The following is a 115,343-nucleotide window of genomic DNA, read 5'->3' on the forward strand; positions in this document are numbered from 1 at the left end:
GTGCGTCGGCCGGTAAGGCTTCGGCGGGTAAGCCGTCGGGGCCCTCCGGTGCGTCGGGCGCCTGCGGGGACATGTGCCCCGGGCCCCCTGGACCCCGTGGCGTGTCCCCCGTGCGCGCCGCGGCCATCCGTACGGCTCGCGCGGTGCCCGAGGCGGCCGCGTCATCGGCGGGAGCGCTCACGAGGACCTCCTCACTGCCGCTCGTCCGGTGGGTTGCGTGAGCGTAGCAGCGCTCTGCGTGTTGTTCGAGTGGCGCCGTTCCCGCTGATGGGAATTGGCCGGTCAACGCCCTGCCCCGGTCTCGTACAGTGCGTTGCATGAGGGATAGCGCGGTGCTCCACATCAAGGGCCGGGTCCTGGTCGGACCGGACACCGGCGACGCTGCCGGGGACGTACGGGACGAGCTGTGGGTGGTCGACGGCAGGATCACCTTCGAGCGGCCGTCCGGGGTCAGGGAAATCCGGCTGGTCGAGGGCTGGGTGCTGCCCGGCCTCGTCGACGCCCACTGCCATGTCGGACTCGACGCCCATGGGGCGGTGGACGACTCGACGAGCGAGAAACAGGCGCTGACCGACCGCGACGCCGGGGCGCTGCTGCTGCGGGACGCCGGATCGCCGGCCGACACCCGCTGGGTCGACGACCGCGAGGACCTGCCCCGCATCATCCGGGCCGGCCGTCATATCGCCCGCACCAAGCGCTACATCCGCAACTACGCGCATGAGATCGAGCCCGAGGACCTGGTCGCCTATGTGGCCGCGGAGGCGCGGCGCGGCGACGGCTGGGTCAAGCTGGTCGGCGACTGGATCGACCGGGAGACCGGCGACCTGGGGCTCTGCTGGCCGCGCGGCGCGGTCGAGGAGGCCATCGCGGAGGCGCACCGGCTGGGCGCGCGGGTCACGGCGCACTGTTTCGCCGAGGAGAGCCTGGCCCCGCTGGTCGAGGCGGGGATCGACTGCATTGAGCACGCCACCGGGCTCACCGAGGAGACCATCCCGCTGTTCGCCGAGCGGGGCGTGGCGATCGTGCCGACCCTGGTCAACATCGCCACCTTTCCCCGGCTGGCGCTGGGCGGCGAGGCGAGGTTCCCGCGCTGGGCCGACCATATGCGGCGGCTGCACGCGCGCCGCTACGAGACGGTGCGGGCGGCCTACGACGCGGGCATCCCGATCTACACCGGCACGGACGCGGGCGGCGGCCTGGCCCATGGGCTGGTCGGGCAGGAGGTCGCCGAGCTGGTGAAGGCGGGCATCCCGGTGCGCGACGCGCTCTCGGCGGCGACCTGGGAGGCACGGGACTGGCTCGGGCGGCCGGGACTCACCGAGGGCGCCTCCGCCGATCTCGTCGTCTACGACGCGGATCCGCGCGCCGATGTGCGGGTGCTGACGACGCCGCGGCGGGTGGTGCTGCGGGGACGGGTGGTCGGCTGACGGGGTACGCGGGGCGATACGGGCGGGGTGAGCGGGGCTGATACGGGCGGGGCAAGCGGGGCTGATACGGGTGGGGGACAGGTGGGGCGAGGGGTGCCGGAAGGGAACGTGGTTCGAACTGGGCGGCGAACCACACCCTTTGGGATGAACGGACATCATGTGTCTGCCTGTTTACCCTCAGTGCGCAAATATGGCGTGGTCGAGGCCGTCGGCGCCCGTGGAGTCCCCCGCGGCAGGCGCCGGCGGCTCCATGTCTCCTGTGGGGGTCAACTCACGTGTCCTGTTCCAGTAACACCTACTTCGGCATGCCCACCCGCCGTCTGGCGGCCGCCACTGCCGCTGCCGCGGTCTCCGTCCTGGGCCTGCTGCCCGCGACGACCGCGCAGGCCGACTCCGGTGCGACCACCGGTAAGGCGGGTGCGGTCGTGCTCCGCACCGATCTCGATGTCTCCCTGCTCAACAAGACCGTCCGGGCTCCGCTCTCGGTCGTGCTGAACGATGTGCACGCGCCCGCGACCGCCAGCAAGACGGCGCTCAGCGCGACCTTGGACGGCGTGGACGGGGGCCGGCCGTTCAATGTCCTGCGGGCCGATGTGGCCACCGCCCGGGCCGCCGCGGACAAGCAGCGCGCCGAGGGGTACTCCAACCTCGTCAACGCCCAGGTGCATGTCCCGGGCCTGGCCGCGGTGCCGCTGATCACGGTCGAGCAGGTGACCTCGAAGGCGGTGTGCGCCGTCGGGAAGCGGCCGACCGCCCACTCCAACCTGCTCGGCGGCGTCAGCGTGCTCGGTCAGAAGGTCACCCTGCGCACGAGCGGCACCACCACGGTTGATGTGCCGTCGCTCGGCCAGGTCCGGCTCGACCTGTCGCGGACGGCCACCACCTCGCGCACGGCGGCGGCCACGGCCCTCAACCTGAAGGTCTCCGTGAACCCGCTCAAGCTGAACGTCTCGGAGGTCGAGGGGCAGGTCACCCTCGCCCGGGCGACCTGTGAGTCGCCCGTGGCCGCGGCGGTCGAGCCCAGCCCGAGCGTGGGCTCCCAGACCAAGCCCGAGCCCAAGCCGGAGCACCTGGCCGAGACCGGCGGCAGCTCGGCCACGCCGTACCTGGTGGCAGGTGGCGCGCTCCTGCTCGCCGTGGGCGGCGGCGCCGTCGTCCTGGCCCGCCGCCGCCGAGCCGCCGCCACCAGCGGCGACACCGCCTGACGCCGGTTCGCCGGTGTTGGGCCCGGCACTCGCGCCACCCGGCGCGGGTGCCGGGGCCGGTGCCGGTGCGGCTGCGCGCACGGGTGCGTGCGGGCGCGGGGCCCGCTCACGAGGGCCCGGGCGAGCCGTAGTCGACCGCGCTCCGCGCCGCGCGGGGCACGGTCGGGCGGCAGCGTCCGCCGAGCGGCCTCGCTGAAGTCCGGTGCGGTTCGATTGCGCCCCGAAGGGGCGCGGGGCTGTGCCGATATGCGGCTCCGCCGCGGCTGTGCCGATATGCGGCTCCGCCGCGTGGGCGTTCAGCCACGACGCAGCCGCGGATGAACGACCGTACCCCGCGCCACTTCCCGCGAAGCGCTCAGGCGGCCGTGTCCGCTATCGCCTTCGTCAAGGCGATGACGAAGCGATCCGTCGTGGCGCGGTCGCGGACGGCGAGCCGGAGCCAGTCCGGGCCGAGTCCCGGGAACGTGTCACCGCGGCGGACGGCGAAGCCCAGCTCCCGCAGCCGGGTGCGGATCGCCGCCGCGCCCTCCACACGGATCAGCAGAAACGGCCCGGCCGCCGGGCCGCACACCCGCACCTCGGCCGACTCCGCCAACTCGGCCAGCCGATCGGCCAGATGGGCCCGGTCGGCGGCTGTGCGGTCGGCGGCCCTGGCCGCCTCGGCGAGGGCGGACGGGACGCAGCACGCCTCGGCCGCCGCCAGGGCCGGGCTGGACACCGGCCACAGCGGCTGGACCCGCTCCAGCGCCGTGACGGTGTCCGGCTCCGCCAGTACATAGCCGATCCGCAGCCCCGCCAGGCCCCAGGTCTTGGTGAGGCTGCGCAACACCACCAGCCCCGGCACATCGGTGCGGGCCGCCAGCGACTCCGACTCACCCGGGACGGCGTCCATGAACGCCTCGTCCACCACCAGCGTCCGCCCCGGCCGGGCGAGCCCGGCCACAGCGTCGGCCCGGTGCAGCACGGATGTGGGGTTGGTGGGGTTGCCGATCACTACCAGATCGGCGTCCTCCGGCACGGCCGCCGGACCCAGCCGGAAACCGTCCCGCTCATCGAGGACCACACGCTCCACCGTGTGTCCAGCGTCCCGCAGCGCCGCCTCCGGCTCGGTGAACTGCGGATGCACCACCACCGGACGTCGGGCCGGTATGGCACGGGCGAGCAGGACGAACGCCTCCGCGGCGCCCGCCGTCAGCAGTACCCGGCCGACCGGAAGCCCATGGCGCGCGGCGACCGCCTCCCGGGCCACCCGCCCGTCCGGATAGGCGGCCAGCCCGTCGAGGGACGCGGCGATACGGGCCTTGAGCCAGTCCGGAGGCGTACCGGCCCGGACGTTGACCGCGAGGTCCGTCAGAGCGGCATCGGCACCCCGCACCTCCGCGTCCCCGTGATGCCGCAGGTCGAACCCGGCGGACACGCCATCGGCGGCGGCCCCTGCCGCGGGCAGGCCGGCCGATACGCCAGCGGGCATCGCCGACGGCTCAGCGGACATCGCAGACGGCTCAGCGGACATCGGCGTGGGCATCCGGATGCGCGAAGGCATGGGCCTCGTCGCTGAACCCGGCGCGCTCGCTGGTGTCGGCCACCTCCTCATAGCGGTCCATGACCAGGTCGGCCAACTCCCGCGCCGGACCGATGACATCGGCCGAGACCACCTCGACCTCGGGGTGGGCGAGCCCCCAGCCCTCCGCCTGCTGCCGCACCCGCTCCAGGGCGTCCCCCTCGAACAGGAAGTACGGCAGCACCACGACCCGCCGCGCCCCCAGCTTGGCGCAGCGGTCCAGGCCGGAGGCCACATCCGGGGCGGCGAGCGAGGCGAAGGCCACCTCGACGCCCGCGAAGCCACGGCCCTCCCACAGCAGCCGGGCCGCGCGGTGCACCTCGGCGTTGGCCTCGGGAAGTGGCGAACCGTCGCCCACCAGCAGCACGGTCGTCTCCGCGCGGTCCGAGGGCAGCCGGGGCCGATTGCCCAGCGCCTCGTCGAGCCGCCGCTCCAGCAGGCTCAGCAGTGTGCGGTGCGGGCCGAGCGGCCGGGCGGAGGCGAACGACGCGTCGGCGTGCCGCTCCGCCTCCTGGGCCAGCGCGGCGGCGATGCCGTCTCTCGGGGGAGCCGCCGGGATCAGCGTCATCGGGACGACCGCGAAGCGGGTCACCCCTTCCCCGACGAGCCGGGTGACCGCGTCGGACAGCGGGTGGCTGCCCGGTCCGGTGAGGCCACCCGCCACGGGCAGGTCCGGGTGGCGTGCGGCCAACTCCCTCACGAATGCCTGGAAGGCGGCGGCACGCCTCTCGTCTCGCGTGCCGATACCTGCGATGAGCAGGGCGGGCGGGGTCGTCACGAGGTCTCCTTGGTGCAGGTGGTGCGGGTGTCACGGTCGGCGGGGGGCGGGCTGTTCCGCCCCGAGACGTTACTGACCTGCGTCGGGGCGGTCGACGGCAGGTCTTCGCTGCCCGCCCTGCCCGGGTTTGACCGCCGCCGGGCGGCGAGCGACAGCGCAGGTGGCCTTCCCGGGGCGGCCGTGTGGCGTGGACTTCCGCTTGGCGACGAGCAGTTGGCCACCCGGACCGGCGGCCAGCAGCGCGGCCGCCTCGGCGACCCCGGCCGTGCCCACGGCGGCGAGCGGTGCCGTGGACGGGTTGGGCACCGCCACCGCGGCCAGCGCCTCAGCGGGGTATCCGCACAGCGGCACCCCCAGCCGTTCGGCCGCCGTCAGCAGTCCGGCCTCCCCGGCCTTGGCCTCGACCGTGGCCAACTCGGCGACGCCACGCGGCGGAAGGCCCGCCTCCGCCAGGGTGGCCTCGACCAGTCCGAGCACCTCGGCGGCGGATACGCCCCGGCCGGCCCCGACCCCGACGACAAGCGGTGCCGCGGGCGGGGGAGACGCCGTGCCCCGGCCGATGACCTCCACGTCAGCTCACCGCCTCGGCTCAACCGGCAGGGGGCGCACATCTGTCGACGAACCGGGCCGCCGCCCCCGGGACCGATGCCCAGTGCACATGCAGATAGGAGGCATGCACATCTCCCTGTGCGAACCCTTCGGTACGACGCTCCGGGTGGACGAGACCCCAGGCGGGCTCCGGCCCCGCTCCGGGCACGACGGTGGTGCGGTGGAACTCATGGCCGCGCACCCGTGTCCCCGCGGCGGCGAGTGAGGTGTCGGAGATGGCCACGGCCTCACGGTAGCCCAGCGTCAGACGTTCCGACATCCGTGCCTTCGCGGCCAGCACCCCGCACATCGGCTCCCCGTCCAGCGAATGCGCCAGATACAGCAGTCCGGCACATTCGGCGGCGACGGGCGCGCCGGACGCGGCGAGCCCGGCGACGGCGGTGCGCAGCGGCTCGTTCGCGGACAGCTCGGGGGCGTAGACCTCCGGGAAACCACCGCCGATCACCAGACCGCCGGTGCCCTCCGGGAGGCGCTCGTCCCGCAGCGGGTCGAAGGGGACGACCCGTGCCCCGGCGGCCGTGAGCAACTCGGCGTGCTCCGCGTACGAGAAGGTGAACGCGGCCCCGCCCGCCACGGCGACCACCGGCCGCGCCGCCCGGCCGCCCCGGACCCCGGCACCGGGGACCGCGTCCATCGCCCTGTGTATCTCCTCCTCCGGATCCCAGCCCCGCCCGGACAGCGGCGGTGCGCTGCGGGCCAGCGCCAGCAGCCCGTCGAGATCGCAGCCCTCCCGCACCCGGGCGGCCAGCGCGGCCGCCGAATCGACCGCCTCCGCATGGCGCTCGGCCACCGGCACCAGACCCAGATGGCGGCTCGGGGCCCGCACCGCCCGCGTCCGGCGCAGCGCGCCGAACACCGGCACCCCGCACCCCTCCAGCGCCTCGCACAGCATCGCCTCGTGACGGTCCGAAGCGACCTTGTTGAGGATCACCCCCGCGACCCGCACCTCGGGGTCCCAGGAGGCGAAGCCATGCACCAGCGCTGCCACCGACCGCGACTGCGACGACGCGTCCACCACCAGCACCACCGGTGCCCGCAGCAGCTTGGCCACATGCGCCGTCGAGGCCAGCTCGCCCTGCCCGGCCGCCCCGTCGAACAGGCCCATCACCCCCTCGACCAGGGCCAGATCGCAGCCCGCCGCCCCATGCAGGAACAGCGGCGCGATCCGGTCCGGACCGCACAGATAGGCGTCCAGATTCCGGCCCGGGCGGGCGTTCCCCACCCGCGACCGGCCGACCCCCGAGGCGCCCGAAGAGGCGGCCGAGGAGATCGCGAGCGCGTGATAGCCAGGGTCGATGTAGTCCGGGCCGACCTTGTGCGGGGACACATCCAGACCGCGCTCCGCGAAGGCGGCCATCAGCCCCGCCGTGACCGTCGTCTTCCCGCTGCCGGAGGCGGGCGCCGCGATCACCAGGCGTGGGACACTCACCACTCGATGCCTCGCTGGCCCTTCTGACCGGCGTCCATCGGATGCTTGACCTTGGACATGTCGGTGACCAGGTCGGCGAAGTCCAGCAGCTGCGCCGGTGCGTTACGCCCCGTGATGACGACGTGCTGTGTCCCGGGCCGGTCCCGCAGCACCGCCACCACCTCGTCGGGGTCCACCCAGCCCCAGTGCATCGGATACGCGAACTCGTCCAGCACATAGAGCCGGTATGTCTCCGCCGCGAGATCGCGCTTGACCTGCTCCCAGCCCTCGCGTGCGGCCTCCTCGCTGGAAGCCATGTCGCGCTGCACCCACGACCAGCCCTCGCCCATCTTGTGCCATGCGACGGTCCCCCCTTCGCCCGAGTCGCCGAGGACGCGCAGCGCACGCTCCTCACCGACCCGCCATTTCGCGGACTTTACAAATTGGAATACACCGACCGGCCAGTTTTGGTTCCACGCCCGCAGCGCCAGCCCGAACGCCGCGGTCGACTTGCCCTTGCCCTGACCGGTGTGGACGAGTACCAGCGGACGGTTGCGGCGCTGGCGGGTGGTCAGCCCGTCGTCCGGCACGACGGTCGGTTGTCCTTGCGGCATCAGGCGGCCCTCCGAGGGTTGGAAACGGTTCGTACATCCCGCACCAGCGCGGTCACACTGTCCGCGCGCAGCTCGTCGAGTGTCACCGGCGTGCCCCGCAGTTCGCGCGCGAGCGCGCCCGCGAGCCCCAGCCGCACCGGCCCCGACTCGCAGTCCACGACCACCGAGGCGACCCCGTCGCCCGCGAGCATCCGCGCCGCGCGCCCGGCCCGCTCGACCGGTGTGGGCCCGCCGGACCGCCGCGCCTCCGTGGCCCGCCCGTCGGTCACCACGACCAGCAGCGGACGGCGTGCGGGATCCCGCAGCCGCTCCACCCGAAGTACCTCCCGGGCCTTCAGCAGCCCGGCCGCCAGCGGCGTGCGGCCGCCCGTCGGCAGCCGCTCCAGCCGTGCGGCGGCCGTGTCCACCGACGAGGTGGGCGGCAGCGCCAGCTCGGCGTCCGCGCCCCGGAAGGTGATCAGCCCGACCTTGTCCCGCCGCTGGTAGGCGTCGAGCAGCAGCGACAGCACCGCGCCCTTGATCGCGCTCATCCGCTTGCGCGCGGCCATCGAGCCCGACGCGTCCACCACGAACAGGACGAGGTTGCCCTCCCGGCCCTCGCGCACCGCCTCGCGCAGATCGTCCCGGCGCACCAGCAGCCCGGGCCCGCGCCGGCCGCGCGCCAGCTGATGCGGGGCGGCCGCCCGGACGGTCGCCGACAGATGCAGCGCGGAGAGCGTCCCCCGCGGGCGGCGCGCGCCGGTGGTGCGGCCGTGCGCGCTGCGGGCGCGCGAGCGCCGCCCTGCCGCGCCCTCGCCCAGGCCGGGGACGTCGAGCCGCCGGGTCCGGAACGGTTCGGCGGCGCCCACGGCCGCCCGCTCCCCGCCCGCACCGCCGTCCGCTTCGCCCGCCCCGCCGTCGCGGTCGGCCGGGGCGGAGTCGGTTTCGCGGTCGGCCGTCTCGTGCTCACCCGTGCGCTGGTCGGGTACGGACGGCTCGGGTTCGGCGGGCGGCGCCTGCTCGCGCGCCCCGTCATCCGCGCCCTCCCGCGGTCCGTCCTCGGGGCCGCCCGCGTCATCCGGCCCGGGGCCGCCCGGCCCGTCCTCGGGACCCGGGTCCGGGTCCGGATCCGGCTCCGGGTCGTCCTCCTCGAACCGCCGCAGGATCTCGTCGAGTTTGTCCTCGTCGAGCCCCGGCGCGTCGAACGGCGCCCGCCGCCGGCGGTGGGGGAGCGACAGCAGCGCGGCCCCCCGTACGTCCTCCGTCCGGACGTCGGTGCGCCCCGCCCAGGCGGCCAGCGCGGTCGCCGTACGGGCCGTCACGATGTCCGCGCGCATCCCGTCCACCTCGAACCCGGCGCACACCGCCGCGATCTGCCGCAGTGCGCGGTCGCCGAGGGCCACCCGCGGCAGCAGGGCGCGGGCCGCCGCGATGCGCTCCCGCAGGGCCTCCTCGTCCGCCGCCCAGCGCGCCGCGAACCCCTCGGGGTCCTCGTCGTACGCCAGCCGCCGCCGCACCACCTCGACCCGCTCCTCGGTGTCGCGGGACGCCGCGACCTCCACCGTGAGACCGAAGCGGTCCAGCAACTGCGGCCGCAGCTCGCCCTCTTCGGGGTTCATGGTGCCCACCAGGAGGAAGCGCGCCGCATGCCGTACGGACACCCCCTCGCGCTCCACATAGGAGGCGCCCATGGCGGCCGCGTCGAGCAGCAGGTCGATCAGATGGTCGTGCAGCAGATTGACCTCGTCGACGTAGAGCACCCCGCGGTGGGCGTCCGCGAGCAGCCCGGGCTCGAACGCCTTCACGCCGTCCGACAGCGCCCGCTCGATGTCGAGCGCGCCCACCAGCCGGTCCTCGGAGGCGCCCACGGGCAGTTCGACCATCCGCGCGGGGCGCGCCTCGCCCGTGCCCGGCTCATGGGGCCCGTCCGGGCAGGACGGGTCGGGCGCGGCCGGATCGCAGGAGAACCGGCACCCGGCCACCACGTCCACCTCGGGCAGCAGCGAGGCGATCGCTCTTACGGCGGTGCTCTTGGCCGTGCCCTTCTCGCCGCGCACCAGGACGCCGCCCACGGCGGGCGAGACGGCGTTGAGGAGCAGGGCGAGCCGCAGGCCGTCCATGCCGACGATCGCGCTGAAGGGATAGGTGATGGTCACGCGGCGATACCTCCTGGGGTGCGTGGGCACAGCGGTCCGGTATGGGGGCGGGGGTTCGTCATGTCGTCCCGCCCGGCGCCCCCGGAGGGACGAACGGCAGGCCCTCCGGGACGCCCTCCTCGATGAGCCGCAGCAGCGCGTCGGTGTCGGCGTGCTCCTCGATCAGGTCGCCGAGGCGGTCGAGCTGCTCCTCGCGCAGTTCGCCGAAGCGGGTGTCCGGCGCGGGGACGAACGCCCGGCCCGCCGCGGCGGCCACCCGCCGCAGAAACGCCCGCCGGAAGCCGTCGCTCTCCAGCGAGCCGTGCCAGTGCGTGCCCCATACCGAGCCCACCCGGCAGCCGTCCAGGAAGGGCTCCTCGGCCCCGTCCAGCAACTCGGCGACCCCGTGGTGGATCTCGTAGCCCTCCACCCGCTCGCCGAGCGCCTCGCCCACCGGCCGGGCCAGGGTCTTCTCGGCCGCGAACCGCACCCGCACCGGCAGCAGCCCGAGCCCGGCGACCTTCCCGGCCCTTGACTCGACCTCGTCCTCGATGCGCTCCCCGAGCGCCTGGAAGCCGCCGCAGACGCCCAGCACCGGACGGCCCTCGGCGGCCCGCCTGGCGATCGCGTCGGCCAGCCCGCGCTCACGCAGCCACTCCAGCGCCCTTACAGTGCCCCGGGTGCCCGGCAGCACCACCAGATCGGCGTCGGCCAGCTCCTCGGGCCGATCCACGAACCGCACGATCACGCCCGGCTCTGCCGCCAGCGCGTCCACGTCCGTGAAGTTGGACATCAGCGGCACGGCGGCGACCGCGATCCGCAGGACGTCCGCGCCGTAAGGGGGCGCCACGACGCTCTCCCGCACCGTGCCGCGCAGCGACACCCGCAGCCCGTCCTCCTCGTCGATCCCCAGCCCGTGGGCGAACGGGAGCACCCCGACGGTCGGGCGTCCGGTGAGGCCGCGCAGCATCTGGAGCCCGGGCTCCAGAAGGCTCACATCGCCGCGGAACTTGTTCACCAAGTAGGCGGCCACATGCCGTTGGTCCGCCGCCGACAGCAGCGCGGTCGTGCCGAAGAAGGACGCGAAGACGCCACCGCGGTCGATGTCCCCGACCACCACGACCGGAAGCCCGGCGGCCCGCGCCAGCCCCATGTTGACGATGTCGGTGCGGCGCAGATTGATCTCGGCCGGGCTGCCCGCGCCCTCGCAGATCACCGCGTCATGGGTGCGCCGCAGCTCCTCCAGGCACTCCGTGACGGTCCCCAGCAGCTCCTCCCGCCCCGCGGAGAGCCTCTCACCGGGCGAGGGGGCTCCGGGCCCGCCGAAGTACCCGCGCGCGCTCAGCTCGCCCACCGGCTTGCCCAGCAGCACCACTTGGCTGCTGCGGTCGCTGCCCGGCTTCAGCAGGACCGGGTTCATCAGCGCGCTCGGCTCGACGCGCGCGGCGGCGGCCTGCATGGCCTGCGCCCGCCCGATCTCCGCCCCCTCCCGGGTGACGAAGGAGTTGAGCGACATGTTCTGCGCCTTGAACGGCGCCACGCTGACGCCCTTACGGGCGAGCCACCGGCAGATCCCGGCCGTCACCACGCTCTTGCCCGCGTCGGAGGTCGTGCCCGCGACGAGCAGCCCCCCACCGCGCGCCCCGGAACCGTCCGTGCCGCCCTTACCGCGTATCCCACTCATCCGCCGCCCCTTCCCAAGGCCCGGGGCCGCCCCGTCATCGTCCTCAGGACCGGCCGGGCCACTATGGACAACCCGAGCGCCAGGACGCCGACGCGCCGCGACAGCCGTATCGCCCGCTCGATGTCGGCCGACTCCACCGGCCGCCCGCCGGAGTTGAGCACCGGCCGGTGCTCGACCCGGCCGCCGTACGCGAGGGTGCCGCCCAGCCGGACGCCGAGCGCACCCGCGAAGGACGCCTCCACGGGGCCCGCGTTGGGGCTCGGATGGCGCCGGCCGTCGCGCCGCCAGGCGCGCCACGCACCGCGCGGATCGGGGCCCGCGAGCGTCGCCAGGGCCGCCGTAAGGCGCGCACCGGGCCAGCCGGCCACATCGTCCAGCCGGGCCGCCGCCCAGCCGAACCGCCGGTAGCGCGGCGACTTGTGGCCCACCATGGCGTCCAGGGTGTTGACGGCGCGGAAACCTATGAGCCCCGGCACTCCGCCCACGGCGCCCCACACCAGCGCGCCCACGACCGCGTCGGAGGTGTTCTCGGCCACCGATTCGACGACCGCGCGGGCTATCTGCGGCCCGTCCAGCGCCTGCGGATCGCGGCCGCACAGATGCGGCAGCCGCTCCCGGGCGACCTCGAGGTCCCCGGCGGCCAGCGCCCCGCCGACGGCCCGTGCCTCACGGCCCAGGCTCGTGCCGCCCAGCACGGCCCAGGTGGCGGCGGCGGTCAGCGCGACCTCCGCGCCACGGCGGCCGTCAAGGCCCCGTACGGCGCGGCTCAGCAGCGCGGCACCGGCGGCCGCGCCGCCCGCGCACAACGCGGTGTGCAGGGCCCCGTAACCCCGGTGGTCGCGCCACAGCCGGCGCTCGGCGGCCGCGGCGGCGCGCCCGAACGCGGCCACCGGATGGCCGCGGCGCGGATCACCCGTGGCGAGGTCGCCGAGGAAGCCGAGGGCGGCGCCGCACGCGAACGAGGCGTGGTCGGCACGCATCCGTCAGGCCGCCGTCACGCCTCGGCGCGGCGATACGGGACCAGAGGGACCAGAGGGGCCAGTGGGGCCGGAAGAGCCGAATCGGACAGGGAGGGCTGGCGGCGTGGCGATGCCGGGCATGGCGGTATGTCCTCACTCAGGGTCCTCGCCCTGGTTCGACGTGACCGGCGGTGAGAGTCTCCTGGCTCCCGGATCCGCGGCCCTCCCGGTCTTCCAGCCCCGCGTACGCGACGAACCGTACGGACGAGCCGTGACCCCATACAGGCGATGGGAGGGTGCTCCCCGGTGACAGTGGCGGGACCGCGCCGGATTCTCACCGGCTTCCTCTCCTGCCGCCGTTTGGCTCGGGAAGTCCACCATGGGCCGCGAATGGCCGTCAACTCGCATATGACCCATGACGCCCGAGTGTGCCGAGCCCCACAGACCACCGCCCCTCACAGAACGGCCGCCGGACGGTCGGCGCTGGTCAGCGCCACCATCCGGCGGCCGGTGGGTCGTTCGGGGAAGCGGGGCCCTTATACGACGAAAGGAAGCGGGGTCCTCAGGCGACGATCAGATAGATGCCGTACGCCACGACCCCGGCGCACACCGCGAAGCAGGCGTACGCGCCGGTGCGGGCGAGCGGGGAGGCGCCCATGGCGCCCCCGGGCACGGCGGCGGCCGTACCGCCCTGCTCCGGCGCCGTCTTACGGGAGGTGCCGACGATGCCCAGGGTGAAGACGCCCACCATGGCGACCGTCACCGCGAGGCTGATGCCGAAGACCTGGCCGAGTGCCGCCCAGTCGATGCTCATGTTTCCTGGCTCCTTAGCGGGTGGTGCTGCTCGCGACGGCGGGGGTGGGGGGCTGCTCGGGCGTGCTCTCCGGGGTGGTGTCCCCGGGGGCGGCGCTCGACGCACCGGCGGGCGGCGGGGCCACGGACCGCAGGGCGGCCGTGACGGCGCCCACCGGCTCCTGGGTGCCGACCTCGTTGACGTTGGTGTGGTCCACGGGCTTGCGGCGCGACAGCATCCAGATCGCCCCGCAGGCCAGGACGGCGAGCACGGCCACCGCCGTGATTCCCGCGTTCCCCTGGTCGGCCAGGAGCGCGGCGGCGCCCGCCACCAGACCGGCGGCCGGCAGGGTCAGCACCCAGGCGACCACCATCCGGCCCGCGGTCGACCAGCGCACCACGGCGCCCTTACGGCCGACACCCGCGCCCATGACGGCGCCGGAGCAGACCTGGGTGGTGGACAGCGCGAAACCGATGTGGGAGGAGGCGAGGATGACGGTGGCGGCGCCGGTCTGGGCGGCGAAGCCCTGCGGCGGCTGGATGTCGGTGATGCCCTTGCCCATGGTGCGGATGATGCGCCAGCCGCCCAGGTAGGTGCCGAGCGCGATGGCCAGACCCGCCGAGACGATGACCCACAGCGGCGGGTCGGAGTCGGGCGCCACCACGTTCCCGGTGACCAGCGCCAGGGTGATCACGCCCATCGTCTTCTGGGCGTCATTGGTGCCGTGGGCCAGGGAGACCAGGGCGGCCGAGGCGATCTGCCCCGCGCGGTAGCCCTTCGCGGTGTCCTCCGGGGAGCGGTCGCGGCCGAGCCGGTAGGTGAGCCGGGTGGCGGCCAGCGTGGCGATGCCGGCCACGATCGGCGCGGCGACGGCGGGGATCAGGACCTTCATGACGATCGCGTCGCCGTTGACCCCGTCCAGGCCCACGGAGACCACGGTGGCGCCGATCAGACCGCCGAACAGGGCGTGCGAGGAGCTGGAGGGGAGTCCGGCGAGCCACGTCACCAGATTCCACAGGATCGCGCCGACGAGTCCCGCGAAGATCACTTCTGGCTGGATACCGGAACCCTCGTCGATGATCCCGCCGGAGATGGTCTTGGCCACCTCCACGGACAGGAACGCGCCGACGAGATTGAGGACGGCCGACATCGCCACCGCCACCCTGGGCCCGAGTGCTCCCGTGGAGATGGTGGTGGCCATGGCGTTAGCCGTGTCGTGGAAACCGTTCGTGAAGTCGAACACCAAGGCCGTGACGATCACGATCCCGATGAGAAGCGTGATGTGTTCCATACACCCGGTCAATCAGTTCGAAGTTCGTTAGTGGCACGGTGAACGTAAGGAAACAGGGTGAACGGAAGATGAACTGAGCAGGGCATCGGAGTGACATGGTTGCGGGATCGCCAAGGCAGTGTGAATTCCAGCCTACGTTCCCATGTCGTACGGGAGTTGAGCCGCGATCGAGGGCCGCCGAGCAAGCGCCGGGACCGGCCTCGCGGGCGTCCCCGTACCCCCCACGCTCACCCGCCCGGAGCCGGGTGTCCACTAAGCACGGTCGTAGTCGCCCGCCGTGCCCGTTCCGGTCCCGCCGCCGCGCCGCCGGCGGCCGCCTGGAAGGATCGGGCCTCGGAGGTGAGGGCAGGTGACCCAGTCGCGATCCACGCGGCAGCCGCAGCCGCGGCTGACGCATCCCCTGCGGCAGGCATGGACGCAGGTGGTGAGCACGGCCCGCAGGACCACCGCCGACGGCCTGGTCGTCGGCACCTCGGGCAATGTCTCGGCCCGCGTCGGCGACACCGTCCTGGTGACCCCGAGCGGCGTCCCTTACGACCGGCTCGGCCCCAGGGACGCCGTCGCCGTCGACCTGGACGGGCGGCAGGTCCTCGGCACGCTGAAGCCCACCAGCGAGCTGCCCATGCACCTCGCGGTCTACCGGGAGACCGACGCCGAGGCCGTGGTCCACACCCACGCCGTCCACGCCACGGCCGTCTCCACGCTCGTCGACGAGCTCCCCGCGATCCACTACATGACCGCCGCCCTCGGCGGCCCGGTCCGCGTCGCGCCCTACGCGCTCTACGGCACGGACGAACTGGCCGACGCCATGATCGAGGCGCTGCGCGACCGCAGCGGCTGTCTGCTGCGCAACCACGGCACCGTCGTCCACGGCGCCACCCTGGACCAGGCGTACGACCGCACCGCCCAGCTCGAGTGGATGTGCCGGGTCTGGCTCAACGCGGTCTCCGTCCCCGGCCGCGCCCCCTCCCTGATCCCGCCGGACGAGATGCGGCGCGCCGCCGAGAAGCTGAGCGGCTACGGCCAGAAGGGCTGAGCCCGCCAGGCACGCCCCGGGCCCCAGCCGGTACCCCGGGTACCCCGGGCCACGCCTGGCACGCTCCGGACCCGGCCTGGCACGCCCCGGGCCCCGCCCGGTACGCCCCGCGCCACGCCCGGGAGGTCACCCGGCCGGGCACGCCCGCTGGCCGGGCGCCGCCTCCCCGACCACACTGGGAGGGATGCGCCTGCGAACAACGGCGGTCGCGGCCGCCACCACCCTGCTGAGTGTCGGCGTGGCCGCGGTGGCGGCCGGACGGTACGCCACCAGCGCTGCGCTGAAACCGGTCCCCGACCGTCCGCTGCCCAACGAGGCGCCGCTGACCGTCCACGCGACCGCGGCCGGCCAGATCACCCTGACCCGCTCGCTCGCCTCGCTGCGCCCCGGCACCTACGGCCTCACCGGCCGCTCCTGCCACGCCGTCGTCGGCCCCGTCATCGAGGACGCCCCGCACCCAGCCGACTGCGTCGTGCGCCGGCTGGAGCGGGTCACCCACGGCGAGCTCACCCCCGGCACTCGGGTCCGGCTGACGCCCCAGGTGCACATCGGCAACCCACGGGACGCGCTCGGCATCGACCACGCCGACGTGGACGTGGACGCCGAACTCGGTCCGCTGCCCGCCTGGTTCATCCCCGGCGAACGCTCCACATGGGTGATCACCACCCATGGCCTCGGCACCACCCGTGAACACCCTATGGTCGTCATGCCCTTCCTGCGGCAGCTGCGGGTGCCGGTGCTCGACCTCGCCTACCGCGGCGACCCCGGCGCCCCGCGCTCCGCGGACGGCATATCCCACCTCGGCGACACCGAGTGGCGGGACCTGGACGCGGCCATCCGCTACGCGGTGGGCTACGGGGCGAGCGGGGTCGTGCTGCACGGCTGGTCCACCGGCGCCTCGATGGCCCTCCACGCCGCCGCGAACTCCGCGCTGCGGCACCGCGTCACCGGCCTCGTCCTGGACTCCCCGGTGCTCGACTGGCAGGCGACCCTGCGCGCCCTCGCCGCGGCCCGCGGCATCCCCGCGCCGCTGCTCCCGCTCGCCCTGCGCGCCGCCGAGGGGCGCACCGGACTCCACGACAGCAGGCTCCCGGAGGTGGCCGACCCGGAGCGGCTGTCGGTGCCCACGCTCGTCGCCCACGGCCCCGACGACACCCTCGCGCCCTGGCACGTCTCGCGCGAATTCGTCGACCGCCGACGGGATCTGGTGACCCTTCACACGGTGCGGCAGGCCCCGCACGCGGCCATGTGGAACGCGGACCCCGAGGCGTACGAGGAGGCGCTGCGGCGCTTTCTGGTACCGCTCCTGTAACACCCGTAAGGCGCTCTCCCGCGCCGCCCGACCTCCCGTAGCGCCCGTAAGGCGATCGCGAAAGCGCGTGCGGGGCGGCGCGGGAAGCGTTCGCGGGGCGGCGGCGGAAGCGTCCGTAAGATGGCGTGAACCCTTCGCGGCGACCGCCGGACGGGTGCCGATTGGGCTTTCGGGCCGTCAACGGCGAGACTGCTTCCGTGACGTCCCGTACTCCGCGCGACTCCCGGCTCCGACTTGTCCGTAACCGGCCGATGGCCACGGCCCGCCGGCCCGCGGTGAACCGCGGCTCAAGACCGGCGCCCCGTCCGCCGGAGGGCACTCCGCCGCCGTCGGAGCTGGCCCGGCAGGCCCGGGCGGGGCTCACCGGGGCCGTGGCGATCGCCCACTGGGCCGCGGCCGAGCACGGCGCGCCCGGCGCGCTGTCCGACGAGGCCGCCGCCCGCGCCACCGAGGCGCTCGGGGTGAGCGAGCGGGAGGTGCGGACCGACTGGGACCGCGCCCGCCTCATCGGCCTCATCGAGCACCACGCGGGCACCACCCGCCCCGGCTGGCGGCTCCAGGCGTGGGACCGGGACGACAGCGCCGTGCTGCGGGGCTGGGTCGCGCTCCTGGACGCGTGGTCCCTGGCCTGCCCCGCCCCCGAGACGGCCGAGCCGACGGCGGTCGCGGAGGTCGTCGAGGCCGTACCGCAGCTGCTCTCCCTGCTGCAGCTCTCGGCCGGTCCCATGCCGATCTCGACCCTGCTGGACATGCTCCGGCAGCGGGTCGCCGAGCTGCGCACCGAGCGGTGCGAGGTCCCCCAGGAGGTCACGGAGGACCGGGAGCCCGCGGAGGACGCCGGGGGCGACGGGGGCGCCGCGAGCGCCGACGACACCAAGGACGCCGAGGACGCCGCCACGCTGGAGGGGCTGCTCGACTGGGCCCTGGCCGCCCTCTCGTCCGTCGGGGCGCTCACGGTGCGGGAGGAACCCCAGGACGGGCCGGAGGGGCCGGAGAGCGCCGGGAGCGCGGCCGACGACGCCAAGGGCGACCGCCGGGAGGCCGAGCTGACCGCGCTCGGCAACTGGGCGGTGTGGGTCAAGCTGGAGCAGATCTGCGTCGCAGCCCAGAGCCCGGCCGGGAACATCGAGCAGCACGCCGCCGACATGCTGCGCGGCTGTGCGGGCCTGACCCCGGGCCCCGCCCGCGCCGAGTACCGGGCCTGGCTGGCCGCCCGCCCCGTCGGCAGCGCCGTCGTCGAGCTCATCGACGCGGCGCGCGGCGACGACGCGCTGCTGCGCGGGCTCGCCTTCGAGGCGCTGCGCGTCGTCGGGGCGCCCGCCGAGCCCAATGTGCGGGCCGTCGCCGACGAATCGTGTCTGCGGCCGTACGCGCTCCTGTGGCTCGCCGAGCACGAGGGCGCCGACCCGGACGAGGCGCTGGACGCGCTCACCCGCGAGGAGGCCACCTGGCTGTGGGTGGACACCGCCGCGGCCATCTCCGACCACGGGGAGAGCCCGCTGCTCGTCCGCCACCTGGAGTCCGCCGTCCAGGGCACCGTGCCCGCGCTGCTGGCGGAGGTACGGGCCGTGGGGCACCCCCGCACCGTGCAGGTCCTGGTGGCGCTGGCCGCGGCCCACCCCGATCCGGCCCTGGCCAAGGCTGTGCGCCGGGCGGCCTTCCAGGTGCACACGGGCGGGGCCTGAGGGACGGGCGGCCGGGGGGAAAGCCGGGGGGCTAAAGCCGGGGGATTAACGACTTGCCCGCCCCGCTAAACTAGCCCCATGGCAATTCTCCTCGTGCATTAGACGGCGTCGGCCGCCCTCGTCCGTCCCGTCCGCCGTCCACCCTGCCCAGGAGTAATTCCCGTGATCACCGCCTCCGGCGTCGAGCTGCGTGCCGGCGCCCGTGTCCTCATCGAGTCCGCTTCCTTCCGTATCGCCAAGGGCGACCGCATCGGTCTGGTCGGCCGCAACGGCGCGGGCAAGACCACGCTCACCAAGTGTCTGGCCGGTGAGGGCATCCCGGCCGGCGGCACCATCACCCGCTCCGGTCAGGTCGGCTACCTCCCGCAGGACCCGCGCACCGGCGACCTCGACGTCCTCGCCCGCGACCGCATCCTCTCGGCCCGCGAGCTCGACTCCGTGCTCCGCAAGATGCGCGAGAACGAGGACCGGATGGCCAACGGCAAGGGCGCCACCCGCGAGCGCGCGATGAAGAAGTACGAGCGCCTGGAGACCGAGTTCCTCACCAAGGGCGGATACGCCGCCGAGGCGGAGGCCGCGACCATCGCCGCCAGCCTCGGCCTGCCGGACCGGGTGCTCGGCCAGCCGCTCCATACGCTCTCCGGCGGTCAGCGGCGCCGGGTCGAGCTGGCCAGGATCCTCTTCTCGGACTCCGACATCCTGCTGCTGGACGAGCCCACCAACCACCTCGACGCCGACTCGATCACCTGGCTGCGGGACTATCTGAAGACCTACAGCGGCGGCTTCATCGTCATCTCCCACGATGCCGACCTCGTCGAGACGGTGGTCAACAAGGTCTTCTACCTCGACGCCAACCGCTCGGTGATCGACGTCTACAACATGGGCTGGAAGCTCTACCAGGCCCAGCGCGAGGCCGACGAGAAGCGCCGCAAGCGCGAGCGCGCCAACGCCGAGAAGAAGGCCGCCGCGCTCAACTCGCAGGCCGACAAGATGCGCGCCAAGGCCACCAAGACGGTCGCCGCGCAGAACATGGCCCGCCGCGCCGAGAAGCTGCTGTCCGGTCTGGAGGCGGTGCGGCAGTCCGACAAGGTCGCCAAGCTGCGATTCCCGGACCCCGCCCCGTGCGGCAAGACCCCGTTGACCGCCGAGGGCCTGTCGAAGTCGTACGGCTCCCTGGAGATCTTCACCGATGTCAACCTGGCCGTCGACAAGGGGTCCCGGGTCGTCATCCTCGGGCTGAACGGCGCCGGTAAGACGACCTTGCTGCGGCTGCTGGCCGGGGTCGAGACGCCGGACACCGGCCAGGTGACCCCCGGACACGGGCTGAAGCTGGGTTACTACGCGCAGGAGCACGAGACGCTCGACCCGGAGCGCACCGTCCTGGAGAACATGCGCTCAGCCGCCCCGGATCTCGACCTGGTCGACATCCGTAAGACGCTCGGGTCCTTCCTGTTCTCCGGCGACGACGTGGACAAGCCGGCCCGGGTGCTCTCCGGTGGTGAGAAGACCCGGCTGGCGCTGGCCACCCTGGTGGTCTCGTCGGCCAATGTGCTGCTGCTGGACGAGCCCACCAACAACCTCGACCTGGCCAGCCGTGGGGAGATCCTCGGCGCGCTGCGCACCTTCGCGGGTGCGGTGGTCCTGGTGACCCACGACGAGGGCGCCGTCGAGGCGCTGCAGCCGGAGCGGATCATTCTGCTTCCGGACGGTGTCGAGGATCTTTGGGGCCAGGACTACGCGGACCTCGTCGCGCTCGCCTGACGAGGCCAGACGGCGGGCGGGGTGGGCCCGGCGGAGCGCCGGGGGTGGCGTTCCGGACGCCGCCCCAAGAGTCCGGTTCCTCCGGTCCGACCCCCTTCCCGTAGATCATTCGGCCTAGGCGTGATCCATCATCTGAGTGAGAACGGCTGGTATCGCGGCGCGTCGTGGGCCACCGGCGCACACCACGTGCCGTGCGCCGGTCCGGATGTCTGCGACGTAGCTCACGTATGCCCTGACCTGCCTCTTCGCCGATGAAGACGAAAGAGTGTCAGGTTGAACAGCGCCGGAATCCTTGCTTCCGAAGGTCGTCGCGCCGCGATTTCCCGCAATCCTTCATCCACAGACCTTGCCGAATGGGTGGCCAGGAAGGCCTGTAGGGGTGATCATGAGAGTCCAGAGCGCACTTCCCATGAGGAGGCACGGGTGGCCGAGACTCTGAAGAAGGGCAGCCGGGTGACCGGCGCCGCGCGCGAAAAGCTCGCGGCAGACCTGAAGAAGAAGTACGACTCCGGGGCGAGCATCCGGGCGCTGGCCGAGGAGACCGGCCGTTCCTACGGATTCGTTCACCGGATGCTCAGCGAATCCGGAGTTTCCCTACGGGGACGCGGCGGTGCGACGCGAGGCAAGAAGACCGCCTCGGCCTGATCGCCCGTATGCTCCATCACCATCAGCAGGTAGGGACAGGGGTGCCACCCGGCTGATCGTCGGTTCGGCCGGGTGGTTACTGTGCAGTCACTTGTACTGACCGCACCCGACCGGAGGCCCCTGTGACCCTGCTCGACAAGGACGGCGTTCAGCTCACCGTCGATGACACGGTCGCCACGGTGACCCTGAACAACCCGGCGAAGCGCAACGCCCAGTCGCCCGCCTTGTGGCGGGCGCTGGCCGAGGCCGGAAAGCTGGTGCCGGGCACCGTGCGCGTCGTGGTGCTGCGCGCCGAGGGCAAGTCCTTCTCGGCGGGCCTGGACCGTCAGGCGTTCACGCCCGAGGGGTTCGACGGCGAGCCGTCGTTCCTCGACATGGCGCGCGGTTCCGACAGCGAGCTGGACGCGACCATCGCCGGGTACCAGGAGGCGTTCACCTGGTGGCGGCGGAACGACATCGTGTCGATCGCCGCCGTCCAGGGCCATGCCGTCGGGGCCGGTTTCCAGCTTGCGCTCGCCTGCGACCTGCGGGTCTGCGTGGACGACGCACAGTTCGCCATGCGCGAGACCAGCCTCGGGCTGGTGCCGGACCTCACCGGAACCCATCCGCTGGTCGGGCTGGTGGGGTACGCCCGTGCGCTGGAGATCTGCGCGACCGGGCGCTTCGTCCACGCCGAGGAGGCCGAGCGGACCGGGCTGGCCAATCTCGTGGTGCCCGCCGCCGAGTTCGACGGCGCGGTCCAGGACCTGGCGGCGGCCCTGCTTGCCGCGCCCCGCGACGCCTTGGTCGAGACCAAGGCGCTGCTGCGGGGCGCCGTGGACCGCACCTACGAGGAGCAGCGCGCCGCCGAGCGTGCCGCCCAGGCACGCCGGCTGCGCGACCTGGCGGGGCTGACGGACTGAGCGCTCCGCGCTCCGCCGGGAGTGCCGTGACGTCTTGCCGCCATGCCGTCATGTGCCGTCTTGCCGCCATGCCGTCATGTGCCGTCTTGCCGTCTTGTGCCGTGTTGCCGTCGATCGTCTGCGGCGCCGTCGTGGCTGATCGCGCCCCGCGGCGGAGCCGCAGGGTGATACGGCCCCGTGCCCCTTCGGGGTGCGAGCGCCCCGTCACGCCATCCGCTGCGGCTCCACCGACGGCACCGCCTCCAGCACCAGCACCGCCAGATCGTCGTCGATCGGCTCGGGGCTGAAGTCATGAGTGGCGCGCCGCACCCGCTCCGCGACCGCCTTGGCGCCCAGCCCCACACAGTCCCGCAGGATGTCCGACAGGCCGTCGTCGTCATCCAGCTGGCGCAGGCCGTTGCGCCGCTCGGTCACCCCGTCGGTGACGCACAGCAGCGTCTCACCGGGTCCCAGGGCCAGTCTGTCGGCGTGGAAGTCCGGGTTCTCGTCGATGCCGAGAAGCATCTGCGGGGAGGCGGCGGGCGCCACCGCGCCCTGGGTGGTCAGCCGCAGCGGCAGCGGATGGCCGGCGCTCGCCAGGGTGCAGCGGGCGCCGCCCCCGGCCGGGTCCGGCTCCAGCTCCCCGTAGAGCAGGCTCAGGAAGCGCGGCGGGGACTGCTCGCCGTCGATCTCCGCCGCCTCCGCGTCCTCCTCCACCAGCGCCTGGTTCAGCCGGTTGAGCACCGACTCCACCCCATGGCCCTCGCGGGCCAGCAGCCGCACCAGATGGCGGGCCAGCCCGGTGACCGACATCGCCTCCGGGTCGCTGCCCTGGACGTCGCCCAGCAGGAAGCACCAGCGGCGGTCGCCCATGGGGAACAGGTCGTAGAAGTCGCCGCCGACGGTCTGCCCCTCGCCGTGCGGCTCGTAGACGATCGCCGTGTCCACCCCCGGGATATGGGCGAGCGACATGGGCAGCTGGCGGCGCTGGAGCGCCCGGCTGATCGTCGCCTGGCGGGTGTACTGCCGGGCCGTGGCCACGGCCTGGGCCACCCGCCGCGCCACGTCCTCCGAGAGCCGCACCACGCCCTCCGCCATGCGGGGCACGCCCGCCCGGCCGAGCAGCAGGACGCCGTGGCTGCGGCCGTGTGCGATCAGCGGGAAGCACACCGCCGATCCGCCCACCCCCTGGCTGTCCGCGACCCCGGGCCAGGGCCAGGAGGTGCCCGCCGAGCCGAGCCCGGTGGGCGGCGGATGCCGCTCCAGCGAGACGCGGAGCGCGCCGATGCGGTGCTCATTGCTGTGCCAGACGCGGGCGAGCTGGAGCGCGCCGCTCTCGGTGGTCAGCCAGACCGCGCACCAGTCGGCCAGCCGCGGCACCAGGAGCTGCCCGGCGAGGGCGGCCACCATGTTCTCGTCGAGCTGACCGGTGAGGAGTTCGCTGGCCTCGGCGAGGAAGGACGGTCCGCCGCGGTCCACCCAATCGGCGGTCGGATCGCGCTGCTCACGCGGTGTGATGGGGGCCAGGGTCTCGGCGAACCGCAGCTCGCGCCCGAGCGCGCTGGTGGGGACGGCGTCGAACTCGGTCCCCGCCCGCTCGGCGTCCAGCCGGAACCAGACCGCCTTACGGGTGCGGTGATAGGTCACGCCCCAGGATTCGGCGAGCGCCCCGATCAGCTGGAGCCCGCGGCCGCGGCCCCGGCGCTGGGTCTCGGGCCCTCCGTAGACGGTGCTGGCGGGGTGGAGGTCCGCCACCTCGATGACGATCCCCGGCCGCCTCGGCACATCCCTCGGCACATCGTCCGGGCCGCTCGTCTCCTCGGGCCCCAGGGGGCCGTCCTCCGGCCCGTAGCCCTCCCCGCCGTCGCCGGGCTGGAGCCGGCAGACCACCTCGACCCGGGTGCCCGCGTGCAGCACGGCATTGGTGACCAGCTCGCTCACCAGCAGCACCGCGTCGTCGATCGACCGCTCGTCGAGGGTGATCGGGGCGAACACCTCCGCCGCGCTCCGTCCCGTGAGCGCCGTACGGATGAAGGCGCGTGCCGCGCCGGGCGCGCGCACGCTGCCGGGCAGCGTCGTCCGCGAGACGGACTCACGCGCGAGAGGAAACAAGGCTCCCACGTGCGGCTCCAGGGCAATACAGGCGGTTTAGGCCATCTAGGTGCCATATTATGACAGACAGGGGGATATGAATGATCTTTAAGGGACGACGCCATGGCTCTCGACCCGATCACCACCGACACTTCCCCGGCCCTGCCCGTGGAATGTCCGGAAAACGCCCGGCCCTCCGGCCCGGCGCGCGGTGCGGAGACCGCGTCCGCGGCCGAGCTGCGGTCCCTGCTGGCGGCGATGAACGCCCTGTGCGACGGCGACTTCACCGTCCGCGCGGACACCTCGGCCGAGGGTCTGGTCGGCGAGATGGCCGGGGTCTTCAACCAGCTCGCGATGCGCAACGCTCATCTGTCCGGTGAGCTGCACCGGGTGCGCCGCGAGGTGGCGCGCCAGGGCAGGCTGGACGAGCGGATCACCGCGAGCCCCGGCCCGGGGGCCTGGGCCACCAACGTGGACGCGGCCAATCAGCTGGTGGACGCCCTGGTCGGCCCGGTGTCCAACGCCACGCGGGTGCTCGACGCGATCGCGTCCGGCGATCTGACCCAGCGGGTGGATCTGCACGACGGCAACCGCCAGCTCCGCGGCGATCTGCGGCGGCTGGGGCGCGGGGTGAACCGCACGGTGGACCAGCTGTCGCTGTTCACCGGCGAGCTGACCCGGATCGCCCGCGAGGTCGGCACCGAGGGGCGGCTGGGCGGCCGCGCCAAGGTGCAGGGGCTCTCCGGCGACTGGCGCATGGTCACCGAGGCCGTCAACACCATGGCCTCCCGGCTCACCGCGCAGGTCCGTGACATCGCCGAGGTGACCACGGCGGTCGCCCGCGGTGACCTCACCCGCCAGGTGACGGTCGAGGCCACCGGTGAGCTGCTGGAGCTCAAGCTGACCGTGAACACCATGGTCGACCAGCTGGGCGCGTTCGCCGACGAGGTGACGCGGGTGGCGCGCGAGGTGGGCACCGAGGGCGAGCTGGGCGGCCGGGCCCAGGTCCGCGGCGTCTCCGGGGTGTGGAAGGACCTTACGGACAGCGTCAACTTCATGGCGTCCAACCTGACCTCCCAGGTCCGCAACATCGCCCAGGTGACCACGGCCGTCGCCACCGGTGATCTCTCGCAGAAGATCACCGTGGATGCGAGGGGCGAGATCCTCCAGCTCAAGTCGACGATCAACACCATGGTCGACCAGCTCTCCGCCTTCGCCGACGAGGTGACGCGAGTGGCCCGCGAGGTCGGCACCGAGGGCCGGCTGGGCGGCCGGGCCCAGGTCCGCGGCGTCTCCGGGGTCTGGAAGGACCTTACGCAGAACGTCAACTTCATGGCGGACAACCTCACCTCCCAGGTCCGCAACATCGCCCAGGTCGCCACCGCCGTGGCGGAGGGCGATCTGAGCAAGACGATCACGGTGGAGGCCAAGGGCGAGATCCTGGAGGTGAAGTCGACGATCAACACCATGGTGGACCGGCTGTCGTCCTTCGCCGACGAGGTGACCCGAGTGGCCCGCGAGGTGGGCACCGAGGGCAACCTCGGCGGTCAGGCCCAGGTCCGCGGCGTCTCCGGGGTCTGGCGGGACCTCACCGAGAACGTCAACTTCATGGCCCTGAACCTGACCTCCCAGGTCCGCAACATCGCCCAGGTCACCACGGCGGTCGCCAACGGCGATCTGTCGAAGAAGATCACGGTCGATGCCCGGGGCGAGATCCTGGAGCTCAAGGACACCGTGAACACCATGGTCCAGCAGCTGCGCTCGTTCGCCGACGAGGTCACCCGGGTGGCCCGCGAGGTCGGCACCGAGGGCCAGCTGGGCGGCCGGGCCGGAGTGCCGGGCGTGTCCGGGGTCTGGAAGGACCTTACGGACAACGTGAACTTCATGGCGTCCAACCTGACGTCCCAGGTCCGCAATATCGCGCAGGTCGCGACCGCGGTGGCGGAGGGCGATCTGAGCAAGAAGATCGACGTCGACGCGCGCGGCGAGATCCTCGAGCTGAAGACCACCATCAACACCATGGTCGACACGCTCTCCTCGTTCTCCGACGAGGTGACGCGGGTGGCCCGCGAGGTCGGCAGCGAGGGCCGGCTGGGCGGCCAGGCCCGGGTCGAGGGCGTCTACGGCACCTGGAAGCGGCTGACCACCGGCGTGAACGAGCTGGCCCTCAACCTGACGACCCAGGTGCGCGCGATCGCCGAGGTCGCGTCCGCCGTCGCCCAGGGCGATATGTCCGGGTCCATCTCGGTCGAGGCGCAGGGCGAGGTCGCCGCGCTCAAGAACAACGTCAATCTGATGGTCGCCAACCTCCGCGAGACCACCCGTGCGAAGGACTGGCTGGAGTCCAACCTGGCCCGTATCGCCTCCCTGATGCAGGGCCACCGCGATCTGGTCGAGGTCGCCGATCTGATCCTGAGCGAGCTGACCCCGCTGGTCAACGCGCAGTTCGGGGCGTTCTTCCTCAGCGCGGCCGGTGCCAGGCCCGGTGAGGGGCTCGAGCTCATCGCCGGATACGGCACCGACCAGGACGCGGTCCGGGGCGACGGCCAGACGCCGCGGACCGGCCCCCGGGGCCGCGGGCTGGTCGCCCAGGCGGCGGTGGAGAAGAAGCGGATCCTCATCAACGACGTCCCGCCCGACTACATCACCATCGACTCCGGGCTGGGCTCCGCGCTCCCGGCCAGCGTGGTGATCCTGCCGATCCTCTACGAGGACCAGGTGCTCGGAGTGATCGAGCTGGCCTCGTTCAGCCGGTTCAGTGAGGTCCACCTGGCCTTCGTCGACCGGTTCGTCAACACCATCGGCGTCTCGATCAACACCATCATCGCCAACGCCCGCACCGAGTCGCTGCTCTCCGAGTCCCAGCGGCTCACCACCGAGCTGCGCCAGCGCTCCAACGAGCTGCAGCGCTCCAACGCGGAGCTGGAGGAGAAGGCCGCGCTGCTGGCGACCGCCTCCCAGTACAAGTCCGAGTTCCTGGCCAATATGTCGCATGAGCTGCGCACCCCGCTGAACTCGCTGCTCATCCTGGCCCGGCTGCTCGCCGACAACCCCGAGGACCGGCTGTCCCCCCAGGAGGTGCAGTTCGCCGCCACCATCCACCGCTCCGGCTCCGATCTGCTCCAGCTGATCAACGACATCCTGGATCTGTCGAAGATCGAGGCGGGCCGGATGGACGTCCGGCCCAAGAAGCTGCCGCTGGTCAAGATCCTCGACTATGTGAACGCCACCTTCCGGCCGCTCGCCGTCGACCGGGGCCTGTCGTTCGAGATCGCGGTCGGCGAGGACGTACCGCGCGAGATGTTCTCCGACGAGCAGCGGCTCCAGCAGATCCTGCGCAATCTGCTCTCCAACGCCCTGAAGTTCACCTCGTCGGGCGGGGTGACGCTGCGCGTCGAGCGCACCCCGGGAGCGGAGTTCGAGGAGGAGGCGCTGCGGGCCGCGGACGCCGTCATCGCGTTCTCCGTGACCGACACCGGTATCGGCATCCCGCCGGAGAAGCTGCCGGTGATCTTCGAGGCGTTCCAGCAGTCCGACGGCACCACCAGCCGGAAGTACGGCGGGACGGGCCTCGGCCTGTCCATCAGCCGGGAGATCGCCGGAATGCTCGGCGGCCGGATCGTGGCCAAGAGCGAACTGGGCGTCGGCTCCCGCTTCACGCTCTACGTCCCGGCGCACTACAGCGGCGTCGCCCCGGCCCCCGACCCCTCGGACCCCAGGGCCACCGGCTCCACCGTCCCGGCGGTCGCCCCCGCCTCGGACGAGACGCTGCCGGACACCGCCGACCACGCCCCGAGCGGGCCCTCCGGCGAGGCGGACAGCCTGGTCGCCAGCAGGCTCGCCAGCCGGGCCCCGGGCGGCGGGGCGGGGGTCGAGGCCGGGAGCGAGGGGGAGACCGAGTACGAGGGCGAGGACCAGGACGACGGCTGGCCGGGCACCACCCGGCTCAAGGAGTGGCAGCGCGGACGCCCCGGCCAGGTGCTGCACGGCCGCCGCATCCTGATCGTCGACGACGACATCCGGAACGTCTTCGCGCTCACGCATGTGCTGGGCCGGGTCGGCATGACGGTGAAGTACGCGGAGAACGGCCGCGAGGGGCTGGAGGTGCTGCACCGCAACCCGGACGTCTCACTGGTCCTGATGGACGTGATGATGCCGGAGATGGACGGGTACGAGACGATCCGGGCCATCCGGAGCACACCGCGTCTGGCCGATTTGCCGATCCTCGCCCTCACCGCGAAGGTCATGCCCGGCGACCGGGAGAAGGCCATCGACAGCGGCGCCAATGGCTATGTCTCCAAGCCCGTGGACGTCGACCGGCTGATGTCGGCGATCCTCGACCTGCTCGATCCGGACGCTGAGGTGGGGGAGTCGGGCGAGCCGGGACGGGCGGGCGAGTCCGGGAGCGATGACGCCACGTCCGACGGTGACACCGCCGTGTCCGGAGAGGGCGTGTCCGGAAAGGGCGCCGCGCCCGCCGAGACCGGTCCGCCGAGGCCGAGGCAGGGGGAGCGATGACTACGAGCGTGTCCGAGAAGGCCGGAATCCTCATCGTCGACGACATGGAGGAGAACCTGATCGCGCTGGAGGCGGTCCTCGGCCCGCTCGATCAGCAGCTCGTCCGCGCCCGCTCCGGCGAGGAGGCGCTGAAGGCCATGCTGCGGCAGGACTTCGCCGTCGTTCTGCTCGACGTGCTGATGCCGGGCATGGACGGCTTCGAGACCGCCGCCAACATCAAGCGGCTCGACCAGACCAAGGACGTCCCGATCATCCTGCTGACCGGGACCGACGCCGACTCCGACTACGCCTACCGGGGCTATGCGATCGGCGCCGCCGACTTCCTCATCAAGCCCTTCGACCCCTGGCTGCTGCGGACGAAGGTCAATGTGTTCCTGGAGATGCACCGCAAGAACCGCCGGCTCGAGGCGCGGACCGAGCAGCTGTCCGACCGGGTCGAGGAGCTGGAGCGCACGGTCGAGGGGTTGCGGAAGTACGTCGAGGAGTGACCGGCCGGGGCCGGGCTCCGGTCAGAAGTCCACGGCCGTGACGAGGACCGCCACCGTGGGCGGCTGGTCTCCCGGCGCCGGGGCGGTCTGTGCCACCGCCGTTCGTACCGCCCTCGCCACATCCACGGCGCGGTGATCCGCCGACACGGCCAGCTCGATCCGGATGTGCGCCCCCTCGATCCGCACGGCCCGGGGCGAGCCCAGCACCGGCGCGAGCCGGGCGACGCCGGGCACGGAGGTGGCGGCGCGGGCGGCGGCCGCGGTGGCGGGATCCGGGGCAGGGCTTTCGGCCCGATGGGGCCGCGGGGCCTCCGGGGGCGGGGCCGGGAACTCGTCCAGCACCTCCGTCACCCGTATGTCCACCGCCTCCACCAGCAGGCCGAGCCGGTCCGTCGCCGCGTCGAACAGTACGTCGCGCAGCAGGTCCGCCGTCACCGGGAGCGGTTCCTCCAGCGTCGCCCCGCAGTCCGCCGCGATGCGCAGGGGCCCCGGCGGCAGCGCGCTCGGCGGGGGCGGGACCGCGGGCATCCCGGCGGTGTCGGGGTCGGCGGGCCCGATCCGCAGCGCTCCCAGACGCGCGCCGGGGACCTCGGCGGCGGCCCGCCCGAGCACATCGCTCGCCGCGCGTTCGGTGATCCAGGAGCCGTCCTCCCGCTCGCCCAGGGGCAGCAGCCGACCGATCCGCAATTGCTCCCTTACGGTCTGCGCGAGCCGGTCCGTGACCACCGTGTCACCCCTTACCGCCGTATGGACGTGAGCCCTACCGCTCTCAGCCTGCCGTATCGATCGCGCGAGTGCCGCATCTCCGAAGCGGTTCGGGGAAAGTCCCTTTAAGGTGGCAAATAGAGCGAGCGGAAATCGCTTCCACGCTCTTCGCCTCGGAAGGGACGATCGGTGATGTCCGAGACCGCACCACGGAACCGACCCGAGAACCCCGCCACGGAACCCGCCGCCGGTACGCCCAAGACAATGAGCGCCGGGCCCGGCATGGCCGCGGCAGCCGCCGCCACCGATCGGACCCGGCGGGGCGGAGGCGACCCGGCCGTGCGGGGGCGCACCACCATCGCCGACGGCGTCGTCGAGAAGATCGCGGGTATGGCGGCCCGCGATGTGGTCGGCGTCCACGCCATGGGCGGCGGTCTCGCGCGTACCTTCGGGGTCGTACGGGACCGGGTGCCCGGCGGCCGGTCGGTCACCCGCGGGGTGAAGGCGGAGGTGGGGGAGGTACAGACGGCCCTCGACCTGGAGATCGTGGTGGACTACGGCGTCTCCATCGCCGATGTCGCACGGGCCGTACGGGAGAACGTGATCGCGGCGGTCGAGCGGATGACCGGCCTCGAGGTCGTCGAGGTCAATATCGCGGTCAGCGATGTGAAGTTGCCGGACGAGGAGGAGGAACCGCCGGAGCCGCGGCTCCAATAGGCCGGCAGCGGTTCCGGTCGGCTCCAGCGAAGGAGCACACGATGAGCATGGCCGTGGTCGGGATGATCGCGGGAATGGCGCTGGCTTTCGCAGGTTACTTCGGCGGTTTCGGGGCCTTTCTGCTGGTGGCGGCGTTGGGAGCCGTCGGGTTCATCGTCGGCCGGTTCCTGGACGGTGATCTGGAACCGGGTGACTTCTTCCGTTCCCGTGGCCGTGACGGACGGCCCCGGTGAGCGCCATGACGACCGTAAGGACGTGCCGTGGTGGAGCCGGGTGAGCGGGGTGCGACGCGGATCGCGGACCGGGTCGTCGCGAAGATCGCCTCGCAGGCGGCGCGGGAGGCGTTGCGGGGCGGCGGCGCCGCGGACTCCGGTGCGGACGGAGGCGCGGATACGGGTGCGGACGCCGGTGTGGACCCCGGTGTGGACGCCGGTGAGGTCGTCCTCGCCGATGTCGCCGGGGCGGCGCGGCCGTACGCGGTCGCCGCGGTGCGCGGGGGCGTCGCGCGCGTCCGGGTCGCCGTCGAGCTCGGCTATCCCTCGGACATCGGCGCGCACTGCGGTGCGGTGCGTCGGCAGGTGATCGAACGGGTAGGCGAGATGACGGGCATGGAGGTGCCCGAGGTCGCGGTGACGGTCGAACGGCTGCGTGTGCCGCGGTGGGAGCGCCCGGAGCGCAGGGCGCGTCGGGGGAGGGACAGGGTGCGATGAACGCGGACCAGAAGATGCGTCAGTCCACCTCGGCGTCGGCGTACGGCGCGAGGGCGGGGACGGGCGCCGGTTCCGGTACCGGGGACGGGGACGCGCCCGGGCGCGTCCGGCGCTTCTGGTCCGAGCGGCGGCTACCGGCGGGGATCGTCGCCCTGGTCATCGCCGCCGTCAGCGGGCTGCTGCTGTACGACGTGGCGGCCGTGCGCTCGGGCCGGCGCGCCATGCGGTGGCGGGACTGGCTCGCCGATGAACTCGCCGCACGGCCGCTGGACAACGCGTGGATCGTGGGCGGGGCGGCGCTGCTGGCCGCGCTGGGCGTGTGGATGGTGATCCTCGCGATGGCGCCGGGGCTGCGGGGTCTGCTGCCGATGCGCGCGCCGGAGCAGGAGCCGGGGGCGGAGTCGGGGCCGGGGTCGGGCGGAGAAGCCGGGGCCGCCGTTCGAGCGGGAATCGACCGGACGTCGGCGGGGCTGGTGCTTCGCGACCGGGCGATGGAGGTGCCCGGTGTCCGGTCGGCCCGCGTGGACGTCGGCCGTCGGCGGATCAGGGCCCGCGCGCTGGCCCACTTCCGCGACCTCGACGAGGTACGCGCGGATCTGGACACCGCCCTCCACGAGGGCATCCGCCAACTGGGTCTGGCCCGGCCGCCCGCCCTCTCCGTCCACGTACGGCGCTCCGCGGAGCCGAAGGGGTGAGCGCGCCATGCTGAGTGTCGTCAACCGGGTGCTGCTGGGGGTCGTGGGGCTGGTCCTGGCCGCCGCGGGCGCGGTGGTCCTGGCCGGGTGGCCGCCGTTCGACGGCCGCGACGATGTGCTGCTCAGCCGGGCGGACCGCACGCGGTGGCGGGACACCGGATGGTGGTGGCCGGCCGTCATCGCGGCGCTGGCGGTGCTGTTCGTGCTGTCCCTGTGCTGGTTCCTGGTCCAGCTGCGACGGCGTCGGCTCCAGGAAGTGCTCGTGGAGACGGGCGACGGCGAGGGCGCCCTGCTGCGCGGCCGCGCCCTGGAAGCCGCCCTCTTGTCGGACGCGGAGACGCTGGACGGCGTGGAGCGCGCCCACGTCCTGCTACGGGGCCGCCGGACGACACCGGAGGCCCGGATGGGCTTGTCGCTGGACGCGCGGGCGGACCCGCTGTCGACTCTGGACGCGGTGCGGGCGGAGGCCCTGGAACGCGCCCGCACGTCGGCGGGCCTGGAGCGGCTTCCGGCGGAGGTGCGGCTGAGGGTGGCCCGGCACGGGGCGGAGCGGGCGCGGTAGCTCTGCGAGCGCGGATGCGTGGCGCGACCCCGCCGACCCGTGTTCGCCCCCGGCGGGCATTCCCCCCCCCCCCCCCTCCCCGCTGGATCCGATGTGCGGCTCCGCCGCGCGGCATGGGGCTCCGCCCTCTGGACCCCCACCGGGGCTCCGCCCCGGACCCCGTTCCTCATTCCGCCCCGGACCCCGCTCCTCAAACGCCGGAGAGGCCGACTTCCGGAGGCGATCCCTCAGATGTTGTGGAGGGCCCCGCCGTCCACCGGAAGCATCAGCCCGGTCAGGTACGACGCCGCAGGCGAGAGCAGGAAAGCCGCGGCCTTGCCGAATTCCTCGGGCGTCCCGTACCGCCGCAGCGGAATCGCCGCCGCGTTCCGCTCCCGTGAGGCCTCCGCGTCGCCGGAGAGGGAATCGAGCTCGCGCACGCGGTCGGTGTCGATGCGGGCCGGGAGGAGGCCCACGACGCGGATGCCGCGGGGGCCGACCTCGAGGGAGAGGGACTTGGCGAACCCGGCGAGGCCGGGGCGCAGGCCGTTGGAGACGGTGAGGCCGGGGATCGGCTCGCGGACGGAGCCGGAGAGGACGAAGCCGATCACGCCCCCGGAGGGGAGTTGCTCCGCGGCGGCGCGGGCGAGGCGGACGGCGCCGAGGAAGACGGAGTCGAAGGCGGCCTGCCACTGGGCGTCGGTGATGTCGGTGGTGAGCCCGGCCGGGGGGCCGCCGACGCTGATGAGGACGCCGTCGAAGCCACTGAAGCGCTCCCGGGCGGTGGTGATGAGGCGGGTCGCCACCTCGGGGTCGGCGTTGTCGGCGGCGACCCCGGCCGCGTTCGGCCCGAGGTCGGCGGCGACGGCGGCCGCCGTATCGGCGTCGCGGCCGGTGATGACGGTCTTCGCACCGTCGGCGATCAGCTCACGGGCGGCCGCGAGCCCCAGCCCGCGGGTGGCCCCGGTGACGATGTACACCCGGTCTTTGAGTCCAAGATCCATGGGGTCAGTCTGCCCTGGGTCGCTCCGCGAGGGTGAGGGCGGTCCCCACCAGTCCGATGTGGCTGAACGCCTGCGGGAAGTTGCCGAGCTGCCGGCCGGTCGCCGGGTCGTACTCCTCGGCGAGCAGCCCGACGTCGTTGCGGAGCGCGAGGAGGCGTTCGAAGAGGGTCCGGGCGTCCTTGTGGCGGCCGGCCAGCTGGAGGGCGTCGGCGAGCCAGAAGGAGCAGGCGAGGAAGGCGCCCTCGGCGCCGGGGAGGCCGTCCACGCCGCCGTCGGTGGTGTAGCGGCGGATCAGGCCGTCCTCGCTGAGCTCGCGGCGGACCGCGTCGATGGTGCCGAGGACGCGGGGGTCGGTGGCGGGGAGGAAGCCCACGCGCGGGATGAGCAGGGTCGCGGCGTCCAGCTCGGTCGAGCCGTAGGACTGGGTGAAGGCGGACCGCTCGGGGTCGTAGCCCTTCTCGCAGACCTCGCGGTGGACGGCGTCACGCATCGCGCGCCAGCGGTTCGCGTCCCCGCCCAGCCCCGGGTCGGCCTCCATTGCGCGGACGGCGCGGTCGGCGGCCACCCAGGCCATGACCTTGGAGTGGACGAAGTGGCGGCGCGGCCCGCGGACCTCCCACAGCCCCTCGTCGGGGTCGCGCCAGGCGGACTCCAGGAAGTCCATCAGCGCGGTCTGGATCTGCCAGGCGTGCGGTTCGGCGGGCAGCCCGGAGGCGCGGGCGAGGTGGAGGGTGTCGAGCACCTCGCCGTAGATGTCGAGCTGGCGCTGGTCGACCGCGTCGTTGCCGACCCGGACCGGGGTCGAGCGCTCGTACCCCTCCAGCCAGGTCAGCTCCTGCTCATGGACCCGGCGCTCGCCCGCCAGGCCGTACATGACCTGCAGCTCCGCCGGGTCGCCGGCGATCGCCCGCAGCAGCCAGTCGCGCCAGGCGACGGCCTCCTCCTGGTAGCCGGCACGGAGCAGGGCGTTCAGGGTGAGGGTGGAGTCGCGCAGCCAGCAGTAGCGGTAGTCCCAGTTGCGGACCCCGCCCAGCCGCTCGGGCAGCGAGGTGGTGGGGGCCGCGACGACCCCGCCGCTCGGGGCGTAGGTGAGCGCCTTGAGAGTGATCAGGGAGCGCATGACGGCGTCCCGGTACGGGCCCTCGTAGCGGCACCGGGCGGCCCAGCCGTGCCAGTCCTCCAGGCTGGCACGGAGGGAGTGGTACGGGTCGATGAGCCGGGGGCGGGGCTCATGGGAGGGGTGCCAGGTGAGCACGAAGGCCACCCGGTCCCCGGCCGAGACGGTGAACTCGGAGCGGGTGCTGAAGTCCTCGCCGTAGGTGCGGACCTCGGGCTCCGAGCGCAGCCATACGGAGTCCGGCCCGGCGATCGCGATCCGGTGGCCGTCGGTGCGGCGCACCCAGGGGACGACCCGCCCGTAGTCGAAGCGGAGCCGCAGGACGCCGAGCATCTCGACGCTGCCGGAGACGCCCTCGACGATGCGCACGACGTCGGGGGCGCGGTCGCGCTGCGGCATGAAGTCGATGACCTTGACCGTGCCCGTCTCCGTCTCCCAGACGGACTCCAGGACGAGGGAGTCGTCGAGGTAGCCGCGGCGGGTGCAGGCGCCCGCGCCCTTGGGGGCGAGCCGCCAGTGGCCGTTGTCGCGGTCGCCGAGGAGCGCGGCGAAGCAGGCGGGGGAGTCGAAGCGGGGCAGGCACAGCCAGTCGATCGAGCCATGGCGGCTGATCAGTGCCGCCGTCTGGTGGTCGCCGATGAGGGCGTAGTCGTCGATGTGCTGGGCCATGTCCGGCGCCTTCCCGGGGAAGCGGGATTCTAGGCCCCGCCCGGCCAAGATCCGCTGGATGAGGGCTGATGGGGTGTGCGGCGGGCTGTTCCCCTCCCCGCCGCAGGCGTTACGGCCCGCCGGACGAGGGCCTAGGGGGCTTCTGATGGATCTCCGTGGAGGAAGGAGCGGCGTCAGGGGGCACCTCCCAGCGGTAGCTGGGGGAGCGTGCTCTCGGCGTGCCGGGCGGAAGCCCTCGTAGCGGAGCTACTAGGGGTTTTGTCCGGTGCGGCGAGAGGGCGTGCCGGGTGTCGCGACGCCGCGGAGATCCATCAGAAGCCCCCTAGTCCGTGGCGGCCGCGGCGGGAACCTTCTCCGGCGTGGCCGCCGCCTTCGCGGCCTCGTCGGCGCGGTCCCGCCGCTCGCGGCGGGCCAGCACGAACCAGCCGATGGGCACACCGGCGGAGAACAGCCACCACTGGACGGCGTACGCCATGTGCGGGCCGATGTCGCTGTGGTTGGGCGCGGCGACCGGCTGGGGCTGCTTGCCGCCCTTGGGAGAGGACGAGGTGAGCTCGATGTAGCCGCCGAGGACGGGCCGGGACAGCGCCCTCGCCTGCTGCTCGCTGTTGATCAGTGAGACCTGGCGGGGCGGCAGCCCCTGCTTGTCCTTGATGCCGCTGTTGCCGCTGGTCTCGTCGGCCTTCAGCCGGCCGGTGACGGTGACCTTGCCGGAGGGGGCGGCGGGGACCTCGGGGAACTTGGTGAGGTCCGTGCCCGCCGGGATCCAGCCCCGGTTGACCAGCACCGCGCGGTCGTCCGGGAGCAGCATGGGGGTGAGCACGAAGTAGCCGATGGACTGTTCGTCGGAGCCGGTGCGCTGGCGGACGACGACCTCATGGGCGGTGTCATAGGTGCCGGTGGCGGTCACCGTGCGCCAGGTGTCGTCGCGGGGGACCGTACGGCCGGGGGCGGTGAACTTCTCGACGGCCACGGCCGGGGCGTCGAGGTTGTCCCCGATCAGCTGGTTCTGCGCGACCCGGTGCTCATGGCGGTGCAGCTGCCAGAAACCCAGCCTGATCATCGTCGGGATCAGGGCCAGGGCCACGAGTGTGAGGATCACCCACTGCCGGGTCAACAGGAAGCGGTACACATCCTTGACCCTACTCGGCGTGGATTGTCCCTCGGCCGCTGGGGGCGGCCCAGGACAATCCACGCAGGTGGTCGGGTTCACACATGGTCGACGATGCCCACCTTCCCTTCCGCCCGCGCGCAGTGCGCACAGCAGTAGAACTGGCCGTCGGCCTCCACGCCCTGCCCGATGATCTGGGCCCGGCAGTGCTCACAGATGGGCGCCATGCGGTGGATGGCGCACTGGAAACAGTCGAAGACGTGCACATTGCCCTGTGCGTGCACTTCGAATGTCATCCGGTAGTCGTTTCCGCAGACCTCACAACGTGCCATGCGCCTCAGCGTGCGGGGCCGCGCGGTGGCGGGCGAGCGGCGGGCGGGCGCGTCGCGCCGACTTCACCTGTTTGTCGGCGGCGCGGGGGTGACGTCCTGGAGGAGCTGCATGAAGGCCGCCTCGTCGATGACGGGCGTGCCGAAGGAGCGGGCCTTGGTGGTCTTGGACGTGGGTGACTCGGGGTCGTTGGTCACCAGCACGCTGGTGAGCCGGGAGACGCTGGTGGCCACGTGCAGCCCGGCCTCGATGGCCCGGTCCTCCAGCAGCTCGCGGTCCACGGAGGTGTCACCGGAGAACGCCACCCGCATGCCCTGGACCAGCTGCCCGCCCGGCTCGTAGCGCCCTGGGTTGGGGTAGGGGCAGGCGGGGCGCTTGCGGCTGGGACGCCAGGTCTGCTGGTACGAACGCTGGCGGCCGATGGCCGGTCCTTCGGACCACTCGGTGAGCGGCTGGCAGGCCAGCAGCGGCAGCCGCAGCCCGGTCTCGGCGGCGCGGTGGAGACTGGGCCGGAAGGTCTCGGCGAGCACCCGCGCGTCGTCCAGGGCGTGGTGGGCGCGCCGCTGGACCACTCCGTAGTGCGCGGCGAGGGTCTCCAGCTTGTGGTTGGGCAGCGGCAGGCCCAGCTCCTTGGAGAGGGCGATGGTGCACAGCCGCTGCCGCACGGGCGCGGCGCCGCGGGTGCGGGCGTACTCGCGGGCGAGCATCGACCAGTCGAAGGCGGCGTTGTGCGCCACCAGGACGCGGTCGGCCAGGCGCTCGGAGAGCTCCGCGGCGATCTCGGGGAAGCGCGGGGCGCCCGCGAGCATCTCCGCGGTGAGGCCGTGGATCCACACCGGGCCGGGATCGCGCTGCGGATTGACCAGGGTGTACCAGTGGTCCTGCACCGCGCCCCGGGCGTCGAGCTGATAGACCGCCGCGGAGACGATCCGGTCGTCGCGGGCGAGGCCGGTGGTCTCCACGTCGACGACCGCGTACCCCTGCGGATAGGTGGCCGGCCAGGAGGACGGCGGGGTGAGGTGCGGGGCGGCTGCCGTGGGGTCTTCGAGCATGGTCAATGAGGATACGGGCCGTCACGGACAACCCTGACCGGCGGGCCGGTCGGGACGTATGCCGCCCCGGGGTTGACGGGGTGTCGGGCCCGGGCGGTGGGTCGAAGTCGACGCGGTAGACATCGCCCAGACAGTCGCCGAGCGCCCGGTAGTCCGGGTCGTCCGCCACGGACTTGCCCTTGGCCGGGCGCACCGCCGACAGGCCGCCCGTGAGCTTCGCGGTGACGCGGTCCGCGTCGAAGGAGCCCTGGGAACGCACCCGGGCGGCGTCGAGATAGGAGACCTGGGGCCCCTGCGCGCCCGCGGCCGAGATGTGCCCCACCGCGCCCATCAGGGCTGAGGGGGAGTCATCGCCGCCCGGCCCGGAGGGGCACTTCGTGGTGAGCGCCGACAGCAGGCAGGCGAAGGCCATGCCACCGATCCGGGACCGTTCTCCGGCTCTGCGCACAGGCGGGGAGCTTAATCGGCCATGCCGCCATCGGCCACGCCGTCCGGGGCGAGACCTGTTGTTGACACCGCATCTACCATACTTGTTGGTAACTACCCCTAGCGGCGGCCTTACGGGCGGTTCTATGTTGCCGACATGCCGCACCTGCCCAATGCCGTGATGTGGTCGATACCGGCCTTTGTCCTGCTCGCCGTCGTGGAGATGGTGAGCTACCGCTTCCACCCCGACGACGACGCCGAGGGCTACGCGGCGAAGGACGCCGCGACCAGCGTCACCATGGGGCTCGGCAGCCTGGTCTTCGATCTGCTGTGGAAGATCCCGATTGTGGCGATCTACGCCGCCATCTACGAACTCACCCCGCTGCACGTGCCGGTGGTGTGGTGGACGCTGCCGCTGATGCTGCTCGCCCAGGACTTCTTCTACTACTGGTCGCACCGCGGGCACCACGTCATCCGCATCCTGTGGGCGTGCCATGTGGTGCACCACTCCAGCCGCAAGTTCAACTTCACCACCGCCCTGCGGCAGCCGTGGACCACCTGGACCGTCTGGCCGTTCTACGTGCCGATGATCGCGCTCGGGGTGCATCCGGCGGCGGTGGCGTTCTGCTCGTCGGTGAACCTCGTCTACCAGTTCTGGATCCACACCGAGCGGATCGGCAACCTGCCGCGCCCCGTCGAGTTCGTCTTCAACACCCCCTCGCACCACCGCGTCCACCACGCCTCCCAAGGCGGCTATCTGGACCGCAACTTCGGGGGCATCCTCATCGTCTGGGACCGGCTCTTCGGGTCCTTCGTCCCCGAGACCGATCGGCCCGTCTACGGCCTGACGAAGAACATCGACACCTACAACCCGCTGCGCGTGGCCACGCACGAGTACGCGGCCATCGCCCGCGACATCGCGGCGGCGCGGGACTGGCGCGAGCGGGCGGGCCGGGTCTTCCGGGGACCGGGCTGGCAGCCCGCGACGGCCCCGGAGGCGGGTCTCCCGGAGGCCGGTTCCCCCGAGGCCGGTCCGGAGGCCGGGCGGCCGGAGCCGGTCGGCGAGAGCGTGCGGTGACGGCCGCCGCGGGGCGCGCGACGACGGTCCCGCTGGCCCTATTCGCGCTGCTGACCGCCGTTCACCTGGCCGCGCTGCTCGTGGACGCCACCACCGCCGTCCACCTCACCAAGCCCGCCCTGATGCCCGTGCTCGCCGTATGGGCCCTTGCGCGTGGCGGGCCGTGGCCGCTTCCGGCCGCGCTGCTGTGCGGCTGCGGGGGCGATGTGCTGCTGCAGATCGGCGGCGAGACCGCGTTCCTGGCCGGTATGGGGTGCTTCGCGGCTGGGCACCTCTGCTATCTGACGCTGTTCGCCCGCGCCGGGCGGCGCCGTACGCGGCCCTGGGCGGCCGCCGGGTACGGGGCGGCGTGGCTGGGCACGGTGGCGCTGCTGTGGCCCGGCCTCGCCCCGCATCTGCGGCTTCCCGTCGCGGGCTACAGCCTCCTGCTGACGGTCATGGCGCTGGCCGCGCTCGGGGCGGGTGTGTGGAGCGGCCTCGGCGGGGCGCTGTTCATGCTCTCCGACACCCTGATCGCGGCCGGGCTCGCGGACTGGCCACGGCCGCCGGTGCCCCAATTCTGGATCATGGCCACCTATATGGCCGCCCAGTGGCTGCTGACGGCGGGGGCGACGCGCGACGGCCCCGCGCCCCGCGCCGGAACGGGCGCTCGTCAGCCCATGACGCCCGTAAGGCCGTGACGCCCGTAAGGCCGTGACGCTCAAGGCTGTGACGCCCGTAAGGTGGTCACGCCCAAGCCCATGACGCCCGTAAGGCAGTGCCCCTCATCAGTACGTGACCGGCAACCGCCTGAGCCGGACCACGCGCAGCGGGTCCGAGTGGCGGTCATGGCTCAGCTCCCAGTCCCGGGCGCGCGCCGCCTCGACCACATAGCCCGCGCCCACTCCGCGGTACTCGCGCACGGGGATGTCGTGCGGGCCCGGCGGCGGGGCCTTCTTCGCCTTCTGGGCGGCCAGTTCCTTGGCGGTCCAGGAGGCGATGCGCTTGTCGACCCGGGCCCGGTAGAAGGCCGCGTCGCCCTCGTGCCGCAGTTCCGGGAGCGTCACGCACCAGGCGGGCCACATCTTCACGCTGTCCCCGAACTTGTCGATCAGGCCGAGGAAGCCCTTCTCGAACCCGGGGATCACCGTAAGGATCTCGGCCACGATCCCGAAGGCGATGAAGCCCAGGAAGATCACCACGATCAGCGCCCACCACAGCGGCAGCAGCAGCACGGTCAGCACGAACCGGATCAGCAGCGAGTAGGCCGGCCGAGAGGGCAGCGGTCCCCAGGAGTCGTCGTGGTGCACGGGAACGCGGTCCTCTCGCGGCTTCATGGGGGGAACACGTACGGGCCGCCGGGCGACTGCTCCGCCCCGGCGGCCCGTGCATTGTGTCAGCCGGTCACTTCTCGACGGCGTCCAGGGCGTCCGCGAGCCCGGCGCCGTAGAAGCCGTTGTACCGCTTGCCGCCCTCGCACACCGCGTCGACCGTGCCGTCGCCGTCGATGTCGTACGGCGTCGGGCAGGCCAGGTCATCGGCCTCGGCCTTGAGCAGCGCCTTCACCTGCCAGGGGGAGGCGTGCGGATGGGTGCTCTTGATGAGCGCCGCGACACCGGCCACATGCGGCGAGGCCATCGACGTGCCCGCCATGTAGCCGTACTGCCCGCCCGGCAGCGTGTTGTAGATCAGGCCGCTGGTGGCCGGGGGCTCGGGCTTCTGGTAGACGGTGCTGTCACCGCCGGGGGCCGCGATGTCGATGATCCCCAGACCGTAGTTGGAGAACGAGGACTTGAGCCCCTTGGCGCCGGTCGAGGCGACCGTGACGACGCCCGGCAACTGGGTCGGGATGTCCAGGCAGACGCTCGGGTCCACCTCCCGGTCACCGGGGGTGGTGTCGTTGGGGCTGGAGGGGTCGGTGATGGTGTCCGAGGTCAGGTCGTAGTTCTCGTTGCCCGCCGCGGCCACATTGACCACGCCCCGGCGCTCGGCGTACGACGAGGCCCGGCGCACCGCCTCGACCAGGGCCTTCTGGTCCGGGTCGGTGGTGCAGTTGAAGTACCACGGGTCGGTGTAATAGCTGTTGTTGGTGACGTCCACGCCGTGCTCGGCGGCCCAGACGAAGCCGCAGACGACCGCCTCGGTGTAGAAGAACCCGGCCGTCGTGGACACCTTGATCCCGGAGACCTTGACGCCCGGGGCCACGCCGGTGACGCCGACGCCGTTCTTCGCGGCGGCGATCTCGCCCGCCACATGCGTACCGTGCGGGGACTCCTCGGCGCTCGGCCGCCAGGCGCCGTCGGCGGTGTCCGGCTTGCCCGTCACACAGTTGACGGACGCCTTACGGTCGAAGTTCGGCGCCAGATCGGGGTGGGTGTCGTCCACACCGGTGTCGATGACCCCGACGGTGACCTTACGGCTGCCCAGGTTCTTCTCATGCGCCTTGTCCGCCTTGATCGCCGGCAGATCCCACTGCAGCGGCTCCAGCGGGTCCTGCCCGGCCTTCGCCTTCGCCGCCACCGCCTGCCGCTGCTTCTCGCTCAACAGCTTCGGCGTGTCGATGTCGTCGGTGGACTGGGCGGGCAGCGGGGCGGTGCGGGTGTTCCCGGCGGAGGTGACGCCGCGCACCTTACGGACGGTCTTGGCGAAGTCCGGGTTGGCGGAGTGGACGACGATGACGCCGATCCGGTCGTAGGACACCACGACCGTGCCGCCGGCCTGGGCGATGGCCTTGCGGATCCGGGACGGGTCCTGCCCCGGGCGGGTGTTGACGACATAGCTCAGGGACGGGCCGTCGGCCGTGGCGGCCGCGGCGGCGTGGCCGTCCCGCCCGAGCGCGGTGGCGGTGGTGGGCAGGAAGGCCAGCGCGGTGGTGAGCGCCATGGCGGCGGGTATCGCGGCGGTGCGCAGCGGCAGGGAGGTGCGGCGCGGCGTCATGGGTACTCCGGTTCTCTCGACGGTTCTCTCGAGGTGCTCGACGGTTCTCTCGAGGTGGATGAGAAGGCTCTGGGCGGGCGGACCGGGCTGGATCGTCAGCGTTCCGGACCGGGGGCGCGGACGCGCGCTCAGCGCGCCACTCGGGGGACGCGGAGCCCCCGGGCGCGGGCGGCGGTCCGGCGGGCCGCGTCAACGGCGGCGGTCCGGCCGGGGTCATCCGCACAAGCTAATGTGCGCGCCCTTGCGGCGCGGCTCCCGCGCGCCGCCTCGATGTCCCGGGACGCCGCGGAACCGGGACAGAGGCGGCGGGGAGTGGTGAGGGGGTGGTGCGAAGCCGACGGGCCGTCAAAAACCCGCCGTCCGGGTCTTGGAGGAGCCGATCTCAGATGAGCCATGGGGTCTCCACTTCATCCGTACGGGCCGCCCGGACGCCGTCGGCGGCTGGGCGGGTACATGACGAAGGAAGCTATCGCTGATCAAGGTCGGACATCAATGCATTCCGGAAGAAAACCCGCCACAGTACCCGGAGCCGATCCCTCCCCCGAATTCTTATCCGTCTTTCAATCAACCGGCCTCTGTCGTACGGGTCCGCGCCGCCCTACCATGCGTGATCTGGATCACTCGCCGCCGTATTCATTCCCGTCGGACCCACTCACCAGGAGAGACCGTGGATACCGCACCGGCCAACGATCGCCCCGACGATCCGCGGCAACTTGACCGTTCTGCCTACGCCGAGGTGCAAGCGAGCGCGGAGTTCGGCGAACTGCGCGGTGCCCACCGCTCGTTCGCCTTCCCGCTCACCATCGCGTTCGTCAGCTGGTACCTGCTCTACGTCCTGCTGTCCAACTACGCGGACGGCTTCATGGGCACCAAGGTCGTGGGCCACATCAACGTGGCCCTGGTGTTCGGGCTGGCCCAGTTCCTGACCACCTTCCTCATCGCCTGGTGGTACTCCCGGCACGCCGCCGCCAAGCTGGACCCCCGCGCCCAGGCCATCAAGTCCCGTCTGGAGGAGCGCTCATGAGCCCCCATCTGCTCGCGGCCGAGAGCGCCCCGGACAACCGGCCGCTGATCGTCACGCTCTTCGCGGTCTTCGTCGTGGCGACCCTGGTCATCACCGTCTGGGCGGGCCGGCAGACCAAGGACGCCACCGACTTCTACGCCGGTGGCCGTCAGTTCACCGGCTTCCAGAACGGCCTGGCGATCTCCGGCGACTACATGTCCGCCGCGTCCTTCCTCGGCATCGCCGGGGCCATCGCGCTCTCCGGCTACGACGGCTTCCTGTACTCGATCGGCTTCCTCGTCGCCTGGCTGGTGGCCCTGCTGCTGGTCGCCGAGCCGCTGCGGAACTCCGGCCGCTACACGATGGGCGACGTGCTCGCCTACCGGATGCGCCAGCGCCCGGTGCGCACCGCCGCGGGCGTCTCCACCATCGTCGTCTCGATCTTCTACCTGCTGGCTCAGATGGCGGGTGCCGGGGTGCTGGTCTCCCTGTTGCTGGGCATCACCAGCGAGGCCGGGAAGATCCTCATCGTCGTCCTCGTCGGCGTCGTGATGATGCTCTACGTCACCATCGGCGGCATGAAGGGCACCACCTGGGTGCAGATGGTCAAGGCCGTGCTGCTGATCGCGGGCACGGTGCTGATCACCTTCCTGGTGCTGCTGAAGTTCAACTTCAACATCTCCGACCTGCTGGGCGAGGCCGCCAAGAACAGCGGCATCGGAGAGTCGTTCCTGGAGCCGGGGCTGAAGTACGGGGTCAACGCCACCACCAAGCTGGACTTCATCTCGCTCGGTATCGCCCTGGTCCTGGGCACCGCGGGGCTGCCCCACATCCTCATCCGTTTCTACACCGTGCCCACCGCGCGGGCCGCCCGCAACTCGGTCAACTGGGCCATCGGCATCATCGGCCTCTTCTACCTGATGACCATCGCGCTGGGCTTCGGCGCCGCCGCGCTGCTCAAGCACGACGACATCATCGCCTCCAACAAGTCGGGCAATACCGCGGCCCCACTGCTCGCCGAGGAGATCGGCGGCGGACCCGACTCCACCGGCGGCGCCATCCTGCTCGCGGTGATCTCCGCGGTGGCGTTCGCGACGATCCTCGCCGTGGTCGCCGGGCTCACCCTCGCCTCCTCGTCGTCCTTCGCCCACGACCTGTACGCCAACGTCATCCGCAAGGGCAAGGCGACCCAGAAGGAGGAGATCTCCGCCGCGCGCTGGGCCACCGTCGGCATCGGCACCGTCGCCGTCGTCCTCGGCGTCTTCGCACGAGATCTCAACGTCGCCGGACTCGTGGCACTCGCCTTCGCGGTCGCCGCCTCCGCCAATCTGCCGACCATCCTCTACAGCCTGTTCTGGAAACGCTTCACCACCCAGGGCGCGCTGTGGTCCATCTACGGCGGACTGATCTCCTCGGTCTTCCTGGTGCTCTTCTCGCCCGTCGTCTCGGGCAAGGAGACCTCGATGTTCCCGGACGTGGACTTCCACTGGTTCCCGCTGGAGAACCCCGGACTGATCTCCATCCCGCTGGGCTTCCTGCTCGGCTGGCTGGGCACCGTCGTCTCCAAGGAGCAGCCCGACAAGGAGAAGTACGCCGAGTTGGAGGTGCGCTCGCTCACCGGGCACGGAGCCCACTGACCGGCCACTCCCACCCGCGCGGCCCCTCCATGTCACACCCATCACGTACGCTGCGAGAGAATTGAGCAGTGCACGCACGCCAACCGTGGAGGGGCCGCCACCATGCTGATCGACACCTATGGTCGCGTAGCCACCGACCTGCGTGTCTCCTTGACCGATCGCTGCAATCTGCGCTGCACCTACTGCATGCCGGAAGAGGGCCTGCAGTGGCTCGCCAAACCGGACCTGCTCACCGACGACGAGATAGTCCGGCTGATCCGGATCGCCGTCACCGAGCTCGGGGTCACCGAGGTCCGCTTCACCGGCGGTGAGCCACTGCTGCGCCCTGGTCTGGTCGGCATCGTGGAGCGCTGCGCGGAGCTCGAGCCGCGCCCCCGGATGTCGCTCACCACCAACGGCATCGGTTTGGAGCGCACCGCCCAGGCCCTGCGCGACGCGGGCCTGGACCGGGTCAATGTCTCACTCGACACCCTGCGTCCGGAGGTGTTCCAGGCCATCACCCGGCGCAAGCGCCACGGCGATGTGCTGCGAGGCCTCGACGCGGCGCACACCGCCGGGCTGACCCCGGTGAAGGTCAACGCCGTGCTGATGCCCGGGCTCAACGACGACGAGGCGCCGGAGCTGCTCGCCTGGGCCCTGGAAAACGGCTATGAGCTGCGCTTCATCGAGCAGATGCCGCTCGATGCGCAGCACGGCTGGAAGCGCGACGGCATGATCACCGCCGGGGACATCCTGGCCAGTCTGCGCACCCGCTTCACCCTCACCCCCGAGGGCGAGGACGAGCGTGGCTCCGCACCCGCCGAGCGCTGGCTGGTCGACGGCGGCCCGGCCCGGGTCGGCGTCATCGCCTCGGTCACCCGCCCGTTCTGCCGCGCCTGCGACCGCACCCGGCTGACCGCCGACGGGCAGGTGCGCACCTGCCTCTTCGCGCGCGAGGAGTCCGATCTGCGCGGAGCGCTGCGCTCCGGCGCCGCGGACGAGGAGATCACGCGGCTGTGGCGGCTGGCGATGTGGGGCAAGAAGGCCGGATCCGGGCTCGATGACCCCTCGTTCCTCCAGCCGGACCGGCCGATGTCGGCGATCGGGGGCTGATCACTGGTCTTCGGTGGCCGACCATTCCTCCAGCGTCACCACGTCCTTGAGGAAGCCCCGCACTCCGAGGAACTCCGAGAGATATTCGCGGTGTTCCTCGCAGGCGAGCCAGGTCTTGCGCCGCTCCGGGGTGTGGATCTTGGGGTTGTTCCAGGCCAGCACCCATACGGCGGGGGCGTGGCAGCCCTTGGCGGAGCAGATCACGGTGTCGGTCTCGGCGGCGGTCTCGCGGATGTTCACACCGCAGACTCTACGAAAAGCGCGCCGGACATGACGACGCCGGGCAGCCACGGGGGGAGCCGCCCGGCGTCGGTCCGTCGCTCCGACGGGGGATGCGGAGCGCGTACGCAGTATGTCACGAGGGATGGGGCCCGGTGCACCGGTACTGCACTATTGATCTGAGGTTTTCTTGAGCTTACGGAAACGTGGCAGGTCAGCCACGCTCACCGGGTCCAGGATCGCTGATATGTCCGACGTCCTCCGGGCCGGATTCCGCCCCGTGGGGATCGCTCGGCTCCTCTCCGCGCCCGGCGATCAGCATCGGACGGGGCGGCGTCGGGATGAAGGTGGTGGGCAGCGAAGTGGCGTTCTCCCGGCCCGCGTTGGCTATCACGACCGCGATGTAGGGCAGCACCGCGCCGAGCACCAGGGCCACGATGGCCACGTGGCGCTCCACGTTCCACAACACCGCCGCCAGCACGACCGCGACGGTCCGGACCGACATCGAGATCACATAGCGGCGCTGCCGGCCGCGTACATCGTCGGCCAGCCCCTGTCGCGCTCCGGTGATTCGGAAGACCTCCGCATCGCCGTGCTTCCGCATCACGTTCCACCACCTGATCGCCGGGCGGGCTTCCCCCGCTCTGGGACGTACTCAACGTTACGCCGCGCCTGCTGTCGGTTCGAGACCGGGGCACCCTGACGGGTGCCGTCTCCGGCTGCGCCGACGTGCGTATCGGCCCTCCGGCGTGCGCCCCACCCGAAGTGGCCGAACACTGGAAGCGATGTGCATCCCCTCGCCGCGTGTCAGGGAGGCGACATGAACTGGCTATGGGCGATCGTCGTGGGCTTGATCCTGGGTGTGATCGCCAGGGCGATCCTGCCCGGCAAACAGGCCATTCCGCTCTGGCTGACCTGCATCTACGGCATCCTCGGCTCCATTCTGGGCAATGCGGTGGCCGGCTGGATCGGGGTCAGGCACACCGAGGGCTTCGACTGGATCCGGCATCTGCTGCAGCTGGCGGGGGCCGTGCTGATCGTCGCGCTGGGCACCCCGCTGTGGCACTCGATCCGCGGTGGCGGACGCAGACGCAGTACGACCTGAGGGGCGCGCCGGCGGTGTGATCCGGTGCGCGACGGTGGCGGCCGGTGCGACGGCTGGTACGACGGCGGCGGCCGGTGCGCGTGGTGGACGCGCACCGGCCGCCGCTTCCTCGCGGTTGCGGGGCCCCGTAGTGGGGCTTCCGTCGTGAGCGGGGCGGACTACACCCCGCGCACCTGGGCGATCTTCCGCCCGGCCTTGAGGTAGACCGCGCCGGAGGCCCCCGTGAGCCCGGCGGACGCCAGCGTCTCCGCGACCACCTCGGCCAGCGGGCGCACCGCCTGGGCCTCGGGCAGCACCACCGACTCCTGGCCGCCCTCGGCCTCGATCACCAGCCGCAGACCGTTCTGCTTGGCGACCCGGCGGGCGGCCGAGGCGCTGGGCTGGAACTCCAGCACCTTGCTCAGCACGGTCGCGATGGACTCGCTGCCGTGCTCCCCGGCGTCGACCACCGGCGTCTCGACGTCGGAGAAGCTCTTCTTGGAGAACTGGGCGACGAAGCCCGCACGGGCCGCCATCGCCTTCTCCAGGCCGTACAGCGCCGCCACCACCTCGCCCGCCAGGACCTTCTTCAGATCCATCGGGTGCAGCGACCGCTCCTCGACCCGGGCGATCGCGGCGGCGATCTCCGTGTCCGTCCACTCGGTCCATGCCTCCAGGTACGGCTTCATCAGCCGGTCCGGAATCGACATGATCTTGCCGAAGACATCGTCGGCGGTCGCGGAGAGCGCCACATAGTTGCCCTTGGACTTGGACATCTTGGCGCCGGTGCCGTCCGTACCCTCGATCAGCGGCATCGTGACCACCAGCTGCGGCCGCTGCCCGCGCAGCTCCATCAGCTTGCGGCCCATCTGCAGATTGAGCAGCTGATCCGCGCCGCCCAGCTCCGCATCGCACTCCAGGGCCACCGAGTCCAGCGCCTGCGCGATCGGGTAGAGCAGCTCGGACATGGTCAGCCCGGAGCCGGCGGCCAGCCGGTTGCGGAAGTCCTCGCGCTGCAGCAGCTGGGAGACCGGCACCTGGGCGAGCAGCCCCAGCAGCTCCGGGAAGGTGTACGGCGCCAGCCACTCGCTGTTCTGCCGGAAATTGACCTTCTCGAAGTCGAAGAACGGCCGGACCTGGTCCTGGTAGCCCGCGAGGTTCCGGGCGATGTCCTCGTCGGTCAGCGGCGGGCGCTCCGCCGTACGGCCCGACGGGTCGCCGATCTTGGCCGTGAAGTCGCCGATCAGCAGCGTGACGTCATGCCCCATGCGCTGGAAGCGATTGAGGATGATCATCGGCACCACATGGCCGAGGTGCACATCGGCGGCCGTCGGGTCGATGCCCAGCTTGATGGCCAGGCCCTGGCCGGCGCCGCGGCGCTCCTCGATCCGCTTGGCCAGGTCCGCCACGCCGGGCAGGATCTCGACCGTACGGGACGCGATCAGCTCGGCCTGCTCCGTCGGCGAGAGGTCCGTCAGGTCGATATAGCGCCGCGAGCCCGTCTCCTCGAGCAGCCGCTCGACGGTCTTGTCGGAGGAGAGGTCCTGGCTGAGGAGCTCACTGGCGCGGGCGACGGATTCGCCGAGGCGTGTCATGGCGTTCCTGGGGATAGACGAAACGGAAATGGATGGATCCGAAACGGTCGCTTCGGATGGGCGTGGACCAGTCTATTCGGCTCCTCACACCCCCTTGCTGACCGAGCTCATGTTGAAGTCCGGAATGCGCAGCGGCGGCACCGCGGCGCGGTTGAAGTAGTCGCTCCACTCCCGCGCCAGCGTCCGCTCGGTGCGGCCCGCCTCGGTGGCGCGGGCGAGCAGATCCACCGGTGACTCGTTGAACCGGAAGTTGTTCACCTCGCCGACCACCTCGCCGTTCTCCACGAGATAGACCCCGTCCCTGGTCAGCCCCGTGAGCAGCAGCGTCGCCGGGTCGACCTCGCGGATGTACCACAGGCAGGTCAGCAGCAGCCCCCGCTCGGTCGACGCGACCATCTCCGCCAGCGAGCGGGTGCCGCCCGCGTCCACGATGAGGTTGTCGACCGCGGGGGCGAGCGGCAGCCCGGTGAGGGCGGATGTGTGCCGGGTGGTGACCAATCGCTGGAGCACCCCGTCACGGACCCAGTCGGTGGCGGACAGCGGCAGACCGTTGTCGAAGACGGACGCGTCGTCCCCGGACGAGTGCGCGATCACGAACGGCGCCGCTTCAAGACCCGGCTCGGCCGGGTCGCTGCGCAGCGTGAAGGGCAGCTCGGACAGCTTCTCGCCGACCCGGGTGCCACCGCCCGGCTTGCTGAAGACCGTACGGCCCTCCGTCGCGTCCCGGGCCGAGGACGACCACAGCTGGTCGATCAGCAGATCGGCCACCGCGCTCGGCGGCAGCAGCGTCTCGTAGCGGCCGGCCGGCAGCTCGACCCTGCGCTCGGCCCAGGCGAGCCGCTGGGCGAGCTCGGCGTTGATCGTGGCCGGGTCCACATCGGTGAAGTCCCGGGTGGCCCGCCCGGCCCAGGCCGAACGCGTCCGGTCCGGTGACTTGGCGTTGACCTCGAGCGTGCCGGTGGGCTGGTCATGGCGCAGCCGCAGCCCGGTGGAGCTGCCGAGATAGCTGGAGACCAGCTCATGGTGGGCGAATCCGTACAGCTCCCGGCCGCCCGCGCGGGCCTGGGCGAAGGACTCGCCGAGGGCGGGCGCGAAGTCGGCGAACACCTCGGAGGAGGTCACGGCCGGGGCGTCGGTGAAGCCGGGGGAGACCGCGGCGCCCGGATCCCGCTCCACCAGCGGCTGGGCGTCCTCGGCCGGCTCCGCCTCCCGCGCCGCCGCCTCGGCGGCCCGGACCAGCGGCTCCAGCTCCTCGGCGGTGACCGCGGACCGGGACACCACGCCCGAGGCGGTGCCCTGCCCGCCGTTCACTGTGGCCACGACGGTCAGGGTGCGGCCACGGGTGACGCCATTGGTCGTCAGGGCGTTGCCCGCCCAGCGCAGATTGGCCGTCGAGGTCTCGTTGGCGATCACCACACAGCCGTCCGCGCGGGACAGCTCCAGGGCGCGCTCGACGATCTCATGGGGCTGCACGCTCATCGTCCGGCCTCCTGGGTGGTGTTGAGGATGTTGACGCCGCGGAAAAGCGCCGACGGGCAGCCGTGCGAGACCGCCGCGATCTGCCCGGGCTGGGCCTTGCCACAGTTGAAGGCACCGCCCAGGACATACGTTCCCGGGCCGCCCACGGCCGTCATCGAACCCCAGAAGTCGGTGGTGGTGGCCTGGTAGGCGAAGTCGCGCACCTGCCCGGCGAGAGCGCCGTTCCTGATGCGATACGCCCTCTGCGCCGTGAACTGGAAGTTGTACCGCTGCATATCGATCGACCAGGAGCGGTCGCCGACCAGATACAGACCGTTCTCGACGTCCCCGATCAGCTCCTCCGTCGAGGGGCCGCCGGGGGCGGGCCGCAGCGATACGTTCGCCATCCGCTGCACCGGCACATGGCCCGGCGAATCGGCGAAGGCGCAGCCGTTCGACCGCTCGAAACCGGTCAGCCGGGCGATCCGGCGGTCCAGCTGATAGCCGACGAGCGTGCCGCCCTTCACCAGGTCCCAGGACTGGGCGGCCACGCCTTCGTCGTCGTAGCCGATGGTGGCCAGCCCGTGCTCGGCGGTCCGGTCCCCGGTCACATTCATGACCTCGGAGCCGTACTTCAACTTTCCGAGCTGGTCGAACGTGGCGAAAGAGGTGCCCGCGTACGCCGCCTCGTAACCGAGCGCGCGATCCAGCTCGGTGGCGTGGCCGATCGACTCATGGATGGTCAGCCACAGATTGGACGGGTCCACCACCAGGTCGTACGACCCGGCCTCGACTGCCGGCGCGCGCATCTTCTCGGCCAGCAGCTCCGGGATCTCCGCCAGCTCCGCGTCCCAGTCCCAGCCGCCCGCGCCGGGCCCACCGGTCAGATACTCCCAGCCGCGCCCGACCGGCGGGGCCAGGGTGCGCATCGAGTCGAACTCCCCGCTCGCCGGATCCACGGCCACGGCCGTCAGCTGCGGGTGCAGCCGCACCCGCTGCTGGGTAGTCGTGCTGCCCGCCGTGTCCGCGTAGAACTTGTTCTCCTGCACGGTCAGCAGCGACGCGTCCGCGTGCGCGACCCCATCGGCCGCGAGCAGCCGTCGGCTCCACTCGGCGAGCAGTGAGGTCTTGTCGGAGTCGGCCACATCAAAAGGATTGACCTCATACGACGAAACCCAGGTCTTGTCGGCGTGCACCGGCTCGTCCGCCAACTCCACCCGCTCATCGGACCCCGCCGCCTCGATCACCTTGGCCGACAGCTTCGCCATCGCCACCGCCTGCGAGGCCACCCGCGCGGCGGCGTCCATGCTCAGATCCACCCCCGAGGCGAACCCCCACGCCCCGCCGTGCACCACCCGCACCGCATACCCCAGATCGGTACTGTCGGCCGCCCCCGCAGGCTTGGCATCCCGCAACCGCCACGCGGCACTCCGCACCCGCTCCAACCGAAAGTCCGCATGCGCGGCCCCGAGCGCCCGCGCCCGCGCCAGCGCCGCATCGGCGAGCGCCCTGAGCGGCAGCGCGAGGAAGGACGGATCAATCTCGTGCGTCACGGGCGGCTCCTCGTCGTCGCGTACATCGCGTGGTGTCCGTCGGCAGTGAACCATGCCGGTGGGGGGTGGGGCGCGGTAATTGCGGTTGCGCTCCGCGCGGCGAAAGGACAACGGCCGCCCCGGTTGCCCAGGGCGGCCGAGCGGGTGGTTACGCGCCGAACTCTTCAGCCGTGAGACGGCCGATGAACGCGTCCCACTGGCGTATGGAGAAGGCGAGTTGTTCTCCGTGGCGGTTCTTGGAGTCCCGTACGTGGACGGTGTCGGCGGTGGCGGCCACCTCGACGCACATGCCGCCTTCGTTGTCGCTGTAGCTGCTCTTGAACCATGAGAGTTCAGGTGTGTCGCTTCCAGCCTGCTTGTGGTTCACGTTTCTCCCCGCAGTTTCTCGATGAAGTCCAGTGACTCCTGTGGAGTGAGAGCTTGCGCGCGGATGATCCCGTACCGCTGCTCAAGCTCCCGGACGGCTTTGCGATCGGTCACAAGCGTGCCTCGTCCCTGTACTTCTGAGTAGGCCACGAGCTGTCGCCCTTTGCGCTCAAGGAGAGCGAATGGGCCGCCCAGCCCGGCATGGTCTCTCCGGTTGGTGGGCATCACCTGGAGCTCCACGTTGCGCATCTGGCCGATGGACAGCAGATGTTCCAACTCTCCTCGGAGAACCTCCTCGCCGCCGAGCGGGCGCCGCAGCACGGTCTCCTCCGTCACGAAGCTCATGGCGGGTGCGGGCCGATGCGCGAAAAGTTCTTGGCGGGCGAGGCGCGCGGAAACCCGCTGCTCAACGGTCTTTTCGTCCAGAACCGGGCGGCGCATGCGGTAGATGACACGAGCGTATTCCTGCGTTTGCAGCAACCCGTTGACGACCTGGCTGTCGTACGCGTGGAACTCGGTCGCCTGTGCCTCCAGCCGTGCCGCGCCTCGGAAGAACGCCGGGAGCTGTACGTTGGCCACCTCCTCCTTGGCCGCCCGCAGGACCCCGAATGCCTCCAGTGCCTCGTCCGCTGCGTCCAGGAACTCCGGCTGTGGCACCCGGCGTCCCTGTTCGACCGAGGAGACCTGCTCCTCGCTATACCCGATCGCCTCACCCAACTGTGCCTGCGTGAGCCCCGCCCGTTCGCGGAAGAGCTTCACCTGCCTGCCGATGCATTTGACGATGTCACCCGCCATGCCCACCCACCTCCTTGCGCGAGAACGCGCCCCTTCCCCTCGGCGTCACGGCGGTCCTCCCGTACGGGCACCGGTCGTGCCCGTACCGCGACCCTGCGTACCCGCCGCCCGTCTGGTCAGGCTAGGCGCGCTTCGCCACGCTCGGTGACGTGAATGGCGAAAATCCCCCTAGCGGTACATTCGAGATGTTCTTCACCTCTTCCCGGCGCGGTGCCCGGCTCGCCCGGCGCATCGTCGTCCGCAGACTGGAGGAGTGGGGCATCCCCCGGGACGGCGAGGCTTCGCAGAGCCTCGCGCTGATCGCGGGCGAACTCGCGGCGAATGCCGTAAAACACGGGCATGTGCCCGGCCGGAACTTCTATCTGCGGCTCAGCGTGCAGCCTCCGCCCGGCGGAGACAGCCGTGGCGGACCCGTCTCGGCCCGTATCGAGGTATCCGACGCCCGCGACGAGCGGCGCCCGGTGCTCCGGGACCAGGAGGACGAGGCGGAGTGCGGGCGCGGGCTGCTGCTCGTGGACGCGCTCGCGTCGAAGTGGGGGGTGGCGGAACGGGGCGTCGGGAAGACGGTGTGGTGCGAATACGCTCTCGCGTCCGAGGAGTGCCGGTCGCGGCAGGTCACGGGAGACACTGGAGCCGGCGATGCGCGATGATGGGGGCACGGACAAGCAGGACCGCCGTGGTGAGGGAGCGTCGGCCGTGGAGTACGGGCGTCTACGGGAAATCGCGGAGCGGCTCGCCGAACACGCCCCTGACTCGTTCCGGGGCTACGAGATCAGCGGCGACGAGATCGTCATGATGATGTCCGCCTCGCGTCCGCACGAGTTCATCGCTCTGCGTATCCGCCAGCAGCTCGACCGGCAGATCCCGTCTTTCCTGGTCGCCCACACGGGCGGTGAGGTGGAAGACTCCTCACTCGGGAAACTCCGGCGCCCGGATCTGATCGTGGTTCCTGACGCGGTGTTCGCCGAGAACACGATGGCACCGTTCCATCCCCGAGATGTCGCTTTGGTCGCCGAGATCGTCTCGCCGTCGAATCACTCCACCGACTGCGTCGAGAAGACGCACGACTACCCGGCGATGGGCATCCCTCTCTATCTTCTCGTCGATCCACGGAAGGGCACCATCGCGGCCCTGTCCGATCCGGGCCCCGGGCTCGGCGGTGAGGGCCCCCGCTACCGCACCCGCAGTGATTACGCCTTCGGCGACGAGGTGGCCATCGGTGACTGGACCCTCGCCACCACGGACCTGCGAACCTATCCCGAGGACCACTGACCCGCTGACCACCGTCGGCGGCCAGCAGTCGCTGGCTCCACTCGGTGAGCAGTCCGGTTTTGTCGGAGTCGGTCAGAGCTATGTTGCTACGACATCGGGCGCGGTAATTGCCGTTGGAACGCCGGGCCTGGGTTCCCGCCCCGGCCGACGACCGCGCCGCTCGTCGGTCAGGTCCGATGCAGCAAGACTAGGCATCATGGACATACGCGAAGGCATGGTACTCGTATTCCTCTTCGAAGAAGACGACGAGAACCCTTATGTCATGGGACAACAGCATCAGATCACTGCCGAGAACTTCTCGTAGTTTCCGCGCCCATCCGCGCTCAGGGAGCGCGCACTCCAGCCACGGAAAGAACTGCATCGAGGTTCGAATATGCACGGTTTGCCCAATGCCGGCTTGCTCGGCGAATTGCTCCATCCACGATTCCACCCGATCTTCACCCAGCTCATCGCTGATCTGAGAATCGGGAACCGAGGCCGAGCTCAAATATTCGGCGATCTCGCCATCGACCCACTCTGGGATGCTCTCCGGACCGTGATATTTTATGCCGTCCAGGGCAGACAGGATTTTCTCGGCCTCACGTTTTTCCTTGTGTAGTCGAAGTTTTTCCTGCAGTTCCCTACTCATCTTCTAATCCAGTCAGGGATAGTAAAGGTGATGTTTCTGTCCGACCTGTTGGTACCGCTGGCCCCTCATATCCACGTCCGAACCTCCGCCCTTGGGCTGCCCAGCATGAAAGTGCGGACTCGGCGCATTCGGATCACTAGTGTGTTCGATGACCAATCGAGTGCCTTGCGGTGTCTCAAACTGATAGTAGCGCCCACTCGACCCGAGGTTCGTGTCGTACACATAGTTGCTGCTCCTGTGACGTTGGGCCGGATCGTTGCCCACAGTCCATTGGCGAGTGGGTTGTTGGCTCCGGGGGACGTCTGCCAAGTCTTTTGCTGCATTAAATGCTTCTTTGCGATTTTGGAAGTGCCTGTCGCACGTCGCTAGTCCATGGGGATCCACCCACGCCGATGGATTGGAAACATAGGCGTGGTGATTAGGCGAGGGCTCCAGGCCCAACGGATCAGGGGACGCGTATCGCGCTGTCTCCGGGTCGTAGTGGCGGAAGTAGTTGTAGTGGAGGCCGGTTTCCGGGTCGGCGTATTGGCCGGGGAAGCGGAGGGGGCAGTCGGCCGAGTCGGGTGGGGGGGGGAGGGGGGTGCCCCAGAGGGTGGTGCGGTGTTGCCAGGCGACGATGCCGTCGGGGGTGACAAGTTCCGTTGGGGTGCCGACCAGGTCGGTGATGATGGCGTGGAAGCGGGCGTCGTATTCCGATTGCGGGGTCGTATCGGTCAAGCGGCGGAGGACCGGTGATGTTTCCGCCGCTGGCTCACGCGGCGTGTGGCGCTCGGTTTGGGTCAGGGGGCGGTGGGTGTCCGGGGCGTAGTCCCACGTCAGGGTCGTGCCGTCGGTCGCCGTCTGTTCGGCCAGGCGGGTGCCGTCCCAGGTGAAGTCGATTCGGTCGGCGGCCGTGCCGTTCTCCGCGACGCGTTGTTTCGTGGTGCGGCGGCCCAGTGGGTCGTATGTGTAGTGCCAGTGGTCGCCGTCCGGGGTTGTCGCGTCCGTCAGGCGGTCTTCGGGGCTCCAGGTGTAGGTCCAGATGCGGGTCTGGCCGTTCAGGAGTTTGCGGGTGCGGCGGGTGAGGCGGCCTTGGGCGTCGTGTTCGTACGTCGTGCGGCCCGCTCGGTGGATCACCGTGCCGGTGAACTCCCGGTCGCCGGTGGCCTCATGGCCCGGGGCCGTGGCGTGCGTCAGGTTGCCCGCCGCGTCGTAGGCGTAGGTCTCGGTCCAGCCGTGGGCGTGGACCGCCGTCACGCGGCCGACCGGGTCGAGGTCGAAGCTGCGGGTCCCGGACGTCAGCTCGCGGATTTCGGTGAGGTGGTCGTCCGGGCGGTAGGCGTACGCCCGATGCTGGATCAGGGTGTTGGCCGGGCCGGTGACGGTCTGGCCCGTCAGGCGGTCCAGGGCGTCCCACGCCTGGGTCAGGGTCACGTCGTCGCCGAAGGTGCGGGACGTTTCCCGGCCCGCCGCGTCGTACGCGAAGTGCAGGGAGTTGTCCGCCGTGGTGAGGGTCGTCGGGCGGCCTGTCGCGTCGTACGTCCAGGTCGAGCGCAGGCCGCTCGGGGTGATCCGCTCCGTGCGGTTGCCCGACGCGTCGTACGCGTACGACGTCGTACGGTCGCCGATCGCCTCGCTCAGGACCCGGCCCCGCGCGTCATACGTGCGGTGCAGCTCCGTGTCCGGGTTCGCCGCCCGCGTCAGGCGGCTCGCCGCGTCGTACGCGAACGTCGTCTCCGTGCCGTCCGCCGTGCGGGTGGCGACTGTGCGGCCCAGCGCGTCACGTGCGTAGGCCAGTGCTTCGCCCGCGCCGTTCTTCCGGGATATCAGGCGGCCTGCCGCGTCGTGCTCGTACGACAGCGTGCGGCCGTTGAAGTCCGTTTCCGAGACGACCTGCCCCGCCCCGTCGTACGTGTACGTCCACGTCCGGCCCTGCGGGTTCGTGACCCCGGTCAGGCGCAGCTCGGTGTCGTAGGTGAAGGCATATGTCGCCCCGTCCGGGTCGGTCCGCGTCGCCGGGAGGTCGAAGTGGGTGTGGGTGTGGCGGGTGGTGTTGCCCGCGGGGTCGGTGTGTTCGGCGAGGTTGCCCTCGGCGTCCCAGGCCCAGGTTTCGCGGCTGCCGTCCGGCCGGGTGCGCCAGGCGGGCTTGCCCTCGATGGTCCAGCCTTGGCGGGTGACGTGGCCCAGGGGGTCGGTGACGCGGGTGATACGGCCGTGGGTGCCCCGGCGGACCCGTGTCGTGTTGCCCGATGCGTCGGTGACTTCTACCGGCAGGCCAGCCGCGTTGCACACCACGGTCACCGTGTGGCCCAGTGCGTCCGTGACCGAGGTCAGGTTCCCCGACTCGTCGTACGTGTAGTGCGTTTCCGCGCCCATCGGGTCCGTCGTCCGGACGCGGTTGCCCCGTTCGTCGTAGGCGTGGCGCCACACGGCCCCGTCCGGTTCCCGGACCTCCAGCGGCCTGCCGTACGCGTCGTACGTGGCCGTGGCCACCGTGCCGTCCGGGCGGGTGACGCGTATCAGGTTGCCGGAGTCGTCGTACGCGTAGCGTGTGGTGTGGCCCAGCGGGTCCGTCACCGACAGCGGCAGGCGGCGCGTTTCCGGGTCCCATTCGGTGCGGGTGGTGCGGCCCAGGGCATCGGTGCGGGCCACCGCCCGGTGCGCCTCGTCGAAGACATACGTGATGCGGTGGCCGAGCGAGTCCGTGTAGACGGTGGTGCGGGACGCCTCGTCGTAGTGGAAGCGGCCGGTCATCATGTCGTCCGAGCCGATGGTGCGCAGCACCCGGCCCCGGTGGTCATAGACGTACCCGAAGCTGGTGCCGTTGCGGTCGGTCCATGATGTGACGCGGTGCTGGTCGTCGTAGGTGAACCGCATCGGCTCGGCGGCCGAGTTGAAGACCTGGGTCAAGTCCCCCGCCTCGTTGTAGCCGAAGGCGACCAGCGGGGTGCCCTCCTCGGCGTCGCCCACGCCCAGGAGCCGCAGCCCCGTGACGCGCATCAGCTCCGGATCGGTGTCGATCGCGATGCGGTACCCGCCGGAGTGCGCCACCTCGCGCGGCGTGCCGTCCTCCTCGTACGCGAAGGTGATGGACCGGCCGTTGCGGTCCTCGATCCTCGCCAGGGGGAGCTCGTTGCCCGCCAGCGGGTCGAAGTGCAGTGTGCGGGCCTGCTCCGGTATCTCGATCCGCATCGTGCCGCCCGCCGCGCCGTCCCAGCGCAGCGGCCAGCGCGGGCCCCGCGCCGGGTAGGTGTCCTCCCCGGGCGTCGGCACCCCGTAGCGCAGCACCATCCCGTCGGCCGTGACGAACACGATCCCGTCCGCGTCCAGCTCCAGCCGCTGGTCGAGCGTGGCCGCCCAGGTGCGGCCGAACCAGCCGCCGCAGGTGTGCCCGGAGACGAAGGTGCGCTCCAGGACCAGGGGGAGCGCCCCGGGCAGGGACACATCCGTGGCCGGCATGACCATCTCGCCGGTCGCGACGTCGACCGGGTCGTCCTCGCAGTCCCTGTCGTGGGTGTGGCGGTCGTGCGTGCCCTCGCTGTCCGCCCGCCCGGACGCCTCGCCGTCCCGGCCCAGGACCTTCTTGCGGGCCGCCAGCCGCTGGGCGGCGGTCCTGCCCGTCTGGAGCTCCTTGCGCAGCGCGCTCGCACCGCCCGTGGCCAGGGCGAGCAGCAGCGACGGGGTGATCTCGCCCGCCGCGCGCAGCGGGTCCTTGGACCACATGTCCCAGTTCGTGACCGCCTTCGCGAACTCCTTGGGGTGCTGGGCCGCGTACGCCGCGCCGTCCACCATGCCGGCCAGCTGCATCGCGAAGCCCTGGGCGTCGCCCTTGAGGAGCGAGGCGGGGAGCTCGGCCACGCCCAGGATGCCGTGGTGGACCTTCCACAGCCCGTCCTTGAGGCCGCCCCCGACCTTCTGCCAGTTGCTCGGCTTGTTCGGGGCCTTCTCCGCCGCCTTGTCGATCTTCTTCTTCGACGCGTCGACGACCAGCTGCAACTCCTCGATCAGCTTGTCCAGCCGACCGACACACCCCTCCATCGCGGCGATGCCCGGATCGGTCTCCGAGGGCTTCTCCGGCAGCTGCTCGTCCCCGCGCGTCACCGCGTCGTTGTACGAGTCGACCTTCTTGCCGTACGCCTTGGACGCCGCCCGCGCCGCGTCCGCGTCCTCGATGATCGGCTCACACCGCTTCTGCACCGACCGCAGCTTGGTGGCGTACGCCGCCAGCGCGCTCGCCGCATGGGTGAACTGGTCATGGCCCGAGGTCAGTTCCTTCGGCAGCCGGTCGACTGACTTCCGGAACTCGCTCGCGCCCTTGCCGGACCAGTCCGCCAGCTCCAGCGGCCGCAGCTTGTCCTTGCCGTCCTGGAAGGCTCCCGCGTACGCGCGAAGCTCCAGCACCAGGTCGTCGATGTCGTCCGGATTGCCGGGGATCAGATCCTTGGGCTTGGCGTCCTCCGGTATCCGTATCTGCGGGGCCCGCCCCGCGTCCGGATCGCCCATTACGATTCGTCCCCGTACTCACTCAGCAGCTTGCGCGAGAACTTCGACAATCCCGTGTCCTCCGGGCGCTTCTCCATCTCCGGCGCGCCCACGTGCTCCCAGGACCACTTGCCCGCCGAGCCCGAGGGGAGCTTCGCCATGTTCTCGTCCGAGGGCCAGAAGTCCTTGATCCGCATCAGATCCGCCAGCATGTACCCGGCTATCGCCTCGTACAGCCGCTCCACCACCGCGTCCGCGTGATCGGCCAGCTCGCCCATGCCGAAGCCCCACTCCTTGAGGAACCCCTTGCCCGATTCCAGGAGTTCGGGGGCGCCGCAGTGCTGGAGATAGGCCGTCAGCTTCTCCTGGCCGTTCTTCACGGCCCGGGCCCCGACGACCGACTCCTCCAGCGGGGCGATCAGGCCCTTCACCGAAGCGATCTCGATCTTGTAGCCGTCGGCACCCTCATTGCCGCCGTACTTGCCGTGTTCGCCGCCCTCGCTGGGGGCGCGGTTCACATTCCGGGCATCAGGATCCGCCATGCCCAGCCCCCTCCTCCTCGGGACTTTCCGCTTCCTGGCCGTCCGCGTCGCGCAACGTCCGCGCGTCCAGCAGGAAGGGGCGCTCGCCCAGCGGATCCACCAGCGCCCGTACGCCCTCGGGCAGCAGACCCACCAGATCCTCGACGGTCGTGGACGCCCATCCGCACGCCCCCGCGAAGCGGGCGAGCCCTTCGACTGAGGTGAAGACCGGCACGAGCGGACCGCCTTCGGCGGTCTCCGAGACCAGGAAGCCCGGTTCCTCCGGGCGCTGGAAGTACAGCCGCGCCTTCCGCAGCGCCGCCCACTTCTCGCGCTCCGGCATCCGCGCGGCGGTCTCCTGGCGGATGAGGTCCGCCAGCGTCGTTCTGCCAGCCTGACCAGGCGGTCTGCTGTCCCCTCCCCCAAACATGCGGGCTATCTTCGCACAGGCGACTGACACCACTGGTGACCGCCACGCGACTCGGCGTGATGAAAACGCGGCCGCCCCGGTCGCCCGGGGCGGCACGTACATCGGGGGTGTTCCGTGCGGAGTCGGGACCGCGCGTTCAGCCCGGGGTCAGCCCGCTCCGCCGAGCCACTTCAGCCCGTCGAGCAGGAACCGGTTCTGCGTCTGGCTCGCGAAGGTGGACGACAGGGGGGTGTTGTGCTCGTAGTCCATCGCGTTGTGCCCGAAGTTCGCGTACAGCATCTTGTACTTGCTGTTCGTCCACAGGATCGGGTAATAGCCGTCGTACCAGGTCTGGTTGGGGTCGGTGCCGAGCGGGAAGCTGCTCGGGTCGACGGAGGCCAGGATCTTGATGTCCGGGTTCTGCCGCAGGTCCTTCGACCAGCTGTACCACTCGCTGACCGACGAGGTGAAGGTGGCGGGCAGGGCCTTGGTGGACGGGTGGGTCCGGTCCTCGACCCGCAGGGTGGCCGTGGTCGGCCCCCAGGTGTTGGACTTGAAGTCGCCGCTGCCGAGGAACTCGTCGTGGTACCAGGGCCAGCTCTGCGCCTCGGTGGTGAAGGCCGCCACGTGGAACCCCATCCAGGCGCCGCCCGCGCGCATATAGCGCTCGAATCCCGCCCGTTGGGCCGCGGTCTGCGGCAGGTCGTCGAGGAACAGCACCACCTGGTAGTCGTCGGTCCCGATGTCGTTGAGCTGGTTCCAGTCGTTGCTCGCCGTATAGGTGAAACCGTTCTGCTCGGCCTGGATCGGGAACCAGTCGTTCGCCTCGTGGACGAAGTTGATGTGGGCGGCGTCCCACGTCCCGTTGTAGAGGGCCAACACCTTGAACGGCGCGGCCGCGTCGCGGGCCGTCGCATGGACGGGAGTGACCGCCAGTCCCAGCAGAGTTGCCAGCAATATCAGCAGCCGTATGGCCACGGACGGCGTCCTGGGCGATCTGATGTCTCCGCTCTTCTGCATGTGCGCTCCTCGCTGTACGGATGATGCCGCTGTCACGGGTGGGGGATCAGGACATTGACGGAGAACGCCGACACGGCTGCGGAGCGGGGCGTTCACCACCGCAGAGGCACGGCCCTTCGCAGATGGGCGAGGTGAACTTAAAGGTCTGAACCAAGAGCGTCAAGAGATCCGCCGCTCAGCCGGTGCGCGGAGCTTGTCTCCATGAGCGGCGGCGATTGCCTCAATGAGTCAATGTCAGTGTTTTTGATGACAGACCACTCGGGAGCCATCGGGCCCGTGAGAGGGACTCGGGCCCGAAAGTACAAGATCGGCAGGGCCTACCGGTTTTGTCCGCGGCTGGCTATCCCTGGAAGGGCGGTCCCGCAGGGCCGCGATTCCCGGGGAAGGAGCCCAGCTATGGACGACTGGTACGTGGACGACCGCTGCACCAACTGCGATGTCGCCCGGCAGTTGGCGCCCGAGCTGATCAGCGAGGTCGGCGGGCGGTCGGAGGTCGTGCGTCAGCCGCGCGACGAGGCGGAGACGCGGCGCCTGCATACCGCCGTGTTCGCCTGCCCCACCCGCTCGATCCGCCCGGCGTCCGGGCGGCCGGACCGGGCGCTCGACCCGTTCCCCATGGCCCTGGACGACGGTGTGCTGATCTGCGGCCACAACTCCCAGCACACCGCCGGGGCCAACTCCTATCTGCTGCCGCGGCCGTCCGGCACGGCGATGATGATCGACACACCGCGCTGGAGCCGGGAGCTGGCCGGACGTTACGCGGCGTCGGGCCCCGTCACCGATGTGCTGCTGACCCACCGCGACCACGCCGCCCACGGCCGTCGCTACGCGGATCACTTCGGCGCCCGGCTGTGGATCCACGAGGGCGACCTGGACGCGGCACCCGACGCGGACCAGGTGATCCGGGGCCTGGAGCCCGTGGAGATCGGCCCGGGGGTCATCGCCCATCCGCTGCCGGGCCACACCCTGGGCAGTGTGCTCTACCTCGCGGACGACCGGTACTGCTTCAGCGGTGACAGCATCTACTGGTCGCGCGCGCTCGGGGATCTGGCCGTGGCGGAGAGCGTGACCTGGCACTCCATCGAGGAGCTGGCCGCCTCACTGGCGAGGGTGGCCGGACGGCTGCGTTTCGAGTGGATCCTGCCGGGCCACGGGGACCGGCGCCGGCTGGATGCCGACGAGATGTCCCGGCGGCTGCGGGCGCTGACGGAGCGCACGGGGCTGCTGCGGCCCCGGCCGATCGACTTCACGGCCGTCCGATGGTGACGGAGCGGCCGGATGGGGGAGGAGCCGGGACAGGGTCCGGCCGAGGCCGGTGACCACCTGGGTTTCTGTAGGAAGTCGACAGGGAGGGGGACCCGCCCCTGTGGGTGCCCGATTCCTCCTCGAGGGCCTGGGACCGATAGTTTGCGGGGGTAGGGGTCGGCACGCACTGTGACGTCCCGCAGGAACTATCGACAGAGATCGACAAGAGAAGGTGGTCCCTTGAGCCGCTCGGTTCTCGTCACCGGAGGCAACCGCGGCATCGGCCTCGCCATCGCCCGTGCCTTCGCCGACGCTGGCGACAAGGTCGCCATCACCTACCGGTCCGGTGAGCCGCCGGCCGGCTTCCTCGCGGTCAAGTGCGACATCACCGAGCCGGAGCAGGTCGAGCAGGCGTACAAGGAGATCGAGGAGAAGCACGGCACGGTCGAGGTCCTGGTGGCCAACGCCGGGGTCACCCGCGACCAGCTGCTGATGCGGATGTCCGAGGAGGACTTCGCCGCCGTCCTCGAGACCAACCTCACGGGCACGTTCCGCGTGGTCAAGCGGGCCAACCGGGGGATGCTGCGGGCCCGTAAGGGGCGCGTGGTGCTGATCTCGTCGGTCGTCGGGCTGATGGGGTCGGCCGGTCAGGCGAACTACGCCGCGTCCAAGGCGGGCCTGGTGGGCTTCGCCCGTTCCCTCGCCCGTGAGCTGGGCTCGCGCAACATCACCGTCAATGTGGTCGCGCCCGGTTTCGTCGACACGGACATGACGCGCGCGCTCAGCGACGACCAGCGCGAGAACATCGTGAAGCAGGTACCGCTCGCGCGTTACGCGCAGCCCGAGGAGATCGCCGCCTCGGTCCGCTTCCTGGCCTCCGACGAGGCCGCGTACATCACTGGAGCCGTCATCCCTGTCGACGGCGGATTGGGCATGGGTCACTGATCGTCATGAGTGGAATTCTCGCTGGTAAGCGCATCCTGGTCACGGGCGTCATCACCGAGGCGTCCATCGCCTTCCACGCCGCCAAGCTGGCCCAGGAGGAGGGCGCCGAGGTCATCCTCACCGGCTTCGGCCGGGTCTCCCTCGTCGAGCGGATCGCCAAGCGGCTGCCCAAGCCCGCCCCGGTCATCGAGCTGGACGTGCAGAACCAGGAGCAGCTGGACGGCCTGGCCGACAAGGTGCGCGAGCACCTGGGCGAGGGTGTCGACCTCGACGGCGTGGTGCACTCCATCGCCTTCGGCCCGCAGGGCGCGTTCAACTTCCTCGAGGGCACCTGGGAGGACGTCGGCACGGCCGTGCATGTCTCGGCCTACTCGCTCAAGGCGCTCACCATGGCGTGCCTGCCGGTCATGCCCCGCGGCGGCTCGATCGTCGGTCTGACCTTCGACGCCCAGTTCGCCTGGCCGAAGTACGACTGGATGGGCGTGGCCAAGGCCGCCCTGGAGTCGACCAACCGCTACCTCGCCCGCGACCTCGGCGAGCAGAACGTCCGCTGCAACCTGGTCTCCGCCGGGCCCATCAAGTCCATGGCCGCGAAGTCCATCCCCGGCTTCGAGGAGCTCGCGGACGTGTGGAACCACCGGGCCCCGATCGGCTGGGACCTGACCGACCCGGAGCCGGCCGGCCGCGGCGTCGTCGCCCTGCTGTCCGACTGGTTCCCGCGCACCACGGGCGAGATCGTGCATGTCGACGGCGGTGTGCACATGATGGGTGCCTGAGCCCACGGCCGCGCCCACGGTGTTTCCGCGCGACGGCCGCCGTCCCGCTCCCGCGCACCGCGGGTCCGGACGGCGGCCGTTCCGCTTCCGCGTTCACCCGTTCGGGGGACCAGGACGCGCGTACGGGTGGCGGGCACGCGCACTGTGGAGTCGTACACCCCGTAACACCTGATACGCCCTATACGGATCTCCATACCCCCGATACCCCGATACCCCGATGCCCCGATAACGCCTGATACGACGAACCGACTCACCGGAGCGCCGGCGCCAGCGGTACGGCGGAGGAGGTCCCGCATGCGTACGACCCGCCGTGTCGCGGCCGCGGTGCTGCTCGTCGCCACGGTGGGTCTGATCATCGCCGCCTCCAGCTCCGCCGCGCAGGACCGGCCCCGTCCGCGCGAGGCCGCCTGCAGCACCACGGTGCGCGGTTCGCACGCCACCGCCAGCTGTTTCAACCCCAATCCCCGCGCCGACCGGGTGCAGCTGCATGTCGAATGCGCCCACTGGTGGGACCCGGACATGGACGCCCGCCCGGTGGAGGTCGGCCCGGCGCAGTATGTGCGGCTCGCAGAGCGCTGCTGGAAGGAGATACGGAAGGCCTGGGTGAGCCACCGCTGACCGGGGGGGCTGCTCAGCGGCTCCGGAAACGGCAGCCGAACGGGTGGGTGCTGGCCTCGGCCGCCGCCCGCTCCCCGTCCCCCTCCCGGATCGCCTCCACCAGCCGCCCGTGGTCCACATACGTGTCCGGGCCCATCCCGCTGTCGACGTCCGCGCGCAGGAAGTCCCGTACGACCGCGCCCAGATCCGCGTACAGCTCGGCCAGCACATCGTTGTGCGCGGCTGCCACGACCGCCATGTGCAAGGTGGCGTCCGCCTCGACGAAGGCGTCCGGGTCGCCCGCCTCCCAGGCCCCCTCGCGCCGGTCCAGCTGGGCGTCCAGCTGCTTGAGGTCCTGCTCGGTACGGCGCGCCGCGGCCAGGTGGGCCGCCTTGGTCTCCAGCGCGCTGCGCAGCTCGGCCACATGACGGGGGTCGGCGGCTGCGAAGCGGCGGCGCATCACCCCGGCCAGTTCGCTGGTCGCCAGGACGTATGTGCCCGAGCCCTGGCGGATGTCCAGCAGCCCGTTGTGCGCGAGGGCGCGCACGGCCTCCCGTACGGTGTTGCGCGCGACCCCGAGCTGCTCGACCAGCTCGGGCTCGGTGGGGATCCGCGAGCCCACCGGCCACTCGCCCGAGGTGATCTGGGCACGTAGCTGGGCGATCACCTGGTCGGCGAGGGCGGAGCGCCGGGGCGAGGTCAGCGGCATGACTCTCCTGTGCGTGCGGCTGTGCGTTCGGCGGGTGCGGGTGCGGGTGCGGGTGCGGGTGCGGGTGCGGGTGCGATGTGGATGTGGATGTGGCCCGAGGTGGGCGAACGGACGACCCTTCCATGATGCCGTCCGGCCGTTACCGGGTGGTCGCTATCCACTGGACGGGCATTCATCCCATGATTCTATGATGGTCGGCATGCATACGCCCCCGTCTGACGACCTCGCGACGCCCGAGACCGCCGCCTCCGCGCCCCGCCCGGCGGAACACGGAGGACCGCGCCGTCCGGCCTCGCCCTGGCGCGGCCGCGTCATGGCGGCAGGGCTCATGCTCGCCGCGCTCAACCTCCGCCCCGCCGTCACCAGTCTCGGCCCGCTGCTCGAAGAGGTCCGCGACGACCTCGGGATGAGCGGCACCGTCGCCGGAGTGCTCACCTCCGTGCCCGCGGCCTGCTTCGCGCTCTTCGGGCTCACCGCGCCCCGGCTGGCCCGGCGCTGGGGGCCGGGGGCCATCGTCTGCGCCGGGCTCGCCGCCATCGCCACCGGCCTGCTGCTGCGCCCCTTCGCCGGCGGGACCGTGGTCTTCCTGGCCGCCAGCGCGCTCGCCCTGGCCGGGATCGCGGTGAGCAACATCCTGATGCCGGTGATCGTCAAGCGCTGGTTCCCGGACCGGGTCGGCGCGATGACCGGGCTGTACTCGATGGGCCTGTCGCTGGGCACGGCCGCCGCCGCGGCGGCCACCGTGCCGATGACCGACGCGCTGGGCGGCTCCTGGCGGAGCGGGCTCGGGGTGTGGGCGCTGCTCGCCGCGGTGGCGCTGGTGCCCTGGCTGTTCCTCGCCCGTGCCGCCCGCGGGGGTGCGAGCGGCCCGGAAGCGGGCGCCACGGATACGGACGCACCCGCCGCGGCCCCGGCCAGTGCCCCCGCGATGCGCATCACCCGCTCCCCCCTCGCCTGGGCGATGGCCGTCTTCTTCGGCTTCCAGGCCACCGCCGCGTACATCTCCATGGGCTGGATGCCGCAGATCTTCCGGGACGCGGGGGTCTCCGCCTCCACCTCGGGTCTGCTTCTGGCCGTGATGATGGCGATGGGCGTGCCGCTCGCCTTCGTCCTGCCGCGGATCGCCGCCCGGCTGCGGCACCAGGGCGTCCTGGTCGTCATCCTCGGCGTCTTCGGGCTCACCGGTTACGCCGGGCTGTGGCTGGCCCCGGCCGGGGGCGCCTGGGCGTGGGCCGTGCTGCTCGGCATCGCCAACTGCGCCTTCCCGCTCGCCCTCACCATGATCGGCATGCGGACCAGGACCCACGCGGGCGTCGTCCGGCTGTCGGCCTTCGCGCAGAGCGTCGGCTATCTGCTCTCCATCCCGGGCCCGCTGCTGGTCGGCGTGCTCTACCAGCACAGCGGCGGCTGGGGGCAGCCGCTCGCGCTGATGGCCGGGTTCATGGTGCCGCAGATCGTCGCGGGCGTACTGGCCGGACGCGACCGCCACCTCGAGGACGAGGTCTGACAAGCGCAAACCCAGAGCCGGGCGAGGGCTGAGTGGTCCCGCGCACCGGGGATGGGACACTGGTGCCATGCCAGTGCTCGATGAGAACCCCCCGAACGGCCAGAAGAAGCTCCTCGTCATCTTCGGCGTGATGCTGGGCATCACCGTGATCATCGGCGTGATCGCCACCATCGCCTCGCCCTGACCTGGTGCGGACGCCGGATGGTGGGGCTGGCCCCACCATCCCCTAGGGGGCAGGGCTCAGGGGGAACTGGGTGGCTCACCGGATGGGAGACGCCGCGCCCGCTCCGTACCGTCGAACCATCGACACGTTCGGCGACCCCGGAGGCGATCCCATGTCCGCCCGCACCCAGACCCGGCCCGCGCATCCGGTGGACAGCGGCATGGACACCCGGCTGCCATGGTGGGCCGTCGCCCTCCCGGCCGTGGCCTTCGCGGCGCTGCTGCTCCTGCTGACCGGACCCACCGACGCCCACGCCGACAGCGGTGGCTCGGGGCCGGTCTCGCAGGTCGTGGAGTTGGTGCAGCGGACGTTCGGGGAGGCGGCACCGTGACCACCGTAGGCGGTGGAGATCAGTTGTGTCCGCCGTATCGCGGGTGTGCTCACGTTTGACGAGGTCGTTCCAACACCCTGCGCCTCGTGCACCGATTCATGCGAAGCTGGGACGCATGAGCGTCGATGTGCCCCGCAGGATTGTCCTCCTTCGACACGCCAAGGCCGACTGGCCCCAGGTGGCCGACCATGAGCGCCCGCTCGCGGAGCGCGGCCGCAATGACGCCCCGCTCGCCGGGCGCCGGATCGCGGACGCCGGTCTCACCCCCGAACTCACCCTCTGCTCCACCGCACTGCGCACCCGTGAGACCTGGAAGCTGGTGGTCCACGAGCTGCCGCAGCGCCCCAAGACCGTCTACGAGGAGCGGCTGTACGACGCCCCGGTCGGTCAGCTCATCGAGGTGATCAACGAGACTTCGGACGACATCACCGACCTGCTGGTCGTCGGTCACAACCCCGGGATGCACGGCCTGGCCGACGCGCTGGCGGGCGAGGCCGACGAGGACGCCAAGGAGCGCATGGACCGCGGCGCCTTCCCCACCTCCGCGTTCGCGGTCGTGACGTTCAGCGGTTCGTGGAAGTCGGTCGAGGTCGGCTGCGGGCGGCTGACCAGCTTCTGGGCGCCCCACGAGTGAGCCGCCCGGGCCCCGCTCCCGGCTGATCCGCCAGGCGTGATCGCCGGATGTGCCGCCCCGGGCGTTGATGCCCGGCCGTGCCGCCCCGGGCGTGCTGCCACGTCCCAACGCACCGGCCCCCGCTCCACCGTCGTCGTAGCCGTACGGGGGAGCGGGGGCCGTTCCGCGTTCCGGACCGGGCTCGTCAGACGCTTGTCAGTCCACGTGCGCGTCCGCCGCCTCGACCTCTTCGCGGGTCACGCCCAGCAGATACAGCACGGTGTCGAGGAACGGCACGTTCAGGGCGGTGTGCGCGGCCTCCCGGACCACCGGCTTGGCGTTGAAGGCGACACCCAGACCGGCCGCGTTCAGCATGTCCAGGTCGTTCGCCCCGTCGCCGATCGCGACCGTCTGCACCAGCGGTACCCCCGCCTCGGCCGCGAAGCGCCGCAGCAGCCGCGCCTTGCCCGCCCGGTCCACCACCTCGCCGATCACCCGGCCGGTCAGCTTGCCGTCCACGACCTCCAGGGTGTTGGCGGAGGCGAAGTCGAGGCCAAGACGTTCCTTGAGGTCGTCGGTGACCTGCGTAAAGCCACCGGAGACCACGCCCACCTGATAGCCGAGCCGCTTCAGGGTGCGGATCAGCGTACGGGCGCCGGGCGTGAGCCGGACCTCCGCGCGCACCTTCTCCACCACGGACTCGTCGATCCCCGCCAGCAGCGCGACCCGCGCGTGCAACGACTGCTCGAAGTCCAGCTCACCGCGCATCGCCCGGGCCGTGACCTCGGCGACCTCGGCCTGACAGCCCGCATGCGCGGCGAAGAGCTCGATCACCTCGTCCTGGATCAGGGTGGAGTCCACATCCATGACCACCAGCCGCTGCGACCGGCGCTGCAGCCCCGACGCGACCACGGCCACATCGACGCCGATATCGGCGGCCTCGGTGGCGAGCGCGGTGCGCAGCGGCTCCGTCTCGGCGCCGGACACCTCGAACTCCACGGCCGTCACGGGATACTTCGCCAGCCGGAAGATCCGGTCGATATTGCCGCCGGTGCCGGTGATCCGGGAGGCGATGGCGGCCGTCGACTCGGCGGTCAGCGGATTCCCGAGCACGGTGACATGGGACCGGCCCGTGCCACGCGGCCGGTTGTCGCCCCGGCCGGAGATGATCTCGGCCTGGAGCCGCATCGACTCCGCCCAGCTGTGCACGGTGGCCCGCAGATCGCCCTCCGCCCCGTCGGCCTTGGGCGCCGTGACCAGGACGCACAGCACGATGCGGCCCCGGGTGACGACCTGCTCTATGTCGACTATGTGCACGCCATAGGCGGCGAGGGTGTCGCAGAGCCCGGCGGTGATACCGGGGCGGTCCTTGCCGAAGATCTTGACAAGGAGAGTGGGGACATCATCGTCCGGAACGGTGGTGACAGGGAGGATCCGCGATGCGCTCATGGTCTTCCCACCGTATCCGGCTGTTCGCGCGCCGCGCGCGGCAGCCCGCACCGTGGACGGCCGGCCGAGGCGGAACGTTCATGTCCCGGTCGCCGTGAAGTCACCCCTCGCATGATCGGCGACGTCATGTGCCGCGCCCCCCGCCCGGCCCCGGGGGCCCGCCGTCGCCCTCGTCCGGCCGCGCGAGCGCCACCGCCCGGCGCCCCGCCGCGCCCGTCGCCCATGCCGCCAGCGCCCCGGCGGCCCCCGCCACCGCGCCCCACCCCGCGCCCAGCGCCAGCGCGAGCGCGGCGTTCCCGTACAGCTCGATCCCCGCCCCGAAGGCGTCGAAGCCGAGCACGGACAGGCTCGCCCCCGCCGAGACCTGGGTCAGCCCCACCAGCAGCGGCAGCGCGAGCGCGGTCACCACGCCCAGCCGCAGCGCACACCACCCCGCGAAGGTCAACGGCCGGGAGTAGTTCCGCGCGGGTGACGGCCGGGAGTTCCCCGCGGGTGACGGCCGGAAGCCATCCACGGGCGTACGGGCCGCGGTGAGCACCCCGGCGGCGAGCATCAGCAGCACACTCGCGACCACCAGCAGCCAGACCCGGCCGTCGAGCCCGGCCAGCCGCCCCACCGTGAGCCGATCCCCGCCCGGCCCGGCGAGCAGATCGTCCACCGGATCGGGCAGCACATGCCGCAGCGCCCCGCTCGCCCGGCCGTACCAGGGGACGAACAGCCCGAGCGGTACGCCGATCCACACCCCGTTGACCGCGCCGAGCAGCGCCGACCCGAGCACCAGCCGCGGATGGTCGTCCCCGATCGCCGCGTAGACCCCGGCCACCAGGCCCGCGCCGACCGCCAGCACCAGCACCCCGCACAGCGCGGACACCGCCGGCCGGACCGTGCGGTGCAGCGCCCGCCCGCCGGGCGGCAGCGGGGTACGGCGCGAGGCGAGCAGCGCGAGCAGCAGTACGGCGACGACCCACACCAGGCCGCCCAGCAGCGAGCGGCCGGGGGCCACGGTGAAACCGACGGACGCCTTCGCGCCGACGAGGTCGGACAGCCGGTCCGGCAGCAGCCCGCCGCCGATGTCCGCGATATCGCCCAGCTGCTCGGGGAGCCGGCTCAGCAGATCGTGCTCGGTCTGCTCGGTGCTCAGGCCGCGGCGGACGAGCGTGGCGCCGTCGATCGTGACCGTATCGTTGCCCACCCAGGTCAGCCCGGCGAGCAGCAGCAGGAAGAGCAGGGCCACCAGGCCCGCCCGCGCGGCGAGTTCGCCCCCGCCGATCACCGCCCCCGCGCCCCGTAACGACCGTACGAACAGCCATCCCAGCAGCAGCGCGCCGACCAGGCTCACCCCGAGTGGCGCGATATCGATGGCGGCGTGGGCCTGCGCGCCTTCCAGTCCGAAGACGCCCACATCGCCGGACGGAGTGACGGAACCGCCGACCGCCAGCACCGTCGCCGCGGCGGCCATCGGCCCTAGCGCGCCCGCACTGTCCGCGCCGATCAGATGCAGGCCGAGCGCGGCGATCCCCACCATGGCCAGGAACGCCCAGCTCACCGAGGCGATCGCGGCGAGCAGCGCGGGTCCCCAGGGCACTCGTACGCCGCCGCTCGCGCTCATACCGCCGACCCCCCGATCGTCGCGAGTTGCCCGGATAAACCATGATCCGCACTATCCGTCAGCGCTTACCACTTTCCGAGGGCCTTTCGGATGAGTCAATGACGCCCGAGATGCGGTCTTGTCAAAACCCGACTTCCGGTGAAGGGACTGAGCCTGAAATAGTTCCTCACGATGTTCGCCATCCCTAGACTCCCTGTGTCAGGGGGTAACTCGGGGGACAACTAGTGGGGCGCGGAGTGCCGGAACTCGTACTGGAATTGAACGGACAGACCTGGACACTTGATCCATCCAGGTCGTACAGCCTGGGGCGTGACCCACAGGGCGACATGGTGCTGGACGACGCCAGGGTCTCCTGGCGACATGCCACGGTGCGCTGGGGTGGGCGCAGTTGGATCATTGAGGATCAGGGTTCCACCAATGGCACCTATGTGCAGGGCCAGAGAATCCAACAGGTGGAAATCGGCCCTGGTTCGGCCGTCCATCTCGGCAATGCCACCGATGGCCCCCGGCTCAGCGTCTCCGGCGGTGGTGCCGCCTCGGGCGGTGCCCCCTCGATGGGTGCCGCGGGCGCGTACGGCCAGCAGGCGGCGATGGGCATGCCTCAGCAGGGCCAGCAGGCTCACCAGGGTCAGCAGCCCCCCGCCCAGCAGCCGCCGCAGCAGCCCGGCCCCGGTGGCTGGCCGCAGCCGCCCCAAGGGCAGCCGCCCCAAGGGCAGCCGCCCCAAGGGATGCCCCAGGCGCAGCCCCAACGGCAGCCCGCAGGCTGGCAGCAGCCCCAGGCCGCGCACCAGCAGCAGCCGTTCATCCCGCAGCAGCAGCCCCCGCAGCCGCACCAGCAGCCACAGTCTCCGCAGAGCAACCTCGCGCAGAGCGGCCCCGGCGCCGGCCCCTCCGGCCCGGCCGGCACCGCGACCGCCCAGGGTGACCGCAGCCCGACCACCTTCCACCAGCTGGCCGCCGGCCGGGTGATGCGCATCGGCCGTGCGCTGGAGAACGACCTGGTCGTCTCCGATCTGCAGGTCTCGCGCCACCACGCCGAGTTCCAGGCGCTGCCCGACGGCCGCTTCGAGATACGTGACCTCGGCAGCCACAACGGCACCTATGTCAACGGCCAGCCGGTCCGGCAGCAGATCATCGGCCCCACCGACACCGTCGGCGTCGGTCACTCCACCTTCCGGCTGGTCGGCGACCGCCTCGAGGAGTTCGTCGACACCGGTGAGGTCTCCTTCTCGGCCCGCCATCTGACGGTGACGGTCGACGGCGGCAAGCAGATCCTCAAGGACGTCTCCTTCGGCGTCCCGGAGAAGTCCCTCGTCGCGGTCATCGGCCCGTCCGGCTCCGGTAAGTCCACGCTGCTCAAGGCGCTCACCGGTTACCGCCCGGCCAACCAAGGCGATGTCCTCTACGACAACCGGAACCTCTACAAGCAGTTCGCCGAGCTGCGCCAGCGCATCGGTCTGGTGCCCCAGGACGACATCCTCCACAAGGAGCTGACCGTCCAGAAGGCCCTGCGCTACGCCGCCAAGCTCCGCTTCCCCGGTGACACCGCCGAGGCCGAGCGCGAGGCCCGGATCGACGAGGTGCTGCGCGAGCTCAAGCTGGACATCCACCGGGAGAAGAAGGTCACCGCCCTCTCCGGCGGTCAGCGCAAGCGGGTCTCGGTCGCGCTGGAGCTGCTCACCAAGCCGTCGCTGATCTTCCTGGACGAGCCGACCTCCGGTCTCGACCCGGGCATGGACCGCGATGTCATGCAGCTGCTGCGCGGCCTGGCCGACGACGGCCGCACGGTGCTGGTGGTCACCCACTCGGTGGCCGAGCTGGCGCTGTGCGACAAGCTCCTGGTGATGGCGCCGGGCGGCTCGGTGGCCTACTTCGGCCCGCCGGACGAGGCGCTCAACTTCTTCGGCTACGACACCTGGGCGGATGTCTTCTCGGCGTTCGAGAACTACCGCGACTACGACTGGGCGGGCCGCTGGCGCGGTTCGCAGCATTACCAGATGTACGCGGCGGACCTCGACTCCGTTGCCCCGCAGTCGGTGAACGTCCAGGCGCCGCCGGCCCGGATGCAGAAGTCGCAGAGCTGGGGTTCGCAGCTGTGGACGCTGATCCGCCGCTATCTGTCGGTGATCGGCTCCGACAAGGGCTTCATGGGGCTGATGGTGATCCTGCCCGCCGTGCTGGGGGCGGTGAGCGTCGTCATCCCGGCGAAGTTCGGCCTCCAGATGGCCCCGAAGGGCAGTTTCAACCAGGCCGCCGGGACGGTGTTGCTGATCCTTGTGGTCGGCATGTGCTTCACCGGCGCGGCCAACTCCGTACGAGAACTGATCAAGGAACGGGTCATCTACGAACGGGAACGGGCGGTCGGCCTGTCCCGCTCCGCGTATCTGATGTCCAAGGTGATCGTGCTCGGCGTGATCACCGCATGCCAGGGCGTCATCATCTCCGCCATCGGTCTCTCGACGCGCAAACTGCCCGAAGAGGGCCTGCTGATGCCGCCGGCCGCCGAACTCTGCGTGGCCGTCATCGCGATCGGCTTCACCTCGATGATGGTGGGCCTGGTCATCTCGTCCCTGGTGAAGACCGCCGAGAAGACCATGCCGCTGCTGGTCATGTTCGCGATCATCCAGGTGGTCTTCACCGGTGTGCTGTTCAAGATCTTCGGATCGCCTGGTGTGGAGCAGTTCGCCTGGCTGATGCCGTCCCGCTGGGCGATCGGCGCGGCCGGTGCCACGCTGGACCTCGGCCCGGGCGCAGGTCACATGATGGCGCCGTGGGACAGCAAGAAGCCCCTGGACACCGACCCGCTGTGGGAGCACACCACCACCCAGTGGGGCATCGACATGGTCGCGCTGATCGTCCTGGGCATCGTGTGCGGCATCGCGGTCGCACGGCTGCTGCGCCGCCATGAGCCGGAGGTCATGCGCAAGTAGCCGCCACGGCGGCCACGGGAACACGGCCACGAAAACAGGGCTGCGGAAGACACGGCCACGAAGAGCGAAGAGCATGGCCGCGGAAAGGGCGACGGCACCCCTCGCACACAGGGGGTGCCGTCGCCCTTCGGCGTCGGCACGCCGGGTTCTGGACGGGCCCTTCGGGCTTAGTACGGGCCGTTCACGTTGTCCATCGAGCCGTACCGGTCGGCAGCGTAGTTGCAGGCCGCGGTGATGTTCGCGACCGGGTCGTAGGCGTCCCAGGCGGTGCCCTCGACGTGGTACGCCTGGAAGGTCGGCGCTATTACCTGGAGCAGGCCCTTGGAGGGCACGCCGTTCTGGGCGTTGATGTCCCAGTTGTTTATGGCGCGCGGGTTGCCGCCGGACTCCCGGATGATGTTGCGGTGGATGCCCTCGTAGGAGCCGGGGATGCCCTTCTTCTTCATGATGTCGAGGGATTCGCGGATCCAGCCGTCGAGGTTGTCCGGGTAGGTCTTCTTCTCGGCGGCGACCGTCTCGATACGCGTGGCGGAGCGGCTCGCGGCCTGCTTGGCGGCGCGCTCCTTGGCGGCCTTGGCCTCGGCGGCCTTCTTCGCGGCGGCCTCTTCAGCCGCCTTCTTCGCGGCGGCGTCCGCCGCGGCCTTCTTCGCGGCCTTCTTGGCGGCCTCGTCCTTGGCCTGCTTGGCGGCGAGGGCGGACTGCTTCGCCAGGGCCTCGTGGTGGGCCTGGGCGTCGGCCTTCTGAGAGGTGAGGGCGACCGGCTTGTTCGGCAGGTCCTGGGCCGTGGTCTTGGCACCGGCGTCTCCACCGGGGACGACCGCGAAGGCTATGGCGGCCGCACCGGCGGCTGCGATTCCAGCGGCGGAGTACTTGTGCGTCTTGTTGAGGCGGCTGTAACCGGGGATGTTGGGCAGGGGCATGGCGGAGTAGACCTCTTCCAATCGCTTGAGTCGCAGGCCAAATCGGCGCGCAGAGCGCCGTTCCTGGATCTACGGCGCCGTGCGACTGGGTGAAATTCTTAGCTGCCGCAAAAAGCTGTCGCAAAGGCGTGACATACGATGCTGCTTAGTGGATAAGTAGGCCGTTCATGCCCACGCGGACGGCCGTCATCCCCGCTCAGTCGCCTATGAAACGTCCACTAAGCACGTTCGTACGTGATTTAGGTCGTGTGTCCGGGCTCACATCGCGGAGCTTCTCATATTGCGCGCTGTGCCCACGCAAATGCTCAGGGTGTTTGTTTTTTCCACCCCTGTAACAGCCCCTTTGGGGGCCTCGTGTGCGCCGTTCGACCTAGGGCTCAGGTCTTATCAGGTGGCCGCCGACCGGCCGATATGCCCACCGGATGGCGGTGGGTACGGTAATGCCCATGACGAAAGGACGGGGTGGCGGAGCCGAGGCCGGGCTGAGCCGGGTGAGCGCGGCGCTGCTCGCCATGAGCCGACATCTGGAAGTCCGTGATGTCCTAAAGACCATCGTTGTGTCCGCCCGTGAGCTGCTCGATGCGGAGTATGCCGCTCTGGGGGTTCCGGATGATCACGGAGGTTTCGCCCAGTTCGTAGTAGATGGGGTCAGTGAGGAGCAGTGGAAGGCCATCGGGCCGCTGCCGCGACAGCACGGCATTCTCGCCGCGATGCTCAAGGACGCCACTCCACAGCGACTCGCCGATGTGCGGCTGGATGCCCGTTTTGGGGGATGGCCATCGGCTCATCCCGTTATGTCGGATTTCTTGGGACTTCCCATTGCCGACGGCGATGAAGTTCTCGGCGCGGTATTCCTCGCCAACAAGCGATGCCCCAAGCCCGAGGGCGGCTGCGGTTTCACCGCCGAGGACGAGGAGTTGCTGTCCATCCTGGCCCAGCACGCCGCCATCGCCCTGACCAACGCCCGGCTCCACGAGCGCGGCCGCGAGCTCACCATCGCCGGGGAGCGGGCCAGGCTCGCCCATGAGCTGCACGACGCGGTCTCCCAGAAGCTCTTCTCGCTGCGGCTGACCGCCCAGGCGGCCACGGCCCTGGTGGACCGCGACCCCGGCCGCGCCAAGGACGAGCTCCAGCAGATCGCGCTGCTCGCCGCCGAGGCCGCCGACGAACTGCGCTCCGCCGTCGTGGAGCTGCGCCCCGCCGCCCTCGACGAGGACGGCCTCGTGGCGACCCTCAGGACCCAGGTGCAGGTGCTCGACCGGGCCCACTCCGCCCGTGTCACCTTCGCCTGCCACGGGGTACGGGCGCTGCCCGCCGCCCAGGAGGAGGCCGTGCTGCGGGTGGCCCAGGAGGCCCTGCACAACGCGCTGCGCCACGCCGACGCGCGGCAGGTGGACGTCACCCTCGCCCGGCACGGCCAGGGCGCCCGGCTCCGCGTCGCCGACGACGGCGTGGGATTCGACCCCTCGGCCGTACGCCGCGCCGGGCGCCACCTCGGGCTGGTGTCGATGCGGTACCGGGCCGGTGGCGTCGGTGGCGGTCTGACGGTGGAGTCGGCGCCCGGCAAGGGCACCGTGATCGAGATGGAGGTGCCCGGTGGCTGACCCGGGACGGATTCGGGTGCTGCTCGTCGACGACCACCAGGTGGTGCGGCGCGGCCTGCGGACCTTCCTCCAGGTCCAGGACGACATCGAGGTGGTCGGCGAGGCGTCGGACGGCGAGGAGGGCGTCGCCCGCGCCGAGGAGCTGCGCCCCGACGTCGTCCTCATGGACGTGAAGATGCCCGGCCTGGACGGGATCGAGGCGCTGCGCACCCTGCGCGACCTCGACAACCCCGCCCGGGTGCTGGTGGTGACGAGCTTCACCGAGAAGCGCACCGTGGTCCCCGCCCTGCGCGCGGGCGCCGCGGGTTATGTCTACAAGGACGTGGACCCCGAGGCGCTGGCCCGCGCCATCCGCTCCGTCCACTCCGGGCATGTGCTGCTCCAGCCCGAGGTGGCCCTCGCGCTGCTCTCCCAGGAGGACGGCGGCGGCCACGGGCGCGGCGGGTCCCTCACCGAGCGTGAACGCGAGGTGCTGGCGCTGATCGCGGACGGCCGGTCCAACCGGGAGATCGCCCGTGCGCTGGTGTTGTCGGAAAAGACCGTGAAAACCCATGTGTCCAACATTCTTATGAAATTGGACCTCGCCGATCGCACCCAGGCCGCTCTATGGGCGGTACGGCACGGGATCGGAGCATGAACAGCGTTTCTCCGTGAAATCACACCAACGTGTGGCGATCACTCGAACAGCGCAACTCGCCATCGGCCGGGCCGTTCTTCACGGCGTACCGCGGCGTACCGCCGCGGTGATGCGCTGATGAATGAAGGGTCTCGAGAAGTGAAGAACATCAAGAGGTTCGCTGCCCTCACGATCGTGGCCGGCGGACTCGCCGTCGCCGGTGCCGGTGTCGCCTCCGCCCAGGGCCCCCAGGCCGACGGTGGGGCGATGACGTCCCCGGGTGTCGTTTCCGGCAACAACATTCAGGCGCCCGTCCACGTGCCCGTGAACGTCTGCAGCAACACCATCTCGGTCATCGGGGCCATGAACCCGGCGTTCGGCGTCCCCTGCGTCCGCTGACCGGCCCCCTGGCGGATATCCCGACGCACCACCGGCCGGCCCCGGAGGCACCCGCCTCCGGGGCCGGCCCCATGTCGGCCCCCGAACCCGATGACGGCCCGGGACGTCGGACCCGGGAAGCCCGGCCCCCGACGGTGGTCAGAGACCCGCGAAGACCAGCCCCGGCGAAGGTCGAAGACCAGCCCCCGCGAAGGTTGAAGACCAGCCCGGCGAAGGCCAGAGGCGAAGGCCAGAGGCCCGAGACCCGCGAAGGTCAGAGACCGCCCCGCTCCCGCTCCTCCACATACGCGTTGTACGCCGCCACCTGGGCCCGCCGCGAGGTGCGCTCCACCGGCCGCAGCGCCTCGGCCCGCGCCGTGATCTCCGACGCGCTCACCGCCCCGCCGTGCTCCCGGCCGTCCCCGCCCGCCATGTACGCGATGTCGACCAGCGCAGCCACCCGCTGCGCCAGCTCCAGCACCCGTATGGCCCGCGGCGGATAGCCCGGGGCCAGCACCTCGCGCCCCCGCTCGGCCCGCGCCCGATACGCCTCCAGGGCCGCCTCGGCCACCGGGCCCGACCCGGCCACGTTCAGCCGCGAGAGCACCTCGGTGGCCTCCCGCAGCGCCTCCGCCAGCTCCCGCTCGGCCTCACCCAGCGACGGCACATCGGCCGGCGGCGCCTCCCGCACGGCCTGACACCGCCACACCACCTCGATGTGCTGATCGCCCTCGGGCCCGGCCGCCGACACCTCGGGCACCAGGCCGAGCGCCGCCCCGGTGGCGATCACCGCCTCGCCCGCGTCGAGCGCGTGGGCGTTGAACTCCGGCGGGCCGCTCAGCCCCAGGGGATGCCCCGCTATGGGCAGCGCCACTCGCAGCCCCTTGGCCCCGAGCGCCCGCAGCCGCCCCAGCGCCAAAGTGAGCCCCACCTGCCCGGACTCGCCCGGAAGCCCGGCCACCCGGTGCGACGCGTCCTCATCCGCGATGCGATGCGCCGCCTCATCGGGGGAGACAAGTCCGGCGAGAAGGGCATTTCCCCAAGCTGCGAGGCGCCCTGAACGTGGTTCATCGAGCATGGAACCAGCCTAAGGACTGCCACCGACAACGTGTGGCGTAGGTTTTCCTCAGGGGGCTGCGCCCACAGGCGCACGCACGACTCGAGACTGCAATGGGAGACAACGCGCTCATGAGCGAGGTTCTGGAGCTGCTGGACGTATCGGTGGTCCGCGATGGGCGGGCTCTGGTGGACGAGGTCTCCTGGTCGATCAAAGAAGGCGAGCGCTGGGTCATCCTCGGGCCCAACGGCGCCGGCAAGACCACCCTCCTCAACCTCGCCTCCAGCTATCTCTTCCCGAGCGCCGGAACCGCCCGGATCCTCGGCGAGCTGCTCGGCCGCGTCGACGTCTTCGAGCTGCGCCCCCGCGTCGGCATGGCGGGCATCGCCATGGCCGAGAAGCTGCCGCGCCGCCAGACCGTCCTCGAGACCGTCCTCACCGCCGCGTACGGCATGACGGCCCACTGGCAGGAGGACTACGACGCGGTCGACGAGACCCGCGCCCGCGCCTTCCTCGACCGCCTCGGCATGACCGAGTACCTCGACCGGAGGTTCGGCACCCTCTCCGAGGGCGAGCGCAAGCGCACCCTCATCGCCCGCGCCATGATGACCGACCCCGAGCTGCTGCTCCTCGACGAGCCCGCGGCCGGACTCGACCTCGGCGGCCGCGAGGACCTCGTCCGCCGCCTCGGACGGCTCGCCCGCGACCCGCTCGCCCCGTCGATGATCATGGTGACACATCATGTCGAGGAAATCCCCCCCGGCTTCACCCATGTTCTGATGATCCGCCAGGGGAAGGTGCTCACCGCGGGCCCGGTCGAGACCGAACTGACCTCCCGCAACCTCTCCCGCTGCTTCGGACTCCCGCTGGTCGTCGAGCGCAACGGCGACCGCTGGACCGCCCAGGGCCTGCCGCTGACCTGATGTCCGCCCCCTGCGCCCACCGTGCCACCGGCAGGTGATCCGCGCACTGTCCCCGGCGACTTGGGACAACTACCATGACCATGTGGATCCGTGGGTGTGGTGGCTGATCGCCGCCGTAGGACTGGGCATCCCGCTCGTGCTGACCGCGATGCCCGAATTCGGGATGGTCGCGGTCGGCGCCGTGGCCGGTGCCATCACCGACGCGCTCGGCGGCGGCATCGTGCTTCAAGTCGTCGTCTTCTGCGCCGTCTCCGTGGCATTGGTCGCCGTCGTACGCCCGATGGCAGTGCGCAGCCGCCGTCAGCAGCCCGAGCTGCGCAGCGGCATCGAGGCGCTGAAGGGCCGCCAGGCCGTCGTCCTCGAGCGCGTCGACGACGGCGGAGGCGGCCGGATCAAGCTCGCGGGCGAGGTGTGGTCCGCGCGCTCACTCGACCCCGACCAGGCCTACGAACCAGGGCAGCAGGTCGACGTGGTGGAGATCGACGGTGCGACGGCCGTCGTCATGTAGACGCCGTAGCGGGGTGTCCTACCAAGAGTTGAGGGCGCCCCGGTTGAGCTGCGGAGTCGACCATCGATCTGACAGACTCCACCCTCGGGAACCGTCAGACTTGATCATCCCGACCATCCGAATCGCCGCATGAAGGGCACGGGGAGCCGCTGTGGAACCGATCATCATCGTCCTGATCATCCTCGTGGTGCTGGTCTTCATCGCACTGATCAAGACGATCCAGGTCATCCCACAGGCCAGCGCCGCCATCGTGGAGCGCTTCGGACGCTACACACGCACCCTCAACGCGGGCCTGAACATCGTCGTCCCGTTCATCGACTCGATCCGCAACCGCGTCGACCTCCGTGAACAGGTCGTGCCCTTCCCCCCGCAGCCGGTGATCACCCAGGACAACCTGGTGGTGAACATCGACACCGTCATCTACTACCAGGTGACCGACGCCCGCGCCGCCACCTACGAAGTGGCCAGCTACATCCAGGCGATCGAGCAGCTGACCGTCACCACCCTGCGGAACATCATCGGTGGCATGGACCTCGAGCGCACCCTGACCTCCCGCGAGGAGATCAACGCGGCGCTGCGCGGCGTCCTCGACGAGGCCACCGGCAAATGGGGCATCCGCGTCAACCGCGTGGAGCTCAAGGCCATCGAGCCGCCCACCTCCATCCAGGACTCGATGGAGAAGCAGATGCGCGCCGACCGTGACAAGCGCGCCGCGATCCTCCAGGCCGAAGGTGTCCGGCAGTCCGAGATCCTGCGCGCCGAGGGTGAGAAGCAGTCCGCGATCCTGCGGGCCGAGGGTGAGTCCAAGGCCGCCGCGCTGCGCGCCGAGGGCGAGGCGCAGGCCATCCGCACGGTCTTCGAATCCATCCACGCCGGCGACCCGGACCAGAAGCTGCTCTCGTACCAGTACCTCCAGATGCTGCCGAAGATCGCCGAGGGCGACGCCAACAAGCTCTGGATCGTACCCAGCGAGATCGGCGACGCCCTCAAGGGCCTCGGCGGGGCCATGGGCAACTTCGGCCCGTTGACCGGCGGCGGAAACGGCGGCGGCACCCCCGGCCCCACCGGTAAGGAGCCCGCCCCGCGCCGCGAACAGCCCACGATCGACTGAACGGACGGCGGCGGGGCGGCCCCTCAGCGCCTTCGCCAGGGATGGGACTCAGGCGGGCAGCGCCAGCCACTCCGGCAGACCGTCCCGCTCCGCCGCCCCCAGTGCCAGCAGCAGCGCATCCGAAGGCGTCGGCTCGAACGGCGCCTTGAGCAGCCGCATCCCCGCCTGCTCCGGAGTCCGGTCCGCCTTACGGTGGTTGTCCTCGGCACACGAGGCGACCGTATTCAGCCAGGTGTCCCCGCCCCCGCGCGACCGCGGCACCACATGGTCCACGGTCGTCGCCCGGCGGCCGCAGTACGCGCACCGGTGCTGGTCCCGGACCAGCACCCCGCGCCGCGACCACGGCGCACGTCTTCGGAACGGCACCCGTACGTAACGGCACAGCCGGATCACCCGCGGCAGCGGCAGATCGACGTCCGCAGCCCGCACCCGCAGCCCCGGGTGGGCGTGTTCGACGACGGCCTTGTCCTGGAGGACCAGCACCACGGCGCGCCGCAGCGTGACCGTCGCCAGCGGCTCGAAGCTCGCGTTCAGAACCAGCGTCTCGCGCATCCCGACCACCCCCGCGTCCCGGTGTCCCGGCCCGCGCCGGAGATCGGCGGGACCGGGATCAACTCTGGCCGGGAGCCTGGCCGAGAACAACGCAATTTCGCCGCGTCAGCCCGCGGCCGGCACCTCGTACTCCCCGATCAACTGGGCCCGCCCCAGCGTGTGGAACCGCAGATTGAAGCCGACCACCGCGGGCGAGGCGTCCGCGTCCGGGCCCAGCTTCTCGGCGTCCACCGCGTAGACGGTGAACACATAGCGGTGCGGACCGTCCCCGGGCGGCGGCGCGGCCCCGCCGAAGTCACGGGTCCCGTAGTCGTTGCGCGCCTGTACGGCACCCTCGGGCAGGCCGGTGAAGCCACCGCTGCCCGCACCCGCCGGAAGCTCGGTGACGGTGGCCGGGATGTCGAACGCCACCCAGTGCCAGAACCCGCTGCCCGTCGGCGCGTCAGGGTCGAAGCAGGTGACGGCGAAGCTCTTCGTCCCCTCCGGGAAACCCTCCCAGCGCAGCTGCGGAGAGGTGTTCCCCTCAGCCTGCACCTGGGCGGACTTGAGCGTGCCGCCCGGTGCCACATCGTCGCTCACCACCGTGAACGACGGCACCGGCGGATGGAAGTCGTGCGGGAGCGGGGCCCGGTTCTGCTCGGACACGTCGAGAACCTCCTCGAAGTCGCAGTGGATCATCTCCGCGGCCAGCCTAACGAGACCGGTACCCGGCGGGCTGGCACCATGGCGCCCATGACCGGCCCCACCCTCGCCCTCCACCTGCGCCTCGACGGCGTGACGGACAAGGACGGCTTCCTCGCCCGCTGCGCCCGGGACCTGCGCTTTCCCGACTGGTACGGGCGGAATTGGGATGCCCTCGCCGACTGCGTCACCGATCTGTCCTGGTGGGCCGAGGGCGGCGAGCCCAGCGGTTGTCTGCTGGACATCCAGGGCTGGCCGGCCTTCCGCGACGCGGACCCCGACGCCGCCGCGATCGCGGCCGACATCCTGGCCGACGCGGAGGCGTACTGGGCGGCGCAGGGACGGCCCCTGGTGGTGCGCTACGACGACGGCCCCTGACGGTCACGGGGACGGCCCCTGGTGGGCCCGGCACGTGCCGTCCCCGCACCCGGCAGGGGTCGCCCCCGCACATGAACGCGGGGCGTGCGCCGAGCTGCCCTCGGTGCACGCCCCGCGCGGAAGTCCGGTCCGGGGAGGGGAAACCTCAGAACCAGTTGCGCTTGCCGCCGACCTGGGCGAGCCACTGGTTCAGATACGCGGCCCAGTCGGTGTCCTGGAAGGTGGTCAGGTTCATCGTGAACGACCGGTAGGTGTCACTGCCCTCGGAGAACAGCCCCGGCTTCTTGTCCATCTCCAGCACCACGTCCATCTCGCGGTCGTCCGCGACGAAGGACAACTCCACCTGGTTCAGGCCCCGGTACTGCTCCGGCGCGTAGAACTCGATCTCCTGGTAGAAGGGCAGCCGCTGGCGGGTGCCACGGATGTGCCCGCGCTCCAGGTCGGCGCTCTTGAACCGGAAGCCGAGGGCGCCGAATGCGTCCAGGATCGCCTGCTGGGCGGGGAGCGGATGCACATTGACCGGGTCCAGGTCGCCCGAGTCCACCGCGCGCGCGATCGCCAGCTCGGTGGTCACCCCCACGTTCATGCCGGACAGATGGCGGCCCATGAACATGGTGATCGGAGTCTCCCACGGAACCTCCAGGCCGAACTGCACCGCGTGCACCGCGCCCGGCTGCACCTCGAACGCACCGCCCAGCCGCTGCCGGGTGAACTCCACGTCCTGCTTGTACTCCTGGTCGTTGCCCTCCACCTCGACCCGCGCCTGCAGGCCGACCGAGAGCCCCTCGATCTGCTGCGCGACCGAGCCGCCCTGGATCCGGACCTCGCCCTGCACGATGCCGCCCGGGACGACGTTCTCCTCGGTCAACACCGTCTCCACCGAAGCGCCACCGGCACCCATACTCGCGAGCAGCTTCTTGAAGCCCATGTTCTCCCTCTCAAGGACGCGACTGCGTCTTGACTCGATCGCATTCGATCACTGTTGACACCTAGAAACGCGAAACAGCCGTGGACGGTTCCGCGGCTCATACCCTTCCAGCGGACCGGTGCCGCCTCCAACCACCGGTTCATATCTGTTCCACTACGCTCGGGGCGCGTGACAGCAGGACCTGACCGCACCCCCCTCGACCGCGCCTTCTTCGACCGGCCCGTCCTCGAGGTCGCCCCCGACCTCCTGGGCCGCGTCCTGGTCCGGCGCACCCCGGACGGACCGATCGAATTGCGCCTGACCGAGGTCGAGGCGTACGCGGGCCCGGCGGACCCCGGCTCGCACGCCTACCGGGGCCGCACCGAGCGCAACGCCGTGATGTTCGGTCCCCCGGGTCATGCGTATGTCTACTTCACCTATGGCATGTGGCACTGCCTCAACCTGGTCTGTGGACCGGAGGGCCACCCCAGCGGGGTACTGCTGCGCGCGGGCGAGGTGCTGAACGGCCACGAGTGGGCCCATCAGCGCAGGCCGAAGGCGCGCAACGACCATGAGCTGGCCAAGGGCCCGGCCCGGCTGGCCACGGCCCTGGGTGTGGACCGCAGACAGGACGGCAGCGATGTGTGCGGGAGCCCCGACGCCCCGCTCGCCATACTCACCGGCCGCCCCACCCGGCCCGAGCAGGTGCTCAGCGGTCCGCGCACCGGTGTGGGCGGCGAGGGCGCAACCCACCCCTGGCGCTTCTGGATCGACGGCGATCCCTCGGTGAGCCCCTACCGGGCCCACACCCCGCGTCGCCGGAATTCGACGCGCCGTCAGGTCGGAACTTGACTCCGCTGGACGGGACGCCTAACGTAGCCCGAGCCGCTTGAGACGGGCAGCGCTGTCATCACGATCCTAGGATCGGGTCACCGCGGCCCCGGAGCGGCCAATCACTACGACGATTCCCGAACAGGGTCCTGTTTCGCTGCGCGAAATCAAGGCCCGAGGGTCCGATTAGGAGCCGGGCGGGAAATTCGCTAAAGTGGTGGACACGCCGGAAGGCGCGAAAGACCCCGCTCCAGCAGGGGGCCGGAAACGGAATTCGGATCGGAAACGACCGGGAATCGGGTCTGGTAAGGTTGGAAACACCGAAGGGAAGCGCCCGGAGAAGCCGGTGAAACGGTTTCGAAGGAAGCGTCCGTTCCTTGAGAACTCAACAGCGTGCCAAAAGTCAACGCCAGATATGTTGATACCCCGTCCATTGTTGGACGAGGTTCCTTTGAAGAAGAACACAGCGAGGACGCTGTGAACCATCGGATTATTCCTCCGGTGGTTCCGCTCTCGTGATGTGTTGCCGGGATAGCCCGGAAGCATTCACGGAGAGTTTGATCCTGGCTCAGGACGAACGCTGGCGGCGTGCTTAACACATGCAAGTCGAACGATGAACCGGTTTCGGCCGGGGATTAGTGGCGAACGGGTGAGTAACACGTGGGCAATCTGCCCTGCACTCTGGGACAAGCCCTGGAAACGGGGTCTAATACCGGATATGACTACCGACCGCATGGTCTGGTGGTGGAAAGCTCCGGCGGTGCAGGATGAGCCCGCGGCCTATCAGCTTGTTGGTGGGGTGATGGCCTACCAAGGCGACGACGGGTAGCCGGCCTGAGAGGGCGACCGGCCACACTGGGACTGAGACACGGCCCAGACTCCTACGGGAGGCAGCAGTGGGGAATATTGCACAATGGGCGGAAGCCTGATGCAGCGACGCCGCGTGAGGGATGACGGCCTTCGGGTTGTAAACCTCTTTCAGCAGGGAAGAAGCGCAAGTGACGGTACCTGCAGAAGAAGCGCCGGCTAACTACGTGCCAGCAGCCGCGGTAATACGTAGGGCGCAAGCGTTGTCCGGAATTATTGGGCGTAAAGAGCTCGTAGGCGGCTTGTCGCGTCGGATGTGAAAGCCCGGGGCTTAACCCCGGGTCTGCATTCGATACGGGCAGGCTAGAGTTCGGTAGGGGAGATCGGAATTCCTGGTGTAGCGGTGAAATGCGCAGATATCAGGAGGAACACCGGTGGCGAAGGCGGATCTCTGGGCCGATACTGACGCTGAGGAGCGAAAGCGTGGGGAGCGAACAGGATTAGATACCCTGGTAGTCCACGCCGTAAACGTTGGGAACTAGGTGTGGGCGACATTCCACGTTGTCCGCGCCGCAGCTAACGCATTAAGTTCCCCGCCTGGGGAGTACGGCCGCAAGGCTAAAACTCAAAGGAATTGACGGGGGCCCGCACAAGCGGCGGAGCATGTGGCTTAATTCGACGCAACGCGAAGAACCTTACCAAGGCTTGACATACATCGGAAACATCCAGAGATGGGTGCCCCCTTGTGGTCGGTGTACAGGTGGTGCATGGCTGTCGTCAGCTCGTGTCGTGAGATGTTGGGTTAAGTCCCGCAACGAGCGCAACCCTTGTTCTGTGTTGCCAGCATGCCTTTCGGGGTGATGGGGACTCACAGGAGACTGCCGGGGTCAACTCGGAGGAAGGTGGGGACGACGTCAAGTCATCATGCCCCTTATGTCTTGGGCTGCACACGTGCTACAATGGCCGGTACAATGAGCTGCGAAGCCGTGAGGTGGAGCGAATCTCAAAAAGCCGGTCTCAGTTCGGATTGGGGTCTGCAACTCGACCCCATGAAGTCGGAGTCGCTAGTAATCGCAGATCAGCATTGCTGCGGTGAATACGTTCCCGGGCCTTGTACACACCGCCCGTCACGTCACGAAAGTCGGTAACACCCGAAGCCGGTGGCCCAACCCTTGTGGAGGGAGCTGTCGAAGGTGGGACTGGCGATTGGGACGAAGTCGTAACAAGGTAGCCGTACCGGAAGGTGCGGCTGGATCACCTCCTTTCTAAGGAGCACATAGCCGACTGTGGGCAGATGTCCTGCACGGTTGCTCATGGGTGGAACGTTGACTATTCGGCACGGTTCTTCGTGTGACGGCTGCTAGTACTGCCCCTTGGGGTGTGGAACGCGGATCGGATCGGAGACCGGGTCGGGCACGCTGTTGGGTGTCTGAGGGAATGAATCCCCTCGACAGGCCGGAGTCCATGTAGGTGGTGGATGACTGGTCGTTGCTTGAGAACTGCACAGTGGACGCGAGCATCTGTGGCCAAGTTTTTAAGGGCGCACGGTGGATGCCTTGGCACCAGGAACCGATGAAGGACGTGGGAGGCCGCGATAGGCCCCGGGGAGCTGTCAACCGAGCTTTGATCCGGGGGTGTCCGAATGGGGAAACCCGGCAGTCGTCATGGGCTGTCACCCATACCTGAACACATAGGGTATGTGGAGGGAACGCGGGGAAGTGAAACATCTCAGTACCCGCAGGAAGAGAAAACAACCGTGATTCCGGGAGTAGTGGCGAGCGAAACTGGATGAGGCTAAACCGTATGTGTGTGATACCCGGCAGGGGTTGCGCGTACGGGGTTGTGGGTTCGTACTTCAGTCGTCTGCCGGCGGCTGGGTGAGTCAGAAATTGTTGATGTAGGCGAAGGGCATGCGAAAGGCCCGGCGTAGAGGGTAAGACCCCCGTAGCTGAAATGTCAGCAACTTGCTTGTGCGATACCCAAGTAGCACGGGGCCCGAGAAATCCCGTGTGAATCTGGCGGGACCACCCGCTAAGCCTAAATATTCCCTGGTGACCGATAGCGGATAGTACCGTGAGGGAATGGTGAAAAGTACCGCGGGAGCGGAGTGAAATAGTACCTGAAACCGTGTGCCTACAAGCCGTGGGAGCGTCGCCGTGTTCTTCGGAGCACGGTCGTGACTGCGTGCCTTTTGAAGAATGAGCCTGCGAGTTTGCGGTGTGTTGCGAGGTTAACCCGTGTGGGGGAGCCGTAGCGAAAGCGAGTCCGAATAGGGCGATTCAGTAGCGCGCTCAAGACCCGAAGCGGAGTGATCTAGCCATGGGCAGGTTGAAGCGGAGGTAAGACTTCGTGGAGGACCGAACCCACCAGGGTTGAAAACCTGGGGGATGACCTGTGGTTAGGGGTGAAAGGCCAATCAAACTCCGTGATAGCTGGTTCTCCCCGAAATGCATTTAGGTGCAGCGTCGTGTGTTTCTTGCCGGAGGTAGAGCACTGGATAGGCGATGGGCCCTACCGGGTTACTGACCTTAGCCAAACTCCGAATGCCGGTAAGTGAGAGCGCGGCAGTGAGACTGTGGGGGATAAGCTCCATGGTCGAGAGGGAAACAGCCCAGAGCATCGACTAAGGCCCCTAAGCGTACGCTAAGTGGGAAAGGATGTGGAGTCGCAGAGACAACCAGGAGGTTGGCTTAGAAGCAGCCATCCTTGAAAGAGTGCGTAATAGCTCACTGGTCAAGTGATTCCGCGCCGACAATGTAGCGGGGCTCAAGCGTACCGCCGAAGTCGTGTCATTGCAGCATGTGGTCCAACGATCGCTGTGATGGGTAGGGGAGCGTCGTGTGCCGGGTGAAGCAGCCGTGTAAGCGAGTTGTGGATGGTTCACGAGTGAGAATGCAGGCATGAGTAGCGATACACACGTGGGAAACGTGTGCGCCGATTGACTAAGGGTTCCTGGGTCAAGCTGATCTGCCCAGGGTAAGTCGGGACCTAAGGCGAGGCCGACAGGCGTAGTCGATGGACAACCGGTTGATATTCCGGTACCCGCTTTGAAACGCCCAGTATCGAATCCTCTGATGCTAAGGCCGTGAAGCCGCCCTGATCTCTTCGGAGTTGAGGGGAGTGGTGGAGCCGCTGATCCAAGGTGGTAGTAGGTAAGTGATGGGGTGACGCAGGAAGGTAGTCCAGCCCGGGCGGTGGTTGTCCCGGGGTAAGGGTGTAGCCCGAGGGGTAGGTAAATCCGTCTCTCATGTGGGTGAGACCTGATGCCGAGCCGATTGTGGTGAAGTGGATGATCCTATGCTGTCGAGAAAAGCCTCTAGCGAGTTTCATGGCGGCCCGTACCCTAAACCGACTCAGGTGGTCAGGTAGAGAATACCGAGGCGTTCGGGTGAACTATGGTTAAGGAACTCGGCAAAATGCCCCCGTAACTTCGGGAGAAGGGGGGCCATTGCTGGTGATGGGATTTTCTCCTTGAGCTGGTGGTGGCCGCAGAGACCAGCGAGAAGCGACTGTTTACTAAAAACACAGGTCCGTGCGAAGCCGTAAGGCGATGTATACGGACTGACGCCTGCCCGGTGCTGGAACGTTAAGGGGACCGGTTAGTCGACTTTCGGGTCGGCGAGGCTGAGAACTTAAGCGCCAGTAAACGGCGGTGGTAACTATAACCATCCTAAGGTAGCGAAATTCCTTGTCGGGTAAGTTCCGACCTGCACGAATGGCGTAACGACTTCTCGACTGTCTCAACCATAGGCCCGGTGAAATTGCATTACGAGTAAAGATGCTCGTTTCGCGCAGCAGGACGGAAAGACCCCGGGACCTTTACTATAGCTTGATATTGGTGTTCGGTTCGGCTTGTGTAGGATAGGTGGGAGACTGTGAACTCTGGACGCCAGTTCAGGGGGAGTCATTGTTGAAATACCACTCTGGTCGTGCTGGATGTCTAACCTGGGTCCGTGATCCGGATCAGGGACAGTGTCTGGTGGGTAGTTTAACTGGGGCGGTTGCCTCCTAAAGGGTAACGGAGGCGCCCAAAGGTTCCCTCAGCCTGGTTGGCAATCAGGTGTTGAGTGTAAGTGCACAAGGGAGCTTGACTGTGAGACCGACGGGTCGAGCAGGGACGAAAGTCGGGACTAGTGATCCGGCGGTGGCTTGTGGAAGCGCCGTCGCTCAACGGATAAAAGGTACCCCGGGGATAACAGGCTGATCTTCCCCAAGAGTCCATATCGACGGGATGGTTTGGCACCTCGATGTCGGCTCGTCGCATCCTGGGGCTGGAGTCGGTCCCAAGGGTTGGGCTGTTCGCCCATTAAAGCGGTACGCGAGCTGGGTTTAGAACGTCGTGAGACAGTTCGGTCCCTATCCGCTGTGCGCGTAGGAGTCTTGAGAAGGGCTGTCCCTAGTACGAGAGGACCGGGACGGACGAACCTCTGGTGTGCCAGTTGTTCTGCCAAGGGCATGGCTGGTTGGCTACGTTCGGGAGGGATAACCGCTGAAAGCATCTAAGCGGGAAGCCTGCTTCGAGATGAGGGCTCCCACCCACTTGATGGGTTAAGGCTCCCAGTAGACGACTGGGTTGATAGGCCAGATATGGAAGCCGGGTGACCGGTGGAGTTGACTGGTACTAATAGGCCGAGGGCTTGTCCTCAGATGCTCGCGTCCACTGTGTGGTTCCCGGGTTGCGAACAGTCGCACCGGTGAATCAGTTCCACTTTACTTAATTGAAGAGTGTGCTTGTTCGCTAGAACCCGATAGGGTTTCGGTGGTCATTGCGTTAGGGAAACGCCCGGTTACATTCCGAACCCGGAAGCTAAGCCTTTCAGCGCCGATGGTACTGCAGGGGGGACCCTGTGGGAGAGTAGGACGCCGCCGAACAATCTTTGAAGGACCCTTGGTCCCAGCGTGCATGCTGGGACCAAGGGTCCTTTTTGTTTTTGCTGGACCCGCATCGGCGTGGCTGGTGCGGGAGAATGGCTGAAGTACATGAAGACAGGAGTCACGCCGATGTCCACCAACTCTCCCGACGACCGGTCGGGCCGCGAGCCGCGGGGCCGGGAAGCCGGCGACCGGCGGGAGGCCCGCGGCTCCGGGCCGCGCCGCGACGGCGGTCGTGGTGGTTTCCGGCGTGACGACCGCCGCGATGAGCGACCGCGCGGGCCGCGTCGTGATGATGACCGTGGCAGTTCCCGCCGAGATGATGACCGTGGCGGCTTCCGCCGCGACGACCGTCGGGACGAGCGCCGGGATGATCGCCGCGACGATCGGTCGCGTGGCCCGCGTCGGGACGATGATCGCGGAGGCCGCCCCGGCGGCTATGGGCGCCGCGATGACCGAGGTGGCCGCCCCGCCGGGCGTTACGAGCGCCGGGACGACCGGCGGGATGACCGTCGGGACGATCGTCGTGACGAGCGACCGCGTGGGCCTCGCCGTGAGGACCGCGACGGTGGCTCCCGCCAGGCCGGTTTCCGCCGGGACCGTGACGATCGGCCGGGCTTCCGCCGGGACGATGACCGTGGTGGCTACCGGCGCGACGAGCGCCGGGATGATCGCCGCGACGATCGTCGTGACGACCGTGGTGGGTTCCGCCGTGCTGACCGCGATCGTGACCGTGGCGGCCGAGGTGGCGGCCACGACCGGCGGGATGAGCGGCCCTCGTTCCGTCGTGATGATGACCGTGGTGGGTTCCGGCGGGATGAGCGTCGGGATGAGCGGCCCTCGTTCCGTCGTGATGATGACCGTGGTGGGTTCCGGCGGGATGAGCGTCGGGATGAGCGGCCTTCGTTCCGTCGTGATGATGACCGTGGTGGGTTCCGGCGTGACGACCGGCGGGATGAGCGGCCCTCGTACCGCCGTGATGATGACCGTGGTGGGTTCCGGCGGGATGAGCGCCGGGATGAGCGGCCTTCGTTCCGTCGTGATGATGACCGTGGTGGGTTCCGGCGTGACGATCGTCGGGATGACCGTCGTGACGAGCGGCCGCGTGGGCCTCGCCGTGATGACCGCGACGGTGGCTCCCGGGGTGGTCGGGACGACCGTGGGCCGCGTCGTCCGTACGGTCAGGGCCGGGGGCGCGACGACCGGCGCTCCGGCGGCGGTGGGTTCAATCGCCGTGACGACCGCGGCGGCGGCTACGGGCGTCGCGAAGAGCGCGGCAGGGACCGCGACCGCGAGCCGATCAAGCGGCTGCCGATCCCCGAGGACGTCACCGGCGAGGAGATCGACAAGAGCGTGCGGCAGGAGCTGATGAGCCTGCCGAAGACCCTCGCCGAGGACGTCGCGAAGAACCTCGTCATGGTGGCCAAGCTGCTGGATGACGAGCCCGAGCGGGCGTACCAGTACTCGCGGGTCGCCCTGCGGCTCGCCTCCCGGGTGGCCGCCGTGCGCGAGGCCGCGGGCTTCGCCTCGTACGCCGTCGGGAAGTACGCCGAGGCGCTCGCGGAGTTCCGCGCCGCGCGCCGGATGACCGGCAACTCCGAGCTGTGGCCGGTGATGGCCGACTGCGAGCGTGGCATGGGCCGTCCCGAGCGGGCGCTGGCCATGGCCGGTGAGCCGGAGGTGCAGAAGCTGGACCGGGCCGGTCAGGTCGAGATGCGGATGGTGGCCGCCGGTGCCCGGCGTGACATGGGCCAGGCCGACGCCGCCGTGGTCACCCTGCAGAGCCCCGAGTTGGCCTCGAACTCCATCCAGCCCTGGACCGCCCGGCTGCGCTACGCGTACGCCGACGCGCTGCTGGCCGTCGACCGCGAGGACGAGGCCCGCGAGTGGTTCGCCAAGGCGCTCGAGGCGGATCAGAGCGGGAGCACGGACGCGTCGGACCGGCTCGCCGAGCTGGACGGGGTCGAGTTCGTGGACGCCCTGGACCCCGAGGAGGCGGCGGACGGCGACGCTCGCCAGCCCGTCGAGGAGTCGGAGGCTGACGAGGTCCCGTCCGACGAGGTCCCGTCCGACGAGGACATGGTCGAGCCCGAGGCCGACGACGTCGAGGACATCGAGCCGGTGGCCGAGGCCATGTCAGAGGGCCAGGGAGCCGCGCCCGACGAGGACGGCGACGACCGCTGATGCCATGACATGAGGGGGCGGGATCCCGGACCGGGATCCCGCCCCCTCCGCATGTCCGGCCGCATGTCCGCGCCCTGAGGGTTCCACGCCCGAAGGGCTCACCCCAGCGTCAGGCTCCGCAGCACCAGCCCCGTCGCGGGCTTCGGCCCGAAGGACGTCGACTTGTGCGGCATCGCGATGCCCTGCCGCGCCAACTCGTGCACGACGTCCTCGCGCACCGGATGCATCAGCACCACCGTTCCGCCCAGCCGTTCCGCCTGCTCGACCGCCGCCGTCGGATCGTGGAGGTAGCCGATGTGCTCGGGTGTGTCCGGGACGTTCCACAGATGGTCCAGCAGGGTGTGGTGGAGCACCGTCGCGTCCAGTGTCCGCCATGCCTCCGGGCGTCCTTCGGGGACCGTACGGGCCAGCAGCTCCGGATCCGGCCGGTCCAGGAGGTGGAAGCGGCCGTCCCCGGCCAGCAGGAAGGCGTTCGGAGCGCCGGGCTCGGCGCGCGCCGTCTCTGCCGCCTCGGCGAGGGTTTCCAGGGCGCGCGGCAGCGGGCCGTCGACCGTCCGCACCCGGAAGGCGCGCCGTACCGCCGGAAGCGCCTCGTCCGGCGACAGCCGGCGGAGCAGCCGGTGGATGGCCCGGACCCGGAGCGGATAGCGGGCGGTGTCGACGAGCAGGACGAGCCCGAAGTCCCAGGGGCCGGGCTCCCGTCGCTCCTCGCGCAGCCGCAGATAGGTGGCCCAGCGGTGGTGGCCGTCGGCGATGAGGGCCTGGTGGTGGCGGAGGTCGGTGGAGACCTCCACGAGGTCGGCGGGGTTCGTGACCCGCCACAGATGGTGGTCGACGCCGTCCTCGGTGGTCGTGGAGAGCAGCGGCTCGCGCAGGATGGTGCGTTCGATGACCTGCGCCGCCCCGCCGGTGCCAGGCCCGGCGGCCTCCTGGCCGGCGGCTCCGTTCCCTGAGGCTCTGTTCCCTGACGTCCCGTTTCCCGAGGTCCCGTTGCCGTTGCCGTTCCCGTTGCCGCGGTAGGCGAGCAGCAGCGGCTCCAGATGGGCGGCGGTGGCCCGCATCAGATCGGCTCGGTCCTCGACGATATGCGGCATGACCTCCTCGTGGGGGAGGACGATGCCCTCCTCGCGGGGGCTCAGCCGCAGCGCGCCGATCAGCCCGCGCTGGAGGGTCGGGCCGTCGCGCTGCTCGTAGACGTAGAGCGCGGGTTCGGGGTCCGGGGCGAGCACTCCGTCCGCCTGCCAGCGGCGCAGTGTCTCGGCGGCCTGGCGGTGGCGGGCCTCCGGGGTCCCGGCCTGCGGCAGGATCAGCCGGACGATGTTGTACGGGTCCGCCGTCTCGAGCTCGCGCAGACCCTCGGGCCTGACCACCACGTCGTAGGGCGGTGAGGTGACGGCGGCGAGGCTGCCGACCCGCTCCGCGACGTAGCGCAGCCCCCGGAAGGGGGTGAGCTGCAGACCTTGTCCGCCAGGCCCTGGAATGCTCATCAGTGAATGTTATGCCCCGCGCGGCGATACGCGATGATCGGGGGAGAAGCGCACAGATCTGCGAGGAGTGGCCCCCATGAACCAGCCCGTCCGCACCCGGCCCGAGTCGAGCCGGCAGTCGCTGAACGAGGCGTACGACACGGCTCTGCTGGACCTCGACGGGGTGGTGTACGCGGGCGGCGAGGCCATTGACCATGCCGTGGAGTCGCTGGTCACCGCGCGGGACGGCGGGATGCGGCTGGCGTATGTGACCAACAACGCGCTGCGGACGCCGGAGGCGGTGGCCGAGCATCTGACCCGGCTCGGGATGCCCGCCACCCCCGACGATGTGATCACCTCCGCGCAGGCGGTCGCCCGGCTGATCTCCGAGCAGCTGCCGAAGGGGGCGCGGGTGCTGGTGATCGGCGGGGAGGGGCTGCGGGTGGCGCTGCGCGAGCGCGGGCTGACGCCGGTGGACTCGGCCGATGACGACCCGGCGGCGGTGGCGCAGGGGTACGGCGGGCCGGACATGCCCTGGGCGCGGCTGATGGAGGCGGGGTACGCGGTGGCGCGCGGGGTGCCGTGGTTCGCCTCCAACCTGGACCTGACGATTCCCAGTGGCCGGGGCATCGCCCCGGGCAACGGCGCGGCGGTGGAGGTCGTACGCATCGTGGCGGGCACGTCCCCGCAGGCCGCCGGGAAGCCGCTGCCGCCGATGCACCGGGAGACGATCCTGCGGACCGGCGCCCGGCGGCCGCTGGTGGTCGGGGACCGGCTGGACACCGATATCGAGGGCGCGTACGCGGGCGGGGTGGACTCGCTGCTGGTGCTGACCGGAGTGACCACGCCCGCGCAGCTGCTTGCCGCCGAGCCCGGGCACCGGCCGTCGTATGTGGACCGCGACCTGCGGGGGCTGCTCACCCCGCAGCCGGAGGTGGCGCACGACGGGGAGTCGGGCGGCTTCCGGTGCGGGGATTGGGCCGCGCGGGTCGAGAACGGCGAGCTGGTGCTGGCGGGCGGGGGCGAGGAGCCGCTGGACGGGCTGCGGGCGCTGTGCGCGGCGGCGTGGTCCGAGGCGGGGGACGGTGTGAGTGGCGCGGACGCGGGGAAGGCTCTGGCCCGGCTGGGGTTGTGAGCCGAGGCGGCTGAGGGCCTGAGCCGACGGGGGCTCCGCGCTGACGGGGTCGAGGCTCCGGGCCGTCGGGGCCGGCGCTCCGGGCCGACCGACGCGGCCGGGGCTCCGAGCGGAGGTGGCGGGCGCTTCGAGCCGTCGGGGGCTGGCGCTCCGTGCCGTCGGGGGCTGGCGCTTCGAGCCGCCGGGGCCGGCGCTCCGGGCCGAGGTGGCCGGGGCTGAGGGCCTGAGCCGACGGGGGCTCCGGGCCGACGAGGGCTGTGAGGCCGAACTCGCGCTCCGGGGTGCCCGCATTGGATGCGGCCAGCGGGACTTAGGGTAACCTAACTTAACCTGAGTCCTGATCGGCCGTGCTGTGAGGTGGAGTTCCGCGTGACCCTGGTCAGTCCGGCGAAAGCCGGGACCGAGACAGCGAGCGCGCCGCCCCGGCGGCGCACCGCGCGCCGTGCGACCGGACTGGTCGTCTCCCTGGGCGTGCTGCTGGCGATCGCCGCGGCGTCCATCGCGATCGGCGCCAAACCGATTCCGCTGGACCAGGTGTGGCACGGGCTGTTCCACTACACCGGCAGTGACACCGATGTGGTGATCCGGGACGTACGGCTGCCGCGCACCATCCTCGGGCTGCTCGTCGGCGTCGGCCTCGGCCTCGCGGGCGCGGTCATCCAGGCCCTCACCCGCAACCCGCTCGCCGACCCGGGGCTGCTGGGGCTGAACGCGGGCGCGTCCGCCGCCGTCGTCTCGGCCATCAGCTTCCTCGGCGTCACCTCCCTCACCGGCTATGTGTGGTTCGCGTTCCTCGGTACCGCCGTCGTGTCCGTGCTGGTCTACGCGCTCGGCGGCAGCCGGAGCGCCACCCCGGTGCGGCTCGCGCTCGCCGGGATGGCGGTGTACGCGGCGCTCTACGGATACGTCAACGCCGTGGAGCTGCTGGACACCGCGGCGCTCGACAAGATGCGCTTCTGGACGGTCGGTTCACTCGCCTCCGCCAATATGACAGTGGTCCGGCAGGTGAGCCCGTTCCTCCTGGTCGGCGTCGTGCTGGCGGTTCTGCTCGGCCGTTCGCTGAACGCCGTGGCGCTCGGCGACGACACCGCCCGCGCGCTCGGCAGCAACCTCAACCGCACCCGGGCCCTCTCGATGATCGCGGTCACCCTGCTGTGCGGGGCCGCGACCGCCGCCTGCGGGCCGATCGCGTTCGTCGGGCTGATCGTGCCGCATCTGGTCCGTGCGCTCACCGGGCCGGACATGCGCTGGATCCTGCCGTACGCCGCGGTGCTCTCGCCCGTTCTGCTGCTGGGCGCCGATGTGATCGGGCGGTTGGTCACCCGGCCCGCGGAGCTCCAGGTCGGCGTCGTCACCACCTTCATCGGCGGGCCCCTCTTCATCTACCTCGTACGTCGCCGAAGGATGGCCCAACTGTGAACGCCAACAAGCGCACCGCCAAGTCCGGGACGCGCGGGGTCACGCTGCGCACCGCCGGTCTCTCGCTGCGCCTGGACGTCCGCGGCGCGGTCGTGGGGCTGCTGCTGATCGCCCTGGCGCTGGTGATGGGCGTCGTGCTGATCGGCACCGGTGACTTCCCCATCGCCCCCGCCGATGTGGTGCGTACGCTGCTCGGCGACGGCACCGTGGCGCAGGACTTCATCGTCAACGAACTGCGGCTGCCGCGGGTGCTGGTGGGGCTGCTGGTCGGCGCGGCCTTGGGGCTGGGCGGGGCGATCTTCCAGTCCATCTCCCGCAATCCGCTGGGCAGTCCGGATGTGATCGGCCTCGGCCAGGGGGCGGCGGCCGGGGCGCTCACGGCCATCGTGCTGGTCAAGGGCGATCCGAACGTGGTCGCCACCGGAGCTGTCCTCGGCGGGGTGCTCACCGGACTGGCCGTCTACGCGCTGGCCTGGCGGCAGGGCGTCCACGGCTATCGGCTGGTCCTCGTGGGCATCGGCACCTCCGCGACGTTCACCGCGGTCAACGGCTATCTGCTCACCCAGGCCCAGCAGGAGGACGCGGCCCGTGCGGTGATGTGGCTGACCGGCTCGCTGAACGGCCGCGACTGGGACCAGGTCTGGCCGCTGCTGGCCGTGTGCGCGGTACTCATGCCCGTGGCCCTCGGGCAGGCGCGGAACCTGCGGATGCTGGAAATGGGCGACGACAGCGCCTACGCCCTCGGGGTGCGGGTGGAGCGGACGCGGATGGTGCTGATGGGCGCGGCCGTGCTGCTGGTCGCGTCCGCCACGGCGGCCGCCGGGCCCGTCGCCTTCGTATCGCTCGTCGCCCCGCAGCTGGCCCGCAGGCTCACCCGCTCGCCCGGTCCGAACCTGCTCCCCGCGGCCTGGATGGGCGCCGCGCTGCTGGTCACCGCCGACTGGGCCTCCCAGCGCGCCTTCGGGGCCGATCAGCTGCCGGTGGGGGTGCTCACCGGGATGCTGGGCGGCGCCTATCTGCTGTGGCTGCTGGTGACCGAGCGCAGGGCGGGGCGGATATGACGACTGTGGACACGACCCGGACGGAAGACGACATGGACAAGGACACCCGGCAGACCGTGGCTTCCAGCACGAGTGGCACCCAGGACCAGCGGCAGCGGCAGCGGCTCATGGCGGAGGGGCTGACCCTCGCCTACGACCGGCGCACGGTCGCCGAGGAGCTGTCCGTGACCATCCCCGACCACTCCTTCACGGTCATCGTCGGCCCCAACGCCTGCGGGAAGTCGACCCTGCTGCGCGCCCTGTCCCGGATGCTCAAGCCGGCGGCCGGATCGGTGCTGCTGGACGGGCAGTCGATCGGTTCGCTGCCCGCCAAGAAGGTCGCCCGCACCCTCGGGCTGCTGCCCCAGTCCTCGATCGCCCCGGACGGGATCACCGTCGCCGACCTGGTCGCCCGCGGCCGCTATCCGCACCAGGGGCTGCTGCGGCAGTGGTCGGAGACGGACGAGCGGATCGTCGACGAATCGATGACGGCGACCGGGGTGGCCGAGCTCGCCGATCGCTATGTCGACGAATTGTCCGGTGGTCAGCGCCAGCGGGTGTGGATCGCGATGGCCATCGCCCAGCAGACCCCGCTGCTGCTCCTCGACGAGCCCACGACCTATCTGGACATCCAGCACCAGATCGATGTGCTGGACCTGTGCGCCCAGCTCCACGAGGAGCAGGGCCGCACCCTCGTCGCCGTGCTCCACGACCTGAACCACGCCGCCCGCTACGCCACCCATCTGATCGCGATGCGGGGCGGGGAGGTCGTCGCGGAGGGGGCGCCGGGGGATGTGGTCACGGCGGAGCTGGTGGAGCGGGTCTTCGGGCTGCGCTGCCAGGTGATCGACGACCCGGAGACGGGGACGCCACTGGTCATCCCGGCCGCCCGGGGGTCCCGTACGGCACGGGTGGAGGCGCCTCTGGCGACCGCCGCGGTGAGCGCCGCGGTGAGCGAGTCCTGAGGGACGGCCCGGGGTGGGGACACCTGGGCGGGAGCGTGGCCCGGGCCGGAGCAGGGCCCGGGGGCGTTTGCCCTGGACGGGGGTGGGGCGTTTGTCCTGGACGGGGCTGGGGTGCTTGTCCTGGACGGGGCTGGGGTGCTTGTCCTGGACGGGGGTGGGGCGTTTGTCCTGGACGGGGGTGGGGCGCTTGCCTAGATCAGCTTCCGCAGCCGCAGCAGGTCGCGCAGCCCGGCCTCGAGCTTGATCCGTCCGGCGCCCCACGCCCGTGCGAAGTGCAGCTCGCCGTCGACCAGGGCCACCAGGTCGTCGCCGGTCATCGTCAGCCGGATCTGCGCACGCTCGGCCGGGGGGCCCGACGCGGTCGTCACATCCTCGATCCGGCTGTCCACGAGACGGCCGACGAAAGTGGTGTCCAGATCGTGGATCCAGCAGCTGACCGAGCGATCGAGCGCGGTAGCGCTGCGAAGGTCCCCGTTCGCGGTCGCGAGGTTCTCCGCCAGTTTGTCGAGTGCGCTGCGGCACTCTTCCAAGGTCGCCATCGCGGACGACGTTACCCCAGGTCTCGTACGTCGGAGAACGAGGGATTCGCGGTAGCGTCGGGGCCATGAGCGAGCCGATGCCGGCCGGGTGGCCCGGCCCACAGCCCGGTCCGGCGGCCGAGGACGCCAGGGAGGCCGCGCCGGAGCCCGTGCTGCCCGAGGGAGCCGAGGTGGCCGAGGACGTCACGGTGGAGCGGGCGCGCGACGGGGCCGAGGTGGCCGAGGACGTCGCGGCGGAGCGAGCGCCCGACGGGGCCGAGTGGGCCGAGGACATCACGCCGGAGCCGGTGCCCGAGGCCGGGCCCGGGGCCGTGCCCGAGCCGCCCGGCCCCGCCGACCCGGCCCCGCTCGGCGTGGACCGTACGCCCACCGGCGTCGCCGAGGTGGACGCCCGGCTGGCCCGGCTGGCCGACGCCGACCACCTCGGTACGAGCGGACATCTGGAGGTGTACGAGGATGTCCACCAGGGCCTGCGCGACACGCTGACCGCACTCGACCGGCGGCCCGGCCCCCCGGCGCCCGGTCCGCGGCCCCCGTCCGCTACGTAAACGACCTCAGGAGCTGAACCACCCGTGGCAGTGACCCGTCCACGACGCGCACGACTCGACGCGGAGCTGGTGCGCCGCAAGCTGGCGCGTTCGCGTGAGCATGCCAGCCAGTTGATCGCGGCGGGCCGGGTCACCGTCGGTGGGGCGGTGGCGGCCAAACCGGCCACCCAGGTGGAGACCAGCGCGGCCGTCGTCGTGATCGAGGACGACAGCGATCCGGACTATGTCTCGCGCGGTGGCCACAAGCTGGCGGGCGCGCTGTACGCCTTCAGCGAGGAGTACCGGAAGGGCGCGGGCGCGGGGCAGGACCCCGGGGTCCGTCCGGCCACGGGAGCCGGTGCGGGGCTGAAGGTCGCCGGGCGGCGGGTGCTGGACGCGGGCGCCTCCACCGGAGGCTTCACCGACGTCCTGCTGCGCGCGGGCGCAGCTGAGGTGCTCGCCGTGGATGTCGGGTACGGGCAGCTCGCCTGGTCGCTGCAGAGCGATGAACGCGTCAGTGTTTACGACCGTACAAACGTACGCGAGCTGACACTTGAGCGGATTGGTGGGAAACCGGTGGACCTGGTGGTCGGTGATCTCTCCTTCATTCCGCTCGGGCTCGTCCTGCCCGCCCTCGTGCGGTGCGCGGCGCCCGACGCCGATCTGGTGCTGATGGTCAAACCACAGTTCGAGGTCGGCAAGGAGCGGCTGGGCAGCGGGGGAGTGGTCCGCAGTGCCGAACTGCGCGCCGAGGCGGTGCGCACGGTGGCCGGGCGGGCGGCGGACCTGGGACTGGGAGTGCTGGGCGTAACGGCCAGCCCGCTCCCGGGGCCGTCGGGTAACGTCGAGTACTTTTTGTGGATGCGCGCCGGGGCGCCGGCACTGGACCCGGCGGATGTTGACCGTGCAGTGGCGGAGGGGCCCAGTTGACCACTTCAGAAGCAGCGCAGCAGAAGGAAGCAGTGCCCGAGCCCGGGGCCGGGGACGCGGTGGCGGCACCGGCGGTCGAGCCGATGACGCCGGCCGCCGAGGCGACGGCGGACCGTACCGTCTTCCTCCTCGCGCACACCGGCCGCCCCGCGGCCATCCGCAGCGCCGAACTGGTCGTTCAGGGGCTGCTGCGCAGCGGAATCGGGGTACGGGTACTCGCTGCCGAGGCGGCGGACCTGCCGCTGCCGCCCGCTGTCGAGCGCATCGACGCGGATCGCGACGTGCTGAACGGCTGTGAACTGCTGGTCGTCCTCGGCGGGGACGGGACGCTGCTGCGCGGCGCGGAGTTCGCCCGGGTGTCGGGCGTGCCGATGCTCGGCGTGAACCTCGGCCGGGTGGGCTTCCTGGCCGAGGCCGAACGGGACGACCTCGACAAGGTCGTGGACCGGGTGGTGACCCGGCAGTACGAGGTCGAGGAGCGGATGACGATCGATGTGCTGGTCCGCAACGACGGGCACATCGTGCACACGGACTGGGCGCTGAACGAGGCGTCGGTCGAGAAGGCCGCGCGTGAGCGGCTGCTCGAGGTGGTCACGGAGGTCGACAACCGACCGGTCTCCCGGTTCGGCGGCGACGGCGTGGTCTGCGCGACCCCGACCGGCTCCACGGCCTACGCCTTCTCGGCGGGCGGGCCGGTGGTGTGGCCCGAGGTGGAGGCGCTGCTGATGGTGCCGATCAGCGCCCACGCGCTGTTCGCCAAGCCGCTGGTGACCTCGCCCAAGTCGGTGCTCGCGGTCGAGGTGCAGCCGCAGACGCCGCACGGGGTGCTGTGGTGTGACGGGCGCCGCACGGTGGAGCTCCCGGCGGGCGCGCGGGTCGAGGTGCGCCGGGGTGCGGTGCCGGTGCGGCTGGCCCGCCTCCACCATGCTTCGTTCACGGACCGCTTGGTCGCCAAGTTCGCTCTGCCGGTGGCGGGGTGGCGGGGGGCACCGCACTAGAGGGGCACTGGGCTGGGGGCACCGTGCTGGAGTCCCACCGCGGTGGGAGATGTCCGGCGGGTTGTGGCGCCTGCGGCGGGCTGTGCCCCTCCCCGCCCCTTCCCGAAACCGGGGGCTCCGCCCCCGGACCCCCGCTCCTCAAACGCCGGAGGGGCTGGGATTGCGGGACTCCGCCACGCGGCAGCAACCCGGCCCCGGGCCCCTGGCCCCGGGCCCCTGGCCCCGGGCCCCTGGCCCCGGGCCCCTGGCCCCGGGCCCCTGGCCCCGGGCCCCTGGCTCCTGGCCCCCCGGCCCCGGGCCCCTGGCTCCTGGCCCCCGGGCCCTGGCCCCCGGCCCCGGGCCCTGGCTCCCCGATCCCGGCTCCCGATCCCGGCTCCCGGGTCCTGGCCCCCTGGCCTCTGGCCCCTGGCCCCGGCCTCTGGCCCCTGGCCCCCGGGCCCTGGCTCCCCGATCCCGGCTCCCGGGTCCTGGCCCCCGGCCTCCTGGCCCCGGGACCCCGGGCCCCCGGGCCCCAGACCCCGGCTCCCAAAGCCCGGGCCCCAGACCCCGGCTCTCAAAGCCCGGGCCCCAGACCCCAGACCCCAGACCCCGGGGTCCGGGGTCCGGGGTCCGAGGCGAAGCCTCGCCTTTCCAGCCCCTCCGGCGATTGAGGAGCGGGGGCCGGGGCGGGGCCCCGGTTTCGGGGAGGGGCGGGGTGGGGGCTCTCCGCCGGAGGCGCCCGCGCCTCGCCCCTCCCGGGCAGGGCAGGGCGGGGGATCTCCGGCGGGGGTGTCCGCGCCTCGCCCCTCCCGGGCAGGGCGGGGTGGGGGCTCCCCGGCGGAGGCACCCGCGCCCCGACCGTCCCGGGCAGCGGGCTCTCCGGCGGGGGTGCCCGCGCCCCGACCGTCCCGGGCAGATGTGCGGGTGGCCCCCATAAGTGGCGCCCCTTCGTCGCATCGCACCGACCAAACCTCGTATGGTCGTGCACGTGCTGGAGGAGATGCGGATACGTGCGCTGGGCGTCATCGACGACGCGGTCGTCGAGCTGTCGCCCGGCTTCACCGCGGTGACCGGTGAGACCGGCGCGGGCAAGACCATGGTCGTCACCAGCCTCGGGCTGCTGCTGGGCGGCCGCGCCGACGCCGCCCTGGTGCGGATCGGGGCCAAGGCGGCGGTCGTCGAGGGCCGCCTTACGGTCGACGCCCGCTCGGCGGCGGCCGTAAGGGCAGAGGAAGCGGGGGCCGAACTCGACGACGGGGTGCTGCTGATCAGTCGTACGCTCTCCGCCGAGGGGCGGTCGCGCGCCCACCTGGGCGGCCGCTCGGTCCCCGTGGGACTGCTGGGTGAGCTGGCCGACGATCTCGTGGCCGTGCATGGCCAGACCGATCAGCAGGGCCTGCTGCGCCCCGCCCGGCAGCGGCAGGCGCTGGACCGGTACGCGGGCGCCGCGGTGGCCGGGCCGCTGGAGAAGTACGCGGGGGCCTACCGTCGGCTGCGCGCCGTCTCGGCCGAGTTGGAGGAGCTGACCACGCGGGCCCGCGAGCGGGCGCAGGAGGCGGATCTGCTGCGCTTCGGCCTCGAGGAGGTCGAGGCGGCCGAGCCGCGCCCCGGGGAGGACGAGGAGCTGGCGGCCGAGGCCGAACGGCTGGGGCACGCCGAGGCCTTGGCGTCCGCCGCCGCCGTCGCGCACGCCGCCCTCGCCGGGAACCCGGAGGATCCGGAGGGCGTGGACGCGGGAACCCTGGTCGCGGGGGCGCATCGCGCCGTGGAGTCCGTACGCTCCCATGACCAGGCCCTCGCCGGGCTCGCCGACCGGATCGGCGAGGTCGGTATCCTGCTGTCCGATGTGGCCGGGGATCTCGCGGGGTACGCCGACAACCTGGACGCCGACCCGATCCGTCTGTCGGCCGTCGAGGAGCGCCGCGCCGCGCTGACCCAGCTGACCCGCAAGTACGGCGAGACCATCGCGGACGTGCTGGCGTGGGCCGAGCAGGGCGCCGCGCGGCTGGCCGAACTCGACGGCGACGACGACCGCATCGGCGAGCTGACGGCCGAGCACGACGCGCTCCGCGCCGAGCTGGGCGAGTTGGCGCAGGCGCTCACCGACGCCCGTACGGAGGCGGCGGGGCGGTTCGCGGAGGCGGTCACCGCCGAGCTGGCCTCCCTGGCGATGCCGCACGCCCGGGTGACGTTCGCGATCCGCCAGACCGAGGCGGAGGCGGACGGCATCGAAGTGGGCGGCCGCCAGGTGGTCTTCGGGCCGCACGGCGCCGACGAGGTCGAGCTGCTGCTCGCGCCCCATCCGGGCGCCCCGCCCCGGCCGATCGCCAAGGGCGCCTCCGGGGGTGAGCTGTCCCGGGTGATGCTCGCGGTCGAGGTGGTCTTCGCGGGCTCCGACCCCGTACCGACATATCTCTTCGACGAGGTGGACGCGGGTGTCGGCGGTAAGGCCGCGGTCGAGGTGGGCCGCCGGCTGGCCAAGCTCGCCCGTTCCGCGCAGGTCGTGGTGGTCACTCATCTGCCGCAGGTCGCGGCCTTCGCCGACCGGCATCTGGTGGTCGAGAAGACCAACGACGGGTCGGTGACCCGAAGCGGTGTGAAGGCCATGGAGGGTGAGGACCGTGTACGGGAGCTGTCGCGGATGCTCGCGGGCCAGGAGGACTCCGAACTCGCGCGGGCGCATGCGAAAGAGCTCCTGGAGGCGGCCCGCGCGGGACGCTGACCCTTCACACGGCGCTTCACACGGCGCTTGATACGGCGCTTGACATGGCGCTTCACATCGCGCTTCACGCGATCCCTCGCGTGAAGCTTCCCCCCGGACCTTCACGCGACGCTCCTCCGATCCTTCACCCGAACGGGTGGTACCGCGGACGCGCGGGCGAGTTCGGGGCAGGCGTCACCTGGGAGCGTTGCGACGAGGGTTCGGCGAGTGCTGGCATTCTTGGGCGGAGCGCGTCCGCACCGTCCCCCCATCGCCCCGACACCGTCTCAGGAGCTCCGCCCGCGTGAGCAGTACCGTGAGCAACACCCCGGTCCCGCCGCACGCGCGGTCGTCGCTGCACGCCGTCCAGGTGCTGGGCGCCGGGAGTTCGGGCAGCGGGGTGCATGTGCGGTCGCTGTCGGCCGGGCTGGTGGCGCGCGGACTGCGGGTGACCGTGTGCGGTCCCTGGAGCGCCGAGCAGGGCTACGGCTTCACCCAGACCGGAGCGCGGTTCACCGGGCTCGACGCCCTGACGGACGCCGGAAGCATGGCGTCGCTGCGCAGGGCGACCCAGGAAGCGGCCCTGGTGCACGCCCACGGGCTGCGCTCGGGGCTGCTGGCGGCGGTGGCGCTGCGTGGCCGGAACGTACCCCTGATCGTCACCTGGCACACCCGCGTGGACGCCGAGGGCGCGCGGGCCCGTCTGGTCCGGCTGATGGAGCGTCGGGTGGCCCGGGCCGCCGCGATCGTGCTGGGGGCCTCCTCGGATCTGGTGGCCCGGGCCCGCGCCCGCGGTGCGCGCGACGCCCGGCTGGCCCCGGTCGCGGTGCCCGCCCCACGCCGTCCGCCGGAGACCGCCGACGGCCGACGTCAGAAGGCGCGGGCCGAACTGGGCGTGGTGGAGCGGCCGTTGCTGGTCACGGCCGGGCGGCTGGAGGCCATGGCCGGACACGGCCCGCTGCTGGACGCGGCGCGGCGCTGGCGGGTGCTGGATCCGCGACCGCTGCTGGTGGTGGCGGGGGAGGGGCCGGACCGTGCGGTGCTCCAGCGCCGGATCGACACCGAGGGGCTGCCGGTGCGGCTGCTCGGCCGCCGCGAGGATGTGCCACAGCTGCTCTCCGCGGCGGATGTCGCGGTGCTCTCCAGCCGCTGGGAGGCGCGGTCGCTGCTGGCCCAGGAGGCGCTGCACGCGGGGGTGCCCCTGGTGGCCACGGCGGTCGGCGGGGTGCCGGAGCTGGTGGGGGAGGCGGCCGAACTCGTGCCGTACGGCGACCCCGAGGCCCTGGCCGACGCCGTGACCGGGCTGCTCGCCGATCCGGTGCGCCGGGTGGAGCTGGCGACGGCGGGGCGGGCGCGGACGGCGGGCTGGCCGACGGAGGACGACACCGTCGCCCATGTCCTGAGCGTCTACGATGAGTTGGTGCAGACCTTTCTGCGTGAAGGGGTTGACGGGCCCGGTCGTTGATCGGCAGGGTGCTGGGGAGAGGAACGAGAGAGCGCTCTCAATTTCGCGCCTCCCGTTACCCCCCACGCCATTTTCCCGGCAACCCCCACTACGCCGAGGAGCACCATCATCATGATCAGTCGCAGGAAGCTGCTGGGCGGAATCGCCGCCTCCGCCGCCGCCGCGGGAACCGGCCTCGCGTTCGCCGGCGGCCGCGCCAGCGGAGCCCCGGGCGCCAAGGCCGCCGCCTCCCTGCCCCTGACCGTCGTGAACAAGACGGGGCAGTACGACAACGGGTCGGTCTGGCTCTACATCGTCGGCAACGAGGGCGACCGGCAGGTCCACGTCACCGCGGACGGCAACATCGCCCCCGTCGCGCTCTCCGACAACGGCTCGGACGGCTTCACCGACTACGCGATCCCGCTGGCCGGAAGCGGTGAGACCAAGCTGAACCTGCCTCAGATGTCCGGCCGGATCTATGTGGCGCTCGGCTCCAAGCTCAAGCTCAAGGTGGTCGAGGACGGGGCGGGCAAGGCCGCGCTGCAGTACCCGGCGGGCTGGGTGTCCGGCGACCCGAACTACGACATCATGCACGACTGCGCGGAGTTCACGTACAACTCCTCGGGGATGTTCTGCAACACCACCATGGTGGACATGTTCAGCGTCCCGCTGTCGATCCACCTCACCGGCGCCCAGGACCAGACGACCGGCACCCTCAAGGACGGCGCCCGCGCCAAGGTCTTCTCCGACCTCGCCGGCGTCGACGCCTTCAAGAAGCTGATCGTCGGCGACAACCTGCGGGTGATCGCTCCCGGTCACGGCATGGGCGCGGGGGTGTTCGCGGAGGACTACTTCGCGTCGTACATCGACCAGGTCTGGGACGCCTACGGATCGAAGGACCTCAAGGTCACCACCAACGCGGGCACCTTCACCGGCCGGGTGAGCGGCGGGAAGTTCTCCTTCACGGGCCCGGCCTCGGTCTCCTTCGACAAGCCCTCCACCAAGGACGTGCTGTTCTGCGACGGCGCCCTGGCCGCGCCCAACGACGGGACCACGGGTCCGGTCGCGGCGATCCTCGGCGCGGGCTTCAACCGCTCCACGCTGCACAACGCCGACGCCCAGCCGACCACCGATCCGGCCGCCTTCTACGGCGAGGACGTCACCAACCACTACGCCAAGGCCATGCACGCGGCGACCGTGGACGGCAAGGCGTATGGCTTCGCCTTCGATGACGTGGCCGAGTTCGCGTCCTACATCCAGGACACCGCCCCGAAGGGGATCACGCTCACGCTGACTCCGTTCTAGGGGCGTCCGGCGGCTTGTGTCGCCTGCGGCGGGCTGTTCCCCTACCCGCCCCTTCCCGAAACTGGGGCTCCGCCCCAGACCCCGCTCCTCAATCGCCGGAGGGGCTGGAGGGTGGGGGTCCCCAGACCTCGCTTCTCAATCGCCGGGGGGTTGGGGGTGGGGGTGCGTCCTAGGCTCCGCTTCTCGAACGCCGGGGGGTGGGGGGGGGGGGTGCGTCCCAGGCTCCGCTCCTCGAACGCGGGAGGGGCGGGGGGCGGGGCTCCGGCCCGGAGTTCGGGGTCCGGGGGCGACGTCCCTGCCGCGCGGCGAAGCCGCATATCGGTGCCGCGGGAAGGGGCGGGGAGGGCCCGTCGGGGCGGGCAGGGTCCGGCCGGGTTCGGCACAGGGCGGCCGGGCGGGTTCGGCACAGGGCGGCCGGGCAGGTCCGAAAAAAGACGGCCGGGCGGGTCCGAAACAGGGCGGCCGGGCAGGGAGGTGTTCGTGGCGCATGGCGAGGGCGGCGCGGCGGACGGCGAGGGAGCCACTCCCTGCCCGGCGACGCGGGGGGGACGCCGGGCGGGGGCCCGGGCAGGGCGGGGCGGGCCGCATCCGCGTCAGGCGGGGCGGCCCGCCGCCGTGTCACCGCACATGGCGCCGGGCCTGGAGGGCCACCCCCAGGGCGAGCACCGTCTGAGGATCCTCCAGGTCGCTGCCCAGCAGCGACGCGATCCGGGCCAGCCGGTCGTACAGCGTCTGGCGGTTGAGGTGCAGCGTGCGGGCCGTCTCCGCCTTGCGCCCCGCATGCCGCAGATACGTCTCCAGCGTCGGCACCAGCGGCGGGCGGGCGGTGCGGTCATGGGCGAGCAGCGGACCGATCACCCGGTCCACGAAGGCGGCCAGATCGCCGTGCTCGCGCAGTCGCCACAGCAACAGGTCGACATCCAGGCTCCGTACGTCGTACCAGCCCCGGTCGGGCGGCGCTCCGCAGGCCGCGTTCGCCGCCTCCGCCGCATGCCGCAACTCGGCTCCGGCCGCGTCCCAGCCGACCGCGAGCCCGGCGACCACCACCGGCGGCCGGGCGCCGGCCCGGTCCGGCCAGGCCCGCTCCACCCCGGTCCGCAGCGCCGCCGCGATCCGCTCGGCCACCGCGCTCCGCTCGGTCGCGTCGCGCAGCCCCGCCAGCAGCGGAACCCGCCCCTCTGGAAGCCGTACGCCGAGCAGCACCGGCACCCCGACCCCGGCCAGCTCCTCCTGCACGGCTTGGGCCAGCGCCGCCCAGCTCTCCCCGCCCCCGGCCAGCGGCCGCGGATCCTCCACCAGCCGCATCACCACCGGCAGCAGCGGCCCGCCCGGGCCCGGCCGGAAGCCCAGCACCCGGGCCTGCGCGGGGGCGTCCGACGCCTCGATCCGGCCCTCGGCGAGATCGGTGAGGAAGTCCCCGCGCCCGCGCGCCGCCAGCTCCTCCTCCTGACGCGCCCGCAGCAGCACCACCGCCAGCAGATCCGCCGTCCGCTCGGCGGCGATCCGGTGCACCGGGCCCAGCGGCCCGGCCACCGGAAGGACGGTCAGCCGAGCCCGTACGGCACCGGGTCCGGGCCCGCCGCCCGGGATGTCCGCGATCACGCTGCCCGCCGGCGGCTCGGGCCGCTCGGCCGCACGCGGCGCCCGCAGCCCCTCCCACACCTGGAGCGGATCGGCCGCGCCCGCCGGGGGCGTGCCGTCCGGCCCGGCCGCGTACAGCAGCCGTCCGTCGGGGGTCTCGAGGAAGACCGGATTGGCCGCGAAGGCGGCGAAGTGGCGCAGGATCTCCGGCACCCCGCCGCCGCGCAGCAGCACCTCGGTGGCCTGCCGGTGCACCACGTCGGCCTGGCGCAGCAGGGCGTAGTGCTCATTGACGATCTCGGTGTGGATCTCCTCGGTGACCGTCACGAACGGCACCTCGCGATGGAGCTGCACCAGCGGCAGCCCGCACGAGCGGGCGGTGTCCACGACGGGCCCCGGCAGGGTGCGGAACCGGGGGCCCAGCTCCACCACCAGGGCCGCGATGCCCCGGTCGGCGAGCCGGCGGACGAAGGCGCGCTGCTCGGCGGGGCGCGGCCCGACCCCGAGGCCGGTGGTCAGCAGCAGCTCACCGCCCTTGAGCAGCGCGGCGATGTTCGGCGCCTCGCCCGCGTGCACCCAGCGCACCGGGCGGTCCAGCAGCTCCTGCCCGGACACCACCTCGGGGAGCCCACGGTGCAGGGCGGGAAGGCCGAGGGCCCGCGCCACGGTGATCGTTCCCTCTGGTTCCATGCCGCCACGCTAAGCGCTCCGCGGGAAGCGTCGCGAGGTGCGGTCGTTCGTCCGCGGCTGCGTTGTGGCTGGTCGCGCCCACGCGGCGGAGCCGCATATCGACACAGCCTCGCGCCCCTTCGGGGCGCTCAGCCGCCTGTTCGATGCCCAGCCTGGCCCGCCTGGCGGACACCGCCCGGCGGGCCAGGCCCGGATGTGGGGGGCCCGGGCCCCCGAGGGCCCGGGCCGGGGGCTCAGCCTCCGTACGCGCCGGACGCCGTGAGACGCAGCGCGGTGTCGATCAGCGGCACATGGCTGAACGCCTGCGGGAAGTTGCCCACCAGACGCTGGTTGTGCGAGTCCCACTCCTCGGACAGCAGCCCGAGGTCATTGCGGAGCCCGAGCAGCTTCTCGAAGAGCTTGCGGGCCTCGTCCACCCGGCCGATCATCGCCAGGTCGTCGGCGAGCCAGAACGAGCAGGCCAGGAAGGCCCCTTCGTCGCCCTCGAGGCCGTCCACCCCGGCGTCCTCGCCCGCGGTGGGGTAGCGCATCACGAAGCCGTCCTCGGTCGACAGCTCCCGCTGGATCGCCTCGATGGTGCCGATGACCCGCTTGTCGTCCGGCGGCAGGAAGCCCATCTGCGGGATGAGCAGCAGCGAGGCGTCCAGCTCCTTGGAGCCGTAGGACTGGGTGAAGGTGTTCCGCTCGGCGTCGTAGCCCCGCTCGCAGACGTCCCGGTGGATCTCGTCGCGCAGCTCCCGCCAGCGCTCCAACGGCCCGTCCACATCGCCGGATTCGATCAGCTTGACGGTGCGGTCGACCGCGACCCAGGCCATCACCTTGGAGTGCACGAAGTGGCGGCGCGGCCCGCGCACCTCCCAGATGCCCTCGTCCGGCTCGTCCCAGTGCTCCTCGAGGTAGCGGATCAGCTTCAGCTGGAGCACGCTCGCGTAGTCGTTGCGCGCCAGGCCCGTCATATGGGCCAGGTGCAGCGCCTCGGTGACCTCGCCGTAGACGTCGAGCTGGACCTGGCCCGCCGCGCCGTTGCCGATCCGGACCGGCTGGGAGTTCTCGAAGCCGGGCAGCCAGGTCAGCTCGGCCTCGGACAGCTCCCGCTCGCCCGCGATGCCGTACATGATCTGGAGGTTCTCCGGGTCGCCCGCGACCGCGCGGAGCAGCCATTCGCGCCAGGCGCGGGCCTCCTCGCGGTAGCCGGTGCGCAGCAGCGAGGAGAGGGTGATCGCCGCGTCCCGCAGCCAGGTGAAGCGGTAGTCCCAGTTCCGGACGCCGCCGATCTCCTCGGGCAGGGAGGTGGTGGGCGCCGCGACGATGCCGCCGGTGGGGGCGTAGGTCAGCGCCTTGAGCGTGATCAGCGAGCGGACCACCGCGTCCCGGTAGGGGCCGTGGTACGTGCAGTGCTCGACCCACTCCCGCCAGAACGCCTCGGTGGCCTCCAGCGCGACCTCCGGCTCCGGCAGGGCGGGCGGCTCGTTGTGCGAGGGCTGCCAGCTGATGGTGAAGGCGATCCGGTCGCCGGGGCCCACCGTGAAGTCGGAGTAGGTGGTGAGGTCCTTGCCGTAGGTGTCGGCCTCGGTGTCCAGCCATACCGAGTCAGGACCGGCGACGGCGACGGTACGGGTGTCCACCCGGTGCACCCAGGGCACGACCCAGCCGTAGGAGAACCGCATCCGCAGCGCGGAGCGCATCGGCACCCGGCCGCTGACCCCCTCGACGATCCGCACCAGTTGCGGGGCGCCGTCACGGGGCGGCATGAAGTCGATCACGCGGACCGTGCCGCGCGGGGTGTCCCACTCCGACTCCAGGACCAGGGAGTCGCCGCGGTAGCGGCGGCGGTCGGCGGCGGGCGGCCCGCTTCCCGCGGGGGCGGCGGGCCCCAGCCGCCAGAAACCGTGTTCCTCAGTGCCCAGCAGACCGGCGAAGACGGCATGGGAGTCGAACCGCGGCAGGCACAGCCAGTCGACGGTCCCGTCTCTGCAGACGAGGGCGGCCGTCTGCATATCACCAATCAGTGCGTAATCCTCGATACGCCCGGCCACGTGCATTCCCCATTCGAACGGCCGTATCACCCCGGAGGGCGGTTCTTACGGTCTCGGAAAATTCTGACGAGCTCTTGTTCCGGGGGCGTGCTGGTGGTGCCGTGCCGGGGTGGCTCGCATGCGTGCGTCCGATGAGGATACGACGGACAACGGTGATCCGCTTGAGCCCGTCCACATCGTGGCTCGCATCTCACGCCCGATCGGGTGGCCAGGTCACGCATGGTGTTCGGGCGGTTGCGCAGACCGAACGCGGGAACCAGGTCAGCAGCGACCGCTCCGGGGCGCTGATACCCTGGTAGCCCGTGGAGCGGCGGGCACAAAACCCCCGAACCTCAGCGGCGGCGCCCCCGGACCCCGGAACGGCTGCCGTACGCACCCTCACGACGCGACCACGGGAGCCCCCTCTTGGCCATTGCCGCTAAGCCCATGACGACCAAGCACCTCTTCGTCACCGGGGGTGTCGCCTCTTCACTCGGCAAGGGCCTTACCGCCTCCAGTCTGGGGGCGCTGCTGAAGGCGCGCGGTCTGCGCGTCACTATGCAGAAGCTCGATCCGTATCTGAATGTCGACCCGGGCACGATGAACCCCTTCCAGCACGGCGAGGTGTTCGTCACCAACGACGGCGCCGAGACCGATCTGGACATCGGCCACTACGAGCGCTTCCTCGACGTCGACCTCGACGGCTCGGCCAATGTGACCACCGGACAGGTCTACTCCACCGTAATCGCCAAGGAGCGGCGCGGTGAGTACCTCGGGGACACGGTGCAGGTCATCCCGCACATCACCAACGAGATCAAGCACCGCATCCGGCGCATGGCCACCGACGACGTGGACGTCGTCATCACCGAGGTCGGCGGCACCGTCGGCGACATCGAGTCGCTGCCCTTCCTGGAGGCCGTCCGCCAGGTCCGGCACGAGGTCGGCCGGGACAACGTGTTCGTGGTGCACATCTCCCTGCTGCCCTACATCGGCCCGTCCGGCGAGCTGAAGACCAAGCCCACCCAGCACTCGGTGGCCGCGCTGCGCAACATCGGCATCCAGCCGGACGCGATCGTGCTGCGAGCCGACCGCGAGGTCCCCACCTCCATCAAGCGCAAGGTCTCGCTGATGTGTGACGTGGACGACGCCGCCGTGGTCGCCGCCATCGACGCCAAGTCGATCTACGACATCCCCAAGGTGCTGCACTCCGAGGGCCTGGACGCCTATGTCGTCCGCAAGCTGGACCTGCCCTTCCGCGACGTGGACTGGACCCAGTGGGACGACCTGCTGAAGCGGGTCCACGAGCCCGACCACGAGATCACCGTGGCGCTCGTCGGCAAGTACATCGACCTGCCCGACGCCTATCTCTCCGTCACCGAGGCGCTGCGCGCCGGCGGCTTCGCCAACAACGCCCGCGTGAAGATCAAGTGGGTCACCTCCGACGACTGCAAGACGGCGGCCGGCGCCCGGGAGCAGCTCGACGGCGTGGACGCGGTCTGCATCCCCGGTGGCTTCGGCGACCGCGGTGTCATCGGTAAGGTCGGCGCGATCACCTACGCCCGGGAGAACAAGATCCCGGTGCTGGGCCTCTGCCTGGGACTCCAGTGCATCGTCATCGAGGCGGCGCGCAACCTCGCGGGCATCGAGGGCGCCAACTCCACCGAGTTCGAGCCCGCCACCACCGACCCGGTGATCTCCACCATGGCCGAGCAGCTCGACATCGTCGCGGGCGAGGGCGACATGGGCGGCACCATGCGGCTGGGCATGTACCCGGCCAAGCTGGCCGAAGGCTCGATCGTCCGCGAGGTCTACGACAACCAGCCGTATGTCGAGGAGCGCCACCGCCACCGCTACGAGGTCAACAACTCCTACCGCGGTGAGCTGGAGAAGAAGGCCGGGATCGTCTTCTCCGGCACATCCCCGGACAACAAGCTGGTGGAGTACGTGGAGTACCCGCGCGAGGTCCACCCCTATCTGGTCGGCACCCAGGCCCACCCCGAGCTGCGCTCCCGCCCGACCCGTCCGCACCCGCTCTTCGCGGGCCTGGTGAAGGCGGCGGTCGAGCGACAGGTCGCAGCTCAGACGCCGGGCGTAAGCGCCTGACCGTTGACGCGGGACGCAGGCGTCCGACCGTTACGGTTGGCGGGGGCGGGCGGCCGGCGCGGCCCACCGCCCCGTCAACCGCACGCGGAAAGGACGCTGAGGCAAGCATGCGCATCCAGGACACCCCCGAGGAATGGCCGGTCACCGCCACCGCCACGCCGTTCACCGGCAACAAGACGAGCGTGCGCACGGACGAGGTGGAGATGCCCGACGGGAGTCGGGCCAAGCGCGACTACCAGGTCCACCCCGGCTCCGTCGCCGTCCTCGCCCTGGACAGGGATGACCACGTGCTCGTGCTGCGGCAGTACCGGCACCCGGTCCGCCAGCGGCTGTGGGAGATCCCGGCCGGTCTCCTGGACATCCCCGGAGAGAACCCGCTGCACGCCGCCCAGCGGGAGCTGTACGAGGAGGCGCACGTCAAGGCCGAGGACTGGCGGGTCCTCATCGACCTCTACACCTCGCCCGGCGGCTGTGACGAGGCCGTGCGGATCTTCCTGGCCCGGGAGATCTCCGTGGCCGAGGGCGAGCGGTTCGAGGTCTCCGAGGAGGAGGCCGACATGGAGCTCGCCCGGGTGTCCCTGGAGGAGCTGGTGCGCGGCGCCCTCGCGGGCGAGCTGCACAACAACTGCCTCGCGACGGGCGCGCTGGCGCTGCGGGCGGCGCTCTCCGGCGACGGCGTCGACGCCCTCCGGCCCGCCGACGCCTCCTGGCCGGCCCGGCCCTTCGACGCCTGACCCACTGATGGGGCGCACGGGCCCCACTCGGCCTCGGTGAAGATCCGATGGAGTGATTTTCGGTCCGTGCTGTGGGCCGCGAGTACCGGGTAGCTGACGCGGAGTGAACTACGCTCATAGTGAGCCGAAGGGGCTCGTACGCGCAGGTGGACGGGAGTGGGCCCGTGGCGGAGCAGGCGGTCGACACCGATGGGGAGCCGGCGGCCCCAGGGAAGCGGCAGCCGCCGCCCACCGTGTCCGCTTCATCCGCTTCGTCCGCCCCCGGCCGTCCGCCGGAGTCCGCTCCCGGCCGTCCGCCGGAGTCCGTCCCCGGCCGTCCGCCCAAAGATGAGACGTCCTCCTCCGACACCCCGCCGCGGCAACGGCGCTCCACCGCCGACGCCCAGGACGGCGGGGTGTGGAGCGGGGCGACCAGGGCCGTGCTGTTCGCGGCGGCGGCCTCCGTGGGGCGGGGGTTCGCCGGGCGGCGGCGGGAGCTGCTCTCGCTGCGGGCCGACATCGAGCGCGCGGGTCTGGACACCCTCGCCGGCCGCAAGGCCGCCCGCAGCCGGGTGCTGCTGATCGCGGGCCGCCCCGGCTGGGGCCGTACGGCACTGGCCGAGGAGCTCGCCCGACGGCTCGCCGACGACTACCCCGACGGGGTGCTGAGCGCCCGGCTGACCACCTCCGCCGGTGATCCCGTCTCCACCGAGCGCACCGCCCGTGAGCTGCTGGGACGGCTCGGCGTGAGCGCCCCGCCGGGGGCGGACGAGGACGATCTGAGTGAGGCGCTGCGCGAGGCGCTCGACGGCAGGCGGGTGCTGCTGCTGCTCGACGACGTGGCCGGGGCCGAGCAGGTGGACGCCCTGCTGCCCGACGAGCCCGACTGCCTGGTGGTCGCCGTCTCGCGCGGCCCGCTGACCGGGGTGCCGGATGTGCGTCCGTGCACGGTGGGCGGGCTGGATGTGAGCGCGGCGGTCGGGCTGCTGGCGCAGTACACCGGGCCCACCCGGATCACCTGCGATCCGGTGGCCGCGCAGTCCCTGGTCGAGGAGTGCGCGGGCCAGCCCGCGGCGCTCGTCCTGGTCGGCGGCTGGCTCGCCGCCCGCCCGCAGGCGTCGGTGGCCGACGCCCTGGCCCGGCTGTGCGAACTGCCGCCGGACGAGGGCGACCACGACCACGGCGCCCGCCCGCTGACCCGCGCCTTCCGGCTGGCCTACGCCGCGCTGCCGTCGGCCGTCGCCCGGATGCTGCGGCTGCTGGTACTGGCGCCCGGCGGATCGGCCGACGCCCAGATCGCCTCCGCGCTGGCCGGCTGCTCGGTGGCGGACGGCGAGGCGGCGCTGGAGGGCTTCGCCGCGTACGGGATGCTGCGCCCGCGCGGCCCCGGCCGCTACCTGGTGCCCGGCTGTCTCGATCCGCTGCTGCGGGAGCGGCTGGCGGCCGAGGAGCGCCCGGCGGAGGTGGAGCTGGCGCGGGCGCGGAT

General features: G+C 71.2%; 96 protein-coding genes, 3 rRNA genes, 2 pseudogenes and 1 riboswitch (1 of these 102 only partly in view). Of the genes and pseudogenes, 58 read left to right on the plus strand and 43 right to left on the minus strand.

Annotated elements, in window-relative coordinates; genetic code table 11:
* Nucleotides 1-317 precede the first annotated feature (317 nt).
* Complete coding sequence (locus LIV37_RS37485; protein ID WP_185058027.1) at nt 318-1,427, plus strand: amidohydrolase family protein; 1,110 nt, start codon at nt 318-320, stop codon at nt 1,425-1,427.
* Nucleotides 1,428-1,732: 305 nt separating this feature from the next.
* On the plus strand, nt 1,733-2,632 hold the full coding sequence (locus LIV37_RS37490; protein ID WP_020872276.1) for an SCO1860 family LAETG-anchored protein: 900 nt from the start codon (nt 1,733-1,735) through the stop codon (nt 2,630-2,632).
* 355 nt (nt 2,633-2,987) lie between these two features.
* Here the strand turns inward: LIV37_RS37490 and cobC are convergent, their stop codons facing one another.
* The 10 genes from cobC to LIV37_RS37540 all read right to left on the minus strand — a co-directional run bounded on the left by cobC (nt 2,988) and on the right by LIV37_RS37540 (nt 14,443).
* A complete protein-coding gene (gene cobC / locus LIV37_RS37495; protein WP_243146096.1) occupies nt 2,988-4,124 on the minus strand; it encodes an Rv2231c family histidinol phosphate aminotransferase CobC in 1,137 nt (378 codons plus the stop codon).
* Nucleotides 4,125-4,134: 10 nt separating this feature from the next.
* Nucleotides 4,135-4,971, minus strand: a complete 837-nt coding sequence (locus LIV37_RS37500) for a sirohydrochlorin chelatase (protein ID WP_020872278.1) — start codon at nt 4,969-4,971, stop codon at nt 4,135-4,137.
* A 69-nt stretch (nt 4,972-5,040) separates the two neighbouring features.
* On the minus strand, nt 5,041-5,541 hold the full coding sequence (locus LIV37_RS37505; protein ID WP_020872280.1) for a cobalamin biosynthesis protein: 501 nt from the start codon (nt 5,539-5,541) through the stop codon (nt 5,041-5,043).
* A gap of 19 nt (nt 5,542-5,560) precedes the next feature.
* Nucleotides 5,561-7,012: a cobyrinic acid a,c-diamide synthase CobB gene (locus tag LIV37_RS37510; protein ID WP_020872281.1), complete on the minus strand. Its 1,452-nt coding sequence runs from the start codon at nt 7,010-7,012 to the stop codon at nt 5,561-5,563.
* The gene (cobO, locus tag LIV37_RS37515) at nt 7,006-7,602 is read right to left on the minus strand and encodes a cob(I)yrinic acid a,c-diamide adenosyltransferase (protein WP_037949564.1); all 597 of its coding nucleotides are present in this window, start codon (nt 7,600-7,602) and stop codon (nt 7,006-7,008) included. Before cobO ends, LIV37_RS37510 begins: the two co-directional genes overlap by 7 nt.
* Entirely contained in the window at nt 7,602-9,737 is a 2,136-nt protein-coding gene (locus tag LIV37_RS37520; protein ID WP_121824052.1) for a putative cobaltochelatase, read from the minus strand. Before LIV37_RS37520 ends, cobO begins: the two co-directional genes overlap by 1 nt.
* Before the next feature lie 58 nt (nt 9,738-9,795).
* Nucleotides 9,796-11,400, minus strand: coding sequence for a cobyric acid synthase (locus tag LIV37_RS37525; protein ID WP_020872283.1), 1,605 nt, complete (start codon nt 11,398-11,400; stop codon nt 9,796-9,798).
* Nucleotides 11,397-12,380, minus strand: coding sequence for a cobalamin biosynthesis protein (locus tag LIV37_RS37530; protein WP_020872284.1), 984 nt, complete (start codon nt 12,378-12,380; stop codon nt 11,397-11,399). The genes LIV37_RS37525 and LIV37_RS37530 overlap by 4 nt, the downstream gene beginning before the upstream one ends.
* Nucleotides 12,381-12,535: 155 nt before the next feature.
* Nucleotides 12,536-12,753, minus strand: a riboswitch (cobalamin riboswitch).
* Nucleotides 12,754-12,921: 168 nt separating this feature from the next.
* Nucleotides 12,922-13,173: a hypothetical protein gene (locus tag LIV37_RS37535; RefSeq protein WP_020872285.1), complete on the minus strand. Its 252-nt coding sequence runs from the start codon at nt 13,171-13,173 to the stop codon at nt 12,922-12,924.
* A 13-nt stretch (nt 13,174-13,186) separates the two neighbouring features.
* Nucleotides 13,187-14,443 carry an inorganic phosphate transporter gene (locus tag LIV37_RS37540; RefSeq protein WP_020872286.1) on the minus strand — a complete coding sequence of 419 codons (1,257 nt, stop codon included), beginning with the start codon at nt 14,441-14,443 and terminating at the stop codon, nt 13,187-13,189.
* Between the two features lie 349 nt (nt 14,444-14,792).
* Here LIV37_RS37540 and LIV37_RS37545 point away from each other — a divergent pair, with 349 nt between their 5' ends.
* The 6 genes from LIV37_RS37545 to LIV37_RS37570 all read left to right on the plus strand — a co-directional run bounded on the left by LIV37_RS37545 (nt 14,793) and on the right by LIV37_RS37570 (nt 21,784).
* A complete protein-coding gene (locus LIV37_RS37545) occupies nt 14,793-15,479 on the plus strand; it encodes a class II aldolase/adducin family protein (RefSeq protein WP_020872287.1) in 687 nt (228 codons plus the stop codon).
* A gap of 184 nt (nt 15,480-15,663) precedes the next feature.
* On the plus strand, nt 15,664-16,791 hold the full coding sequence (locus LIV37_RS37550) for an alpha/beta hydrolase (protein WP_020872288.1): 1,128 nt from the start codon (nt 15,664-15,666) through the stop codon (nt 16,789-16,791).
* A 197-nt stretch (nt 16,792-16,988) separates the two neighbouring features.
* Nucleotides 16,989-18,476, plus strand: coding sequence for a hypothetical protein (locus tag LIV37_RS37555; protein ID WP_121824051.1), 1,488 nt, complete (start codon nt 16,989-16,991; stop codon nt 18,474-18,476).
* Nucleotides 18,477-18,638: 162 nt separating this feature from the next.
* Nucleotides 18,639-20,237 (plus strand): ribosomal protection-like ABC-F family protein, encoded by a 1,599-nt coding sequence (abc-f, locus tag LIV37_RS37560; protein ID WP_020872290.1) that lies wholly within the window; start codon nt 18,639-18,641, stop codon nt 20,235-20,237.
* Between the two features lie 423 nt (nt 20,238-20,660).
* Nucleotides 20,661-20,882 (plus strand): helix-turn-helix domain-containing protein, encoded by a 222-nt coding sequence (locus LIV37_RS37565; protein WP_020872291.1) that lies wholly within the window; start codon nt 20,661-20,663, stop codon nt 20,880-20,882.
* A gap of 122 nt (nt 20,883-21,004) precedes the next feature.
* On the plus strand, nt 21,005-21,784 hold the full coding sequence (locus LIV37_RS37570; RefSeq protein WP_020872292.1) for an enoyl-CoA hydratase/isomerase family protein: 780 nt from the start codon (nt 21,005-21,007) through the stop codon (nt 21,782-21,784).
* A gap of 204 nt (nt 21,785-21,988) precedes the next feature.
* Here LIV37_RS37570 and LIV37_RS37575 read toward each other — a convergent pair whose 3' ends face one another.
* Entirely contained in the window at nt 21,989-23,884 is a 1,896-nt protein-coding gene (locus LIV37_RS37575; RefSeq protein WP_020872293.1) for a SpoIIE family protein phosphatase, read from the minus strand.
* Between the two features lie 93 nt (nt 23,885-23,977).
* On the opposite strand from LIV37_RS37575, the gene LIV37_RS37580 reads away from it, so the two are divergent.
* The gene (locus LIV37_RS37580) at nt 23,978-28,372 is read left to right on the plus strand and encodes a HAMP domain-containing protein (RefSeq protein ID WP_020872294.1); all 4,395 of its coding nucleotides are present in this window, start codon (nt 23,978-23,980) and stop codon (nt 28,370-28,372) included.
* Nucleotides 28,369-28,860: a response regulator gene (locus LIV37_RS37585; RefSeq protein WP_121824049.1), complete on the plus strand. Its 492-nt coding sequence runs from the start codon at nt 28,369-28,371 to the stop codon at nt 28,858-28,860. The genes LIV37_RS37580 and LIV37_RS37585 overlap by 4 nt, the downstream gene beginning before the upstream one ends.
* A gap of 21 nt (nt 28,861-28,881) precedes the next feature.
* On the opposite strand, the gene LIV37_RS37590 is transcribed toward LIV37_RS37585, so the two are convergent.
* Nucleotides 28,882-29,586 carry a hypothetical protein gene (locus LIV37_RS37590; RefSeq protein ID WP_121824048.1) on the minus strand — a complete coding sequence of 235 codons (705 nt, stop codon included), beginning with the start codon at nt 29,584-29,586 and terminating at the stop codon, nt 28,882-28,884.
* Between the two features lie 243 nt (nt 29,587-29,829).
* On the opposite strand from LIV37_RS37590, the gene LIV37_RS37595 reads away from it, so the two are divergent.
* Genes LIV37_RS37595 through amaP form a run of 5 tightly spaced genes read left to right on the plus strand, consistent with a single transcriptional unit; the run spans nt 29,830 to nt 32,249 of the window.
* On the plus strand, nt 29,830-30,282 hold the full coding sequence (locus tag LIV37_RS37595) for an Asp23/Gls24 family envelope stress response protein (RefSeq protein ID WP_373920717.1): 453 nt from the start codon (nt 29,830-29,832) through the stop codon (nt 30,280-30,282).
* A gap of 41 nt (nt 30,283-30,323) precedes the next feature.
* The gene (locus LIV37_RS37600) at nt 30,324-30,515 is read left to right on the plus strand and encodes a hypothetical protein (protein WP_020872298.1); all 192 of its coding nucleotides are present in this window, start codon (nt 30,324-30,326) and stop codon (nt 30,513-30,515) included.
* A 30-nt stretch (nt 30,516-30,545) separates the two neighbouring features.
* Nucleotides 30,546-30,992 carry an Asp23/Gls24 family envelope stress response protein gene (locus tag LIV37_RS37605; RefSeq protein WP_121825044.1) on the plus strand — a complete coding sequence of 149 codons (447 nt, stop codon included), beginning with the start codon at nt 30,546-30,548 and terminating at the stop codon, nt 30,990-30,992.
* Nucleotides 30,989-31,687, plus strand: a complete 699-nt coding sequence (locus LIV37_RS37610; RefSeq protein ID WP_020872300.1) for a DUF6286 domain-containing protein — start codon at nt 30,989-30,991, stop codon at nt 31,685-31,687. The genes LIV37_RS37605 and LIV37_RS37610 overlap by 4 nt, the downstream gene beginning before the upstream one ends.
* A 7-nt stretch (nt 31,688-31,694) precedes the next feature.
* Nucleotides 31,695-32,249 carry an alkaline shock response membrane anchor protein AmaP gene (gene amaP / locus LIV37_RS37615; protein WP_020872301.1) on the plus strand — a complete coding sequence of 185 codons (555 nt, stop codon included), beginning with the start codon at nt 31,695-31,697 and terminating at the stop codon, nt 32,247-32,249.
* Between the two features lie 227 nt (nt 32,250-32,476).
* Here amaP and LIV37_RS37620 read toward each other — a convergent pair whose 3' ends face one another.
* The 5 genes from LIV37_RS37620 to LIV37_RS37640 all read right to left on the minus strand — a co-directional run bounded on the left by LIV37_RS37620 (nt 32,477) and on the right by LIV37_RS37640 (nt 37,511).
* The gene (locus tag LIV37_RS37620; protein WP_020872302.1) at nt 32,477-33,232 is read right to left on the minus strand and encodes an SDR family oxidoreductase; all 756 of its coding nucleotides are present in this window, start codon (nt 33,230-33,232) and stop codon (nt 32,477-32,479) included.
* Between the two features lie 4 nt (nt 33,233-33,236).
* A complete protein-coding gene (locus LIV37_RS37625; protein WP_020872303.1) occupies nt 33,237-35,018 on the minus strand; it encodes a glycoside hydrolase family 15 protein in 1,782 nt (593 codons plus the stop codon).
* 322 nt (nt 35,019-35,340) lie between these two features.
* A complete protein-coding gene (locus tag LIV37_RS37630; RefSeq protein WP_020872304.1) occupies nt 35,341-36,150 on the minus strand; it encodes an SURF1 family cytochrome oxidase biogenesis protein in 810 nt (269 codons plus the stop codon).
* 77 nt (nt 36,151-36,227) lie between these two features.
* Nucleotides 36,228-36,461, minus strand: coding sequence for a hypothetical protein (locus LIV37_RS37635; RefSeq protein ID WP_037949523.1), 234 nt, complete (start codon nt 36,459-36,461; stop codon nt 36,228-36,230).
* A 63-nt stretch (nt 36,462-36,524) separates the two neighbouring features.
* Complete coding sequence (locus tag LIV37_RS37640) at nt 36,525-37,511, minus strand: DEDDh family exonuclease (RefSeq protein ID WP_020872306.1); 987 nt, start codon at nt 37,509-37,511, stop codon at nt 36,525-36,527.
* Between the two features lie 583 nt (nt 37,512-38,094).
* Here LIV37_RS37640 and LIV37_RS37645 point away from each other — a divergent pair.
* Together LIV37_RS37645 and LIV37_RS37650 are read left to right on the plus strand one after the other, a co-directional pair.
* Complete coding sequence (locus tag LIV37_RS37645; protein WP_020872307.1) at nt 38,095-39,015, plus strand: sterol desaturase family protein; 921 nt, start codon at nt 38,095-38,097, stop codon at nt 39,013-39,015.
* Nucleotides 39,012-39,695, plus strand: coding sequence for a lysoplasmalogenase (locus LIV37_RS37650; protein WP_020872308.1), 684 nt, complete (start codon nt 39,012-39,014; stop codon nt 39,693-39,695). Before LIV37_RS37645 ends, LIV37_RS37650 begins: the two co-directional genes overlap by 4 nt.
* Nucleotides 39,696-39,782: 87 nt before the next feature.
* On the opposite strand, the gene LIV37_RS37655 is transcribed toward LIV37_RS37650, so the two are convergent.
* A complete protein-coding gene (locus LIV37_RS37655; RefSeq protein ID WP_214663119.1) occupies nt 39,783-40,331 on the minus strand; it encodes a hypothetical protein in 549 nt (182 codons plus the stop codon).
* 67 nt (nt 40,332-40,398) lie between these two features.
* Nucleotides 40,399-41,931: a S8 family peptidase gene (locus tag LIV37_RS37660; RefSeq protein WP_020872310.1), complete on the minus strand. Its 1,533-nt coding sequence runs from the start codon at nt 41,929-41,931 to the stop codon at nt 40,399-40,401.
* Nucleotides 41,932-42,598: 667 nt separating this feature from the next.
* On the opposite strand from LIV37_RS37660, the gene LIV37_RS37665 reads away from it, so the two are divergent.
* The 3 genes from LIV37_RS37665 (at nt 42,599) to moaA (ending at nt 45,663) form a co-directional block, all read left to right on the plus strand.
* Complete coding sequence (locus LIV37_RS37665; RefSeq protein ID WP_020872311.1) at nt 42,599-42,955, plus strand: DUF485 domain-containing protein; 357 nt, start codon at nt 42,599-42,601, stop codon at nt 42,953-42,955.
* Nucleotides 42,952-44,571 (plus strand): solute symporter family protein, encoded by a 1,620-nt coding sequence (locus tag LIV37_RS37670; protein ID WP_020872312.1) that lies wholly within the window; start codon nt 42,952-42,954, stop codon nt 44,569-44,571. Before LIV37_RS37665 ends, LIV37_RS37670 begins: the two co-directional genes overlap by 4 nt.
* A gap of 102 nt (nt 44,572-44,673) precedes the next feature.
* Nucleotides 44,674-45,663: a GTP 3',8-cyclase MoaA gene (gene moaA, locus LIV37_RS37675; protein ID WP_020872313.1), complete on the plus strand. Its 990-nt coding sequence runs from the start codon at nt 44,674-44,676 to the stop codon at nt 45,661-45,663.
* Here the strand turns inward: moaA and LIV37_RS37680 are convergent, their stop codons facing one another.
* Nucleotides 45,664-45,903 carry a hypothetical protein gene (locus LIV37_RS37680; protein ID WP_020872314.1) on the minus strand — a complete coding sequence of 80 codons (240 nt, stop codon included), beginning with the start codon at nt 45,901-45,903 and terminating at the stop codon, nt 45,664-45,666. It lies immediately after the preceding gene.
* 193 nt (nt 45,904-46,096) lie between these two features.
* Nucleotides 46,097-46,486, minus strand: coding sequence for a DUF3099 domain-containing protein (locus LIV37_RS37685; protein WP_020872315.1), 390 nt, complete (start codon nt 46,484-46,486; stop codon nt 46,097-46,099).
* Between the two features lie 216 nt (nt 46,487-46,702).
* Here LIV37_RS37685 and LIV37_RS37690 point away from each other — a divergent pair, with 216 nt between their 5' ends.
* Nucleotides 46,703-46,987, plus strand: coding sequence for a GlsB/YeaQ/YmgE family stress response membrane protein (locus tag LIV37_RS37690; protein WP_020872316.1), 285 nt, complete (start codon nt 46,703-46,705; stop codon nt 46,985-46,987).
* A gap of 158 nt (nt 46,988-47,145) precedes the next feature.
* On the opposite strand, the gene tyrS is transcribed toward LIV37_RS37690, so the two are convergent.
* From tyrS to LIV37_RS37715, 5 genes are all read right to left on the minus strand, one after another.
* Nucleotides 47,146-48,561, minus strand: a complete 1,416-nt coding sequence (gene tyrS, locus LIV37_RS37695) for a tyrosine--tRNA ligase (protein ID WP_020872317.1) — start codon at nt 48,559-48,561, stop codon at nt 47,146-47,148.
* 84 nt (nt 48,562-48,645) lie between these two features.
* Nucleotides 48,646-50,040, minus strand: a complete 1,395-nt coding sequence (locus LIV37_RS37700; RefSeq protein ID WP_020872318.1) for a metallopeptidase TldD-related protein — start codon at nt 50,038-50,040, stop codon at nt 48,646-48,648.
* Nucleotides 50,037-51,572 (minus strand): TldD/PmbA family protein, encoded by a 1,536-nt coding sequence (locus tag LIV37_RS37705; RefSeq protein WP_020872319.1) that lies wholly within the window; start codon nt 51,570-51,572, stop codon nt 50,037-50,039. The genes LIV37_RS37700 and LIV37_RS37705 overlap by 4 nt, the downstream gene beginning before the upstream one ends.
* 148 nt (nt 51,573-51,720) lie before the next feature.
* A complete protein-coding gene (locus tag LIV37_RS37710; protein WP_020872320.1) occupies nt 51,721-51,939 on the minus strand; it encodes a DUF397 domain-containing protein in 219 nt (72 codons plus the stop codon).
* Nucleotides 51,936-52,733: a helix-turn-helix domain-containing protein gene (locus tag LIV37_RS37715; protein ID WP_254807135.1), complete on the minus strand. Its 798-nt coding sequence runs from the start codon at nt 52,731-52,733 to the stop codon at nt 51,936-51,938. Before LIV37_RS37715 ends, LIV37_RS37710 begins: the two co-directional genes overlap by 4 nt.
* A gap of 185 nt (nt 52,734-52,918) precedes the next feature.
* Here LIV37_RS37715 and LIV37_RS37720 point away from each other — a divergent pair, with 185 nt between their 5' ends.
* Both LIV37_RS37720 and LIV37_RS37725 read left to right on the plus strand, forming a co-directional pair.
* Nucleotides 52,919-53,383, plus strand: coding sequence for an ATP-binding protein (locus LIV37_RS37720; protein ID WP_020872322.1), 465 nt, complete (start codon nt 52,919-52,921; stop codon nt 53,381-53,383).
* Nucleotides 53,373-54,005 (plus strand): Uma2 family endonuclease, encoded by a 633-nt coding sequence (locus LIV37_RS37725; RefSeq protein ID WP_020872323.1) that lies wholly within the window; start codon nt 53,373-53,375, stop codon nt 54,003-54,005. The genes LIV37_RS37720 and LIV37_RS37725 overlap by 11 nt, the downstream gene beginning before the upstream one ends.
* A gap of 187 nt (nt 54,006-54,192) precedes the next feature.
* On the opposite strand, the gene LIV37_RS37730 is transcribed toward LIV37_RS37725, so the two are convergent.
* The 5 genes and pseudogenes from LIV37_RS37730 to LIV37_RS37750 all read right to left on the minus strand — a co-directional run.
* Nucleotides 54,193-54,633, minus strand: coding sequence for a hypothetical protein (locus LIV37_RS37730; protein WP_020872324.1), 441 nt, complete (start codon nt 54,631-54,633; stop codon nt 54,193-54,195).
* 12 nt (nt 54,634-54,645) lie between these two features.
* Nucleotides 54,646-59,115 carry a putative T7SS-secreted protein gene (locus tag LIV37_RS37735; protein ID WP_254807136.1) on the minus strand — a complete coding sequence of 1,490 codons (4,470 nt, stop codon included), beginning with the start codon at nt 59,113-59,115 and terminating at the stop codon, nt 54,646-54,648.
* Nucleotides 59,115-59,636 carry a hypothetical protein gene (locus LIV37_RS37740; RefSeq protein ID WP_020872326.1) on the minus strand — a complete coding sequence of 174 codons (522 nt, stop codon included), beginning with the start codon at nt 59,634-59,636 and terminating at the stop codon, nt 59,115-59,117. Before LIV37_RS37740 ends, LIV37_RS37735 begins: the two co-directional genes overlap by 1 nt.
* Complete coding sequence (locus LIV37_RS37745) at nt 59,623-59,958, minus strand: SseB family protein (protein ID WP_020872327.1); 336 nt, start codon at nt 59,956-59,958, stop codon at nt 59,623-59,625. Before LIV37_RS37745 ends, LIV37_RS37740 begins: the two co-directional genes overlap by 14 nt.
* A gap of 240 nt (nt 59,959-60,198) precedes the next feature.
* Nucleotides 60,199-61,044: pseudogene (locus LIV37_RS37750) on the minus strand (ThuA domain-containing protein); the annotation flags it as partial.
* A 396-nt stretch (nt 61,045-61,440) separates the two neighbouring features.
* Here LIV37_RS37750 and LIV37_RS37755 point away from each other — a divergent pair.
* From LIV37_RS37755 to LIV37_RS37770, 4 genes are all read left to right on the plus strand, one after another.
* Nucleotides 61,441-62,310, plus strand: coding sequence for a 4Fe-4S domain-containing protein (locus tag LIV37_RS37755; protein WP_020872329.1), 870 nt, complete (start codon nt 61,441-61,443; stop codon nt 62,308-62,310).
* Nucleotides 62,311-62,529: 219 nt separating this feature from the next.
* Nucleotides 62,530-63,234, plus strand: coding sequence for a 3-oxoacyl-[acyl-carrier-protein] reductase (gene fabG / locus LIV37_RS37760; RefSeq protein WP_020872330.1), 705 nt, complete (start codon nt 62,530-62,532; stop codon nt 63,232-63,234).
* Between the two features lie 5 nt (nt 63,235-63,239).
* Nucleotides 63,240-64,010 carry an enoyl-ACP reductase FabI gene (fabI, locus tag LIV37_RS37765; protein WP_020872331.1) on the plus strand — a complete coding sequence of 257 codons (771 nt, stop codon included), beginning with the start codon at nt 63,240-63,242 and terminating at the stop codon, nt 64,008-64,010.
* A 294-nt stretch (nt 64,011-64,304) separates the two neighbouring features.
* A complete protein-coding gene (locus tag LIV37_RS37770) occupies nt 64,305-64,628 on the plus strand; it encodes a hypothetical protein (RefSeq protein ID WP_020872332.1) in 324 nt (107 codons plus the stop codon).
* A gap of 13 nt (nt 64,629-64,641) precedes the next feature.
* On the opposite strand, the gene LIV37_RS37775 is transcribed toward LIV37_RS37770, so the two are convergent.
* On the minus strand, nt 64,642-65,316 hold the full coding sequence (locus LIV37_RS37775; protein ID WP_020872333.1) for a FadR/GntR family transcriptional regulator: 675 nt from the start codon (nt 65,314-65,316) through the stop codon (nt 64,642-64,644).
* 199 nt (nt 65,317-65,515) lie between these two features.
* On the opposite strand from LIV37_RS37775, the gene LIV37_RS37780 reads away from it, so the two are divergent.
* From LIV37_RS37780 to LIV37_RS37795, 4 genes are all read left to right on the plus strand, one after another.
* Nucleotides 65,516-66,823, plus strand: coding sequence for a CynX/NimT family MFS transporter (locus LIV37_RS37780; protein ID WP_373920721.1), 1,308 nt, complete (start codon nt 65,516-65,518; stop codon nt 66,821-66,823).
* A gap of 67 nt (nt 66,824-66,890) precedes the next feature.
* A complete protein-coding gene (locus LIV37_RS37785) occupies nt 66,891-67,007 on the plus strand; it encodes an SGM_5486 family transporter-associated protein (RefSeq protein WP_251983317.1) in 117 nt (38 codons plus the stop codon).
* Between the two features lie 151 nt (nt 67,008-67,158).
* Nucleotides 67,159-67,377 (plus strand): hypothetical protein, encoded by a 219-nt coding sequence (locus LIV37_RS37790; protein ID WP_121825039.1) that lies wholly within the window; start codon nt 67,159-67,161, stop codon nt 67,375-67,377.
* A gap of 115 nt (nt 67,378-67,492) precedes the next feature.
* A complete protein-coding gene (locus LIV37_RS37795; protein WP_020872337.1) occupies nt 67,493-68,011 on the plus strand; it encodes a SixA phosphatase family protein in 519 nt (172 codons plus the stop codon).
* A 195-nt stretch (nt 68,012-68,206) separates the two neighbouring features.
* On the opposite strand, the gene serB is transcribed toward LIV37_RS37795, so the two are convergent.
* Together serB and LIV37_RS37805 are read right to left on the minus strand one after the other, a co-directional pair.
* Nucleotides 68,207-69,439: a phosphoserine phosphatase SerB gene (gene serB / locus LIV37_RS37800; protein WP_020872338.1), complete on the minus strand. Its 1,233-nt coding sequence runs from the start codon at nt 69,437-69,439 to the stop codon at nt 68,207-68,209.
* Between the two features lie 124 nt (nt 69,440-69,563).
* Complete coding sequence (locus LIV37_RS37805; RefSeq protein ID WP_121824045.1) at nt 69,564-71,048, minus strand: streptophobe family protein; 1,485 nt, start codon at nt 71,046-71,048, stop codon at nt 69,564-69,566.
* A 224-nt stretch (nt 71,049-71,272) separates the two neighbouring features.
* On the opposite strand from LIV37_RS37805, the gene LIV37_RS37810 reads away from it, so the two are divergent.
* Nucleotides 71,273-73,978 (plus strand): ABC transporter ATP-binding protein/permease, encoded by a 2,706-nt coding sequence (locus LIV37_RS37810; RefSeq protein ID WP_121824044.1) that lies wholly within the window; start codon nt 71,273-71,275, stop codon nt 73,976-73,978.
* Nucleotides 73,979-74,145: 167 nt separating this feature from the next.
* Here LIV37_RS37810 and LIV37_RS37815 read toward each other — a convergent pair whose 3' ends face one another.
* Nucleotides 74,146-74,898, minus strand: a complete 753-nt coding sequence (locus LIV37_RS37815; RefSeq protein WP_020872341.1) for a transglycosylase SLT domain-containing protein — start codon at nt 74,896-74,898, stop codon at nt 74,146-74,148.
* Between the two features lie 440 nt (nt 74,899-75,338).
* Between LIV37_RS37815 and LIV37_RS37820 the strand changes: the two genes are divergently transcribed.
* The 3 genes from LIV37_RS37820 to LIV37_RS37830 all read left to right on the plus strand — a co-directional run bounded on the left by LIV37_RS37820 (nt 75,339) and on the right by LIV37_RS37830 (nt 77,517).
* Nucleotides 75,339-76,502 (plus strand): GAF domain-containing sensor histidine kinase, encoded by a 1,164-nt coding sequence (locus tag LIV37_RS37820; RefSeq protein WP_373920723.1) that lies wholly within the window; start codon nt 75,339-75,341, stop codon nt 76,500-76,502.
* The gene (locus tag LIV37_RS37825; protein WP_121824042.1) at nt 76,495-77,139 is read left to right on the plus strand and encodes a response regulator; all 645 of its coding nucleotides are present in this window, start codon (nt 76,495-76,497) and stop codon (nt 77,137-77,139) included. Before LIV37_RS37820 ends, LIV37_RS37825 begins: the two co-directional genes overlap by 8 nt.
* Nucleotides 77,140-77,277: 138 nt before the next feature.
* Nucleotides 77,278-77,517, plus strand: coding sequence for a chaplin (locus tag LIV37_RS37830; RefSeq protein WP_020872345.1), 240 nt, complete (start codon nt 77,278-77,280; stop codon nt 77,515-77,517).
* Nucleotides 77,518-77,770: 253 nt separating this feature from the next.
* Here the strand turns inward: LIV37_RS37830 and LIV37_RS37835 are convergent, their stop codons facing one another.
* Nucleotides 77,771-78,574: a hypothetical protein gene (locus LIV37_RS37835; RefSeq protein ID WP_121824041.1), complete on the minus strand. Its 804-nt coding sequence runs from the start codon at nt 78,572-78,574 to the stop codon at nt 77,771-77,773.
* Between the two features lie 110 nt (nt 78,575-78,684).
* Between LIV37_RS37835 and LIV37_RS37840 the strand changes: the two genes are divergently transcribed.
* From LIV37_RS37840 to LIV37_RS37850, 3 genes are all read left to right on the plus strand, one after another.
* Entirely contained in the window at nt 78,685-79,476 is a 792-nt protein-coding gene (locus LIV37_RS37840) for an ABC transporter ATP-binding protein (RefSeq protein WP_121825038.1), read from the plus strand.
* An 82-nt stretch (nt 79,477-79,558) separates the two neighbouring features.
* Nucleotides 79,559-79,984: an NfeD family protein gene (locus tag LIV37_RS37845; RefSeq protein WP_121825037.1), complete on the plus strand. Its 426-nt coding sequence runs from the start codon at nt 79,559-79,561 to the stop codon at nt 79,982-79,984.
* Nucleotides 79,985-80,135: 151 nt separating this feature from the next.
* Nucleotides 80,136-81,095: an SPFH domain-containing protein gene (locus tag LIV37_RS37850; RefSeq protein WP_020872349.1), complete on the plus strand. Its 960-nt coding sequence runs from the start codon at nt 80,136-80,138 to the stop codon at nt 81,093-81,095.
* A 48-nt stretch (nt 81,096-81,143) separates the two neighbouring features.
* On the opposite strand, the gene LIV37_RS37855 is transcribed toward LIV37_RS37850, so the two are convergent.
* Nucleotides 81,144-81,647 (minus strand): HNH endonuclease, encoded by a 504-nt coding sequence (locus LIV37_RS37855; protein WP_037963497.1) that lies wholly within the window; start codon nt 81,645-81,647, stop codon nt 81,144-81,146.
* Nucleotides 81,648-81,752: 105 nt separating this feature from the next.
* Nucleotides 81,753-82,292, minus strand: coding sequence for a YbhB/YbcL family Raf kinase inhibitor-like protein (locus LIV37_RS37860; RefSeq protein WP_121825036.1), 540 nt, complete (start codon nt 82,290-82,292; stop codon nt 81,753-81,755).
* An 87-nt stretch (nt 82,293-82,379) separates the two neighbouring features.
* Here LIV37_RS37860 and LIV37_RS37865 point away from each other — a divergent pair, with 87 nt between their 5' ends.
* On the plus strand, nt 82,380-82,706 hold the full coding sequence (locus LIV37_RS37865) for a barstar family protein (RefSeq protein ID WP_020872352.1): 327 nt from the start codon (nt 82,380-82,382) through the stop codon (nt 82,704-82,706).
* A gap of 145 nt (nt 82,707-82,851) precedes the next feature.
* Here LIV37_RS37865 and LIV37_RS37870 read toward each other — a convergent pair whose 3' ends face one another.
* The gene (locus LIV37_RS37870; RefSeq protein WP_020872353.1) at nt 82,852-83,634 is read right to left on the minus strand and encodes a sporulation protein; all 783 of its coding nucleotides are present in this window, start codon (nt 83,632-83,634) and stop codon (nt 82,852-82,854) included.
* Between the two features lie 168 nt (nt 83,635-83,802).
* On the opposite strand from LIV37_RS37870, the gene LIV37_RS37875 reads away from it, so the two are divergent.
* The 6 genes and pseudogenes from LIV37_RS37875 (at nt 83,803) to LIV37_RS37900 (ending at nt 92,307) form a co-directional block, all read left to right on the plus strand.
* Nucleotides 83,803-84,465: a DNA-3-methyladenine glycosylase gene (locus tag LIV37_RS37875; protein WP_020872354.1), complete on the plus strand. Its 663-nt coding sequence runs from the start codon at nt 83,803-83,805 to the stop codon at nt 84,463-84,465.
* A gap of 524 nt (nt 84,466-84,989) precedes the next feature.
* A 16S ribosomal RNA gene (locus LIV37_RS37880) occupies nt 84,990-86,516 on the plus strand.
* A 259-nt stretch (nt 86,517-86,775) separates the two neighbouring features.
* Nucleotides 86,776-89,896: ribosomal RNA gene (locus LIV37_RS37885) — 23S ribosomal RNA — on the plus strand.
* Between the two features lie 110 nt (nt 89,897-90,006).
* Nucleotides 90,007-90,123: ribosomal RNA gene (rrf, locus tag LIV37_RS37890) — 5S ribosomal RNA — on the plus strand.
* The 16S, 23S and 5S rRNA genes sit together here, the layout of an rRNA operon.
* A 669-nt stretch (nt 90,124-90,792) precedes the next feature.
* Nucleotides 90,793-91,395: pseudogene (locus tag LIV37_RS53070) on the plus strand (tetratricopeptide repeat protein); the annotation flags it as partial.
* 81 nt (nt 91,396-91,476) lie between these two features.
* Complete coding sequence (locus LIV37_RS37900; protein ID WP_020872356.1) at nt 91,477-92,307, plus strand: hypothetical protein; 831 nt, start codon at nt 91,477-91,479, stop codon at nt 92,305-92,307.
* 98 nt (nt 92,308-92,405) lie between these two features.
* Here LIV37_RS37900 and LIV37_RS37905 read toward each other — a convergent pair whose 3' ends face one another.
* Nucleotides 92,406-93,794: a DUF1015 family protein gene (locus LIV37_RS37905; RefSeq protein WP_020872357.1), complete on the minus strand. Its 1,389-nt coding sequence runs from the start codon at nt 93,792-93,794 to the stop codon at nt 92,406-92,408.
* A 76-nt stretch (nt 93,795-93,870) separates the two neighbouring features.
* Here LIV37_RS37905 and LIV37_RS37910 point away from each other — a divergent pair, with 76 nt between their 5' ends.
* The 4 genes from LIV37_RS37910 to LIV37_RS37925 all read left to right on the plus strand — a co-directional run bounded on the left by LIV37_RS37910 (nt 93,871) and on the right by LIV37_RS37925 (nt 98,332).
* The gene (locus tag LIV37_RS37910) at nt 93,871-94,908 is read left to right on the plus strand and encodes an HAD hydrolase-like protein (protein WP_020872358.1); all 1,038 of its coding nucleotides are present in this window, start codon (nt 93,871-93,873) and stop codon (nt 94,906-94,908) included.
* A 369-nt stretch (nt 94,909-95,277) separates the two neighbouring features.
* Nucleotides 95,278-96,327, plus strand: a complete 1,050-nt coding sequence (locus tag LIV37_RS37915; RefSeq protein WP_020872359.1) for a FecCD family ABC transporter permease — start codon at nt 95,278-95,280, stop codon at nt 96,325-96,327.
* On the plus strand, nt 96,324-97,388 hold the full coding sequence (locus tag LIV37_RS37920) for a FecCD family ABC transporter permease (protein ID WP_020872360.1): 1,065 nt from the start codon (nt 96,324-96,326) through the stop codon (nt 97,386-97,388). The genes LIV37_RS37915 and LIV37_RS37920 overlap by 4 nt, the downstream gene beginning before the upstream one ends.
* 107 nt (nt 97,389-97,495) lie before the next feature.
* Nucleotides 97,496-98,332: an ABC transporter ATP-binding protein gene (locus LIV37_RS37925; protein WP_121825034.1), complete on the plus strand. Its 837-nt coding sequence runs from the start codon at nt 97,496-97,498 to the stop codon at nt 98,330-98,332.
* Between the two features lie 191 nt (nt 98,333-98,523).
* On the opposite strand, the gene LIV37_RS37930 is transcribed toward LIV37_RS37925, so the two are convergent.
* Entirely contained in the window at nt 98,524-98,871 is a 348-nt protein-coding gene (locus LIV37_RS37930; RefSeq protein WP_020872362.1) for a hypothetical protein, read from the minus strand.
* Nucleotides 98,872-99,143: 272 nt separating this feature from the next.
* Here LIV37_RS37930 and LIV37_RS37935 point away from each other — a divergent pair, with 272 nt between their 5' ends.
* From LIV37_RS37935 to LIV37_RS37960, 6 genes are all read left to right on the plus strand, one after another.
* Nucleotides 99,144-99,419 carry a hypothetical protein gene (locus LIV37_RS37935; RefSeq protein WP_121825033.1) on the plus strand — a complete coding sequence of 92 codons (276 nt, stop codon included), beginning with the start codon at nt 99,144-99,146 and terminating at the stop codon, nt 99,417-99,419.
* 30 nt (nt 99,420-99,449) lie between these two features.
* Nucleotides 99,450-100,328, plus strand: a complete 879-nt coding sequence (locus LIV37_RS37940) for a TlyA family RNA methyltransferase (protein ID WP_020872364.1) — start codon at nt 99,450-99,452, stop codon at nt 100,326-100,328.
* Between the two features lie 83 nt (nt 100,329-100,411).
* Nucleotides 100,412-101,326, plus strand: coding sequence for an NAD kinase (locus tag LIV37_RS37945; RefSeq protein WP_121825032.1), 915 nt, complete (start codon nt 100,412-100,414; stop codon nt 101,324-101,326).
* 955 nt (nt 101,327-102,281) lie between these two features.
* On the plus strand, nt 102,282-104,027 hold the full coding sequence (recN, locus tag LIV37_RS37950) for a DNA repair protein RecN (protein ID WP_020872366.1): 1,746 nt from the start codon (nt 102,282-102,284) through the stop codon (nt 104,025-104,027).
* A 283-nt stretch (nt 104,028-104,310) separates the two neighbouring features.
* Nucleotides 104,311-105,471 carry a glycosyltransferase family 4 protein gene (locus LIV37_RS37955; protein WP_020872367.1) on the plus strand — a complete coding sequence of 387 codons (1,161 nt, stop codon included), beginning with the start codon at nt 104,311-104,313 and terminating at the stop codon, nt 105,469-105,471.
* A gap of 111 nt (nt 105,472-105,582) precedes the next feature.
* Entirely contained in the window at nt 105,583-106,755 is a 1,173-nt protein-coding gene (locus LIV37_RS37960) for a glycoside hydrolase family 64 protein (protein WP_020872368.1), read from the plus strand.
* A 618-nt stretch (nt 106,756-107,373) separates the two neighbouring features.
* On the opposite strand, the gene LIV37_RS37965 is transcribed toward LIV37_RS37960, so the two are convergent.
* Both LIV37_RS37965 and LIV37_RS37970 read right to left on the minus strand, forming a co-directional pair.
* Nucleotides 107,374-109,026, minus strand: a complete 1,653-nt coding sequence (locus LIV37_RS37965) for a PucR family transcriptional regulator (RefSeq protein ID WP_121824039.1) — start codon at nt 109,024-109,026, stop codon at nt 107,374-107,376.
* Between the two features lie 233 nt (nt 109,027-109,259).
* Nucleotides 109,260-111,068, minus strand: coding sequence for a glycoside hydrolase family 15 protein (locus LIV37_RS37970; RefSeq protein ID WP_121824038.1), 1,809 nt, complete (start codon nt 111,066-111,068; stop codon nt 109,260-109,262).
* 420 nt (nt 111,069-111,488) lie between these two features.
* Between LIV37_RS37970 and LIV37_RS37975 the strand changes: the two genes are divergently transcribed.
* The 3 genes from LIV37_RS37975 to LIV37_RS37985 form a co-directional block, all read left to right on the plus strand.
* Nucleotides 111,489-113,144 carry a CTP synthase gene (locus tag LIV37_RS37975; RefSeq protein ID WP_020872371.1) on the plus strand — a complete coding sequence of 552 codons (1,656 nt, stop codon included), beginning with the start codon at nt 111,489-111,491 and terminating at the stop codon, nt 113,142-113,144.
* 107 nt (nt 113,145-113,251) lie between these two features.
* Nucleotides 113,252-113,878 (plus strand): NUDIX domain-containing protein, encoded by a 627-nt coding sequence (locus tag LIV37_RS37980; protein WP_020872372.1) that lies wholly within the window; start codon nt 113,252-113,254, stop codon nt 113,876-113,878.
* 164 nt (nt 113,879-114,042) lie between these two features.
* Nucleotides 114,043-115,343, plus strand: the 5' portion of a protein-coding gene (locus tag LIV37_RS37985; protein ID WP_020872373.1) for a tetratricopeptide repeat protein. The gene runs 964 nt beyond the window's last position; only the first 1,301 of its 2,265 coding nucleotides appear in the window; it begins with the start codon at nt 114,043-114,045; the stop codon falls past the right edge of the window.

The sequence above is a fragment of the Streptomyces rapamycinicus NRRL 5491 genome (assembly GCF_024298965.1).
GTDB classification, from domain to species: domain Bacteria; phylum Actinomycetota; class Actinomycetes; order Streptomycetales; family Streptomycetaceae; genus Streptomyces; species Streptomyces rapamycinicus.

Bases quoted from the DNA above. Each gene is read 5' to 3' on its own strand.
- LIV37_RS37805 (WP_121824045.1), bottom strand. From the start codon at position 71,048: ATGAGCGCGAGCGGCGGCGTACGAGTGCCCTGGGGACCCGCGCTGCTC.
- LIV37_RS37740 (WP_020872326.1), bottom strand. From the start codon at position 59,636: ATGGCGGATCCTGATGCCCGGAATGTGAACCGCGCCCCCAGCGAGGGC.
- LIV37_RS37785 (WP_251983317.1), top strand. From the start codon at position 66,891: ATGCCAGTGCTCGATGAGAACCCCCCGAACGGCCAGAAGAAGCTCCTC.
- LIV37_RS37960 (WP_020872368.1), top strand. From the start codon at position 105,583: ATGATCAGTCGCAGGAAGCTGCTGGGCGGAATCGCCGCCTCCGCCGCC.
- LIV37_RS37485 (WP_185058027.1), top strand. From the start codon at position 318: ATGAGGGATAGCGCGGTGCTCCACATCAAGGGCCGGGTCCTGGTCGGA.
- LIV37_RS37855 (WP_037963497.1), bottom strand. From the start codon at position 81,647: ATGCGCGAGACGCTGGTTCTGAACGCGAGCTTCGAGCCGCTGGCGACG.
- LIV37_RS37745 (WP_020872327.1), bottom strand. From the start codon at position 59,958: ATGCCGGAGCGCGAGAAGTGGGCGGCGCTGCGGAAGGCGCGGCTGTAC.
- LIV37_RS37670 (WP_020872312.1), top strand. From the start codon at position 42,952: ATGAGCCCCCATCTGCTCGCGGCCGAGAGCGCCCCGGACAACCGGCCG.
- LIV37_RS37775 (WP_020872333.1), bottom strand. From the start codon at position 65,316: ATGCCGCTGACCTCGCCCCGGCGCTCCGCCCTCGCCGACCAGGTGATC.
- LIV37_RS37865 (WP_020872352.1), top strand. From the start codon at position 82,380: ATGACCGGCCCCACCCTCGCCCTCCACCTGCGCCTCGACGGCGTGACG.
- LIV37_RS37655 (WP_214663119.1), bottom strand. From the start codon at position 40,331: ATGAAGCCGCGAGAGGACCGCGTTCCCGTGCACCACGACGACTCCTGG.
- LIV37_RS37690 (WP_020872316.1), top strand. From the start codon at position 46,703: ATGAACTGGCTATGGGCGATCGTCGTGGGCTTGATCCTGGGTGTGATC.
- LIV37_RS37535 (WP_020872285.1), bottom strand. From the start codon at position 13,173: ATGAGCATCGACTGGGCGGCACTCGGCCAGGTCTTCGGCATCAGCCTC.
- LIV37_RS37715 (WP_254807135.1), bottom strand. From the start codon at position 52,733: ATGGCGGGTGACATCGTCAAATGCATCGGCAGGCAGGTGAAGCTCTTC.
- LIV37_RS37975 (WP_020872371.1), top strand. From the start codon at position 111,489: ATGACGACCAAGCACCTCTTCGTCACCGGGGGTGTCGCCTCTTCACTC.
- LIV37_RS37965 (WP_121824039.1), bottom strand. From the start codon at position 109,026: ATGGAACCAGAGGGAACGATCACCGTGGCGCGGGCCCTCGGCCTTCCC.
- cobO (WP_037949564.1), bottom strand. From the start codon at position 7,602: ATGCCGCAAGGACAACCGACCGTCGTGCCGGACGACGGGCTGACCACC.
- LIV37_RS37595 (WP_373920717.1), top strand. From the start codon at position 29,830: ATGAGCGCCGGGCCCGGCATGGCCGCGGCAGCCGCCGCCACCGATCGG.
- LIV37_RS37930 (WP_020872362.1), bottom strand. From the start codon at position 98,871: ATGGCGACCTTGGAAGAGTGCCGCAGCGCACTCGACAAACTGGCGGAG.
- LIV37_RS37780 (WP_373920721.1), top strand. From the start codon at position 65,516: ATGCATACGCCCCCGTCTGACGACCTCGCGACGCCCGAGACCGCCGCC.
- LIV37_RS37490 (WP_020872276.1), top strand. From the start codon at position 1,733: ATGCCCACCCGCCGTCTGGCGGCCGCCACTGCCGCTGCCGCGGTCTCC.
- LIV37_RS37815 (WP_020872341.1), bottom strand. From the start codon at position 74,898: ATGCCCCTGCCCAACATCCCCGGTTACAGCCGCCTCAACAAGACGCAC.
- LIV37_RS37620 (WP_020872302.1), bottom strand. From the start codon at position 33,232: ATGGATCTTGGACTCAAAGACCGGGTGTACATCGTCACCGGGGCCACC.
- LIV37_RS37580 (WP_020872294.1), top strand. From the start codon at position 23,978: ATGGCTCTCGACCCGATCACCACCGACACTTCCCCGGCCCTGCCCGTG.
- LIV37_RS37755 (WP_020872329.1), top strand. From the start codon at position 61,441: ATGGACGACTGGTACGTGGACGACCGCTGCACCAACTGCGATGTCGCC.
- LIV37_RS37685 (WP_020872315.1), bottom strand. From the start codon at position 46,486: ATGCGGAAGCACGGCGATGCGGAGGTCTTCCGAATCACCGGAGCGCGA.
- LIV37_RS37725 (WP_020872323.1), top strand. From the start codon at position 53,373: ATGCGCGATGATGGGGGCACGGACAAGCAGGACCGCCGTGGTGAGGGA.
- fabI (WP_020872331.1), top strand. From the start codon at position 63,240: ATGAGTGGAATTCTCGCTGGTAAGCGCATCCTGGTCACGGGCGTCATC.
- LIV37_RS37980 (WP_020872372.1), top strand. From the start codon at position 113,252: ATGCGCATCCAGGACACCCCCGAGGAATGGCCGGTCACCGCCACCGCC.
- LIV37_RS37640 (WP_020872306.1), bottom strand. From the start codon at position 37,511: ATGCTCGAAGACCCCACGGCAGCCGCCCCGCACCTCACCCCGCCGTCC.
- LIV37_RS37525 (WP_020872283.1), bottom strand. From the start codon at position 11,400: ATGAGTGGGATACGCGGTAAGGGCGGCACGGACGGTTCCGGGGCGCGC.
- LIV37_RS37790 (WP_121825039.1), top strand. From the start codon at position 67,159: ATGTCCGCCCGCACCCAGACCCGGCCCGCGCATCCGGTGGACAGCGGC.
- LIV37_RS37735 (WP_254807136.1), bottom strand. From the start codon at position 59,115: ATGGGCGATCCGGACGCGGGGCGGGCCCCGCAGATACGGATACCGGAG.
- cobC (WP_243146096.1), bottom strand. From the start codon at position 4,124: ATGTCCGCTGAGCCGTCGGCGATGCCCGCTGGCGTATCGGCCGGCCTG.
- LIV37_RS37870 (WP_020872353.1), bottom strand. From the start codon at position 83,634: ATGGGCTTCAAGAAGCTGCTCGCGAGTATGGGTGCCGGTGGCGCTTCG.
- LIV37_RS37550 (WP_020872288.1), top strand. From the start codon at position 15,664: ATGCGCCTGCGAACAACGGCGGTCGCGGCCGCCACCACCCTGCTGAGT.
- LIV37_RS37585 (WP_121824049.1), top strand. From the start codon at position 28,369: ATGACTACGAGCGTGTCCGAGAAGGCCGGAATCCTCATCGTCGACGAC.
- LIV37_RS37540 (WP_020872286.1), bottom strand. From the start codon at position 14,443: ATGGAACACATCACGCTTCTCATCGGGATCGTGATCGTCACGGCCTTG.
- LIV37_RS37720 (WP_020872322.1), top strand. From the start codon at position 52,919: ATGTTCTTCACCTCTTCCCGGCGCGGTGCCCGGCTCGCCCGGCGCATC.
- LIV37_RS37820 (WP_373920723.1), top strand. From the start codon at position 75,339: ATGCCCATGACGAAAGGACGGGGTGGCGGAGCCGAGGCCGGGCTGAGC.
- serB (WP_020872338.1), bottom strand. From the start codon at position 69,439: ATGAGCGCATCGCGGATCCTCCCTGTCACCACCGTTCCGGACGATGAT.
- LIV37_RS37730 (WP_020872324.1), bottom strand. From the start codon at position 54,633: ATGAGTAGGGAACTGCAGGAAAAACTTCGACTACACAAGGAAAAACGT.
- LIV37_RS37945 (WP_121825032.1), top strand. From the start codon at position 100,412: ATGACGCCGGCCGCCGAGGCGACGGCGGACCGTACCGTCTTCCTCCTC.
- LIV37_RS37970 (WP_121824038.1), bottom strand. From the start codon at position 111,068: ATGCACGTGGCCGGGCGTATCGAGGATTACGCACTGATTGGTGATATG.
- LIV37_RS37910 (WP_020872358.1), top strand. From the start codon at position 93,871: ATGAACCAGCCCGTCCGCACCCGGCCCGAGTCGAGCCGGCAGTCGCTG.
- LIV37_RS37635 (WP_037949523.1), bottom strand. From the start codon at position 36,461: ATGGCACGTTGTGAGGTCTGCGGAAACGACTACCGGATGACATTCGAA.
- recN (WP_020872366.1), top strand. From the start codon at position 102,282: ATGGTCGTGCACGTGCTGGAGGAGATGCGGATACGTGCGCTGGGCGTC.
- LIV37_RS37795 (WP_020872337.1), top strand. From the start codon at position 67,493: ATGAGCGTCGATGTGCCCCGCAGGATTGTCCTCCTTCGACACGCCAAG.
- LIV37_RS37905 (WP_020872357.1), bottom strand. From the start codon at position 93,794: ATGAGCATTCCAGGGCCTGGCGGACAAGGTCTGCAGCTCACCCCCTTC.
- LIV37_RS37925 (WP_121825034.1), top strand. From the start codon at position 97,496: ATGGCGGAGGGGCTGACCCTCGCCTACGACCGGCGCACGGTCGCCGAG.
- LIV37_RS37645 (WP_020872307.1), top strand. From the start codon at position 38,095: ATGCCGCACCTGCCCAATGCCGTGATGTGGTCGATACCGGCCTTTGTC.
- LIV37_RS37660 (WP_020872310.1), bottom strand. From the start codon at position 41,931: ATGACGCCGCGCCGCACCTCCCTGCCGCTGCGCACCGCCGCGATACCC.
- amaP (WP_020872301.1), top strand. From the start codon at position 31,695: ATGCTGAGTGTCGTCAACCGGGTGCTGCTGGGGGTCGTGGGGCTGGTC.
- LIV37_RS37625 (WP_020872303.1), bottom strand. From the start codon at position 35,018: ATGGCCCAGCACATCGACGACTACGCCCTCATCGGCGACCACCAGACG.
- moaA (WP_020872313.1), top strand. From the start codon at position 44,674: ATGCTGATCGACACCTATGGTCGCGTAGCCACCGACCTGCGTGTCTCC.
- LIV37_RS37530 (WP_020872284.1), bottom strand. From the start codon at position 12,380: ATGCGTGCCGACCACGCCTCGTTCGCGTGCGGCGCCGCCCTCGGCTTC.
- LIV37_RS37700 (WP_020872318.1), bottom strand. From the start codon at position 50,040: ATGAGCGTGCAGCCCCATGAGATCGTCGAGCGCGCCCTGGAGCTGTCC.
- LIV37_RS37835 (WP_121824041.1), bottom strand. From the start codon at position 78,574: ATGCTCGATGAACCACGTTCAGGGCGCCTCGCAGCTTGGGGAAATGCC.
- LIV37_RS37610 (WP_020872300.1), top strand. From the start codon at position 30,989: ATGAACGCGGACCAGAAGATGCGTCAGTCCACCTCGGCGTCGGCGTAC.
- LIV37_RS37840 (WP_121825038.1), top strand. From the start codon at position 78,685: ATGAGCGAGGTTCTGGAGCTGCTGGACGTATCGGTGGTCCGCGATGGG.
- LIV37_RS37770 (WP_020872332.1), top strand. From the start codon at position 64,305: ATGCGTACGACCCGCCGTGTCGCGGCCGCGGTGCTGCTCGTCGCCACG.
- LIV37_RS37600 (WP_020872298.1), top strand. From the start codon at position 30,324: ATGAGCATGGCCGTGGTCGGGATGATCGCGGGAATGGCGCTGGCTTTC.
- tyrS (WP_020872317.1), bottom strand. From the start codon at position 48,561: ATGACACGCCTCGGCGAATCCGTCGCCCGCGCCAGTGAGCTCCTCAGC.